Here is a 115,343-nt window from a genome sequence, read left to right on the forward strand (position 1 = left end):
GTCCGGGGGGAAACTTTTTTTCAAAAAAGTTTCCCCCCGGCATCATTTGTATCCCCGCCCTATGGCAGGACTTCGATCAGCACGTAGCGGGCGGCGAAGCCCAGGGCGTAGACGCAGACAAGGACAAGAAAACAGGCCGTAAAAAGGCCGCGTCCGCCCCTTCCCTCGGCCAGCTTGGCCAGGACAAAGCCCGCGACCATGGCCAGCAGGATACCGAAGCCCAGGGCCAGGGCCACCTTTTCGAGCGATACGTCGACCATCTCTTTTCCCTCTTACGATCACACAGCCCGCCCCAGGCCCTGGTTCCTCTCCCCCCATCAAAGGGGGGCCGGGGGGAATTCCCCCCGACGGGGTCCAGGGCAGCGCCCCTGGTGGGGAAGTCCGGAAGGGGCAACGCCCTTTCCGGCTACCGCTGATCAAGCGGCACGTAGGGCCGGGGCGGTGGGCCGATGTAGATCTGGCGCGGCCGATGGATGCGGGTGGTGGGGTCGCGGTTTTCCTCGCGCCAGTGGGCGATCCAGCCGGGCATACGGCCGATGGCGAACATGACCGGGAACATGTTGACCGGAATGCCGAGCTCCCGCAGGATGATGCCGGAATAAAAGTCCACATTGGGATAGAGCTTGCGGCTCTTGAAGTAGTCGTCGGAGAGCGCCGCCTCCTCCAGCTCCCGGGCGATGTCCATGAGCGGGTCGTTGCCGCCGCCCTGCATGACCAGCTCGTGGGCGGCTTTTTTGAGCACCTGGGCCCGGGGGTCGAAGTTCTTGTAGACCCGGTGGCCGAAGCCCATGAGCCGGCGTTCCTTGCGCTTGACCATCTCCAGATACGACTTGACCTTGTGGCGGCCGGACAGGATCTGTTCGAGCATCTCGATGACCGCGGCGTTGGCTCCGCCGTGGAGCCTCCCCCACAGGGCGCAGATGCCCGAGGACACGCTGGCGAAAAGGTTGGCCTGGGTGGAGCCGACCATGCGCACGGTGGAGCAGGAGCAGTTCTGCTCGTGGTCGGCGTGGACCACCAGGAACAGCGACAAGGCCGACACGGCCTGGGGCGTGGGCTCGAAGTCGCGGTTGGGCATGGAAAACATCATGTGCAGGAAGTTGCGGCAATAGCTGAGGTTCGGGTCCGGATACATGAAGGGCAGGCCCAGGGATTTGCGGTAGCTGAAGGCCGCGATGGTGCGCACCTTGCTGACGAGCTTGGCCACGGCCTTGGTGAAGGTGTCCATGTTCTGGATCTCGAGCAGCTCCGGATGGTAGTTGCCGAGGGAATTGATCACGGCGGACAGAATGGCCATGGGCTGGCCGCCCGGCGGGAAACCGTCGAAATGGTGGAGCAGCCCCTCGTGGAGCAGCTCGTGTTCGGACAGCAGGGTGCGAAAGGCCGTTCGTTCTTCCGCGGTCGGGAGTTTGCCGAAGATCAGCAGCATGGCCGTTTCGATGAACGAACTTTTTTCGGCCAGCTGCTCGATGGGAATGCCGCGGTAGCGCAGAATGCCCTTTTCGCCGTCGACGAAGGTGATGGCCGACTGGCAGGAGCCGGTGTTGGCGTAGCCGGGATCGAAGGTCAAAAGGCTCGCGTCTTTTTCCAGGGAAGTGACGTCGATGCCCACCTCGCCTTCGCTGCCGACGACCACGGGCAGTTCCAGGGTCGTATCGCCGTATGTAAGGGTGGCGGTTTTGCGTTCGCGCATGGGACTCCTCGTTTCCGCGTGAAGGGGAGAATGGCCGCAAGCGGCCTGGCGTCTGGGTTGCAAGATCGCTTAAGGAAAAGTATACAAAAATAATTCGGCTTTGTCTCGCGGCCCAAGCGCCCCTCCGCATGCGGCAATCCCCCATGCCCGCCGCTGCCGGCGCGCCACAGCCCGCCGCCGCCGACAGCACGGCGCCGCATCGCATCCCCCCAACCGCCGCCCCTGCCCTTGGCCTGAACAATCACGCTTCCGGCCGGCCTCTGACAGTTTGGGAAAATATTTTTTTCCTGTATTTAAAATAGCCTAAATGCATTCTCCGTAAAATTACCGCCCTATCTCCGCATTTTTCCAGATAAAAGCGTGACTGTTTGTGCCAACCGTTGCGCAATCCGTTTTTTTTTGCCCGCATCCATCCTTTTTCCTAGAAAAGTAGTGTGCCTGATCAAAGATAGCGGTCTGCTGCCCGGCAACCGGCCGGGGCATGCGCAACTGGAAAAAGGAGGCGGTATGGGCATTTCGCGTCGTGGGTTCATGAAACTGACTGGGGCCGGCTTGGTCTGCCTGGGAATAAAGGACCTGGGCTTTGGCGTCCGGTCGGCGGCGGCCTACGCAGCCCCCCTCAAGATCGAGGGATGTAAGGAGATTTTGACCATTTGCGGGTTTTGCTCCTGCGGCTGCAACATCATCATGTCCGTCAAGGACGGCCAACTGATCAGCTCCGAAGGCGACCCGGACTATCCGGTGAGCGAGGGGGCGCTTTGCGCCAAGGGCGCGGCCTTCCTGTCCATGCACAAAAACCCCCACCGGCTGCAAAAGCCCCAGTACCGGGCGCCCGGCAGCGACAAGTGGGAGGAGAAGGACTGGGACTTCGTGCTTGGCCGCATCGCCCAGCGGGTCAAGGACACCCGGGACAAGGACTTCATCCTCAAAAACGACAAGGGGCAGACTGTCAACCGGGTGGAGACGCTGTTCCAGCTCGGCACCTCGCAGATGGACAACGAGGAATGCGCCGTTTCGCACCAAATGCTTCGCAGCCTGGGGGTCGTGTACATGGACCACCAGGCACGCGTCTGACACAGCGCCACTGTAGCGGCTCTGGCAGAGTCGTTCGGACGCGGCGCGATGACGAATCACTGGATTGACATCAAGAATGCCAACGCTGTCCTCATCATGGGCAGCAACGCAGCCGAGCACCATCCCATCTCTTTCAAATGGGTGCTTGCGGCCAAGGACGCCGGGGCGACGGTCATGCACATCGACCCCAAGTTCTCGCGGACCTCGGCCAGATCCGATTTTCACGTGCCGCTTCGCTCGGGCACCGACATCGCCTTCATGGGCGGCATGGTCAAATACATCCTGGACAAGGACCTGATCCACAAGGATTACGTGGTCCAGTACACCAACGCGGCCTTTGTTGTTGGCGACGGCTATTCCTTCAAGGACGGCCTGTTCGCCGGCTACGACGCGGCCACGCGCAAGTACGACCGCAAGAAATGGGGCTTCGCGCTGGACAAGGAAGGCGTGCCCGTACGGGACATGACGCTTAAAAATCCCCGTTGCGTCTACCAGCTCATGAAGAAGCACTACAGCCGCTACAACCTGGACAAGGTTTCGGCGGTCACCGGCGTGCCCAAGGACAAGCTGCTCAAGGTGTACGACATCTACGCCGCCACCCATGCCCCGGACAAGGCCGGCACGGTCATGTACGCCCTGGGCTGGACCCAGCATTCGGTGGGCGTGCAGAACATCCGGCTGGCCGCCATCATCCAGCTGCTACTCGGCAACATCGGCGTGGCCGGCGGCGGCATCAACGCCCTGCGCGGCGAGCCCAACGTCCAGGGCTCCACCGACCACTGCATCCTGTGGCACATCCTGCCCGGCTACCTGCCCGTGCCCCGGGCCGACTGGCCGACGCTGGCCGATTACCAGAAGGCCAACACACCGGTCACCCACGATCCCAAAAGCGCCAACTGGTGGGGCAACCGGCCCAAGTACATGGTGAGCCTGCTCAAGGGCTGGATGGGCGAGGCCGGCACGCCGGAGAACGGCTTCGGCTACGACTGGATGCCCAAGGTCGAACCGGGCAAGGACTATTCCACGCTGTTCCTGTTCGACAACATGTACAAAGGCAAGGTGCGCGGCGGCTTCATCTACGGCCACAACCCCTGCCAGAGCATGCCCAACTCCAGCAAGATCCGAAAGGCCATGGACAATCTGGACTGGCTGGTCGTTGGCGAAATCCACAACACCGAGACCAGCGACTTCTGGCATCGTCCCGGGGTCGATCCCAAGGACGTCAAGACCGAGGTCTTCCTGCTGCCCTCCTGCCAGCGCGGCGAAAAGGACGGCACCATCTCCAACTCCGGCCGCTGGCACATGTGGCACTTCAAGGGCATCGAACCCATGGGCGAAAGCAAGTCCATGGGCTGGATGGTCGTGGAGATCATGAACCGCGTGCGCGATCTCTACAAGAAGGAGAAAGGCGCCTTCCCGGAACCGGTCGTCAACCTGGATTGGCCGGAGCACTACGACGCCGATTACATGGCCAGGAAGATCAACGGCTGGTACACCCGCGACGTCACCGTGGGCGACAAGACGCATAAAAAGGGCGAACAGGTGGCAAGCTTCGTCGCCCTGGCCGACGACGGCTCGACCATCAGCCTCAACTGGCTCTACAGCGGCTGCTACGGCCCCTCGGGCAACCTGTCCAAGCGCCGCGACCCGGCCCAGACGCCCATGCAGGCCAAAATCGGCCTTTACCCGGGCTTTTCTTGGGCCTGGCCGGTCAACCGCCGCATCCTCTACAACCGTGCTTCCGTGGACCTCAACGGCAAACCGTTCAGCGCGGACAAGCCGGTCATCGAGTGGAAGGACGGCAAATGGGTGGGCGATGTGCCGGACGGCGGCTGGCCGCCCATGGCCGACCCCAAGGGCAAGTACCCGTTTATCATGCAGACCGAGGGCCACGGTCAGGCCTACGGCCCCGGCCGGGTGGACGGCCCCCTGCCGGAACACTACGAGCCGGCCGAGACGCCCCTTGTCGCCAACCCCTTCTCCAAGCAGCTGAGCAACCCCTGCATGCTGCTGGCGGAAAGCGACATGGACATCCTGGCCAAGCCCGGTGATCCAAAATACCCCGTGGTGCTGACCACCTACGGCGTGACCGAGCACTGGTGCGGCGGCGGCGACACGAGAAACACCCCGGTGCTGCTCGAAGCCGAGCCCCAGCTCTACGTGGAGATGGACCCCGAGCTGGCCAAGAAACAGGGAATCAAAAACGGCGATCCCGTGGTCATCGAAAGCATCCGGGGCAAGGTCGAGGCCATCGCCATGGTCACCGTGCGCATGACGCCGCTTACGGTGCAGGGCAAGACCGTGCACCTGGTCGGCATGCCGTTTTGCTTCGGCTGGACCACGCCTGGCGTCGGCGACGCCACCAACCGGCTGACCCCGTCCGTGGCCGACCCCAATACCGCCATTCCCGAGTACAAGGCCTGCATGGTCAATGTGCGCAAGGCGGACAAGGTCACGGAACTCTTCGTCTAAACCCGCTGCCGGCCGGGAGCGGAAACGCTCCCGGCCGGTCACGATAAAGGAGCGTGGTCATGCCCAAGGCGTTTTTCATCAACACCTCGCGCTGCACCGCCTGTCGCGGCTGCCAGATCGCCTGCAAGGAATGGCACGGCAACAAGGCCGTGCCCACCCGCCAGCGGGGAACCCATCAAAACCCGCCGGACCTCACCCCCTTCAACTATAAACTGGTGCGCTTCGCCGAACACTTAATCGACGGCCGGGTGCAATGGCTCTTCTTCCCGGACCAGTGCCGGCACTGCATCAACCCGCCCTGCAAGGACGTGGCGGACTCCTTCATGCCCGGGGCCATCGTCCAGGACGAGGCCACCGGCGCGGTCCTCTACACCGACAAGACCAAGGAACTCACCATCGACCAGGCCCAGGAAGTGCGCGACGCCTGCCCCTACAACATCCCCCGCCGCGACGAGGACACGGGACTCGTGCGCAAGTGCGACATGTGCATCGACCGGGTCCAGGCCGGCATGAAGCCCGCCTGCGTCCATACCTGCTGCACCGGCACCATGAACTTCGGCGAGCGCGACGCCATGCTGGACCTGGCCCACAAGACCCTGGCCAAGGTCAAGGAAAAAAGCCCCAAGGCGCAGCTTCTCGACGAGGACGACATCAACGTCATCTTCCTCGTCACCGAGCCGCGCAAACTCTACCACGAATACGCCGAACGCCGGGAGCCCAAGGGCGGTCCCATGACCCGGCAGGCGTTCCTGGCCATGCTGGCCCGGCCCATGAACCGCATGCGCGGTTAGGAGAGGAGATGGGGAGAAGCTGGGGGGAAACCTTTCTTGCAGAAAGGTTCTCCCCCCAGACCCCCTTTCCAAAGACTTTTAATAGAATGAAGTTGTTACGGTGAGAATCGTAGCCATTGAAAACTTTAGGAAGGGGAGAGCGCGAGAGGGGACAACCCTTTTTAAAGGGTTTCCCCTCTCGCACCCTCTTGCCCCTCTTCCCTCCGCAAAGGAGCCCTAGCCATGAGCGCTTGCACACCGGCCGAAGTGACGGGCCTTGACGCGATCCTGCCGGCTTTTTCCGCCCTGGCCGCCCTGCGCCGGGAGGCAGCCGCCGCGTTGCCCGACTGGCCCTTGGAAATCCCCCACGATCCCGACGCGTTCGCGGCGGGCGAACCGCTGCTTGCCTTGCTGCCCGCTCACCGGCTGGCCCCGGGCTTTCTGGCTGCCGCCGAGTTGATGTTGCCGCGGCTCGGAGAAATTTTTCCGCCCCTGGCCCGGGAGACGACGGTGCTCGGCCAGGCGCTGGCCATGGGACCCCGCGCGGCCGAACCGCTGCTTGCCGCCTATACCGACGCCCGCCTGGAGGACATCGCCCTGCTGGCCGGCGAGATGGGCCTGGACCCGCACGCCCTGCCCTTCCTGACCCACGAAATTCTCTCGGCCGTGTTGCGTCGGTCGGCGGCCACCCTGTCCCCCCTGGCCGACGACGCCTTGTGGCAACGCGCCTCCTGCCCGGTGTGCGGCTCCCCGCCGGCCATGGGCATGCTCAAGGACAAGCCGGACCCGTCGGAATTTCTCATCTCCAAGGCGGGCCGGCTCATGCTTTCCTGCTCGCTGTGCGGCCATCTCTGGCGCTTCCCCAGGCTCAAATGCCCGACGTGCGGCGAACTTTCCCACGAAAAGCTCGACGTGCTGACCGTGGCCGAGCATCCCCGGGAACGCATCCACACCTGCTCGACCTGCAAGCATTACCTGATCGTGGTGGACCGGGTGGACCAGGACGAGCCGCTGGATATGGACGTCGCCCCGGCCGGGCTGGCCCACCTCGACGCCGTGGCCCAGGCGCGAGGGTTCACGCCCATCTGCCCCGCGCCCTGGAACCAGTTTCCTGAAGAGTAGTTTGAGAAAGGCGCCGGGGGGAAACTTTTTTGAAAAAAAGTTTCCCCCCGGCGCCCCTTTCAAAAAACTTTAACGGTTACAATATGATACCGTCTCTGCACCACTCACCGTTGAAAGTTTTGGGGAGGAGAGAGCGCGAGAGGGGAACCCTTTTTTCCAAAAAGGGTTCCCCTCTCGCATCCTCTTTCCCCTCTCACCGCCTTTTACTGCCCCCTGCCGTAAATATATATACCATCCGGGCCGATAGGAAAGGCAATAGGTTGCCGCAATCCGGCGCGCCAAAAGCTCGGGGGCACTCGAATGGCCGGTCTCGCCTTTCCTTTCGTCAATAACCGGGGAACCGCATCGGGTTCACCCCATTTCGTCTTCGGCCACGGGCAAACGGCCACGAAGGCCACCACCGGAACGCGCGGGGATTCCGTCACCATTTCCCCGGAAGCCCGGGAAGCGTTGCGGGAGGTCGCCGGAAACACTGCCGCCAACGCGTCGTCCGGTCTCATCGGCTCCGGCGCGCTGGCGCTTAACGCCATGGAGCACGCCGACGATTCCACCCTGGTAGCCAAGGCCGTGACCTCTTCCGGCCGCCAGATCATCATCAACCGCGCCACGCCAAGGGCCGATGCGGGTAGCCAGAACACGGAAGCGGCAGGCGACGACGCTGCCGCCGCCTATACCCTGACCGTGCTGGACAACAGCGGCCAGGAGGAACGCGTTCTCGACCTCACCGGGGACGTCATCCTCGGCGAGAACGCCGACGGAAGCCTTTCGGTCGACGCCTACGCCCCCGGCAAGGAAACCTCCGGCGACGACATCATCATCGCGGCAAGCGGCGGCGTCATGCACGGCGGCGACGGCAACGACACGCTCATTGCCTTAAATTCCACGCGGAAGATGGAAATCGACGGCGGCGACGGCAACGACACGGTCTATGTGGAGGCCGGCGACGCCTGGACCGGGCACATCGACACCGGCGCGGGCAACGACCAGGTGGTCGCCAAGGGACTGTTGCTCAATTCCGTGATCAACACCGGGGACGGGGACGACTCCGTGGACGCCGGCGACCTGTCCGCCGTCGGGACCATGGCCATGGACGCGGCCACGGGCGAACTCGTTTTCGTCGAGGAGAGCAATTCCCTGTCGGTCGATACCGGCGAGGGCAACGACACCGTGTCCACCGGCACGGCCGATGCCACGCGCGAAGGCATCATCCGCCTCGACATCACGACCGGGGGCGGCAACGACGCCATCGCCTCGGACAATGCCTCCATCGATCGCGGCGGCTACATCGCAACCACCATCGACGCCGGCGACGGCGACGACACGATCAGCACCGGCGATGCGGGCGTCTCCTGGAAGGGGGTCATCAAAACGACCGTCGACGCCGGCAGCGGCAACGACGCCATCGACATCGGCGACGCCGCGACGGGTTGGGACGGGTCCATAGAGATGGATATCGACGCCGGGGACGGCGACGACACCGTGCGCACGGGGAGCCTGACCACCGGCTGGGGCGGGGCCATCGACTTGCGCATCCGGACCGGCAAGGGCAATGACGCCGTCTCCACCGGTCCCATGACGACCGGACAAGGCGGGTCCATCAGCGCCGCCATCGACACCGGCGATGGCGACGACAGCGTCAGTACGGCCGACATGGCGGCCGGATTGAAGGGGAACATTCGCAGCCGGATCGAAACCGGGAAGGGCGACGACAGCGTCGACCTTGGGGCGATGACGGCCTTCGACGGAAGCGTCCAAAGCACCGTCAGCACCGGCCGTGGCGACGATATCGTGACCGCCGAAGCCTCGGAGGCGACCGGCGCAGGCTTCGTCCAAAGCGCCATCCGCACCGATGCCGGCGACGACACCCTCATCCTGGACGTGCTGGCGGATCAGCAGGCCTCCGGCCGCGCCATCATGCCCGAGGCGGACACGGGCGACGGCAAGGACAGGCTCGTCTGGCGGTATCTTAGCGCGATGCGTCGCGGCGACGCAGCATGAACATGCCGTAGGTGGCGAGCAGGTTGGGCAGGAATTTCACCACCCAGCCCTTCTCGTGATGGTGCGGGGTGCTGACGGCCGTCTCCCTGGCGATGGCGAAGCCTTCCTTGCGGCAAAAGCGGCGGAAGTCGCGGATGGTGATGACGCGGATGTTGGGCGTGTCGTACCACTCGTAAGGGAGTTCCCGCGACACAGGCGCACGCCCCCGGAAAAGCAGTTGGCCCCGGATGCGGTAATAGGCGAAATTGGGAAAGCTCACGATGCCGCGCCTGCCCACCCGCAGCATCTCCCGGATGAGGCCCGCCGGGTGGAAGACCTGCTGCAACGTCTGGGACAGAATCACGTAGTCGAAACTTCCGTCCGGATAATCCCGCACTTCCTCGTTGATGTCGCCATGGACGATGGAAAGCCCCTTCTCGATGCCCCGGGTGACCTTGCCCTCCTCGGCCTCGATGCCGGTGCCGCGCACGTCCTTGTCCACGGACAGGATGTGGAGCAGGTCGCCCGAACCGCAGCCGAGGTCCAGCACCTTCGATCCCGGCTCGATCCAGGAGGCGACGACGGATAAATCATAACGCATGGCCGGCCTCCTTTGCTTCCTTGGCCGCGTCCACGGCGGCCCGGTCGAGAAAGCGGTCGATCATGCCGGACAGGCGGGCGTTGGGCAAAAGGAAGGCGTCGTGGCCCCACTTGGCCTCGATCTCCACGAAACTGACGTCCAGGCCGTTTTTCTTCATGGCCTGGACCATGGCCCGGGACTGGTAGGTGGGGTAGAGCCAGTCCGAGGAGAAGGAGGCGACCAGGAACCGGCAGCGGGCCTTGGCGAAGGCCGCCACGGCCGAGCCCTCGCCATGGGCGGCCTCCAGGTTGAAGTAGTCCGCCGCCTTGGTCACGTAGAGAAAGGAATTGGCGTCGAAGCGGTCCACGAACTTCTGGCCCTGGTAGCGCAGGTAGGACTCCACCTGGAAATCGGCCACGTCGAAGGCGAACGAGATCTCGCAGCGGTCCTGGAGCCGACGGTCGAACTTCTGGCGCATGGCCTCGTCGGAAAGATAGGTGATGTGCCCGATCATGCGGGCCACGGCCAGGCCGTGCCCGGGCTTGCCCCCCTCGTAGTAGTCGCCGCAGTTCCACTTGGGGTCGGCCATGATGGCCTGCCTGGCCACTTCGTTGAAGGCGATGGCCAGGGCCGAATGCTTGGTGGTGGTGGCCAGCGGCACGGCGGCGCGCACCATGTCCGGGTAGCGCACGGCCCACTCGAGGACCTGCATGCCGCCCATGGAGCCGCCGATGGCGCACAGGAGCTTTTTGATGCCCAGGTGCTCGACCAGTTCTTTCTGGGCCCGGACCATGTCGGCGATGGTGATGACCGGAAAGGTGAGGCCGTAGGGCTTGCCCGTTTCCGGATCGATGGAGGACGGACCGGTCGAGCCCATGCAGCCGCCGATGACGTTGGAGCAGATGACGAAATAGCGGTCGGTGTCGATGGGCTTGCCCGGACCGATCATGATATCCCACCAGCCGGGCTTGGCGTCGGTGGCGTCGTAATGGCCGGCGGCGTGGGAATCGCCGGTCAGGGCGTGGAGCACCAGCACGGCGTTTGTGGCCTGTTCGTCGAGTTTCCCGTACGTTTCGTAGGCAAGCGTGACCGGCCCCAGGCTGCGTCCCGAGTCCACGTCCAGAGGATGGGGCGGGACGGCGAAGGTGAAAAACCGCTTCTCCACCCGGCCGACGCTGGCCCCGCTCGGGGTATGCTCCGTGTATTCGCTCATGGTCGCCTCGTTTTTTGTCCTACCAGGAAGGTGGACAAAGCGCCAGCGCGCCCCTTTGACAATCCCGCCGAGGCCGGGCAGGATGCCTATCGTTGCGTCCGCAACAACACGTTCGGCGACCTGACGCAACATCGCCGTAACCTCTACGTATTTTAAAAGAATATCGACGTACGTTTCAAGGGTCGCAAGACGAGCGGAGGTCCCTATGTGTATTATGGAACGCCGCGCCGAAAAACGGGTGCACCCGCCGGTCGATGTCGTCCTGGATTTCGCCCTGTGGCCGGCCGACACCGTCGTACCGGCAAGGTTGCCGCTGGCCGCCCTGCGCGCTCCCACCGCCTGTCGCGACAGGGGGCAGCAATTCACGTTGGCCGACGTTGCCTCCATCGGCCTGGGGGTACGGCTCAAAGGCCAGCCCGACCTCCTGGAGAGGTTGCACGGCCTGGACGCCCTCTACGTCTATATCAAACTGCACGAATATCGCCCAGAGGCCGCAAGCGCGGCCTTGTCCCTTTTCTTCCACGCCGACATCGCCTGGGCCGAGTGCGTTCAGGAGTGCCTGACCATGGGTCTGCGGGTCCGGCATCTGGGCCGGGGGGCGATGCATGAAAAGGCCCTGGAATTTCTCGACGTCAGCGCCTTTGGCGTCAAGGAGCTGGCCGGCTGGATCGACGCCCTGTGCCGTGGCGGCTTGAGCCCGGATGCCGCCAGACCCGTATCGGGACTGCATCTGGACACCCTGCTGGCCGAACCCGAGTTGACGCTGCCAACCCGGTAATGTTTGGGGAAAGCGCCGGCGAGAGGGGAAACCCTTTCAAAAGAGCAATCGTCCTTCCCGCGTTTTTCCCTTCCTAACGTTTTATCTTTCAGAGAGTTACATCAATTTCTTCCTCCTCCCCCAAAGCCCCGGACCTGTACGGACAGGCCCAGGCGGGGTATGAGGACGCATCCCGAAACGGAGGCACGCTTTTTATGTCCATGCGTTTTCTGGTCCGCACCCTGGTCTGCCTGCTTGTCGGCATCACCACCGCATGGCCCGCCCTGGCCGCGGACCCGGCGAAAAAACCCACCGATTTTCGCGGCATCGCCTGGGGCAGCGCCCCCTCGGCCCTGCCCGGGCTCAAGTCCGTCGAACGCGACGGGGACATCGTCCACTACGAACTCCCCAGCGAGAAAAAGAACCTCGGCGGCGTCACCCTGCGCCGGCTCACCTATTCGTTTTACAAGGATCGCTTCTACCACGCCGAGCTCGACTACGAAGGCAAGGACGCGGCCAAGGTCATGGAGCAAAGCCTGGAAGCCAAGTACGGACTGCCCGACGCGGTGCGCGAAAAAAAGGACGCCGACGGCCGGCCCTATAGCGTGGCCGTGTGGAACTGGCCGGGCTATGCCTTCATCGGCAACCGCTACGACAAGGACGGCGGTCACGGCCGGGTGTTCTACTTCTACGCCCCCCTGACCGATGCCTCGGCCAAGGCCCAGGGGCTCGCCCCGGCCAAGGAGCCGGCCGCTGCCACGTCGGCCAAGGCGGCCAAGACTGCCAAGACGACGCCCAGGTCCGGTGCCGCCACGGGCGAGACCGAGACGTACACGATCAAGGACGGCGACATCATTTCCAAGGTGGCCAACGCCCGGGGGCTGACCACGCATCAGGTCATGGAGGCCAACCCCGGCCTCGACCCCAAAAAGCTGCGCCCCGGCATGACCATCCGGCTTCCGGCCAAAAAGTAGGTCCGCAAGCCGCCGCGCCGGCACCTGATCGGAAGTGCTGATACGCGTGATTGCAACTTATTTACTTTCCTGATTTGTCAAGACATTTCCTCCATGCTAAGGCTGTAGGGTCGCCATTTTCAAAGCGCGACCCTACGCCATGGGTAAGCATTATAACCATCTTCTCACCGCGGTCTGGACCTACCGGGTCATCCGCCTCGCCCTGGCCGTTTCCTTCATCGTGGCCGGAACGCTCAAACTGGCCGACGTCCACGCCTTTGTCCTGACCATCAAGGCCTTTTCCATCCTCCCTTCCGAGGTGGTCATGCCGTTTGCCGTGGCGCTGCCGGTGCTGGAGATCGTCGGCGGGCTGCTGCTCGCCTTTGACGCGCCGGGCGGACTGGCCATCATCGGCGGGCTGCTGCTGCTTTTTATCGGCGTGGTCGCCAACGCCATCCGCCAGGGCCTGGACATCGACTGCGGTTGCTACGGCCCGGGCGATCCGGAAGGCGAGGTCTACCACGGCCTGCACACGACCTTGTGGCGTGATCTGGCCATGCTGGCCGGTGTTCTCTATTGTCTGCTGTGGCGTCGCGTTCGCGGCAGACAGCGCTTTACTCCCGCAACCCAAACCTCGTAAGGAGAGTGCATGCGCGCAGTCAAACTCACCCTGACCCTGGCCCTGCTTTCGGTTTTCTGCTTGGCGCAAACCGCCCTGGCCAACAAGTTCGAAGACGAGACCGCCAAGGAAAAAGAGGCGGTCAAGCTGGTGCGGGACACCCAGAAAGGCGGCTACGGCCTGGTTTCGACGGCGGAGCTCAAACAGTGGATCGACGAAGGCAAGAAGATGGTCATCGTCGACACCATGCCCTTCGAGGACAGCTACAAAAAAGAGCACATCCCCGGCGCCGTCAATTTCGTCTTCCCCATCCCGGACATGGAGAAGTGGGACGCCAAGGAGACCGGCGGCAAGACCGAGGCCGACTTCGCCAAGCTGCTCGGCCCGGACAAGAACAAGACCATCGTGATCTACTGCGGCTTCGTCAAATGCACCCGCAGCCACAACGGCGCGATCTGGGCCAAAAAGCTCGGCTATAAAAACGTCTACCGCTTCCCCGGCGGCATCTTCGCCTGGAAGGGCGCGGGTTACCCCGTCGACGCGGTGAAGTAAGCACGGGGGAACACCTCCCCGGCGTCCGGGAGGAGGAACGGCTTCCTCCCGGACCGTCCATAGGGGGAATCCCCCGCCCCCCTTGGCGGTGAAAAAGCAATGCTGCTGTTCGAGTTCTTCCGACGCAACCCCCTGCCCCCAAAGCCACCCCGCAAAAGGCAACCGACCATGAACGCCCCTTCGCCGCGCTTGGAGGCGGCGGACAGCCTGACCACGGCCGTGGGCAAGCGTGCCGCCAGCCTTTTTTCCAACCGCAAGCTCCTTTGCGCCGAGGCCATCATGGTCGCGGTCAACGATGCCTTCGGCCAGCCCCTGCCCGACGAACAGGCGGTCGGCATCGCCGCTGGCCTTACGGCCGGCATCGGCGACCGGGGCTGCCTGTGCGGGGCCATAGCCGGAGCCTGCGCCGCCGTGGGCATGGTCTGCGCCCGGGGCGGACACGGCCCGACCCGCCAAGCCATCCGCCAACAATCCGCCGCCATCCACGAAGCCTTCGTCAATCGCCACAAATCCGCCTGCTGCCGGGTGCTGTCCAAAAAGGTCAAGGACGACGCCAAGGCCCATGCCGCCCAGTGCGCCGCCCTGACCGGCTACGGCGCCGAACTGGCCGTGCGGTCCATCCTCGCCCTGCGCCCGGAACTGGCCGACTGCCCCGACGCCCCCACCAAGGGCGAACCACGCCTGTGCGGCCGGGTCAAATGGCTGCTGTCGCTTTTTTGCCGTTAAAGGGGGAGAAGAGCCTGGGGGGAAACTTTTCTGAAGAAAAGTTTCCCCCCAGACCCCCCTTCCAAAGACTTTAATAGAATGCAGTAGTTGCGGTGAAAAACAACCCCGTTGAAAACTTTAGGAAGGGGAGAGCGCGAGAGGGGAGAACCCTTTTTAAAGGGTTTCCCCTCTCGCACTTTCTTCTCTGCTCTTCCCCAAGGAGTATCGCCATCATGCGTCGCGTAGCGTCGGTTGCCGTTTTGCTGTGTTGCCTGGCTGTGGCCGTTTCCGCCATGGGCCAGACCATTTCTCCCCAGGCCCGGCGCGACCTGTCCGTTCTCGAGACGGCCTATCCGGGCGTCATGACCGCCATCGAGGTTTCACCTAGCGGCCGCATCACGGTTATTTTGCGCGACGGCGCGCGCGTTGCCTACGACGACGGCCGCGTCCGCACGCCCGAACAGGCGGTTTGCGATCCGGACCTCAAGACCATGCTGGCCCAGCCCTATCCCCTCGGTCCGGTGACGGCCGAGCCGCCGCTGTGGTTTTCGCCGGGCCGCAGCCGGGTCCAGGCGTTTTTTCTGGCCCTATACGGCCACGACCGGGCCGAGGTCCGGGCCAACTGCCGCCCGGTGGCCTTTTTCAACCAGCGCCTGGAGTTCAATACCCGCTTCGGCGCGGCCGATGCCTTCGCGCGCGTCGCCCGCCGTCTGGAAACGCTTGCCGCCGCCGATCCCGGCATCAAGCGCTTTTTGCTGCCGGCCTCGGGCGGCATGGTCTGGCGGATGATCGCCGGCACGGACCGGCTCTCGGTCCACTCCTTCGCCGCGGCCGTGGACGTCAGCCCGCGCGGCAATCCGTACTGGCGCAATCTGCCGCGCGGCAAAAACATGCTGGCCGTGCGCCAGCGGTTTCCCGAGCAGGCGGTTGCGGCCTTCGAGGCCGAGGGATTTGTCTGGGGCGGCAAATGGGCGGAGTTCGACCTCATGCATTTCGAATACCGGCCGGAGCTGATTCTCCTGGCCCGACTGGCGCGTGGCGAATCGTTGCCGCTTCGCCCCATTGACGCCTTGCTGCGCCCTTCCCGCTAGCCGTTTCCAGCACGCCCTGTCGCAGCTTCGTAAGACATACTGCATACGATTTTTTTATTCATATCCTTTACTTCCCCGGCCTCCTGCACACGGTAACACCCTTGAATCACGTGAAAAATTTGCCAAACCCCATTGACGTTCAAAAGAACTCGTGATTAACTGCAAAAGGGAAATCGAACTCGGCGACGCAGGAACGCGACGCGTCCGTCATAGAGAGGCGGCAGCGGCCGGTCCGCCTGCGACGGCCGCGTGCAGAACGGGTCATTGGATGCAAACATGGCTGGGGGATCATGGGACGCCCCGGCCATGCCTCTCGTAAAACAAAGGAGGACGTTTATGAACTTTTCCGTGGGTCTTGGCAGGGATGATGCGGAAAAACGGCTTGTGCAGAACGGCGTCTCCCGCCGCGACTTCATGAAATTTTGCGCCACCGTCGCAGCGGCCATGGGCATGGGCCCCGCCTTTGCGCCCAAGGTCGCCCAGGCGCTGACGGCCAAACACCGTCCGTCGGTGATCTGGCTGCACAACGCCGAATGCACCGGCTGCACCGAAGCGGCCATCCGGACCATCAAACCGTATATCGACGCGCTGATCCTCGACACCATCTCCCTGGATTACCAGGAGACCATCATGGCCGCAGCCGGCGAAGCCGCCGAGGCGGCCCTGCACCAGGCCCTCGAAGGCAAGGACGGCTACTACCTGGTCGTGGAAGGCGGCCTGCCGACCATCGACGGCGGCAAGTGGGGCATGGTTTCCGGGCATCCCATGCTCGAGACCACCAAGAAAGCCGCGGCCAAGGCCAAGGGCATCATCTGCATCGGCACCTGCTCGGCCTACGGCGGCGTCCAGAAGGCCAAGCCCAATCCCAGCCAGGCCAAGGGCGTGTCCGAAGCGCTCGGCGTCAAGACCATCAACATCCCCGGCTGCCCGCCCAACCCCATCAACTTCGTGGGCGCCGTGGTCCATGTCCTGACCAAGGGCATCCCGGATCTCGACGAGAACGGCCGGCCGAAGCTCTTCTACGGCGAGTTGGTCCACGACAACTGTCCGCGCCTGCCCCACTTCGAGGCCTCCGAATTCGCGCCCTCCTTCGAGTCCGAAGAGGCCAAGAAAGGCTTCTGCCTCTACGAACTCGGCTGCAAGGGCCCCGTTACCTACAACAACTGCCCCAAGGTGCTGTTCAACCAGGTCAACTGGCCCGTCCAGGCCGGCCATCCCTGCATCGGCTGCAGCGAGCCGGACTTCTGGGACACCATGACTCCCTTCTACGAGCAGGGCTAGCCCTTCCTTCGCAGACGGCCAGTACAGTACCCGGACACCTTCAACAGCACCGAACGTCTTGTGACGGAGGAAGCATATGGCTGAGAGCAAACCCACGCCGCAATCCACCTTCACCGGCCCCATCGTGGTCGACCCCATTACCCGGATCGAAGGACATTTGCGGATCATGGTCGAGGTGGAAAACGGCAAGGTCAAGGACGCCTGGAGCTCCTCGCAGCTCTTCCGCGGCCTGGAAATCATCCTCAAGGGCCGCGATCCCCGCGACGCCCAGCACTTCACCCAGCGCGCCTGCGGCGTGTGCACGTACGTCCACGCCCTGGCCTCCACCCGTTGCGTCGACGACGCCGTCAAGGTCAGCATCCCGGCCAACGCCCGCATGATGCGAAACCTCGTCATGGCCTCCCAGTATCTCCATGACCACCTCGTCCACTTCTACCAGCTGCACGCCCTGGACTGGGTCGACGTGACCGCGGCGCTCAAGGCCGACCCCAACAAGGCCGCCAAACTGGCCGCCTCCATCGCCCCGGCCCGCCCCGGCAACTCGGCCAAGGCCCTCAAAGCCGTCCAGGACAAGCTGAAAGCCTTCGTCGAGTCCGGACAGCTCGGCATCTTCACCAACGCCTACTTCCTCGGCGGCCACAAGGCCTACTATCTGCCGCCCGAAGTCGACCTCATCGCCACCGCCCACTACCTGGAAGCCCTGCACATGCAGGTCAAGGCGGCCAGCGCCATGGCCATCCTCGGCGGCAAGAACCCCCACACCCAGTTCACCGTCGTGGGCGGCTGCTCCAACTACCAGGCCCTGACCAAGGACCCGCTGGCCAACTACATGGCCCTCACCAAGGAAGTCTGCCAGTTCATCAACGAATGCTACATCCCGGACCTGCTGGCCGTGGCCGGCTTCTACAAGGACTGGGGCGGCATCGGCGGCACCAGCAACTACCTGGGCTTCGGCGAGTTCGCCACCGACGACAGCTCCCCCGAAAAACACCTTGAAACCTCCTACTTCCCGTCCGGCGTCATCATGGGCCGCGACCTCGGCAAGGTGGACAAGGTGGACCTCGGCGCCATCTACGAGGACGTCAAGTACTCCTGGTACGCCCCCGGCGGCGACGGCAAGCATCCCTACGACGGCGTCACCGATCCCAAGTACACCAAGCTCGACGACAAGGATCACTACTCCTGGATGAAGGCCCCCCGCTACAAGGGCAAGGCCATGGAAGTCGGTCCCCTGGCCCGTACCTTCATCGCCTACGCCAAGGGACAGCCCGACTTCAAAAAGGTCGTGGACATGGTCCTCGGCAAACTGTCCGTCCCGGCCACGGCCCTGCACTCGACTCTCGGACGCACCGCCGCCCGCGGCATCGAGACCGCCATCGTCTGCGCCAACATGGACAAGTGGATCAAGGAAATGGCCGACAGCGGCGCCAAGGACAACACCCTGTGCGCCAAGTGGGAGATGCCCGAGGAGTCCAAGGGCGTCGGCCTGGCCGATGCGCCCCGCGGTGCCCTGTCCCACTGGATCCGCATCAAGGGCAAGAAGATCGACAACTTCCAGCTGGTCGTCCCCTCGACCTGGAACCTCGGTCCCCGGGGCGCCCAGGGCGACAAGAGCCCGGTGGAAGAAGCCCTCATCGGCACGCCCATCGCCGATCCCAAGCGCCCGGTCGAGATCCTGCGCACGGTCCACGCCTTCGATCCCTGCATCGCCTGCGGCGTGCACGTCATCGAGCCCGAGACCAACGAAATCCTCAAGTTCAAGGTTTGCTAAGGACGGCAACGCCGTTTATACGAAGAACCCGGCTTCGGCCGGGTTCTTCGTTTCTCAAGGAGGTCGCATGTCCGATACCCCGCGCAAAATCCTCATCCTTGGCGTCGGCAACATCCTCTACACCGACGAAGGCGTCGGCGTGCGGGCCGTGGAGCGCCTTCTCGAAACCTACGATTTTTCCGACAACGTCACCCTCATGGACGGCGGCAACCTGGGCATGAAGCTCATGCAGCCCCTTATGGACTGCGACTATTGCATCGTGCTCGACGCCGTGCTCGGCGGCGACGCCCCCGGCACCGTCTACCGCCTCACCGGCGAGGACCTGCGCAAGTCCCTGGCCTTCAAGGACTCCATGCACCAGTCCGACCTCGTGGACACGCTGATCTACTGCGAACTGATCGGCAAGCGGCCGGAAGCCGTGGTCATCGGCATGGAACCCGTCGATTTTCAAAACATGAGCGTCGAACTTACCCCCACCATCGCCGACCGCATCCCGGCCATGATCGACATCGCCCTGGCCGAACTCGCCGACGTCGGCGGCGTCGCCACGCCCAAGAAGGGCGCGGGAGGAGATGCGAGAGGGGAAACCCTTTAAAAAGGGTTCTCCCCTCTCGCGCTCTCCCCTTCCTAAAGTTTATAAAGGGGTGAAAGTTGTTCCTGCCAACTAAGGAGGAACCCTGACCTTTATTGAAAGTTTTTGAGGGTGGGGGTCCGGGGGAGGGAACTTTTTTCAAAAAGTTCCCTCCCCCGGCTTCTTCCTCCCCCGTCCCTTCACCTCCCCATGCCCGGGGCGTACTTGCCGAGCGGCAAAAAACATTCTAGGAAATGGCGGGGTTTATTCATCCAAGGAGGTCCCTATGGAGTTTCGAGGCGCAATCACGGCATTGGTGACGCCATTTCGAAACGGCGAGGTTGATGAAGAGGCCTTCCGCGCCTTTATCGAATGGCAAATCGAACAGGGCATTCATGGCGTCGTACCCTGCGGCACCACGGGCGAATCCGCCACGTTGTCCCACGAGGAACATAAACGGGTGGTCCGCATCTGCGTGGACCAGGTCAAAGGCCGCGTGCCCGTTCTGGCCGGGGCCGGGTCCAACAACACCCGCGAAGCCATCGAGATCACCAAGGACGCCAAAGACGCCAAAGCCGACGGGGCCCTGCTGATCACCCCCTATTACAACAAACCCACCCAGGCCGGACTCATTGCCCACTTCAAGGCCATCGGCGAACAGGTGGACATTCCGTTTATCGTCTACAACGTGCCGAGCCGCACGTCCGTCAACCTGCTGCCCGAGACCCTGGCCGTCATGAAGAAGGAAATTCCCCAGGTGGTGGGGATCAAAGAGGCCACGGGCGACCTCAGTCAGGTTTCCCGGGTGATCGAATTCTGCGGCGAGGACTTCATGGTCCTTTCCGGGGACGATCCCACCGGCCTGCCCACCATGACCATCGGCGGACGCGGCATCATTTCCGTGGTGTCCAACTTCGCGCCGGCCAAGATGGCCGCCATGTGCGACGCGGCCCTGGCCGGCGACCTGACCAAGGCCAAGGCGCTCCATTACGAACTGAGCCCGCTTTACCGGGCGGCCTTTGTCGAAACCAACCCGGTGCCGGCCAAGACCGCCCTGGAGATGATGGGCCGGTTCCCGGCCGAGGTGCGCCTGCCCATGGTGCCCCTGCAACCCCAGAACCGCGAAAAGCTCAAAACAGCCCTGGCCTCGGCCGGACTGCTGTAGCCATCCGCAAGCTTGCTGCCGTGCGACGGGCCTTCCGGGCGGAGGGCCCGTCGCGCGTTTTATACACCATGAACGATTCTTCCCTGCGTATCATCCTGGATAACGCCGACGTGACCTTCAGCGGCCGACCGGCGCTTCGCGGCGTCTCCCTCACCGTCGCCGCCGGCGAACGCTGGCTGGTCCTCGGCGGCAACGGGTCGGGCAAATCGACCATGCTGCGGCTGCTGCGCGGCGACATATGGCCCGACGACGACGGCCGGGAACATCGGATTTACCGGATGGCGGGCAGCCCCGACCGGGCCTCGCCCATCGGCCTGCGCCCGCGCTTCGGCATCGTGTCCCCGGAAATCCAGCGCGCCGCCAAGCGCTTGTGCGCGCACCAGCCGGCAAGCGCCGTGATCCTGGCCGGCCCGCGCGACGCGGTCTACGTCCAGGGCCGGCCCTCGGCAGCGGAACTGGACACCCTGGAGGCCGTCCTGGACCGGCTTTGCATCAGCCATCTGGCGGACACCCCCGTGGAAGCACTCTCCAACGGCCAGTTGCGGGCGGTGCTTCTGGCCCGGGCGCTGGCCAGCCGGCCGCTGGTTCTTTTTCTGGACGAATTTCTGGACAGCCTGGACGATGCGGCCCGGGACACGGCCCAACAGGCCGTGGAGCAGGCGGCGGCCGACGGCGCGGCGGTCGTGCTGACCAGCCATCAGGGCGCGGCCTTGCCGCCGGGAGAGGCCAGGGGGATCACCCTGGCCGGCGGGCGCATCATCGACGCCGGCGACGCGAAGACCGTACTCGAGCGCTATCGCAAGAGCATGGCCACAAGCGGGTCCGAGGCGGCAGCCCCCGCCCTGCCCGTCTCCGAAGCCGTCCCGTCCCCGGACGGCCCGCCGCTGGTCGTCCTGGAAAACGCCTCGGTATTTTTAAACCGCCGGGAAGTGCTCCACGCCATCACCCTGACCGTGCGCCAGGGCGGGCACATGGGCCTCGTCGGGGCCAACGGCGCGGGCAAGTCCACACTGCTCAAACTCATTGCCGGCGAATACCATCCGGCCCTCGGCGGCCGGGCGATGCGCCCCGGGCTGGCCGCGCCGGAGGGATTTACCGATCTGCGCGATATCCGCAAGCGCATCGGCATGGTGTCCTTCGAGTTGGAGGCGGATTACGACAAGGAACTGCCGGCCCTGGAGCTGGTCGTTTCCGGCATCTCGGCGACCATCGGCCTTTTCGCCGCGCCCACGGACAAGGACCTGGCGGCGGCCAGGCGGTGGATGGAATTTTTCGGCGTGGCCGAGCTGGCCGAGCGCCGGCTGGGACAGCTTTCCGCCGGCCAGACGCGCCGGCTGTTTCTGGCCCGGGCCATGGTCGGCGAACCCAGGCTGCTGCTTCTGGACGAACCTTTTTCCGGCCTCGACGCCCCGTCGCGGCGCGTGGCCATGCAGGCCGTGTCCGCGGCGGCGCGCGCCGGAGTCACGGTGCTTGCCGCCGTGCACCAACGCGGCGACATCATCCCGGAAATCGAAACCGTGCTGCGCCTCACGGCCGGCCACCTCGCGCCGCTGTAGCGGCGAAGTGGCGGAGCGGCGGAGGCGTAAAATGCGACCGGGGGGAAACCTTTCTTGCAGAAAGGTTCTCCCCCCGGACCCCCTTTCCAAAGATCTTTAACGGGTATGGAGCGTGAGCGTTACAGCGCCCGTAACCGTTAGAAGTTTTTGGGAAGGGAGAGCGCGAGAGGGGAACCCTTTTTTCAAAAAAGGGTTCCCCTCTCGCACTGCTTCACTCTAATCTTCCTTCTCTTTCACGCCCGACGGGTTCACCACGATGACGTTGCCCGCGATTTTGGAGTTGGGCACGATGATGGTTTCGCCCGTATCCGAACGGATGACGGTATTGAACACGTCGATATCCGTGACGATGCCGGCCGCGCCCGAAGCTCCGGGCACGCTCACCCGGTCGCCCACCCGGAAGAACCGGAACAGCAGCAGCATCACCCCCGAGGCGAAGTTGGACAGCGTATCCTTGAGCGCCAGGGAAACGGCCAAACCGGCCGCGCCGAAAAGGGCCAGCAGCGAGCTGACGTTGAACCCAAGCTGTCCGAGCGTGGCGATGACGACCACGAGATACAGGCCGTAGCGGGTGAGGCTGCCGGCAAAGGAAAGCACTTCCTGGGGCACGTTTCGCGCCCGCAGCACCCGCACCAGCAAGGCGGCCAGGCGCCCGGACACCCAGACGCCGGCCGCGAAAAGCAGCAGCGCCGACACAATCTTGCTGCCGAGCGACAGGGCCAGGGGCACGATCTGGTCGGCGAAAAACGCCTTGCCGCCCACGGAAAGCCGGGTGCGTCCCCCCACCTTGTCCACGGCCACGGGCACGGTGGCGGCGGCGTTTTCCTTTATGGCGGCCACGGTCTGGTCCACGGTCCCCTTGGCCGCGCCGGCCGCGGAGGCGGCGGCCTCGGGTGCGGCGGCGGACGCTGCCGGGCCGGCGGCTTCGGCGGGTTGGGGCGCGGGAGCGGAGGACTTCTTGCCCTCCGTGAGGGCATGTTCCTGAAGCGGCTGCGTGGCCTGGGGAGCCTTTTCCGGCCGCAGTTCGACGCTTTCCGGCGGTCCGTCCGGCAAGGTCGGGATGCCGGGGAGTCTGTTGGGCTGGACGGCAGGCTGCGCCGGTTGTCCGCCGGCCGGGATGAGGATGGCCCGGCCGAGCTGGAGGCGGGACGGCTCGAGGCCGGGATTGGCTTTGAGGATCGCGGCGGCGCTCACGCCGTAGCGCTGGGCCAGCAGGCTTATGGTGTCGCCGGATTTGATGACGTGCTTGACCGGCGCGGCGGCCAGTACCAGGACCTGGGCCGGCGACTCGGTCCGGGAAAAGCAGGGGCCGGCGTCCGTGACCAGCACGCAGAACGCCAAAATCGCCGTCAGCGCGAAAAATTTCGCCGCATCGCCAACCATCGCCACCTCCTTGGGCCCGCATGCTGTCGGAACGAAAGCGCCCCGTCCCCACGGGCCATGGCCGGAAGCTAGCACAGGCAGCGCGGTTTTGCCAAACACGACCGCATGTTACGAATTATCGTCAACACGGCCGCCGGCATCCTCCCGCCCCGCTCCTGTCATTGGAAAACCAGTTCGGTAAAATAGACGTTTTTCACCTTGCCCGGGCCGGTGAATTTGCTGAAAAGCTCGATCAATTCCTTGCGCAAGGCCATCTTGCCGGCGCTGGTGAGCAGGTCCTCGGCCAGTTTGGACGAAAGGTAGAAAATCAGGTCTTGTTTGCAGTCGGCGTCGGTCAGGCGCTCGGCCGAGGCGTTGTCCTCGCACTGCACATCGAGCGTCAGGTGCAGGAAACGGTAGCCCGTGTTGCTGAGCACATTGACGGTCATCGGGCCGAGCACGATGGCGCCGTTTTCGGCCTTGCCGGCCTCCTTTTTCTCGCCGCCCTTGGCCTCACCGCCCTTCTTGGCCTCGCCTCCGTGCCCGCCTTCCGAGGAAGCCATGAGCAGGGATGGCGACGGGAGCACCAGCAAAAAAGCCAGCACGAGCAGGCCGATCTTCCTAAGGTTGTGCATGCCGCAAGCGCCTCCTTCGTCCGGCCGCAAACGGCCTGTGCCGCCCGGACCGATCCTGCGCCGCTTGATGACGCATGGAGCATGTTAGGCCGGCCCACGGCTTCTGTCCACGGCCGGAGCTACAACCGGGACAAAAGCCGCAGGCCGGCCAGCTCGCCGTCGGGATTATGCCCCGTGTTTCCTGCCGGTTTCCCTGCCGGAATCTTACAATCCGTTTAGACGAATCGGGATCAGCCCCGCGCCTTGGCCTGCCGCCGGCGGGCGTGCAGGATGGGCTCGGTGTAGCCGTTGGGCTGCTCGCGCCCCTTGAAAATAAGGTCGCGCGCGGCAAGGAAGGCCAGGCTTGCCTCGAAATCCGGGGCCATGGGCCGATAGGCCGGGTCGCCAGCGTTTTGCCGGTCCACCACCGCCGCCATGCGCTTGAGTACGTCCAGCACTTGTTCTTCGTCGCAGATGCCGTGGCGCAGCCAGTTGGCGATGTGCTGGCTGGAAATGCGCAGCGTCGCCCGATCCTCCATGAGCCCGACATCGCTTAAGTCCGGCACCTTGGAACAGCCTATGCCCTGGTCCACCCAGCGCGAGACGTAGCCGAGAATGCTTTGGGCGTTGGTCTCGAGTTCCCGGGTCACCTCGGCCGGCGCCTGCCGCGCCGCGCCCAAAAGCGGCAGGACGAGCAGATCCTCGCGCCCGGCCCGGGGACGGCCGGCCAGTTCGCTCTGGCGGTCGAAGACGTCCGTTGCGTGGTAGTGCATGGCATGGAGCGTCGCGGCCGTGGGCGACGGCACCCAGGCGCAGTTGGCCCCGGCGCGGGGATGCTCGATCTTGGCCGTGACCATCTCCGCCATCTTGTCCGGCTTGGCCCACATGCCCTTGCCGATCTGCGCCCGGCCGGAAAAACCGCAGCCAAGCCCCACGTCCACGTTGCCGTCCTCGTAGGCCGCCATCCAGGGCGTTTCGCGCATGGCCGCCTTGGCCACCACCGGCCCGGCCTCCATGACAGTGTGGATCTCGTCGCCGGTGCGGTCGAGAAAGCCGGTGTTGATGAAGATGATGCGGGCCTTGGCCGCGCGCACGCATTCCTTGAGGTTGAGCGACGTGCGCCGCTCCTCGTCCATGACCCCGATCTTGAGCGTGTTGCGGGCCATGCCCAGCGCGTCCTCCACCCGGTCGAAGAGTTCGCAGGCGAAGGCGACCTCGTGCGGGCCGTGCATCTTGGGCTTGACGATGTACACGCTGCCGGCGCGGCTGTTGTGCAGTGCTCCTGTCCCGCGCAGGTCGTGGAGCCCGACAAGCCCCGTGACCATGGCGTCGAGGATGCCCTCGGGTATCTCGTGCCCGGTCGCGTCCAGGACCGCGTCCGTGGTCATGAGGTGGCCGACGTTGCGCACGAGCAGCAGGCTTCGCCCCGGGATGGCAAGCTCCGATCCGTCCGGCGCGGTGTAGGTCCGGTCGGGACTCAGTCCCCGTTCCACCACCTTGCCGCCCTTTTTAAACCGGGCGGTCAGGTCGCCCCGGAAAAGGCCGAGCATGTTGCGGTAGGCCAGGGCCTTGTCGGCCCCGTCCACCACGGCCACGGAGTCCTCGCAGTCGAGGATGGTGGTCACGGCGGCTTCGAGGACGACGTCGCGAAGGCCCGAGGGGCTGGCCGCGCCGACCGGATGGCTGCGGTCGAAGACAAGTTCGATGTGCAGGCCGTGATTGCGCAGCAAAATCTTTGTCGGCGCGTCGGGACCGCCCACATGCCCCACGAACCGCTCCGGCCGGGCGAGCCCGGTGGTCTGGCCGTTTTCAAGGGTCACGACCAGGGCGCCGTCCTTTACGGCGTAGGCGGTCACACCGGCATGCTGGCCGTAGGCAAGCGGCACGGCCATATCGAGAAAGGCGGCGGCATAGGCGACCACGGCCGCGCCGCGCCCGGGATTGTAGCCCGGCCCCTTGGCCGCGCCGCCGGTTTCGGGAATGACGTCCGTGCCGTAGAGCGCGTCGTAGAGGCTGCCGAAGCGGGCGTTGGCCGCGTTTATGGCATAGCGGGCGTTGGTTATGGGCACCACGAGCTGGGGACCGGGCACCACGGCGATTTCCGCGTCCACGCCGGTTGTCTCGATGGCGAAATCCGGGCCTTCGGGCAACAGGTAGCCGATGCCGACCAGAAAACACTTGTAGGCTTCCGGGTCATGGGGCTGGCCGGCGCGCTGCCGGTGCCAGATGTCGATGGCGGCCTGCATGGCGTCGCGGCGGGCCAGCAGTGCGCGATTTTCGGGGCCGAGCGTGGCCACGATGCCGGCCAGGGCGGCGAAAAAGGCTTCCTTGTCGATGCCGGTTCCGGGCAGGATTTCGGTCACGAGGACATCGTGCAGGGTCTTTTCCACGGACAGGCCGGCTATGGCGATACGGTCGTCTGGCATGGCGGTGCTCCTTGGGTGGGCGAAGCAGACAATCGTCCTTGGCGGACGGATGAGGTTCGAAAACTTGTACGGGATTTGGAGCGGCGCGCCTAGGGGGAAAGGGCCGGCCGGCGGGAGGCGTGCGGTCGACAGCGCCGGCGGACGTGCATCGGACGTCCGCCGACGGTGCGAAGTGCGTCAGGAAATGACGATCTCTTCCAGGCTCTTGCGCTTGCGCGGATACACTTGTGCCTCGTCCGGCCAGCCCACGGCCATGATGTTGACCACCCGGTAGCCCTCGGGAAGGTGAAAGCGCGCCTTGATGTTGGCCTCGTCGAACATCCCCACCCAGCAGGTGCCAAGGCCCATTTCCGTGGCCCGCAACATCAAAAACGCCTCGGCGATGGCCGTGTTCATGGCGCAGGCGCCGAACCTGGCCTGCTCGGCCGCCGCCGCCTCCCGGGCCACATAGGCGTCGATGCCGTCCATGGGCTCGCCCTCGATCAACTTGTTGTCGCGAAAGAAAAACGCCGCCGCCTGGGAATCCTTGACGTAATGGGCAAGGTCCACGCAGCTGATGATGATGGCCGGCGCGGCGGCAAGCCAGCCCTGCTTGCGCGTGGCCTCGCTGGTGCCGAACCAGGCCAGGTCCGCCGGGTCGGTGACGACCTTGAAGCGCCAGGGCTGGGAATTGAGGCTCGAGGGCGCGTTTCCGGCCGCTTCGAGCAGTTCGGTAATCTCGCCTTCGGTCAAGGCTTTCCTGGCAAAGGCGCGCACGCTGTGGCGCGCGGCAATGGCATCCTTCACGCTCATGGACATGACGCATGTCTCCTTTGTTTTTCGTCGTGGCAGACGGCCGCCCAAAATGACGGCCGCAGGTTTGTCCTAGCGCCCCGCCGGGCCCACGGGAAGCCCCGTTTCTGTCGGGGGCTTGCCTGATCCTGCGAAATCGCGCATTTTTCAGGGCGCGACAAGCAACTCCCCCCTGCCAAGGACACTTCCGTGACGCCGCCCGCCTCTCTTCTCCGCGATCGCCTGGCCGCCCTGCTCGCCGCCCAGGCAACGAACGACGGATTTTCCCCGTCGCCGCTTCCCGGCGTGCGCTACGCCCGGGCCATGCGCCATTTTCCCCTGGCCCCGGTGCTCTACGAGCCGTGCATCGTGCTTTTGGCCACGGGCAGGAAGCGGGCCGTGTGCGGCGAAACGGTCCACGAACTCGATCCCGGGCATTATTGGGTGGTGGCCGCCCCGCTGGCCTTTGCCTGCGAAAGCCTGGGCTCGCCCGAAGCGCCGCTTTACGGGCTGTCGGTGCGGGTGGAGCCGGCGGTGCTCGGCGAATTGCTGTTGGAGATGGACGAGGATACGCCCGCTTCGGTCGATGTGGCCGGCATGTGCGCCTCGCCCATGACCGAGGAGATCGCCGACGCGGCGGTGCGGCTGGCCGCCTGTCTCGTCTCGCCGCTCGACGCGCGCCTGCTCGGGCCCGGCATCGTGCGGGAAATCGTCTACCGGGCCCTTCGCGGCGACCAGGGCATGGCCCTACGGGGACTGGCCGCGCAAAACGGCCGCCTGCGGCCCATTGCCCGGGTGTTGCGGCGCATCCACGCGGAATACGCCAGCCCCCTCGACGTGGAGGAATTGGCCCGCGAGGCGCACATGGGCCTTTCGACGTTTCACCATGCCTTTCGGGCGGTCACGGCCAGCACGCCGCTCAAGTATTTGAAGACCGTGCGGCTGCACAAAGCTCGGGCGTTTCTGGCCGAGCCCGGGAGAACGGCCGGCGACGCGGCAAGGCTCGCGGGCTATGCCAGCGCTTCGCAGTTCTCGCGCGAGTACAAACGGCTTTTCGGGGCGAGCCCGTCGGAAGAGGCGGCCCGGCTCAAAGGCGGCGAGGGCTGACGGACCGGATCAGCCTATCCGGCTGGCGTCCCCGCCTGACGCGGCGGCGCCGAGGGGGCGGACTTCGGCGGCGATACGGTCGGGAAGCAGATCGTCCTCGGCTTTCTCGATTTCATAGTCCCGCTGCAGATTGAGCCAGAACCCGGGCGTATTACCGAAAAAACGCGCCAGTCGGAACGCGGTTTCCGTGGTGATGGACCGTTTGCCGTGGATGATCTTGTGCACCGTCACGGGCGGCACGCCAAGACGTCTGGACAGCGCGTTTTGCGAAAGCCCGAGCGGCTTCATGAAATCCTCGTACAGGATTTCGCCGGGATGGATGGGGGGAAGTTTTTCCACGATGTCCATAGCCTGTCCGTTCTCTGTTGCTAATGGTAATCGACGATTTCAACCTGATGGGCATTGCCGTTTTCCCAGACGAAACAAATCCGGTATCGGTCGTTGATCCGAACCGAAAATTGCCCTTTTCTGTCCCCACTCAGCTTCTCCAGCCTGTTTCCCGGCGGAATCGCCATGTCCTGCAAGCGTTCCACGGCATGGAGCTGCCGCAATTTGCGCCGGGCCGCCTGTTGCAGCGCCGCAGGCAATCGCGGCATGGGCACCCGCCGCAAGAACAACGCTTCGGTATGGGGGCAGGCGAAATCAAGGATCATTATCTTTCAGATAATACTAAGCAGGTTCCAGGTCAAACTCAGCGGAGCTGTCCGGACAATTCTCGCCCAGCGAAAACACCACCATATATTCCTGATTGCCCTTGGGCCCCTTGACCTTGGACGGCACCACGCCGGTGAGCGTCAGCCCCAGTTCGTCGCGGGCGAAATCCGTGACCCGGGCGATCGCCTCCTGGCGATGGGCCTCCTCGCGCACCACCCCACCCTTGCCCACCTTGTCCGGCGTCAGCTCGAACTGGGGTTTGACCAATACCGCCACCAGCCCGCCGGGCAAAAGAAACCGCACGCAGGCCGGCAACACCCTGGTCAGCGAGATGAAGGACACGTCGGCCACCACGGCGTGCACCGGCTCGGGCAGCAAATCGTCCGGCGCATGGCGCAAATTGACCTGCTCCATGGACACCACGCGCGCATCGGCCCGTAATTTTTCATGCAGCTGGGCCGTGCCCACGTCCACGGCATAGACCCTGACCGCGCCATGCTGGAGCAGACAATCCGTGAAACCGCCGGTGGACGCGCCGGCATCGAGAGCCACCATGCCCGAGAAATCGAGCCCGAAAGCCTCGATGGCCGTCTCGAGCTTGCCCCCGCCCCGGCTGACGTAGCGCTCGCCCGGCTCAAGGCGAAAGACCGTGTCCGCCGGAAACATCCGCCCCGGCTTGTCCACGAGCATCTCCCGGCCGTCGGCCACGAACCGCACCAGCCCGGCCATGACCAGCCGCATGGCCCGCTCCCGCGTTTCGGCCAGCCCCTGCTCGCACACGAGCTGGTCCGCCCGGTATTTTTCCTTGGCCATGGATCCCCCTGCAAAAGCGCGATTGGACGTGGCCCAAGCCCGCGGCCGCAAAAAGGCCGCCTGCTCCAAACCGTTTTGCCGAAGAGCACGGTGCTCCCCAGCCTCCCCAAACAAGGGGAGGACGCATTTTACGTCCGCTATTTTTTAGAAAGACGCGCTACGCGTCCGTCTCGCGGCGACCGAGAATGCGCCGCAACGTATCCTTGGAAATTTCCAGCTCCCGGCAGGCGGCATTGCGATTGCCGCCATGCCGCTCCACCGCCTCGCGCGCCGCCAGGAAACGGACCTCGGCCATGGTCCGGCCGGTGCGCACCCCACATCCCCCCGACGCGCCACGCAAATGCTCGGGCAGATGGCAGGGCTCGATAACCTGCTCCTGGCACAGGATGGCCGCGTACTCGATGATGTTTTCCAGCTCCCGGATATTGCCCGGATAGTTGTGGGCCATGAGCTTTTCCATGGCTTCGGGACTGACCGACGAGATGTTTTTGGCCACGGCCATGCGGCAGCGCCCAAGCACCCGCTCGACGAGCAGCGGCACGTCGCCCGGCCGCTCGCGCAGGGGCGGGATGCGGATCACCACCACATTTAAACGATAATACAGGTCCTGGCGAAACGATCCCTCGGCCACCATGCGGCCCAGGTCACGATTGGTGGCGGCAATGACCCGCACGTCCGCCGGCAACGTCTCCACGCCCCCCAGCGGCTCGTAGGAACGTTCCTGGAGCGCGCGCAGGATCTTGGCCTGCATGGCATAGGGCAGGTCGCCGATTTCGTCGAGCAAAAGCGTGCCGGAATCGGCCAGGGCGAACCGGCCCGGCTTGTCCCGGCGGGCGTCGGTAAAGGCCCCGGACTTGTAGCCGAAAAGCTCCGACTCCATGAGCTGCTCGGGCAGCGCGCCGCAGTTGACGGCCACGAACGGGCCGGTGCTTCTCTGGGAAAGCTTGTGGATGGCCCGGGCGAAAACCTCCTTGCCCGTGCCGGATTCGCCAAGCAGCAATACCGTGGAGTCGCTCTGGGCGATCTGGGGCAACATCCGCACGATTTCGGACAGATGCGGGTCGCAGGTCCCGAAATCGTCCAGTGGCTGCAACCCGGCCAGGCGGCTGACGAAGCCGCCGCCGGACAGGTCGCGGAAAACCTGCACCCCGCCGATGACCATGCCGCCCGTGGCCCAGATCGGGGCCACGCTCACGCATACGGGCACATTGGGACAGCCCGTCCGCTTGAGCGTGACGATGCGGTTGGCGATGGGCCGCGCCTCTTCCATGCACTGGCGCAACACGCACACCGACCGGCAGTTGCTGACGCCCAAGACCTCACGACAGGTGCGGCCCACGGCATCGGCGGGCTCGACACGGGCGATTTCCCCGGCGGCGAGGTTGAAATAGCGAATGATGAAATCGCGGTCCACGGCGAACACGCCGTCGGCCACGTTCTCCAAGGCGAATGCGCTGGCATCATCGCCGGGAAAGGGGTCAAGGGGTCGCTTCATGCAGGCTCCGGCAAGTGTCTCGGCGTGATTGCAGTGTGCGCCCGAAGCCAGACGGGGTCAATGGTAACGGAAGCAAAAATCGTCCACACCGAAGGTCCGCCAGCAGCATCAACTAGCAACATACTGAAAACAAATAAAAATTCTATCGGCACGAAAAGTGCTTTTTTTCCCAATAACGCAGAAGCTGCAATGTAATTTTACTCGAAGGAGACGTCATATGAACCTGAGCCTGACCATCACCGGCATGTGCTGCGATCTGGCGCTGCATCCCGTCGACGACGCGACCGCCGCCCAGGTCTGCCTGCTTGGCGAAAACCTATACAAGACCAATTCCCTCGAATGGTGGCGCGCCAACGGCAACAACACCTGCGGCATGCGCCTGACCGCCGACTCCCGGCTGGAGGCCAGTCTCGACGACATGCTCCTGGATATCGAGCCGTCCCAGGTCGCCACCGACGCCGTGACGCTCACCCAGCGCGATTGCATCGACAGCAGCGAAAACAAGGTCTGCCTGCTCGGCTACGACGACGAGTCCTGCTCCCGCACCTGGACCTGGAGCGGCGTCGAATCTTTCGACCCGGCCAAGTTCCACTTCATCGTCCAGCGTTGGGACCACATCCTGGGCATGGCCGACTATCTGGTGCTTGAGGACGTCCTGTACGACGGCCGCCCGGCCGACGGTGCAAGCTGGGGCCAGAGCGAAGGCTTCACCTTCCGCGAGCCCGTGGTCGTGGACATGGACGTGGTGCGAGCCGCCTGCGGCGTCCCCTCCGAGAAGGCTGCCTAGGCGAGGAGAAGAGGCTGGGGGGAAACTTTGTCTTACGAAAGGTTTCCCCCCAGCCCCCCTTCCCAAGACTTTTAGCGAGGAATGAGCCGTACGCTATGTTCGCCAAAAAAAGTAAAAAATTGAGGAAAGGGAGAGCGCGAGAGGGGAGAACCCTTTTTTAAAGGGTTTCCCCTCTCGCTCCCCCCTCCTTGAAAAATCAACCAGGGATGCGGAGCCGACCCCTCCCGAATCCCGACCGCGGCGACCGTGTCCGGGTTTGCCAACCTCCTTCGCCGGGACGCGTTCGCCGATTTTTCCCAGGCGCAGCCTTGGTCACCTGTAGGGAACCGGCACCCGAAGGGCCCCCAAGGCCGCGCTTTTTTATACCGACCGCTCGCCAACAACGCGAAACGTCGGCCGGGACGACTGCCCGGCCGACGTTTGTTGGCTATGGCGAAGAGCCCGAAGCTTACTTGTGGGCGAGCCCCAGCTCGGCAACAATGGCCTCGGCGGCCTTGGCCGTGTAGTCCTCGGGCGAAAGCGCCGCCTTGTCCGCGTCGGTCATGACGCCCCGGGGCCGGTTGACGAACTTGGGATCGGGCGTGATGCCGTAGGCTTCGGGGAAGGTATTCTCGTAATACATCTCCTGGAAGCCGATGAATTTGAGATGATGGGCCGTGGCGTCGAGCACCGAGATTTCCGAGGGCTCGACCAGCCCCAGCTCCCGGGCCTTCATGAGTCCGGCCAGGCATTCGCCGCCCTGGGTGCAGCTGATGTGCCCGTGGCGGTTGGCGGTAAGCATGCCTTCGATGATGGCCTGCTCGGTCACCTGCAACACCTGGAAACTGCCCGGGCCGCCGATCTTCTCGTACTCGGCCGCGAAATGGGCCACGCGCGGGAACGACACCGGGTTGCCGATCATGGCCGCCTGGGCCACCGACGGCGTCACGGACACGGGCTCGAAATGGCGCTTGTCGGCCTCGGTCTCGTCGTAATAGCGCCAGACCGGGTCGGCGTGGTGGGACTGGACGCCGAAGATGCGCGGCAGGGAGCGGATGATGCCGAGCTTCTTGAGCTTTAAAAACCCGCCCATGATGGCCGTGATGTTGCCGGCGTTGCCGATGGGCACGAACACGCACTTGCGGTAGGTGTCCCAGCCAAACCACTGGGCCACCTCGAAGGCGTAGGACTCCTGGCCCAGGATGCGCCAGGCGTTCTTGGAATTTAAAAGCGCCACGCGGTAGTTGTCGGCCAGATGCTCGACCACCTTCATGCAGTCGTCGAACACGCCCGGCACCTCGATGACCGTGGCCCCGCTGCCGAGGGGCTGGGCCAGCTGCTGCGGCGTGACCTTGCCCTTGGGCAGGATGACCACGGACTTGATCGGCCCGCCCACATAGGCGGCGTAAAGCGCGGCCGAGGCCGAGGTGTCGCCGGTGGAGGCGCACACGGTCAGGACCGAATCCCAGCCGTTGACCCGCACCAGGTGCTTCAAATAGCTGAACGCGCAGGCCATGCCCCGGTCCTTGAAGGAGGCGCTGGGGTTCTGGCCATCGTTTTTGTAGTAAAAGGGTGCGCCGACAAGCTCGGTCAGCGCCGCGTTGGCCGCCACGAGCGGGGTATGCCCCTCGCCCAGGTAGACGATGTCCTCCTCGTCCATGACCGGGGCCATCAGCTCGTAAAAGCGCAGCACGCCGCGAAGCGCCGTGGTGCGGGTGGCGGCGCGCTTGTCGAAAAGCGCCTGCCAATAGCTGGCCGGGTATTCCAGCAGGCTGTCGAAGGTCGTGTCCTCAAGCAGGAACACGCCGCCGCAATGCGGACAGGTGTAGTACAGCTCCCGGATGTCGAACCGCGCCTGGCAACCCAGGCAGACATATTCCATCTTACCCCGGTATTTGGGGAAATCGCTGACCGTTATCATGCCGTTTCCTTCTTTAGACCGGCCATACCTGGCGGGCGGCGGCCACCCACATGACCACGCCGCAGGCCACCTTGGCCGTCATCCCGAACACCTTGCCGTACATGGCCCCCATGGCCGCGCGCCGGGATTCGGAATCCGTGCGCCCGTGGGCGCGCTCGAACACATAGCAGCCCAGGAAAGCCCCGGCAACGGCCCCGAACAGGGCCCCGATGCCGAGAAAAAACGGCGCGCCCAAAAGCGCCCCGGCCAAGGCGCCGAGAAATCCGCCCAGATTGCCCTTGCCCGTGGCGCCGAAGCGCTTGGCCCCGAACAGCTGGGCGAAAAGCTCCACCGCCTCGCCGGCCAGGGCCACGCACACGAGCAGCGCGTAAAACCCGAAGCCGAAATGCGGCGCGGGATGCAGATAATCCCACAAGGCGACAAGCCCGAGCATGGCCCAGTTGCCCGGCAGGCCGAACACGTGCAGGCCCAGGCAGGCCAAGAGCACGAGCAGGAAAAGCCCCGCCCACACGATCGTCATGCGCCCTGCTCCCGGTTATCCACCACGCGCTTGGCCTTGCCCTCGGACTTGGGCAGGGAATTGCGCTCCACCAGCTCCACCCGGGGCGTGACCAGGATCTCGTCGCGAAGCCGCGCGGCGATGCGCTTTTGCAGGGAACCGAGTTGGCGCATGTCCTCGACGAAAAACTCGTCGCGGATCTCCACCTTGACCCGGAGGTTGTCGATGAAGCCCTCGCGCTCGAGAATGATGAGATAGTTCTCCCCCACCTCGGGCATGGACATGAGGATGCGCTCGATCTGCATGGGAAAGATGTTGCAGCCCTTGACGATCATCATGTCGTCGCAGCGCCCCTGCAGGCGGTCGATGCGGCGATGCTCACGGCCGCAGGCGCAGGGTTCGGTCAGAAAACGCGTGATGTCGCGGGTGCGGTAGCGGATGATCGGCATGCCCTCGCGGCCGAGGCTGGTCATGACCAGCTCGCCGTACTCGCCGTCGGGCACGGGCTCGCCCGTGGCCGGGTCCACGATCTCGGGCAGATAGGCGTCTTCCCAGACGTGCATGCCGTGCTGCTCGGTGCACTCGAAGGCCACGCCCGGGCCGTTCATTTCGGACAGGCCGTAGGAGTTGTAGCACTTCATGTCGTAGAGCGCTTCGAGCCTCCGACGCGATTCCTCGGTGTAGGGCTCGGCCCCGACCAGGGCGATACGCAGCGGCAGCGTGCGCGGATCAATGCCCAGTTCGGCGAAAATGGTGGTCAGGTACAGCGCATAGGACGGGATGATGTGGATGCCCGTGACCTTGAAATCCATAAGGAGCTTGATCTGGCGATGGCTGTTGCCGGCACCGGCCGGAATGGTCAGACAGCCGAGCTTCTCCGCGCCGCAGTGGATGCCGAGCCCGCCGGTAAACAGGCCGTAGCCGGACATGTTCTGGAAGACGTCGGTCTTGCGCAGCCCCACCATGTGCATGCACCGGGCCATGAGCGACGCCCACCAGTCCAGGTCCTTTTGCGTATGGTAGATGACCGTCGGCGTGCCGGTGGTGCCGGAGGAGACGTGCATGCGCACCATCTCGCTTTGCGGCATGGCCAAAAGCTTGTCCGGATAGCTGTCGCGCAGATCCTGCTTGGTGGTAAAAGGCAGCCGTTTCACGTCGTCCAGGCTCTTCACACCCGCGATATCCACGCCGCATTCCTTGAACCGCTCCGTATAAAAAGGCGACTTGGCCGCCTGGGCAAGCGTCCGCTGTAAACGCATCAGCTGCAAACGCTCGATCTCCAGCCTCGAAAGATTTTCCGCTTCGTCGTAATACACGCTGCTTCCTTTTTGAGGAAAAGGTGGAACCACCCAGGGTTAACGCATCGCCGTGGCCACATGGCTTTCCATGGGCATCACCAGGCCGTCATCGTCGGAGAAATCGCCCAGGCGCTCGTGGATGCGCCGAAACATCGCCGTCCTGTCCTTCTCCGGCATGGCGGCGAGGTCCGTGGCAATCGAAAAAGATGCAGCGTCCGTACGCTTCCGGACCACTACAGGGCACGAGCCATGTAACTTGGGCGTGTTGGGCAATCATGGTCTGTTTCTTCCGCGAAAGGGCGACGGAATGTCACCGGTTTGCTGCGCAGGCTATACGCCCGGCCGAAACCTCGATCAAGCCGCGCGGACTGCCGAAAAAAGATCACATGCCCATTTCGGACGGGGGCGGGATATCGGAAAGGTTCTCGAACGCCGTGGATTCCTTGAGAAAGGTCAGACGAACCATGCCTGTGGGGCCGTTTCGCTGCTTGCCGATGATGACCTCGGCCACGTTGTCCTCGGGCGTGAGTTCCTCTTTTTTCTTATAGGCGGCGGCGCGGTAGAGAAAGATGATGACGTCGGCATCCTGTTCGATGGCCCCTGATTCGCGCAGGTCGGACATCATGGGCCGCTTGTCGGCGCGTTCCTCGACCTTGCGGTTGAGCTGCGACAGGGCAATCACCGGCACATGCAGCTCCTTGGCCAGGGCTTTCAAGTTCCGGGAGATGTCGGAGATTTCCTGTTCGCGCGAATCGATGTGGCGCGCGGACCGCATGAGCTGCAAGTAGTCCACGACCACGAGCCCCAGGCCGTGTTCGGCCTTCAGCCTCCGGCAGCGGGCGCGCAGATCCATGGTGGTGATGGCGGCGGTATCGTCGATGAAGATGGGCGACGGAGACAGATTGTTGGCGGCGTCATAGAGCCGCGACCAGTCCTCGTCGTCGAGGCGTCCGCGCCGCAGCTTGGCCAGGTCCACCTTGCCCCAGCAGCACAGCATACGCTGCATGATCTGCTCCATGGACATCTCCAGGGAGAAGATAGCCGTGGGCACGTTGTGCATGACGGCGGCGCGCATGGCCATGTTCATGGCGAAGGCTGTCTTGCCCATGGAGGGCCGGCCGGCGACGATGATGAGGTCCGAGGGCTGGAGTCCGGCGGTGTACTCATCGAACTGGTAGTAGCCGGTGGGCACGCCGGTGACCAGCTCCTTGTTTTCCATGCGTTTTTCGATCAGTTCGAAAACGCGGGTCACAAGGTCCTTGGAGCTGTGCAGGCCCCGGGTGGAGCGGGCGTCGGCGATGGAAAAGATGGCCTGCTCGGACTCGTCGAGCAGCGTTTCGGTTTCCTGGCCGCCTTCGTAGCAGCGGGTGATGATGTCGAGGGCCGTGGTGATGAGCTTCCGCTGGACGGCCTTTTCCCGCACGATGCCGGCGTGGTGCAGGGCGTTGGCGGCCGAAACCGTGGAAGCGGTCAGGTCGGCCAGATAGGTCGGGCCGCCGACCTCGTCCAGCTTGCCGGCCCCGCGCAGGGACTCGGCCAGGGACACCAAGTCGATGGGCGCGTTTTTGGCGGAGAGCCCCAGGATGGCCTGGAAAATGATGCGATGGGCCGGGGAATAGAAATCGTCCTCGCCGACGAGGTCGACGAGGTTATAGAGGACAGAGTTTTTGAGTAAAATCCCCCCCAAAACGGCCTGTTCGGCCTCGAGGTTCTGGGGGGGAATCTTTTTTAGGACGTCGGCGGAGACCCGCTCCAGGGCCTGCCCGGTCAGCGGCTCGCCGCTTCCGGCCAGTCCGGAAGACTTCTGGCTACGCGGTTTCTTCCTCGGACTGTCCACTGGCTTCTTCGGCCTGCGGCGCGACTTCGGCCGCTTCGGCGGTTTCACCTTCGGCAGCGGCCGGGGCGACCGACTCTTCTTCCTCGTAGCCGCCCTGGCGCTTGACGGTCACGTTGACCATGCCGCGCAACTCGGGCAGGAGCTTCACCGCCACTTCGTACTGGCCCAGGGCGCGAATGGGCTCGTCGAGAACGATCTTCTTGCGGTCGATCTCGACGCCCTGCTCGGCCAGCTTGTCGGCGATGATGGCGGAGGTGACGGAGCCGTAAAGCTTGTCGCCCTCGCCCACGCGCACCTCAATGATGATCTCGGCGGCGGCAAGCTTTTCAGCCAGCGTCTGGGCGGCGGAGGCCAGAGCGTCGCGCTTGGCCTGCAATTTTTTACGCTCGTTTTCGAAACGGCGCATATTGGCATCGGAGGCCAGCATGGCCAGGCCCTGGGGGATCAGGTAATTGCGGCCGTAGCCGGGCTTGACGGCGACCTTGTCGCCGAGGCGGCCCAGGTTTTCCACGTCCGCGCGCAAAATGAGTTCCATGGGTCTCTCCCTTACATTTTCTTGAGGAGCTCGGCGCTGTGGGTGGCCGTATAGTACAGAAGGGCCATCTGCCGGGCGCGCTTGATTTCAACGGTCAGGCGGCGCTGACATTTGGCGCAGGTGCCAGTGATGCGCCGGGCGATGATCTTGCCGCGATCCGTGACGAAATCCTTCAGGATGTCCGGACGCTTGTAATCCACAGGCAGGTTCTTGTTGGCGCAGAAACGGCAGAACTTCTTCTTCGGGGTGAATTTCTTCTTATAGGCCATGAGTTACGCTCCCTCGGGCACGAACTTGTCGGCGAGCTTGACGGTAATGAACTTCATGATGCCGTCGGTGATGCGCACGATCCGCTCGAACTCGGCGATGGCCGGAGCCGGGGCGGCAAATTCGAGGCGGGTGTAATGGCCGCGCGTCTTTTTCTCGACGGGATAGGCCAGATCGCGCATACCCCATTCGTCCACGGTCAGCATGGTGGCCTGCTGACGCTCGAGAACCCCCTGGAGGTTCTCGATGATCTCCTGCCGGTTTTCGGCCGCCAGCTCCGGAGAGAGCAACAGCAGCGCTTCATATTTCCGCATGGTTCCTCCTTATGGTCCATGGCCCTTTCTCGGGGTGAGCCCCCATTGGAAAGAGCAAGGCGAAGGGGAGTCGTTACCCGCAACCATGCCACCTGTCAAGGTCCTGGGCCGCGACTTGCCAAGCGGACGCGGACAGGGGTAAAAGCTGTCGCATCATGAGCCGCCAGGCGGCCCGAAGCCTGCCGAGGAGCCCATGCGCATCCGCACCAAACTGCTTTGCATCCTGCTTGTCCTGACCCTGCCGCCGCTTGTCGTCGTCAGCTATTACGCCCTGCGCGAGGGCAGGCTGCTCGGCAAGGAATTGGCCGACCACACCTCGCTTTCCTTTCGGCATTCCTCGGAACAGGAACTGGCCCTGATGGTCGACCTCATCGGCGAGGACCTCAACGACAACCGGCAAAAGCTGGAACTGGCCCTGACCCTGCTGTCCCGGGAGGCCGCCCAGTCCCTGCGGGAAACACCTCCGCCCAAGGCCCAGGTCTTCTACGACCGGGATTTCAGCGCCGCCGGCGGGTTGCCGGCCGGAACCACCCCCCTGGCGGCCGTCGTTAACCGGGGCATCCCGGCAACCGGCGACGCCATTTCCTTCAGCGTGCCGCCCAATACCCCCGCAAAGGCCCATGCCGAGGACGCGGCCAGGCTGTCGCGGCTTTTGCCCATCTTCCAGTCCCTGAATCGCACCCTTGGCGACAATATGCTGTGGGCCTACGTGGCCCTGCCAAACGGGCTCATGTGTTCCTATCCCGGCCACGGCCAGCTTCCCGAGGGCTACGATCCGCGCGACCGCCCCTGGTACAAGACGGCCATGGCCCGCCAGGGGGAAGCCTGGAGCATCCTGGTCGACGCCTCGAGCGGCCGCCTCGTGGCCACGGTCTCCAGGCCCATCCGGGATGCCGCCGGCGAACTTCTGGGCGTGGCCGCCCTCGACGCGCCGCTCGAGACCATGCTGCCGGAAAGCGACCTGTCGCGCCGCTGGGGCAAGGGCGTGCGGGCGCTCATCGTCCACGCCCCGGACGGCAAGCACCTCGTCGTGCTGGCCAGCCGGGATTTCATGCCCGCCTCCCACGGCTGGGACACCCCGCTGACCCCGGTGCCCCTGGCTTCGGCGGACACGGCGGCCCAGGCCAAGCTGGCCCGGGACATCGATGCCCACACGTCGGCCCTGGTCCCGCTCCATGTGGGCGATGCGGACTATTTCGCGGTGCTCAAACCCTTTCCGGACGCCCCGGCCGGGTTGCTCGTGCTGGTGCCCAAGGCCGCCGTGCTGCACCAGGCGGATTCGGCCGAATCGGCCATCCTGGCCCGCACCAAGCGGATGCTGGCCGTGGTCGTGGTCGTGGCCGTGGTGGCCCTGCTCGCGGCAGCGCTTCTGGCCTATTTCGGCGCGAAGGCGGTGACCAAGCCGGTGACAGCCCTTTGCCGGGCCACCAGCCGGCTGGCCCAGGGCGACTTGCAGGCCAGGGCCCCGGTTTCGGGCCGGGACGAGCTGGCCGAGCTGGCCGCCTCCTTCAACAACATGGCCCCGAAGCTGGCCGAACGGCTGCGGCTCAAGCAGGACATGCTTCTCGCCATGGAGGTGCAGCAAAACCTCCTGCCCGCCTCCCCGCCGGCCGTGCCCGGCCTCGACATCGCCGGGGGCACGATCTTTTGCGACGAGACCGGCGGCGACTATTTCGACTATCTCCAGTTCAACCGCTCCGGCGCGTCCGGCATCGATCTGGCCGTCGGCGACGCCACCGGACACGGCATCGCGGCGGCGCTTTTCATGGCCACCGGCCGGGCGCTTTTGCGCGGCGGCCAGGGCAACGACCCGTCGCCTTCCGCCCTGCTCAGCCTGGTCAACAGCCTGCTGTGCCGCGACACGGCCGATTCCGGCCGCTTCATCACGCTTTTTTTCCTGCGCCTGGAAAACGGCGGCATCGGCCCCGAGGGACGGCTGCGCTGGTCGCGAGCCGGACACGATCCGGCCCTGGTCTACGATCCGCGAAACGACGCCTTCGAGGAACTCATGGGGCCGGGACTGCCGCTGGGGATTCTCCCCGAGTACGCCTACGAGGAACAAAGCCGCCCGGGACTGGCCCCGGGAGAGATGCTGGCTCTCGGCACCGACGGCATCTGGGAGGCCCGCAACCCGGCCGGCGAAATGTACGGCAAGGACCGGTTCCGGGAGATGCTGCGCTCCCACGCCGCCGCCACGGCCGCGGAAATCCTGGCTGCCGTCCACAAGGACGTGGCCGACTTCCAGGCCGGCGCCCCCCGCGACGACGACATCACCTTAGTGGTTATAAAAGCTATCTAAGGGAGGAACCGGGGGGAAACTTTTCTGAAGAAAAGTTTCCCCCCGAGCCCCCCTTCCAAAGACTTTAAATAGTAACGGTTGATCCCCCCCATTTATAAAATTTAGGAAGGGGAGAGCGCGAGAGGGGAGAACCCTTTTTAAAGGGTTTCCCCTCTCGCACTTTCTTCCCCTCCTTAAATTCTTACAACCAACGCACTGACACGGGATTGCGCGGGGGGACGGCGGCGTAGCGGAACTTCGGGTAGCCGAGCATGAGTCCGCCGTGGACGGTATGGCCTTCGGGGATGCCCAGGGCCTGGCGCACGGCGGGATCGCCCTTGGCGGCGTAGGTTAAAAGCCCGGCCCAGCAGGTGCCAAGGCCCCTGGCGACGGCGGCCAGCTCGAAAAACGTCAAGGCGATGCCGCAGTCGGCCGGTCCGAAGGCTATCGAGGCGTCGGTATGGACCACGACCAGGGCCGGCGCGCCGCGCAGGAAATAATCGCGGCCCCGCTCCCACATGGCCGAATATTTGGCCCGTTGGCCGCCCGTAGCGAAAAAGGCGGAAGTCAGGCCGGCCAGTGCATGCACCTTGGCCGGATCGGCAACGGCAATCCAGCGGATTTCCTGGACGTTGCTGGCTGTCGGGGCGTAGCGGGCCACGTCGAGCAACTCTTCGATCACGCTCCGGGGCACGGGCTTGTCGGCGTAGGCCCGGATGGAGCGCCGCCCCAACAACAGGCCGTCCACGACCTCCGGGGCGGGAAAGCGAACGTTTTGCCGCAGGCCCGAGGCCGGATTGACGGCGTCCACACGGGAATTGGCCAGCGCGCCGTGGGGGCACACCGCCACGCAATGGCCGCAGGCGTTGCACACGACCGGATCGGCGGCCACCGGCCCGCCGTCTTCCCCAAGCTCCAGGGCGCCGCTCGGGCAGGCCAGGGCGCACATGCCGTCCTTCTTGCACTTGTCCGCATCCACCGTGATCAGATCCATGAGCATTCCTCCTTAATGGCGCGACTTGGCCGCGTCCGCGCGGACGCGAAACCAGACACGGCCCAAACCTACTCGGCTTGCCGGCTTTGACAAGAAGGCACATCGGCGTGGCGTGATACCCTGGAGGGTACCGTGGGCAGGAGGAAAGCGGCTTTGGGAGGGGCGGCCGGACCCGGGCAGGGAGACGGGGCCGGCCGACGGTCCCTGTGGAATGTGGCGATCCGCGTTTGCGCGTGCGGATCGTTAGAAAACCAGGGCGTCTTGGCCTAGGGGCGGGACACTACAGCCAGATGATCCGCACGCCGGGCGTTGTTTCCGGCTGCTGCGGGGCAAAGCCGGGATAGCCGAGGAAAAGCGCCGCATGCACGGTATGTCCGCTCGGGACGGACAAGGCGGCGGCCAGTTCGGACGAACCGGCGGCGGCCCGGACGATCTCGCCGGCAAAGCAGCTGCCAAGCCCCATGGCGGCTCCGGCCCATTCCAGACGGGCCATGGCCAGAGCGCAATCCTCGGCCGCCTTGGTCGAGCCGCTTTTCCCGTAGGCCACGGCCAGATGGGGCGCACCGCCAAAGACGATCCGGCCGGCATCCGCATCCGGGGCCACGCCGTCGGCCAGGAGGCCTTCCCGGCACAGCCAGCGCGCGGCAAGCCCGGTCACGCGGGCCATGGTCCGGGGCGCTTCCACTACGATAAACCGGGCGGGGTCCGTACGGCCGTCGGTCAGGCCATTGGCCACCGAGTCGATGAGGTTCCGAAGCTCACGCATGGTCAGCCGCCGGTCGGCGAAGACCCGCACCGAACGCCGGCTCCTCACGATCTTGGCCTGGGATTCGCTCTCGGCCCGGGAAATGCCGGCCCGGCAACCGCAGGCCGTGCCGAACCGCGCCAGCACGTTGGACGGCGTAAAAAGGGGCGCGGCCGACACCGCAGCGTTCGCCTTGGCGGTCGTTGTCCCGACCGGGGCGGACGCAACAGACGCCGGGGCGCTCTCCTTGACGGCGACCGGAGTGGCCGTTGTCTGTTTGGCTTTCGCCGTTTCCGGGCACCGGAAAGGGATACCCCGAATGTACATGATGTTCGATGCCGTTGCCTTTGCCTCATGCTGCATTGTCGTCATACCGCGCTCCTTGGGTTTATGGTCATGACACCCGGCCTACGCGGAAAATCACACCCGCACAACGTGACGCTTTCCTTTAAAAGCGTGACCCGATACAGCATGAGTCGCTTTCACAACAGGTTTTTCTTGATGTGTCACGCCAGCTGGCGTAATAGATATTTAATTTTCGAGGAGGTCTTATGCGGGCACTTGTCGTGGACGACGACCTGGCCAGCCGCCATGTTCTGGCGTCCCATCTCGCCGGGGTGGCCGAGTGCGTCATGTGCGCCTCGGGCCCCGAGGCCGTGACGGCCGTGGGCAACGCCACCGTTGCCGGCACGCCCTTCGACGTGGTCTTCCTCGACATCATCATGCCCCATATGGACGGGCACGAGACGCTCTCCCGCATCCGGCAGGCCGAGGAAGCCGGCGGCGTGCCCCCGGAAAAACGGGTCAAGGCCGTCATGGTCACCTCCATGGACGACGAGACCAACACCATGACCGCGCTTTTCGACGGCCAGGTGGCGGCCTACCTGGTCAAGCCGCCCAATCGGGCCGAACTGCTGGACAAGCTGGCCACCCTGGGCCTGCTCGGCTGAGGGGGAGAGCGGGACACTGAGACGCGCCGGGGGAGGGGGCTTTTTGAAAAAAGCCCCCTCCCCCGGACCCCCTCCCGCAAAAACTTTTCTCCAGGGTTGGGTTGCCTGCCCTCTTCGACTCCACCCCCTTGTGAAAGTTTTTGAAGGGAGTCCAGGGGGAAACTTTTTTCAAAAAGTTTCCCCCTGGCCGCCGGAGGCATCCCCCCCTCTTCCCTTCACTACTTCACTTCTTTGGATTTTCGATCGCCCCGCCGGGCGCGCCGGCCTGGGAGTCGAGCAGACGGCAGACGTTTTGAAACTTCGCGACCAGGAGCTTGTGCCGGGCGAGGCGGGCAGCGAACGCCTTGCCGCCGGCGGCGACGCGCTCGGCGAAAAGGTCCGTGGCGAATCGGTACAGCGCGGCGTCGAGGACGTTTCGCGAGGCGACAAGCGCGCGCTCCTCGTCCGTGGCCCGGGCGGCTTCGGGTCGGCGCAGGCTGTTCTGGCGTTCGTAGAGCAGGTCGGAAAGGCCCATGACGTCGGCGAGAAGCAGCAGGCTGGCGTCGAAATCCCCGGTCAGGCCGAAGGCGACAAACCGGTCGCGCAGGTTGGCCTGGGCGCGGGAAAGCGCATCTTCTGGCCGGCTGTCCGGGTCCAGGCCGGAAAGCACCCGGGTCATGAAGTTGCCGCCCTTGTAGCGAAGGAGCTTGTGGCTGCTGGTGACGTATTCGGCCAGGGACATGTTTTCCCGGTTGAGCAGATCATAGAGATGCTGTCCGGGCCAGGTCCGCAGGAAATGGTACTCCGAGATCACCCGCGAGACGGGCTCGCGCAGAAAGGTCACGGCCCGAACCGGCGCGTCGTAGAAAGTGAAGGCGTCGTAGTCGGTCAAAAGCACATGGCCCTGGATCAGCCGGATGCCGTCCAGGCGGGATTGGTCGATGACCGCGTTTTGGGCGAAATCGTCCCGCGTGTAGAGCGACAGCACGGAGCCGGGCGGAAAATTGCGCTCCAGCAGGCGGTTGAGCGTGGTCCCGGCGGTGCGGGGGATGTGTAGGAAAAGAAACGGCGGTTGGCCGGCCATGATGCCCGCGCCTCGAGGCGGTCAGGAAGGATCGAAGGCCGCCAGGGCCTCCCGTAGCGCGGCCAGTTGCCCGGAAAGGTCGGCCAGCCGATCGCGTCGGTCGTCGATGTCCGCGAAAAAGGGCGCGAACCGTTCGTCCAACTCCCGAAAGATCCGATCAACCCGGGCGGCCAGACGCTCGTCGAGTTCCAGGCGCAGCTTCTCGCCTCCCGCGGCCAGACGGCGTCGCATTTCCCGCAACACCCGGGGGCGTTGCCAGAACAGCGCGCTGCCGGCCAAAAGCGCGCCACCGGCCGCGATCACCCCACCGGTCACGTCCACCACAGCGCTTTTGACGGCCACGGCGAAAATCGTTCCCAAAACCACCAAGGTTCCGCCGAGCGCCGCCTTGGGGTCCATGCCGGTCACGCTTTTGGGGTCCAGGCCGGCCATAGGGCCGCCGTCGGCCAAAAGCGCCTCCACCCGTTCGGCCACTTCGGCCAACACCCGGTCGCGCTGGGCGGTCAGGGCATCGGCCGGCTGGCCTTCGCCGGCGGCGCGCCGCCGGGCCAGCTCGTCGAGCAGGCCGCGGGCCGTATTGCTCACGCTTTCGAAAATGTGCTGCGCCCCCTGCCGGGCGATGGCGTCCACCTCGTGTTCCAGGTCCTTGGCAAAGGCCTCGCCGAGTTCGGCCAGGCGCGCCGCCGGGGAGGCGGCCTTGGCGCCGCGCCGCCACAGGCTGGTCACGGCCCGGCCGATCATGCCGCCAAAGGTCAGCTCCTCGGCAAAAGCCGTCTCGAACCGGGCGGCAAGGCGCGTGTAGGCGCCCTCCACCCGCACCCGCAGCACCTCGGCCTCGCGGTCGGCGGCCTGCCTTGCGGTTTGCAGGCGCTTGCGCATGCGGTCGGCCTCGGCCGCGTCGGCAGCAAGCTCCGCCCCGACGCCTTCCAGGGACCGGCCAAGCTGGGCGGTCAGGCGTTCGGCCGAACGCCGCGTGGCCTCGAGTTTGGCCGCAAAGTGCCCGCCCGAGGCCGTCAGATCCCGGACCAGCTCCCGCAGGGCCGCGATGCCCCCGGCCTCGGGATCAGTCCCGCTCGTGACGGCCGAAACCAGAAAAACGGTCGGATCGCTCATGCCCCTGTCCCGAGCCAGATCGCGCAGCCGGGCCGTGTTGACCTTGATCTGCTCCGGGCTGGCCAAGTCGGCCTGGGTCAGGGCGAAAGCCACGTTGCGCCGCCAGGTATCGGCGGCCAAGTCGTAAAATTCCCAGGCCGAGCGGGAATAGGGGTTGAGCGCCGAAAAGACGAACAGGACCAGATCGGCCCGGGGAATGAACTGCTCGGTGATTTCCTGGTGGCGGTCGATGATGCTGTCCACCCCGGGCGTGTCCACGATGGCCAAGCCGTCGAGGATGGGGTTGTCCAGGGTGACGTGGGTGACAAGGGGCCCGTCGGCGGTTTCGGAGGGATGCTCGCCCCGGGTGATGATGCGGATACGGTCCGTGCAGGGGTCGGGGGCCACTTCCGTAACCGTGGCGCCGAGCAGGGCGTTGATGAGGCTGCTCTTGCCGGTCTTGACCTCCCCCACCACCACGAACAGGAACGGCTCGGTCACATGGGCGGCCAGTTCCCGGGCCGTTTCGGCCAGGTCGTCCCGGCCGCACCGGGCCACGAGCGCGACCAGACGTCCGAGCAGGCCGGCCAGTTCGGTCCGGCGGGCCAGAAACCGCGATTCGAGAAGCGATGCGCGCAACGGTCGATCCTTCAAGTTGTCCGGCTCAGCGGGGCAAAAACCAGTCGAGGCCAAGCTTTTCGTTTTTGGCCGCCTCGGCCCTGGCCGCCTCGAACGCGCCGGATTTCTTGTTCTTCGCGTTATAGCAGACTTCCTCGTCGTGCACCAAGCCGGTAGCGGCGAGTCGGATGGAATTGCCCTCGGTAAACGCCCCGTCCTCCCCCTCGTAATGCATGAGGATGAGGCTTACCGGCTGGCCATCGGCTGCCCGCAGGCTCCATTTCCAGGTCCGCAGGGTGCCGAAGGCGTTGCCGCGCCATTCCCGGGGTTCGCCATAGCGCACCTGAAGCGCCTCCATGAGGCGCTGGAAAAACGCCAGCGAATCGTCGGCGTAGTTCATCTTGATGCGCACGATGCGTTCCGGCTTGGCGCAAAGCCCGTAATCCACGTAGCCGCTGCGAAACCCCGCCACCGGGGCCACCGCCGCAAGTCCGAGGTAGGGTTTGTGGAAGGACCTTTCGATCTCCGGGCGCACGACGGCCTTGCCCGCCTCGGCCAGGGTTTCGCCCAGCCGCAGGCCGACCAGTTCCAGGGGCGCATCCGCGCCATAGCCCGACCGGGCCGGAACGCAGGCCGCGACCATCAGGCCGACGGCCAAAAACAGATGGCGCAAACGCCACGATCTCACGTGCATGACGACTCCTCTCCTGGGCCCCGCGCGCCGCCTTTACGCGAAATGGGCCAGGGCCTCCTCCTGGGTGGGATAAATCGGAAAGATCTCGGTGTAGCCGGAAATTTCGAAGACTTCCTTCATATAATCCTTGATGGTGGCCAACACCAGCTGTCCCTGGATCTTCTTGAGCTGCTGCAAGGCCAGCAGCAGAACGCGCAGGCCGGTGGAATTGATGTAATCCACGCCCTTGAAGTCCATGAGCACCTTGGTCTTGCCCTGGCCGAGAATCTCCATGATCTTGTCCTCGAGCACCTTGGACGTGTTGCTGTCGAGCCGGCCGCCGAGCTCGAGCACCGTCACCCCTCCGTTCTCCCGTTCCACAAGCTGCATAGCGCCCCCCTTTTCCGTCAATTGACGTCTTTTTCGAGAATCAACCGGTTTTTGCCGCCCACCCGCTCATAGGCGACCCTGTCCATGATCGTACGCACCAAATGAATGCCGAGCCCCCCGATGGGTCGCCGATCCGCCTCGGCGGTGGTGTCCGGGGTGCCGGCCGTCAAGGGATCGAAGGGGCGGGCGTCGTCTTCCAGGATAAACCGCAGACGCGAGCCATCAAGGCCCATGCCGACGGTTATGACGTGTTCCGTATCGTCGGCGTATCCGTAACTGATGATGTTGGTGAGAAGTTCGTCGAGGACCAGCCGGATCTGGTAGCGCAGCTTGGCAGACAGGGCATGGGCCTCGCCAAAGGCCTCGACCGCATCCCCGATACGGTCAAGTTCCAACAGGCGGTTGTGGAGTCGCAAGGAAAAGCCCGACTGCATCCTGTCCCCGCACGTCGATTGCCGCGCCGCCGGGCGGATCTCCGGGACGCAACCGGCCCCGCCGCGGGTATGCCAGGCCGTCAAGAACGACGGCTGATTGGCGGCGCATGACCGATTGCCGCAAACTTCCTGTTTTTTCATGGCCTGTCAAGGCGAAGCCCCGGCCGCTCCTGGTCGGCGCGGCGGTTGCAAACAGGCTTTGGTGGACGTAGAAAGCCCGTCCAACAAGGAGGCTCCCCCATGAAAGATTTAAACGACGCCCTGGCCGAAAACGAGGCCGACGCCACCGAAGCGTTCCTCAAATCCTTGCCCGAACTCGCGCCCGGGGAGTCTTTCCGGTTCGCCTGCCATCCGAACGTGCCCTGCTTCAACGCCTGCTGTTCGGACCTGCGGCTGATGCTCACGCCCTACGACGCCCTGCGCCTGCGCCGGGCGCTCGGGATTTCGGCCGCGGACTTCATCAACCACTTCGCCACGCGTTTCACCGCGCCGGACACCGGCTTTCCCATGCTCCAGCTCAAGATGCGCGACGAGCCCCGGAAACGCTGCCCCTTCGTCACGCCGGAGGGCTGCAAGGTCTATCCCGACCGCCCCGGGGCCTGCCGCACCTATCCCCTGGGCCGGGCGACCAAGCTCGACGAACAGGGGCATGTGGTGGAGCAGTTTTTCGTGGTGCGCGAGCCGCACTGCCGGGGCTTCGAAGAGGCCTCCACCTGGGACGCGCCGGCCTGGCTGGCCGACCAGGACCTTGCCCGCTACAACGATTTCAACGACCGCTACATGCGGCTTATGGCCCTGGCCCGGGGCAAGGGCGCGGCCCTGACCGACAAGCAGGGGCAGATGGTCTGGCTGGCCCAGTACGAGCCCGACGCCTTCCAGGCCTTCATCACCCGGCTGGACCTCTTCCGGCTGGTGGAGATCGACGAGGAACGCAAGGCGCGGGTCCTGGCCGACGAGGAGGCCTCGCTGATTTTCGGCCTGGACTGGCTGGAACTGGCCTTTTTCGGCCTGGAGACGGGGCTGCGCCGCAAACGCCAGCCCATGCCGTAACGAGCCGACGGGCCGGCGCGGCGCGGCCGGACAGGATTATTTTTTGCACGCCGCGGGCACTGGGTATTTTTTTCCGTAACCCGAGCCCCGGAGTCACGTCATGAGCATGAATTCTTCTGACATCTTGAGCTATTTCAATACAGTACTTCAGAAAAAAGGCTACGACACCATCCGCCCCGCGGCGCAAGCGCCAACGACCGATTTCGACGCCCTGCTCGACGACGCCAGCGCAAGCGCCGCCAAGCGGGAATTCTACAGCCATCCCCGGCTCGGCACGGAGGCCGACGGCAAGCCCGTGATGGGCCAGACCGAAGAGGAAATGACCGACGCCATCAAGGAATTGACCGAGTGGGCCGTGGCCCGGGGCCAGGACGCCGACAACCTGCATTTCATCCTGGGCAACACGCCCGTCTTCGACGGACCGACCGGCCCCATGCTCGGCTACGCCATGCGCGCCGCCGTGGAGCTGCCCATGCCGCCCAAGGCCCAGATGGAAAAGACCACCCTGGCCAAGCTGCTGTCATCCTGAACGAAGCGCGACCTCAGGGCAGTCCCCAGGCGGCGCGGCGCTCCTGGTAAAGCTTTTGCGGCAAAACGGCCAGGACCGGCCTGGCGGCCGGGTCGAGCCAGGCGGCAAGCGTCGCGGCGTCGGCCTCGGGACAGCCGATGCTGCCGCCGGTCGGCGCACCGCCGGCCGGGCGCACGTTGACGAAGACGCAACTGCCGGCCCCGGCCACAGGAGCATCCCGGTTGTGGCCGATGACCACCCCCCAGATGTTGGCCTTGTCGGCGCGCACCATGCGTTCCTGCCGGGCAAAGCCGCCCTCCGGGCGCTCCTCGGGCCCGACCACGCGCCCGAACTGGGGCACGGCGGGATCGGCCACGCAGGCCACCCGGTCGGTCACCATGGTGTAAGGCAACCGCACCCCGGCCGCCCGGGCCGTCTGGGCGTCGGCATAGCCGAAGGCCTCGGGCAGGGAAAAGAATCCGGCCGGCGTCCTGCCGTCCCCCTGTTTCTTCTCCGGCCCGGCCGGCATGGGCACCAATCCCCGACCATAGCCCAGTCCGCCGCGCCCCAGCAGGCAGGAAACGCCCTGCCCCGCCTCGCGCCACGGCGCATCCGGCCCTTGCCGGGCAAAGCGGCGCAACGTGCCTGTTGTCGCACCCATGCGTGGCGCGACGACCAGCACGAGTTGCCGACAGCCCGGAAGCGGAAATTCCTTGGAAACCACCCCCGGCCCCGTGGCGACCGCGTTCCCGGCGGGTTTGACGGCCGGACCGGCGGGAGGAGCGGCAGTCGGACTGCTGCGGGGACTGGCGGGAGGATTGGCGGGCGCGCCTTGGCGAGGGGGCGCCACGGCCGGCACGGTTCCCGCGCGAAGGGGCTGTCTCCGGGCGGCGGCGTCCATGTCGGCGGTCATTTCCTGGCGATAGTCCGGGGCCAGGACGGAGGCGCCGCCGCCGCGCGTGTGCACGTCCTCGGGGCGCACCACCGGGGTCTTGCCCTGGACGGAATGCGCGTCCTCGGACGGCGCGTCGTCGGAACAGCCGGCAACGAAGACGGCCACAAGCAGCAGGACCAGCAGGCACGCCGCCGCGCGGCAAGCGCCCGGCCGGCCGGCCGGGCGCATTGGGTCGACGAACATCATGCCTCGTCCGGCGTGCCGGATGACGGGGTCGCGGCATCGGCGGGCACGGCGTCTTCCTCCGCCTTGGTCGCGCGCTTGCCCCGTTTCCCCCCGCGCGCCAAGGCGGCCAGCTTCTCGGCGGCCTTGACGGACTCGCCGGACTTGCCAAGGAAATGCATCTCCCCGCGCGGGGAAATCCAATGCCAGCCGGCCGGTTTAACGAGTTCGGTCGCGCCATGTTTATCAAGAAATTCCAAAGCCTTCACACTATCGAGCTCTTCGGCCAGCGATTCCAGCAGGTCCTCGGCGTCGAAGGCGGCGGCGGCGCTGCGAAAAATCTCGAACGCGCCGTGGGCCACGTCGAACAGCGAAAAATCCCCCCGCTTGCGACGCCCGGCCAAAATGGCCTCCAATGTCGCCATATCGTTGCGCAGGGCCCGCAGTTCCTTGATCGCCGCATCACGGGCAACATCGCGCCGCGCTTCCAGACTTTTCCCGACAGCCGCCGTGGCCGTGCGTTTTGGTGGCATGGTATCCTCACTTATTCGCTTTATTTTAGACAATAATCCGTAAAATGTGGAGCCTAAAGTTCCCCCGAAACACGATCGCCATAGACGACGCCGCAGACCGGCAGTTCCCGGAAGTGCCCGCCGCGCCTTCTGTTGCAAACCCTCCGCGCCGTGCAGCGCGTCCGGGCGATTCGACTGGCTCCTCCCCCCGCCGCGACGGCATGACGGCGCCAGCGCCTCGTGGCGGGGCGCAAACGACCATTTTTGAAATAGGTATTGTCTTTACTGAAAATTATTCATAGGATCCATAACATATTGTGTTCTATAAATGAGAAAGCATACTGTTGGCGACCATGAAAGCCCGAACGGGCAGGAAGGAGAAACACTATGGCAACTGACGCCCAGTCCGGCAGCCAGCGCTTTCTTACCATGACGCTTGGGAATGAAATTTTCGCCATCGATATTTTTTCCGTCCGTGAAATCCTCGATTACACGGACATCACCCGCATTCCCCAGACACCGGAGTTCATGCGCGGGGTGGTCAACGTACGGGGCAACGCCGTGCCCGTGGTCGACCTCAAGATGAAATTCGGCCTCGGTCAGGTGGAACAGACGCTCAATACCCGCATCGTGATCGTGGAAATCCGGCGCGAGGACACGGTTTCGGTCATGGGAGCCCTGGCCGATTCGGTCAAGGAAGTCCTGGAGCTCGAGACGGACCGCATCGACCCGCCGCCGCGCATGGGCGCCGCCGTGCGGGCCGATTTCATCCGGGGCATCGGCAGGCACGGGGACCGCTTCATCCTGATCCTCGACGTGGACAAGGTTTTCTCCACCGAGGAAATCCTCGATTTGTCCCATATGCTTGGCGAGACGGCCCCGCCTGCGGGAGAAAACGACGAAATCACCTCCAATCCCTAATTAAGATTGCCCAATTGGCCGAAGAAACAAGAGAGAAGTGCTTCCAGGCGGATCATGGCGTTGCCCTGCGGCGAAACGATTCAACCTCGTAAATCCGGAGTCCACCATGTTCAAGAATCGTAGTCTCGCCTTCAAGCTGGGGCTCGGCTTCGGCCTGCTTATTGTATTTACCATCCTCATCGCCGGGGTGGGCTATGTAAGCCTCGATATGTTATTGTCGCGCTCCGCCAAGATGGAGGCCGTCAACATCATCAGCGACGCCATCACCAGCGCCCGCATGGACATGCTGTACTTCATGAACAGCAAGGATCAGGGCCGTCTGGAATCCTTTCGCAAAAATCTCGCCAAAGCCAGGGAAAAGGCCCAAGCCCTCAAGCATACGTTAAGCGATCCCCGCAACCGGGAACGCATGGACGCGATCATCAAGGACGTCGCCGCCTATGAGGCCGGACTCGGCCGTTATCTGGAAAGCGAAAAGACCAATGCGGAAACGCTCAAGACCCTGGTCGACGCGGCCGGCGCCCTGCAAAAAGCCGGGGAAACCCTGGACCAGCATCTGGCCGAGGCCGTGACCAAGTCCTCCGCCACCGGGGGCGAGGCCGTGGCCAAGGCGGCCATGGTGCAGCACCGCGTAAGCAGTCTCATCCAGCAGTTCCTGCGTTCGCGCATCGAGGTCCTGTATTACCTGTGGAAGGGCGACACGTCGCGCATGGACAACGCCCGGAGTTTTCTGGAAAAGCTCATCGCGTCGGGCAAGGACGCCGAAAAACTTCTGGCCACGCCGGAAGAACGCGCCATGATGCTGGACATCGTCACCCGCGCCGAAACCTACAAATCCCGTATGGAAGGCTTCCTGGCCGCCGCCGAGACCCGGGTCGTGGTGATCAAGGACATGGCCGCCGCCGCCGATCAGGCCGCCAAGGTCGCCCTGGAAGCCGTCAACGTCCAGCAGGAAAGCATGAACGCCGAATCGCGCACGGCCAACAGCGTCAATATCGCCGCCGCGGTCACGGCCATCATCCTCGGCCTCCTGTTTGCCGTGCTCATCACCAAGGGCATCCTGCGCGGCGTCAAAAAGGCCATCACCGCCGCCGAATCCGTCTCCCACGGCGACCTGGACGTGGACGTGAGCATCGAGGGGCGCGACGAGATCGGCACCCTGCTTATGGCCATGGAGCGCATGATCGAGGCCGAGCGGACCACGGCCGACGTGGCCAGCCGGCTGGCCCAGGGCGACCTGACCGTTTCCGTCACGGCCCGGTCGGACAAGGACGTGATGCTGATAAGCATGTCCGAGATGATCGACCGGCTGCGCGACGTGGTGGGCGAGGTCCAGTCCGGAGCGGAAAACGTGGCCTCGGGCAGCGAGGAGATGAGCGCTTCGGCCGAATCCCTGTCCCAGGGCGCCACCGAGCAGGCTTCGGCCGTCGAGGAATCGTCCTCGGCCATGGAGCAAATGGCCTCGAGCATCAGCCAGAACGCCGACAACGCCAGCCAGACCGAGGCCATCGCCGTCAAGGCGGCGAACGACGCCCGCGAATCCGGACAGGCCGTGACCCAGGCCGTGGCCGCCATGAAGGAAATCGCCGGCAAGATCTCCATCATCGAGGAAATCGCCCGTCAGACCGACCTGCTTGCCCTAAACGCCGCCGTGGAAGCGGCCCGGGCCGGCGAACACGGCCGGGGTTTCGCCGTGGTGGCGTCCGAAGTCAGAAAGCTGGCCGAACGCAGCCAGTCGGCGGCCTCGGAGATCACCAAGCTCTCCAGCTCCACCACCAGCGTGGCCGAACGGGCCGGAGACCTGCTCGCCAAGCTCGTGCCGGACATCCAGCGCACGGCCGATCTGGTCCAGGAGATCAACGCCGCCAGCCAGGAACAGTCCACCGGATCGGGGCAGGTCAACAAGGCGCTCCAACAGCTCGACCAGGTCATCCAGCAAAACGCCTCCGCTTCCGAAGAGCTGGCCTCCACCTCCGAGGAACTCTCGGCCCAGGCCGAACAGCTGCAGGCGAGCGTCGCCTTCTTCCAGCTCGAGGCCGGCGCCCGCGTGGCCAGGCCCGCCGCCAAGCCCCGGGCCAACAAGGGCAAGCCCGCCGCCCGCCCGGCCCTGGCCAAGGGGCCGTCCGCCAAGCCCCGGGCCGAGTCGGCCGCACCGGCCATTTCCCTGGACATGGACAGCGACGATGACCAGTTCGAACGTTTCTAACACCGGCCCGGGCGCGATTGCCGCCCGCCGACGGGAAGACGGGGTGGGCAACGATGAGCGAGATTGATCCGTCCATCGGTATTTATGTGGAGGAGACCCGGGAACTGCTCGGCGAACTGGAACGCGGGCTGCTCGATCTGGAAAAAAACCCGGGCGACATGGAACGCGTGGACGCCTGTTTCCGCGCCATGCACACCATCAAGGGCGGCGGGGCCATGTTCGGCTTCGAGGAGATCTCCCGCTTCACCCACGACGTGGAGACGGTGCTCGACCGGGTGCGCGCGGGGGATCTGCCGGTCACCAGCGAACTGCTGACGCTCACGCTTGCGGCCAGGGATCACATTCTGGCACTGCTGGAAGCCCCGGTCCCGCCGGGACCGGAACTGCTCGCCGCCTCGGATGCACTGCTCGCGTCCTTTGCCGCCTTCCTGCCCGGCAAGGACACGCATGCGGCGCATCCGCCGGCAGGCGTCACGGCTGCGTCGCCCCCGTCGGGCCTCACCTGCGATACCGAGGAAAACGCCTGCTATGCCTGCGAGCCCCAGGCGGGACCACCCGGCATCTACTGGGTGCGCTTTTGCCCGAGCCCGCGCATCCTGCATTCCGGCAACGATCCGGCCCGGCTGCTGGCCGACCTCGACGCAGTGGGCCTCGTGCGCTCCCTGCGCCACGGCCCCATGCCGGAGCTGGACGCCCCGGACTTCGACCCGGAAGAAGTCTACGGCGTGTTCGACATGCTCGTACGTACGCCCTGCACCGAGAACAGCCTGCGCGACGTGTTCATCTTCGTCGAGGACGACTCCGACATCACCATCGAGCGCATCCATCAGGGCAATCTGCGCGGCGATGACCTTGGCGAGCTGCTCCACGCCCTCACCGGCCTCGACGCCGCCCCGACCGACGCGGTGCTCGACGCTCTGGGCCGGGCCCTGGCCGACAAGCTGGCAACCATCAGCGAGGCCAAGGCCAAAGCCAAAAGAACCCAACTCAGCGCCGCGGAAGGCGGCAGCAAGCGCCAGGCCGCCGCGACGGGAAGCACCACGTTGCGTGTGGACGCGGCCCGGCTGGACAGCGTGGTCAGCATGGCCGGCGAGCTGGTCATCCTCCAGTCCCGCCTGCGCCAGGCCGTCCAGGCCCGGGACCTCGACGCCGCCGCCGCCGTGGACGAGGACCTCGAACGCCTGACCGACGCCATGCGCGACGTGGCGCTCGGGCTCCGCATGCTGCCCATCGGCACGGTGTTCAGCCAGTTCACCCGGCTTTTGCGCGACCTTTCGGCTTCCCTCGGCAAGGTCGTGGAATTCGAAGCCCTGGGCGGCGACACCGAGCTCGACAAGACCGTCATCGACCGCATCAAGGATCCGCTGGTGCACTTGCTACGCAACAGCCTGGACCACGGCGTGGAAACGCCGGCCGAAAGGCAGGCCGCCGGCAAGCCGGAGAAAGGCCACATCACCCTGTCGGCCAGCCATTCCGGCGGCAACGTGGTCATCGCCATAAGCGACGACGGCAAGGGCATCGACCCCGTGGTGATCCGCAACAAGGCCGTGGAAAAGGGACTCATCGCCCCGGACATGGACCTGCCCGAAAAGGCCATCTTCGAACTCATCTTCGCCCCGGGTTTTTCCACCGCCGCGACGGTGTCGGACATCTCGGGACGCGGCGTGGGCATGGACGTGGTCAAGCGCAACATCGAGGCCCTGCGCGGCTCGGTGGAGGTGGACAGCGTCCTTGGCCAGGGCACCACGGTGACCATCAAGCTGCCGCTGACGCTGGCCATCATCGACGGCTTCTCCGTGGTGGTGGGCAAGGATTCCTTCATCGTGCCGCTGGTCACCCTGCGCGGCTTCCAGGAGCGCTTTCCCGCAAGCGAGGTGCGCACCGTGGAAAACATGGACCGGATGGGCGAACTGATACCGGTGGTGAGCCTGCGCAAGCTTTTCGCCGTGCCCGGAACCCAGCCCGGCTATGAGCGCGTGGTCATCACCGAAGTGGAAGGGGATATGGTCGGTTTTTGCGTGGACAAGGTGGTGGGCCGGCAGCAGGCCGTCATCAAGAGCCTCGACGACTGTTACCGTCATCTCAAATGGATTTCAGGCACGACCATAAACGGCGACGGCAGCATTTCGCTGATCCTCGACGTGCCCCAGCTCGTCCGTTTCGTGCGCGAACAGGAAGACTCCCGCTTGCACGCGGTCAAAGCCTCCCGTACACTGGCCCAGTAGAAAGGGCCAGGCAAGGAGCGGTAGTTATGGAACTGACCCGTACCGAAGACGGCAACAGCCTCGTGCTCGGCATTGCCGGCAAATGCACAGTGGAACACGCCGCCGCCCTGCATAAGGCCCTGCTACAGGCCGTTGGCGAAGGACGGCCGCTGGCCCTGGACATATCGGGCGTCGAGGATGCCGACATAAGCTTTCTGCAGTTGCTGCTGGCGACAGCCCTGACCCTCGACCGCGACGGCCGCACGTTCGCCCGACGTGGCCCGGTGGCCGAGGCAGCCAGGCTGGCGGCCAGGGTTTCCGGCTTCGACAACACGCCCCTGCTCCAACCCTTTTTCGCCGATGGGGAACATGATGGCTAAACGGATCATGACCGTGGACGATTCAGCGAGCGTGCGTCAGATGGTGGCTTTCACGCTCAAGAAGGAAGGATACGACGTCATCGAGGCCTGCGACGGCAAGGATGGCCTGGCCAAACTTTCCGGGACCGTGGACATGGTCATCACCGACCTCAATATGCCAAACCTCGACGGCATCGGCCTGATCAAGGGCATTCGCGCCCAGGCCGCCTACAAGTTCATTCCCATCGTCATGCTGACCACCGAATCCCAGGCCGGCAAGAAAGCCGAGGGCAAGTCGGCCGGGGCCACGGGCTGGATCGTCAAGCCCTTCACCCCGGACCAGCTCCTGGCCGTCGTCAAGAAAGTCCTGCGATAACAAGCGAAGAGAGAAGAAGAAGATGCGAGAGGGGAAACCCTTTAAAAAGGGTTCTCCCCTCTCGCGCTCTCCCCTTCCTAAAGTTTTTAAAGGCGTTGCGCTGATACTGCCGAAACAGCCGCACCGTTGAAGATCCTTGAAAAGGGTCTGGGAATCGTTGCATTCGTCAGCGGTTTCCGGCAGGCCCTTGCCGACCGGCTTCGCGCCGGTTTCCCCCCTTTCCCCCCGCCTTTCCGCCGTCTATGCACCTCGCCGGCGCCGCTTCCGATCATAGCGGCGCGAGTCCTCGCCGTCCGCCCCTCCGGCCGAAGCGGCCGGTCCACCCGAAAAAACGTTGCGACGCACTCGCTCGACTAAAGTTTCACATCGGCCAGCCGATCTTTATAATAAATTATCATGATAAATATATTCGCAGTGCCGAGGCATGAATATGAACAGCCTAAGCATAGGAAGCCCATCAAAAGACACGACGAGCGAAAGCCTCTCGACAATGCTCGCCAGCGCGCGTCCAAGCCTCACGGACGCACTGGAAAACCAGAGCAGCAAGGCCGTAACCGACACCTATTCCATCAATGAATCCCTTTATGCCGCACTGAGCAACGCAACCTATACCAATCTCGGCCTCTTAAACAACATAGCCTCATCCAGCGCCACGACCGGCCCATCCCGATACGTCTTCGCGACATTGCAGTCCTTCGACATCGCGCAGCAATTACAGGCGTCTCAAAGCAACAACATCATGAGCCTCCTCGACCAATTCGGCGGCATCAGCGTGAGCGGCACCTATTATCCCAACCCAGAAGCCCAGTCCGAATCCTACATCAAGGCAGTGCTCAAGCGAAAAGGGAACAAGCAGATCAGAGAGGATCAGGCCGAGCAGGCGCAAAAGGAAAAGGAAGACGCCGAAGAAAAGGCGCGACAAGCGGAGACCGACGGCACGTCCGGCAGCGAGACCGCTTCGGACGCCGCCGGCAGCGACGAGACGACACAAGACGCCGCCGCCTCGAAGACGGAAGCCGCGTCGCCGGACGCTTCCCCGGCAAACGCAGCTCCACCCGAAACCTCCGGGCCGACGCCGACAACGGGACAGCCGGCCGGGACGGAAAACCCGCCGGAACAGACCGTGCCGGCAAGCACGGCCGATGCCGCAGACCCGCCGATCCAACCCTTGTCCGAAACCACGGCCGCCGGGATGCGGGCCGCGTCCCTCCCCGGCTACGCACCGGTCGATAGGCTCGTTTGACCGAAAGACCTCCCAGCCCAGACCACAAAAGCCCCCAGTGCCGCGTTGCGGCCAGCCTTGTGCGGGGGGACGCACGCTATGGCGAAAGCAGCACCTTGATGTCGCAGACGTTGGTGTTGGTGGGGCCGGTGACGAGCAGCGCGCCTACGGCCTCGAAATAGTGATAGGCGTCGTTTTCAGCCAGATACCGGGCCGCGTCCAGCCCGAGCCGCTGGCCCTCGCGCAGGATATCGAGCGAAGCGAACGCCCCGGTGGCGTCGGTCGGGCCGTCGGAACCGTCCGTGGAAGCGGCCAGGAACACGGCCTCCTCGGCGTTTTTGGCGTCCCGGGCCAGCCCCGCCAGAAAAGCCAGGGCCATTTCCTGGTTGCGCCCGCCCTTGCCGCTCCCGCGAAGCGTCACGGTGGTCTCGCCCCCGGCGATGACGCAGGCCGGGCGCGCAAGCGGCACGCCGTACTCGGCGATGTCCTTGGCCATGCCCAAAAACAGATGGGCCATCTCCCGGGCCTCGCCGGTCAGGTGCGAGGTCAGCACCACCGTGTCGTAGCCAAGCTCTTTGGCCTTGTCCCGGGAGGCGAGCAGCGCCTGGAAATTGGTGCCCACCAGCACGGTGCGGGTATGGGCGAAGGCCGGGTCGCCGGGCTTGGGCGTTTCCGGGGCGCGCCCGGCGGCGACGTCGAGCAACACGGCCAGGGCCTCGGGCGCGATCTTGCCGGCCACGTCGTAGCGGTCGAGCACGGCCAGGGCGTCGGCCGCGGTGGTGGGATCGGGCACGGTGGGACCGCTGGCGATGACATCCAGGTCGTCGCCCACCACGTCGGAAAGCAGCAGCCCCAGGCAGGCCGCCGGGGCGATGGCCGCCGCCAGCCGTCCGCCCTTGACCGCCGACAGCTTCTTGCGCACGCAGTTGATCTCCTGGATGGTCGCGCCGCAGGAGAGAAGCACCCTGGTGGTCTCCTGCTTGTCGGCGAGCGTCAGACGCCGGGCGGGCAGGGACAACGGCGCGGCCAGGATGGCCGACCCGCCCCCAGACACCGGCACGATGACCAAATCCTCCGGACCGGCCGCCTGGGCCATGGCCAAGATCTCGGCGGCCGCGGCCACGCCCCTTGCGTCCGGCACCGGATGGGCCGCCTCCATGAGATGGATGCGGGAAAGCTTCTCCAGATAGCCTTCCTTGACCGCCACCACCCCGCCGGCGATGCGCTCCCCGAGCAGCTTTTCGAGCCCCAGCGCCATGCGGGCCGAGGCCTTGCCCGCGCCCAGGACATAGATGTTCCTGAAGCGGGAAAGGTCGTATTCGTGGCACTCGGTTTCGGTGTGCACGCGCAGGATATCGCCAGTAAGCGACAGCACGCGCTCCATCATGGCCAGCGGGTCCACCCGGGCGAGTCCGGCCCGGAAAATGGCTTCGGCGTCGGCACGGCAATCACGCATCGCATCCCCTCCCCGCGTTTGCGTCGTCGAATCCACCCTGTCCTCTCTTCAAAAGACGTCCGCCCTCTTTCCGCCCTCACCGCAACAGAGCAATCGGCAACTCCCCAATACCCCATAAAAAGTTTTTGCGGGAGGGGGTCCGGGGGAGGGGGCTTTTTTCAAAAAGCCCCCTCCCCCGGGTATCCCCGTCCACCCCTTCCTGGCCAAAAGGCTTTTCTCGGCGTATCATTTCCGGACGGGCGTAAGCCCGCCGCACTCCAACCCGCCGAGGCCACCATGCCCTATCCGGAAATGACCCATCTCGCCTATAATCGCGACGTCATCGAAAACGACTTCATCTTCGGCACCCCGGACCGCGACGTCCCGGGAACCCCCGGCTATTGGCTGGCGCTTCGGGGCAACGAGATGGTCATGCGGCCGGCTTCCGGCGCGCTGGAACTCCCCTTCGGCCTGGAGCCGCTGCCCGGTCCCCACGCCGTCTCCCCGGTCTATGTCGGCACCTGGCAGGGGAGGCCCCTGCGCGCGGTCCGGCTCGAGCCCGAGGCCGCCATTCCCGAGCCTTTCGTGCCGGTTGCGGCCGGCTATCGCGGGGAGGCCCTCACCGAAGCCCAGATCACCCTATCCGGCCTGGCCCGGCAGGTGCTCCACTGGCGCGACCGCAGCCGCATCTGTCCGGCCTGCGGCGGCGCGCCCACGGAGATCACTGGCAGTTTCGGCGCGCGCTGCACGGTCTGCGCCCGGGAATATTATCCGCGCATCCACCCGGCCGTGATCGTGCTCATCCGGCGCGGCGACGAGGTGCTGCTCGTGCGCAAGCCCGACTGGCCGGCCGACCAGTACGGCATGGTGGCCGGGTTCGTGGAATTCGCCGAATCCCTCGAGGAATGCGTCGTGCGCGAAGTCCTGGAGGAAACGGGGCTGACCATCCGCGACCTGCGCTACGTGGGCAGCCAGAACTGGCCCTTCCCCAGCCAGATCATGGCCGGGTTCGTGGCCGAGTACGCCGGCGGCGAACTCGTGGTGGACAAAACGGAGCTGGAGACCGCGCAGTGGTTTTCGCCCGCCTCCCCGCCGCCAGGCCTGGCCCCGCGCACAAGCATCGCCCGGCGTCTCCTCGACCGCCACGCCCCGGAGCTGGTCGCCGCCGCCTCAAGACCTTAAAAACCCGCACCTTGCGACGGAAAATGCGTTGACAGTCCCGGTCGGCCCATATATAGGATCAATCAAGTCCTATTAATCCATATTGAGGTCGTCCATGCGCCTGACCCGAGCCGGCGAATATGCCATCCGATGCGTCCTGTACCTGGCCATGCACCAGGACCGGGCAATCATATCCCGCAAGGAAATCGCCGAAGCCATGGACATTCCGGCCCAGTTCCTGGGCAAGGTCGCCCAAAACCTGGCCCGGGCCGGCATCATCGCCATCCGCCAAGGCGCCCAGGGCGGCTACGAGATGGTCAAGGCCCCGGAAGCGGTGTCGCTGCTGTCCGTGGTCGAAGCCATCGACGGGGAAATCTTTTTAAACGACTGCATCCACCGTCCCGACACCTGCACCCGGCAGACCATCTGCTCGGTGCACCGGGTATGGGAAACGGCGCGCCGGCAACTGCGCGAAACGCTGGCCGACACGACCCTGGCCGCGCTGGCCCGGGAGGAGGAGCAGGCATGCGCCAAACGGCCTATGCGGCCGTCGCAAATAGACGGAGGCGGGTAAAAAATCGTCGTGAGGCTGGTGCATTTTCCCTGACGGGGTGTTAGGTACGGGCCAGGGTTTTTGAGGGCTCGCAATAAGGCCCGGGACAACCTGGCGCGGCCGCCGGGGAGGATGCAACAAGGGATTTTTCGATCAGACGGAGGAAAAGGAGACCGATCATGGACGTGTTATTGCTTTCCCGGTTGCAGTTCGCCTTTGCCACATTCATTCACTTTATCTTCGTGCCGCTCACGCTCGGACTCTCGTTCATCGTGGCGGTCATGGAAACGAAGTACGTGCGCACCGGCGACGAGACGTACAAAAAGATGGCCAAGTTCTGGGGCAAACTCTTTTTGATCAACTTCGCCCTAGGCGTGGTCACGGGCCTCACCCTGGAATTCCAGTTCGGCACCAACTGGTCGCGCTACTCGACATTCGTCGGCGATATCTTCGGTTCGCTCCTGGCCATCGAGGCCACGGCCGCCTTCTTTCTGGAATCGACCTTCGTCGCGGTCTGGGTCTTCGGCTGGAAGAAGCTTTCGCCCAAATTTCACGCCACCTGCATCTGGCTCGTGGCCTTCGCCGCCAACCTGTCGGCCCTGTGGATCATCCTGGCCAACGGCTTCATGCAGCACCCGGTTGGCTACGTGATCCAAAACGGCCGGGCCGAACTGGCGAGCTTCACCGACGTCATCACCAACGGTTACGCCTGGAACGAATTTTTCCACACCGTCACCGGCGCCTGGGCCCTGGGCGGCTTCTTCGTGGTGGGCGTGTCGGCCTGGCACCTGCTGCGCAAGCAGAACGTCGATTTCTTCACCAAGTCCTTCCGCATCGGCGCGGCCTTCGCCCTGATCTTCGCCCTGGTCGTGGCCCTGGTCGGCCACCGGCAGGGCAACATCGTGGCCGAGGTCCAGCCGGCCAAGCTCGCGGCCATGGAATCCCACTGGGAAACCCAACCCAACGCCCCCATGTACCTCGTCCAGGTTCCCGATCCCGAAAACGAGGGCAACAGCATCCAGTTCGGCAAGATCCCGAGCATCTTAAGCATCATGGCCTTCAACAACCCCTCGGCCGTGGTCAAGGGCCTCAAGGACTTTCCCAAGCAGGACCGCCCTCCCGTCACCCTGACCTTCTCTGCCTTCCGCCTCATGGTGGGGCTCGGCACGCTGATGATCATCGTGGCTATCCTGGCCTTTATCGCCCGCCATCAGCCGGTTGAATGCTCGCCCAAGCTGCTCAAGCTTTTCGTCTGGTGCATCCCCGTTCCCTACCTCGCCCTGCAGGCCGGTTGGGCCGTGGCCGAGGTCGGACGCCAGCCCTGGATCGTCTACGGCCTCATGCGCACCAAGGACGCCGTGTCTCCCCTGGCCACCTCCCAGGTCGCCATCAGCCTGGTGGCCTTCTTCGTGGTCTATATCCTGCTTGCGGCCATCGACATCTTCCTTCTGACCAAATACGCCCGCAAGCAACCGGCCTAAGGCCCCGACACGGGAACCGTAAGACGCAAGAAAGCCCGAACCCGGCCCGGCCGGTTTGACAGCAAGGAGAATGGCCATGGATCTCGGAACAATCTGGTTCATCCTTTGGGGAGTGCTCTGGGCGGTCTATTTCGTCCTGGACGGCTATGATTTCGGCATCGGCATCATCCGCCCCTTCTTCTCCAAAAACGATACGGAAACCCGTATCATGTACAACGCCATGGGTCCCTTCTGGGACGGCAACGAAGTCTGGCTCATCACGGCCGGCGGCGTGACCTTCGCCGCCTTCCCGAAAACCTACGCCATCATGTTTTCCAGCCTCTATACGCCGCTGATGCTGCTTTTATTCTCGCTGATCCTGCGCGGCGTCACCCTGGAATTTCGCTCCAAGGTCGACAGCGCCGGCTGGCGTAAGCTCTGGGACGCCTGCAACTTCCTGGGCAGCTTCCTGCCGGCCCTGCTCCTCGGCGTGGCCTTCGCCAACATCTTCATGGGCATTCCTCTCGACAAGGACGGCATCCTGCAGGGCAACCTCTTCACCCTGCTCAACCCCTACGGCCTGGCCGGCGGGCTGCTGTTCGTGTTCCTGTTCGCCCACCACGGCGCGCTGTGGCTGGCCCAGAAGTCCGAGGGCGAAATCCGCGAACGCGCGCTTCGTACCGCCGGCAAGCTCTGGCCGGTGGTGGCCGCGCTGGTGGTGCTGTTCCTCGTCATGTCCTGGTTCATGACGCCGCTTTTCACCAACTACCTCGTCCATCCGGCGCTTTTCATCGTGCTGCTCGTGCCGGTGGCCGGGCTGCTCTTGACCTGCAAGTACCGCCGCGAGGGACGTCCGCTGGCCTCCTGGGTCGGCTCGGCGCTTTTGATTGGCGGCGCGGCGCTCTTCGGCGTGTTCGGCATCTTCCCGGCCCTGCTGCCCTCGAGCCTCAACCCGGCCTGGTCGCTGACCATCGAGAACTCCTCGTCCACGCCGCTGACGCTTTCCATCATGCTCGGCGTGGCCCTGGTCTTCGTGCCCATCGTCATCATCTACCAGGTCTGGGCCATGCACCTGTTCCGTCATCCCGTGACCCAGGAAGACCTGGATTACGACGAAGCCTACTAGTCGATCGTTGCCTGCCCCCCTCCCTGCCGCCGTCGGGTTCGCCCGGCGGCGGTTTTTTGTTGGGGAAGAAGGGAGAGAGAAGAGAGATGATGCGAGAGGGGAAACCCTTTGAAAAGGGCAGTAGCCCCTCTCGCGCTCTCCCCTTTCTAAAGTTTTTTTCTTATTTTGATATTGACAATCATTATCATAAATAATAGGACAAATCCCAGCCCATCCGGGACATTATGCAACCACAACAAAGACGTACCGCGCAACACCCGATGCTCAAACCGCCCTATTTCGACGATCCCACCCAGTCCGACCGCAAGTCGCCGGAATCCGCAACCGGACGGGACACGGTCATGGCCGCCGTCCACGAACTGGCCGCCTCCCTTGGCCGGGCCATCGACGCCAAGGACCCGCACACCCTGGCCCACTCCGAAGAAGTGGCCGAAGTGGCCAGGGTCCTGGCCCGAAGCCTGGGCCTGTCCTCGCCCGAGGCCGACATCGTCCACGTGGCCGGCCATCTGCACGACATCGGCAAGATCGGCGTGCCGGACGCGGTGCTGTGCAAGCCCGGCCGCCTGACCGGGGCCGAGTGGGACCGCATGCGCGCCCATCCGGCCATAGGGGCCGAGATTCTAGCCCCCCTGTCCTGCCTGTCCGGACTCGGCGTGGTGGAGATGGTGGCCGCCCACCATGAACGTTTCGACGGCGGCGGCTATCCGCTGGGCCTTGCCGGCCGGGACATCCCCCTCGGCGCGCGCATCATCACCGTGGCCGACAGCCTGTCGGCCATGCTGCAAAGCCGGCCTTACCGCCCGGCCATGACGTTTGAGGCGGCCCGGGCGGAACTCCTGCGCTGCCGGGGCAGCCAATTCGATCCCGACGTGGTGGCGGCCTTCATGGCCGACCAGGCTGCCGTGCACCGGCTGTGCCAGCGGTTCCGCACCCAGGACGAGAACGGGGCGCTCGTGTAATGAAAACAAAAATCACAACCAAAATCGATAAAGCCCCGCGCCATCGCCCTGACCGGCCTGCGTCGGCTGATGGGCAATTCCCCATCAGCTCGCCCGCACCTTGTAACCGAAGGAAGGAGAGACTAGAACGCATAAAAAATAATAATTCATATTACTATTTATTTCCTCAACGTACCATGCTTATGGAGTAGACAGCATGCGACCCAAACATCTCCTTCTCGCCCTGGCGCTTTTTAGCGCCACCGCCCAGGCGGCCCTTGCCGCGACCGATGTCCGCATGGCCGGCGACGCCCGCGTCTACGGCGTCTTCTTCGCCAATCGCAACTTCACCGGCTGGGACGAAACCGGCACCCGGACCGAGGACCGCGCCACCTTCTGGCAGCGGTTGCGGCTGCGCAGCGATTTCATGGCCAACGAAAACCTCAAATTCCGCTTCGGCATGCGCATCGACGACGAGGCCTGGGGCCATGGCTACCTGACCGCCGCCAATCCCGAGGCCGCCATCGAGCCGTATCTGGCCTACCTCCAGTTCAAATGGCCCGGCACCGACATCGAGGTCACGGCCGGCTACCAGCCCCTGTCCATGCCCCATACCGAGGTCTTCTACGACAGCATCGTGCTGGCCGCCGACGACGGCGACCAGGCCAGCGCCGCCCTTTACGTGAACATCCCCGTCAACGAGCACTTCTCGGTCCAGGCCGCCTATGGCCAGCTGCTGGCCGCGGGCCGGACCTATCAGGAGACCACCACCCAGATCGGCGACGCCTTCGACATCTACCACCTCGCCCTGCCCGTGACCCTGGACGGTTTCTCGGCCACGCCCTGGGGCCTCGTCGGCGTGTACGGCAAGGGCTCCGACCCCGACGACCTCTTCGCCACGGGCCTGCGCTCGGCCGCAAGCTATCTGTCCACCACCGGCTATCCCTACAAGGACAACCAGAACGCCATGTGGTGGGCCGGTCTGGCCCTGACCGTGGACGCCGCCGATCCCGTCAAATTCTATTGCGACGGCATCTACGGCGACGCCGCCCCGGCCGACCGCGAACGCAACCGCCGTCGCGGCTGGTTCTTCGACGCCGGGGTCACCTATTCGGGCTTCGACTGGATGGTGCCCGGAGTCTTCGGCTGGGTAGCCAGCGGCGAGGATTCGAGCCTTGGCAACGGCAGCGAACGCCTGCCCGTCATCACGCCCAAATGGGGCCCCGGCACCTCGTTTCTTTTCGATAACGACCAGGAATTCAGCAACAATTCCATCGGCGTGGACCCGACCGGCACCTGGGGGCTGGCCGCGTCCCTGCGCGACATACGCTTCCTCGAGAAACTCGCCAGCCGGCTGACCGTGGCCGCCGTCGCCGGCACGAACAGCCCGGCCGGCCTGCGCAAGGCGGTTACTGCCAGCGGCGGCGTGGGCCAGTACGTCACCATGGGCCGCAATCTGGCCCAGGGCGAATGGCTCATCGGCGTCAACTGCGACAGCAGTTACGCCATCACCGAGCAGTTGAGCCTGACAGTGCAGACCGGTTTCGCCTCGCCACAAGGGCTCAAGACCAGCATCTGGGGGCACCGCTTCACCAATCAGGCCCAGGACGCCTGGATGGGCTCCCTGGGTTTCCTCTACACCTTCTAGCGATCTCGCGCCGGACCAGGAAGAATAATCCCACTTGACAAGACGTAAACAGGTGTTAACCATTACCCCATGGCTGAACGTATGGAATCCCCTCTGCGGCGGGAACAGATCGCCGAGGCCGCGCTGACGATCGTGGTCGAGCAAGGGCTCGGCGCGGTGACCGTCCGCCGGGTGGCCGAGGCGGTGGGCATCTCCGCCGCCGCCCTGTACCGCCACTACAAGAACAAGGGGGACATCCTCGCCGCCGTGCTCGAAGAGCACCACGAAATGGCCCTCGCCAACCTGCGCCAGGCCAAGGCCCAGGGGGAAACCCCCATGGATGCCCTGAAGCTGATCTATCTGGGCATCATGAAACTCGTGGTCAAGTACCGCGCCCTGCCGGTGATATTTCTTTCGGATGTCCTGTGGTTCGAGGAACCGCGCCTGCGTGAACTCAAGCTCAAACACCACAATACAGTGCGCGAAAGCCTTCTCGAAATCTTCAAACAAGGGCAGGCGCAAAAGCAGATTCGCAGCGACATCCGTCCGGAAGAACTCTTCGTGCATTTTCTCGGATTGATCGCCATGCCCGCCCTTATTTGTGTGCGTGATGTCCAGGACGTGGACATGCCGCGCCAGATCACCGCCAATTGGGAGCTTTTCATCCATGCCGTTCGGGTTTGATTTTTTTTCCCCGTCAGGTGAACATCCGTTTACTCGCAAGTCTGATCGCCGGGGCACCTGCATCGCCGGTCTGGCCGTGGTGCTGCTCGTCGCCGGCCTGGCCCCGGCCTTTGGCGATCAGGCGACCGTGGAGACGGTCTACGCCAAGTACGGCGACCGCATGCCCGTCACCAACGCCCAGGGCGACGCCCGGGGCGAGCTGGCCGTGTACAAGGCGCCGGCCGACGCGCCCCGCGTCGACTGCCGGAAATTGACCGGGCCGCGCGGCATGGTCGCCCTGGTCTTCGGCCAGTCCAACGCCTCCAACACCGTGGACCCCGGCTACGGCGCGACCCAGGCGGTCTACGCCTACCAGGGCGGGGAATGCCTCAAGGTCCGCGATGCCATCCCCGGGGCCTCGGGTTCCAAGGGAAGCGCCTGGGGCAGGCTGGGCGACCTGCTCGTGACCAGCGGCCTCTACGACACGGTGCTTTTCGTGGACATCGCCCGGGGCGGTTCCTCCATCCTCAACTGGGGCTCCAAAGGCAGTCTGCATGCCCTGCTCGACGGAACCATCGAGGACATGCGCGCCCACGGCCTTGTGCCGACCCATGTCTTTTTCCACCAGGGCGAGGCCGACTGCGCCCTGGGCCTGACGCGGTCGGAATACCAGGTCGTCCTCGAATCGGTCCTCGACGAGGTGCGCCGGCTGGCTGGTCCCAAGCCCGATATTTTCGTTTCGCGGGCCTCGCTTTTCCTGGACCCGACCGCTTGTCGCGACACGCGCAATCCCGTCTGCTACAAGTCCTGCCCGGCCATCACCGCCGCCCAGACCGCCGTGGTCAATCCGGCGCGCGGGATTTACGCGGGCCCCAATACCGACCTTATCGTCCCCTGGTTCGACCGCAACGATGGATACCATTTCACCGCCCAGGCCGCCGACCGATTCGCCGCCGCCTGGATGCCGCTTCTGGCGGGTGGTGAAGCGGCCAACCAGCCCCTGCAATAACCATTCGTCGAACAACCAAAGCGCCCTGCCCAGGAGGACTGTGCCCGGCGCTTTTCCCGGAGGACTCCATGACCGCGTTTACGCTCCCGCAAACCGCCCTTCGCGGGCTCATCCTTGGCGTGTTGTGCGCCCTTTGCGCCGGCCTCTCCGGTTGCGCCACGGACAGTTCCGGACAGGAGACGTCCGCCAAGGCCCCGCCGCCCCCGGAAATCGTGGCCTATACCGTCAAGCGCGCCGATATTCCCCTGCACATGGCCTACATGGGCCAGACCGCGGGTTCGCGCGAGGTCCAGGTGCGGGCCCGGGTGGGCGGCATCCTGTTGCGCCGCAACTATGAGGAAGGCCAGCCCGTGCGCCAGGGCGACCTGATGTTCGAGATCGACCCCGCCCCCTACCAGGCCGCCCTGGAACAGGCCAAGGGTGCGCTCGGCCAGACCGAGGCCACCCTGACCCAGGCCGAACGCGACGCCAAGCGCATGGAAACGCTCTACAAGGGCGATGTCGTGGCCAAAAAGGACTTTGACGACGCGAGGACCACCCTGGATTCGGCCAAGGCCGCCGTGGAATCTGCCCGGGGCAAGGTGCGCGAAGCGTCGCTGAACCTCCAATGGACCAAGGTCACGGCCCCTATCTCCGGTCTCACCAGCAAGGAGACCAAGTCTGAAGGCAGCCTCATCAGCACCACCAGCGACAGCAGCCTTTTGACCACCATCAACCGGGTCGATCCGCTCTACGTCAACTTCTCCATGTCCGGGCCCGAGATGCTGCGCCTGCGCAAGGATCTGGCCGCGGGCAAGGTGGTCATCGGCGCGGGCGGCGATTACGTCGTGCGCCTGGTCCTGCCCGACGGCAGCGTCTACAAGGAGCCCGGCCGCATCAACTTCACCGACACCCAGGTCGACTCCACCACCGGCGTGGTCAAGGTCCGGGCCGAGTTCAAGAATCCCGACGGCGCGGTGCTGCCGGGCCAGTTCGTGCGGGTGCGCCTGGAAGGCGCCCACTACAAGGACGCCCTGGCCGTGCCCCAGGGCGCGGTGCTCAACACCCAGCAGGGCGCCATGGTCTGGGTCCTGGACGCCTCCAACAAGGTCTCGCCCCGGCCCATCGTGCTCGGCCAGTCCGTCGGCAACGACTACCTGGTGGATAAGGGCCTGATAAACGGTGACCGCATCGTGGCCGAGGGCATCATCAAGGTGCGCCCCGGCATGGTCGTGCGCGTGCGCCAGGAGAATGCGCCCGCCCAGGCCGAGGGATCGGGCAAGCCCACCGCCCAGGCGTCCGCCGACAAGGCCGAAGCCTCCCAGGCGACCAAGGAGCCCCGTTCATGATCTCACGGTTTTTCCTGGGGCGTCCGGTTTTTTCCATCGTCATCTCGCTGGTCATCGTGCTGGCGGGTCTGGCGGCCATTAAAAACCTGCCCATCGCCCAATATCCGGACATCATTCCGCCGGAAGTCAACGTCTCGACCTCCTACCCCGGGGCCAGCCCCGAGGTCATCGCCGCGACAGTCGCCGCGCCGCTCGAACAGCAGATCAACGGCGTGGACAACATGCTCTACATGCGCTCGACCAGCTCCGGCGACGGCTCGCTGTCCATGGCCGTCACCTTTGCCGTCGGCACCGATCCCGACCAGAACACCATCAACGTGAATAACCGCGTCCAGGCCGCCCTGACCACCTTGCCCGCCGAAGTGCAACGCCAGGGCGTGACCGTGCGCAAACGATCGTCCAACATCCTCCAGGTCATTGCCTTCGAATCCCCGACCAAGCGCTACGACGCCGTCTACCTCAGCAACTACGTGCTGGTGAACGTCCTCGACGAGCTCAAGCGCCTGCCGGGCGTGGGTGACGCCTCCATCTTCGGGGCCAAGGACTATTCCATGCGGGTCTGGCTGCAGCCGGACAAGCTGGCCCAGCTGGGGCTCACGCCGGCCGACGTGGCCGCCGCCATCCAGGAACAAAACGCCCAGTTCGCCGCCGGCCGCATCGGCGCGGAACCGACAGAGTCCGAAAAACCGGTGGCCATCAACTACATGGTCACCACCAAGGGCCGGCTGCTCACCCCGGAAGAATTCGGCAACATCATCCTCAAGGCCCAGCCCGACGGCTCGGTGCTGCGCTTAAAGGACGTGGCCCGGGTGGAACTGGGGGCCAAGGATTACTCGTCCATTTCCAAGATCTCCGGCAATCCGGCGGTCAACATTGGCATCTACCTGTCCCCGGGCGCAAACGCCCTCAATACGGCCGACCTGGTCACGGCCAAGCTGGCCGAACTGTCCAAGCGCTTCCCGGACGGCATCAGCTACAAGGTGCCGCTCGACACCACCACCTTCGTGCGCGTGTCCATCGAGGAGGTCATCCACACCCTGGTCGAGGCCATGATCCTGGTCTTTTTCGTGGTGTTCATCTTCCTGCAGAACTTTCGGGCCACGCTCATTCCCTGCCTGGCCGTGCCGGTCTCCATCATCGGCACCTTCGCCGGCATGTACGCCCTCGGATTCACCATCAACACGCTGACGCTGTTCGGCATGGTGCTGGCCATCGGCATCGTGGTCGACGACGCCATCGTGGTGCTCGAAAACGTCGAGCGCATCATGAGCACGGAAAAGCTCCCGCCGAGGCAAGCCACGGCCAAGGCCATGGAGGAGGTGACTGGGCCGGTCGTCGCCATCGTGCTGGTCCTTTGCGCCGTGTTCGTGCCGGTCGCCTTCCTCGGAGGGCTTACCGGCCAAATGTACAAGCAGTTCGCCATCACCATCGCCGTGTCGGTGGTCATCTCGGGTCTCGTGGCCCTGACGCTCACCCCGGCCCTTTGCGCCTCGCTTTTAAAAGCCGGGCATCAGGAACCCAACCGGGTCTTCCGGTCCTTCAACCGCCTCTTCGACAAGGTGACAAACGGCTATGCCGCCGGCGTGTCCTTTCTGCTGCACCATGTGGTCATGGCCCTGGTGCTCTTCGCGGTCCTGTGCGTCGGGGCCTTGTCGCTTTTCCGCATCGTTCCCGGCGGTCTGGTCCCGGACGAGGACCAGGGCTACGTCATCGGGCTCAACATCCTGCCGGACGGCACGTCGCTTCGGGCCACCGAGAAGATCGACGACGCCATGGACGCCATGAACGCCAAGGACCCCGTGGTGGAGCATCAGATCACCATCACCGGCCTCGATCTCCTGAGCTCCACCTACCGCTCCAACTACGGCACCCTGTTCATTCCGCTCAAGCCCTGGGACGAGCGCAAGAAAGCGGACGAAAGCTCGTTCGCCTTCGTCAAGCGCATCTTCGGGCGCGGCATGGCCCTGCCCAAAAGCATGACCCTGGCCTTCAACCCGCCGGCGATCACCGGCATGTCCAATACCGGCGGCTTCGAGGGCTACCTGCAAAATCGCGGCGAGGGCAACGCCCAGGATCTGGCCGTGATGACCGACAAGCTCGTGGCCGAGGCCAAAAAGGACCCGGCGCTCGGGCGCGTGGCCACCACCTTCGGGGCCAACGTGCCCCAGTTGCGCGTGGATCTCGACCGCCAGAAGGCCAAGGCGCTCGGCGTGGCCATAAGCGACGTCTACGACGCCATGCAGGCCACCTTCGGTGCCTACTACGTCAACGACTTCAACAAGTTCGGCCGCACCTTCCGGGTCCAGCTCCAGTCCGAGGCGAAATACCGCGACCGGCCGGAAGACCTGCGCGAGGTCTACGTGCGCTCAAAATCGGGCGAGATGATTCCGCTGACCGCGCTGGCCACCATCGAGAAATCCACCGGCCCCGAGGTCATGGAACGCTTCAACGTCTTCCCGGCGGCCAAGATCATGGGCCAGCCGGCCGACGGCCACACCTCGAGCGAGGCCCTGGCCGCCATGGAAAAAGCGGCGGCCAAGGTGCTGCCGGCGGACTACACCCTGGCCTGGACCGGTTCGGCCTATCAGGAAAAGGCGGCCGCCGGCTCCTCCATGCTCGTTTTCGGCATGGGCATCGTCATGGTCATCCTGATCCTGGCTGCCCAGTACGAACGCTGGACGCTGCCGTTCGCCGTCATCATGGCCGTGCCGTTCGCGCTGTTCGGCGCCATCGCGGCCGTGTTCGGACGGGGGCTTTCCAACGACATCTACTTCCAGATCGCGTTGGTCACGCTGATCGGCCTGGCGGCCAAAAACGCCATCCTGATCGTGGAATTCGCCGTGCTCGAGGTCAAAGCCGGCAAGGACCTGACCGAAGCGGCCCTGAGCGCGGCCAAGCTGCGTTTCCGGCCCATCATCATGACCTCTTTGGCCTTCATCCTCGGCTGTCTGCCCCTGGCCATCTCCACCGGGGCCGGGGCCAACAGCCGGCATGCCATCGGCACGGGCGTCATCGGCGGCATGCTCGGGGCAACCATATTGGCGCCCTTTTTCATCCCGGTCTTTTTCAAGCTCATCATGGGGCTTGGCGCGGCGGCGCGCCGGGCCTTCGGCGGACACGCCGACTCGGACGGACAGACCGGATAACTTCGCGATTCCCTCCTTGCCCCTTCGTGCGCCGGGCCACCTCCCCCCATAACGGCCCGGCGCACGATGTGGGCATTATCCCTTCATCCCGCCCGACCGGGCCGCTTCCACCCAATCGATCTCCCGACAGATGGAGTCGACCACATCCGGCATCTTGAGTTCCCCGGGCAGCACGCTCCAGGTGTAGGTCTCCACCTCCATGGACGCATCCGGGGCAAAACGCGGCAGGATGCGGGCCAGAAAATCCTGGGTGGTGGCGCACTCCGGCAGCTCGGCCACGAAGACCGGCAAATGGAAATGCACCCGCCAGGAGGCCACACCGCCCAACCGGGCGGCCAGGGCTTCGGGCAGGTCGTCAAAACGGCGAAGGCTCCCGTCGCCAAGCCGGGCCACGGCCTGATGCAGATAGACCGGCTCCACGAAGCGGGAAAGCCTTGAGAGCGCGCCGCCGTTAAGATGCAGCGCCGAGGACACCTGCACGTGCCCCACGGCAATGCCCGCCGTTGCGTAGGCCGCCAGCGACGCCTCCGGATCTTCGTACTGGAGCGCCTGATGGCAGCAGTCGTAGCAGACGGTGAGAAAGTCCCGAAACGCCCCGTCCGGGTCGAGGCGCTCAAAAAGCGCCACCATCTCCGGCGTGGTTTCGACCAGACAACCCGGTTCGGCCTCGACCGCCAACCGGATGGTCTTTCCAGTCTCCTGGCGCAGCCCGGCCAAGGCCTGCAAGGTGCGGCGCAGGACGGCCAGCGCCGTCGGCATGTCGCTTTCGGAAAATCCCCGCCGGAATCCCACCGGCACGGTGGAGATGGAGCCCCGGCCGCCCTCGGGCAGCCAGCCGGCCAACGTGCGGGCCAGACGCAGGGTGTAGGCGGCGCGCTCGGGATCGCGCCAGTCGGGCAGATAGACCGCTTCCTTGACCGGCGTATGGTGGAAGCGGCCGTAGGGAAAGCCGTTTATGGTGGTGACGCAAAGCCCCGCCCCGGTCAGGAATTCCCCAAAGCGCCGGGCGACGTCGGCTTCTTCCAGTTCACGGCTGGCCAGACCGGACAGGCGCAGCCCCACCGGAAACGGCGCGTCCGGCGAGAGCCGGGCCTTGACCCGGACAGCGTACCGCTCAAGCCCCTGTCGAACTTCCTCAAGCGTTTCACCAGGATGGATATTGGTGCAATAGGTCACCGGCGGCATATTCCCTCTCTTCCCCCAAAAGGGGTCCGGGGGAATCATTCCCCCCGGCAAGATGGTCCGGGAGGGGCTCCCCTCCTGGAAAGCATCTCCCGCGCGGCGGCGAGGGAAGCGGCATCGACTTCGTGGACCTCGACGCGGCGGCCTATGGCCGTGGGCAGGGTCAGGTGCAGCCGGCCGCCGAGGTGTTCGCGGAAGGCCTCGATGGCGGCGGCCATGTCGAGGTCGGCCAGGGCCGGATGCCAGACGGCAAGACCCAGTTTTTCCAAAAGATCGAGCACGGCGTCGGCATCGCCCCGGGGCAGCAGGCCGACACGCGCGGCGTAGAGCGTATCGAGGGCCATGCCCACGGCCACGGCCTCGCCGTGGCGCAGTGCGCCCCCGGTCGCTTCCTCCAGGGCATGGGCCGCCCAGTGGCCGAAATCGAGGGGCCGGGCCGAGCCCATCTCGAAGGGGTCGCCACCGGAAGCGATATGCTCCAGGTGGGCCACGGCGCAACGCCTGTCGGCCTCCTCCAGGGCATCGGAATCCAGGGCGGCCAGGCGTTGGGACAGTTCGCAAAGCCGGGCGAAAAAGGCCGCGTCGCGCACCACCGCCACCTTGACCGCCTCGGCCAGGCCGGAGCGGATCTCGCGGGCGGGCAACGTGGCGAGGAGGCCGTGGTCGTTTATAACGGCATACGGCGGAGCGAACGCGCCGATGTAGTTCTTGCGGCCAAAGGCGTTGACCCCGTTTTTGACCCCCACGCCGGCGTCGTTTTGGGACAGGGCCGTACTCGGCATGCGAATAAGCCGCACGCCGCGATGGGCCGTGGCCGCGGCGAATCCGGCCGCGTCCAGCACCGCCCCGCCGCCGATGACTACCAGGAAGGATTGCCGGCACAACTTCGCCTCGTAGGTGAGTTTCCAGACCGCTTCGACCACGCTGAAATCGGCCTTGGCCCGCTCGCCGCCGGCAACGACCAGGGGCGGCGCGACAAGGCGGATCACGGCGGCATGGGCGGCGCAGTAGGCCCGCGCCCGGTCGGCCAGGCCGGGCATGGCGGCGGCAAGGCCGGCGTCGATGACCAGCCCCACCCGATGGGGACCCTTGCCCGATCGGCCAAGGACCTCGGCCAGGGCGGCGTTTTCGGGATCAAAGGCGTCCCGGGTGAAAACGACGGGAAAATCGAACGCCAGGGCGATATGTTGTACGGTGGTCAGGGTCATGGGGAGAGGGATGGTTTGGGGGCGGCGGCCGGGAGCGTCAGGCCGCCTCGACCCGGTTGCGGCCGAGTTCCTTGGCCGCGTACATGGCCTGATCGACCCGGCCCATGAGTCGGTCCACGGTTTCTTCCGGAGCGGCCTCGACCACGCCGAAGCTGCACGAGAACCGGCCGACATCCGGCAGATCGAGCCCCAGCACCCGCTCTCGCAGGGTTTCGGCCAGAAGGTAGGCGTCGGCCAGGATGGTCCTGCGGCACAGAATCAGAAATTCCTCGCCCCCCCAGCGGCCGACCGTGCAGCCTTCCGGCATCGCCCCGCGCAGGGCGCCGGCCAACGCGGACAGCGTCCTGTCGCCGGCCAGATGGCCGAAGCGGTCGTTGATGCGCTTGAAATGGTCGATGTCGAGCATGATGAGGCTTACGGGCTCGCTGCGATCGTTAAGGGCCTGGCCGAGCAGCGCGTCGATGCGTTGCCGGTTGGCCAGCCCGGTCAGCATGTCCGTGGTCGACAGCCGCATCAGCTCCAGATTCTTGAGCGCCAGTTCGGCATGGGCCTCGGCCAGACGGTTCTGGGTGTCCTTGAGGTCGGAAATGTCCACGGCGATGGAATATTTGACCACCCGGCCATCGGGCCAGGTCATGGCGCGCACCTGCATCTGGTACCAGCGGTCGTCGACTTCGTTGAAATGCTCGAACACCAGGGTATTGCCGTTCGGCAGGCCGGCCGGCGTCAGCAATTCGGCCAAGCGGCAGTTGGTGCAGGGTTCGTCGCGCTCGTACAGGATCTTGTGGCAGGTTGCCCCGAGGTGCTTGCCGAACCGCTCGATATAGACCCGGTTACTGTAGACGATGGAATAGGTCGCGGCATCGACGACATAGATGCCAAAGGGAATGAGGTCGAAATGGCTTTCGAAAAGGGCGTTCTCCCTCATGCCCCCGCCTCCTCCCCGGCCAGACGCGGCAGGGTGACGACAATGGCGGTGTGTCCGGGGACGGACGCATCCAGGGTGATGTTGCCGCCGTGGGCCCGGGCGGCCAAGGCGGCGGAATAAGCGCCAAGGCCGGTGCCGCCCCGTTTGCCCATGGTGACGTATTTCTCGAACATCCGGCCGCGAATAGACTCGGGCACCTCGCCGGGATTGGCCACGACGATGCTGAGGCTGTCGGGCCGGGACAGGAGGTCCACGGCGATATCCTGGCGGGGAGGAGCGGCCTCCAGGGCGTTGATCAGGAGATTTTGCAGCATGGGGCCAAGGAGCAGCGCGTCGCCTTGATAGTCCAGGCTGTCCTGCGGGGTCAGGGGACGCCCGTCGAGGGACATGCGGACGACGCGTCCCCGCGCCACGGGCATGCTGGCGAGCCTGGCCACGGTGCGCCGGGTCAGGTCGGCCAAGTCCACCGGCTTGGGGACAAGGACGTAGGAACCGGTTTCCAGGCGAAAGAGCACCAGGGACTGGTTGAGCATCTCGAGCATGCTATGCCCGGCCTGCTCGATCAAGCGGACAACGTCGGCCGCCGGCTCGGGCAGGTCGTAGTTGTCGAGAAGCACCTGGGGCAGGCCGATCAGGGCCGAGAGCGGGGCCTTGAGGTCGTGGCGGGCGATGCGCTCCACGTGTTCGCGCAGCTCGATGTTTTCCTGGAGGATCTTGTTTCGGGCCGCCAGTTCCTTGTTGTTGATGGCCAGCTGGGCATGGGCCTCGGCCAGACTGTTCTGGGTCTCCTTGAGTTCGGAGATGTCCACGGCAATGGAGTATTTGACCACCCGGCCGTCGGGCCAGCCCATGGTCTTCTCCTGCATCTGGAACCAGTGCTCGTCGCGCTCGTTATAGTGGTCGTAGACCACGGTCACGCCGTTGGGCTTGCCCTCCGGGGTCAGCAGTTCGGGGATGCGGCAATGCAGGCAGGGCATGGCCTGGCCGTAGAGGACCTCATGGCAGCTGCGGCCTTCCACCACGCCCAAGGCGTCTCGAAAATGCTTGTTGACGAAGACGATCTCATGGGTCGCCACATCCACGACATAAATGCCGAAGGGAATGACGTCGAAATGCGTCTGCAACAGCGTGCTTTCGAGCATGGAGGCACTCATGGCAGGTATTTTTCCGCCACGGTTTCCAGGGTTTCGCGCAATTTCTCCAGCTTGACCGGCTTTAAGATGTATCCCTTGGCCCCGGCCTCGATGGCGTCCATGACCATCTGTTCCTGGCCGTGCGAGGTGACGATGATGATCCGCGCATCGGGGTCGGCGGCCATGATCAGGCGCGTGGCCTCGATGCCGTTTAATTCCGGCATGGTGATGTCCATGGCCACCATATCCGGCGCGACCGTGGGATAATCGGTAACGGCCTGACGCCCCGTGGTGGCCACCGCGGCCACCTCGTGTCCAAGCTCCCCCAGGAGCTTGACCATTTTTTTCACGGTAAGGCCGGAGTCGTCCACTACCATGACGCGAAGCCGTCTCATGGTTACTCCTTCACGTACTCTAACACATCATTGAAAAGTTCGCCCGGTCCGATCAGGTGGATGCTCATCTGGCCCGCGTCGGCGTGCAGTTCCGCCGAGGCGAATTTGGCCCCCCGGTGGCGCATGACGGACTTGGCCTCGGTGAGGACGATGGGCGGGGACAGGGCGATGGTCGGTCCGGTTGCGGCAAGGTCGGCCAGGGCGTTGCCGACGATGATATTGATGATGTCGCCGGCGGTTTCCTGGACGGCATCCTCGCGTTCGTCCTCGGCGATGTCGAGGTCGGCCGTGTAAGCGGCGAAGGCCGCGTCGATCAGCGGCGCGTCGAAGCTGTAGGCCAGGTAGAGCTTGAGCGCGCCGGTGGCGCTCATGATGGCCGTTATGGACTTGAGGTCGAGCTTTTGCACGTCGTCGATCTGGAATCCCCGTCCGGTGAAGGCGATACCGAGCTCATCGTTAAAAAACGCTTCGGTGCGCCGGGTCAGGGCGTCGAGGAATTCCTGGATGTTGAGTTGATCGGTCATACGGACTCCTCGCGCGAGGTTCGGCTTTCCCGGGGCAGGGTCGCGACAAGGCGTGTCCCATGCCCCGGATGGTTGAGAAGCGCAACCGTCCCGCCCAGGCGCTCGACCTCGGCCCGCACGGCGGCAAGTCCCACGCCGCGACCGGACAGGTCCCCGGGCACCCGGCGCGAGGTGAACCCGTCCCGAAAAAGCAGGGTCAGGATGGCGTCGTCGTCCATGCCCGCCAGTTCCTCGGCCCCGACAAGGCCGAGTTCGTAGGCCCTGGCCCGCACGGCCGCGATGTCCACGCCGCAGCCGTCGTCCTCGAAGACAATGCGAATGGCCGCGTCGTCGGCCGTGACCCGGCAGGCCAGGTGGCCGGCCGGAGCCTTGCCCGTGGCCTCGCGCACGTCCGGGGACTCGATGCCGTGGTCCACGGCATTGCGGATGACGTGTATCAGACTTTTGGCCACGGGAGCAAAGCGTTTGGGGTCGACCAGAACAGCGTCCCCCGTGACGGCGAAGGGCTCGATGGCCTTGCCCCGGGCCTCGGCCAGCCGGGTGGCCGTGCGGGGGTAGGCGGACAAAAGTTGCTTGAGATCGACGTGGCGCAAGGTCCGGGCGGCGCGCAGGACCTCCGCGGCCTCGGAATCGAGCCCCAGATCGTCCAGGCGGTCCAGCAGGCGCGCGGCGAGGTCCGCCAGGGCATCGGCCAGCTCGCTGCCGAGGCGAACCTCGCCGCGCCGCTTGAAAAACTCCGTGCCGAGGGTCTCGCGCACCACGTCCACGTCCCGGGCCAGGGCCGCATCAACGGCATCGTCCGCAAGCAGGGATAGCATGTCGGCGCGGTCAAAGGACGTGGCGCGGCGCAGATCGGACAGGCGTTCCTCCAGGGCGTCGAGGGCCTTGGCCACATGGGCGCATTCCAGCTGGAGAAACAATCCCTTGAAGGTGTGGACCTTGCGGTACAGGGCGTCCAGGGCGTCGCGGTCGGACAGGCCCGCGCCCGAAAAGCCGTCGCGGCGGAAGGCGGCGAAATCGTCGAGCACGGCGAAAAAATCGCGCTGTTCGCGCACGGCGGCCACCACGCAGGCCAGCCTGTTGCGTTCCCTGGCCACGGCGTCCTTGAGCCGCACCTCGCCCGTGACGTCGGTGATCACGAACATGAGCCGTCCGTCGACCATGGGACGGTAGGCCAGGCGCAGGGTCGCGCCGTGCCGCTCGATACGCCCCGGCATGAGCGAGACATAGAGGTCGCGCTTGTAGGCGTCGGGCTCGGCCACGATCCGGCGCACGTTGACGGCCATGTCGACGCTCCCGGCCGGATCGTCCGGAAAAAAGAGCTCGCCAACCGCCTTTCCCTCGATGTCGCCGCCGAAAATATTGCGGCACTCGGCGCTGTATTGCGGCTCGACCAGCCCGTCCGCCGCCACGGACAAAAAGCCCTGCTTCGCGTTGTCGAGCAGGGCCGCAACGCGCCGGCCGGCCGCGTCGCGGGCCTCGTTGGCCTGGCGCAGGGCGCGGTTTAAGCGGGAGAGCTTGCGGTTCCACCAAACCACCACGACCACGATGAAGGCTGCCCCGGCCGACACCTTCCAGACCAGGGAATAGTCGAAGCCCTGCTCGAAGGTGACGGCCAGCCACTTCTTCATGATGGCGTCGGATTCTTCCTTGGTCAGGGTATTGACCGCTTTTTGGAAAAGCGAGGCCAGTTCGGGCTCATCGTCGCGGCTGGCCATGGCCAGATCGAGGTGGGCGTCGAGGCGTCCGGCGATTTTCAGGTCGGTGAAATGGCCCTTGGCCAGGGCCTGGCTTATGGCCGGCACCGTGTCGATGCAGCCGTAGAGCTTGCCGGCGGCCACCAGCCGCAGCCCCTCGGTGAGGCTTTGCACCTCCATCAGGCGCATGCCGGGATACTTGGCCCGCAGAATGTCGAGGCTGGCGTAGCCGTTGACCACGCCGAGGGTCTTGCCGGTCAGGCTCGCCGGGTCCTCGATGAAGGGCGCCTTGGCCTGGGTGACCACCACCATGGGGAAACGCAGGTAGGGCGAGGTGAAGCGCAAAAAGCGGCGGCGGTCGTTGGTATCCCCGGCGGCGGGCAGAAAGTCGCAACGCCGCTGCTTGACCGCGGCCAGGGACTGGCTCCAGGAGGCCGTGGGCACGAGCACCATGGGCACGCCCAGGCGCTTTTCCATGAGATGCAGGAAATCGGCCCCGATGCCGACATAGCGGCCGTTCTCGTCGATGCGCTCGACCGGGGGCCAGTCTGGGTCCACGCAAAAGCTGAGCGCCTTCTTGCCGGCCAGATAGGCGCGCTCCTGGTCGGTCATGGCCACGGTGGCCGTGGCTCCGGGCCGCGCCTCGGATGCGTCCCCCGCTTCCGAAGCAGCCGCGCCGGATTTGTACACGGGCAGCCATTTGGCAATCAGCGCCGTCTTTTCCTTTTCGGTAACGAGCCGCTGGGCCTTTTCCAGGATGGAGGCCAGAAGCGGCCAGTCCTTGCGCACCAGGGTGTAGATCTCGAAGTCGTAATCGAGCTTGCCCGATATCTTGACGTTGGACAGGCCCGAGGCGCGGATGGAGTAGGCGGCCACGGCCAGATTCTCCACGGCCGCGTCGGCCTTGCCGAGGGCGACCATGGTGAGGGCCTCGGACTGGTCGTGGGCCGGGATGAGCTCGAGGTTCTTGCCGTGGGCCCGCAGGTACTCGTCGGCCGTGCCGCCCCGGCCGACGGCCACTTTCTTGCCGGCCAGAGTCTCCAGCGAATAGGCGGTGGCGTCGTCGCGCGACAGCACGGCCAGGGGGAAGCGCAAAAAAGGCCCCACGAACAGGGCGTAGGCGGCACGATCCGGCGTCTTGCCCGTGCCGTCGATCATGTCGATGCGTTTTTCGCGCAACGCATCGAGAACCTGCTGGAAATCACGGCCGTCGCCGATGGTCTCGAACTGAAAGGCCAGGCCGGTCTTCTGGGATATCAGGCGGTAATAGTCGTGGAAAAGGCCCTCCTGGCGCCCGTCCTCGAGCACGGAAAGCGGCCGCCAGTCGGTGTCGCTACAGCGGATGACGGGATGGGCCTCGATAAAGGCCTTTTCCGCGTCGGTCAGTTCCAGGGCGGCGGCGCCGGCCCGGGCGGCGGGCAGTCCCGCAAAAAGGACAAGCGCCCAGACCATCAGCCATACGCCCGACCACCGGGCCCGGAGCCCTTTTTTTACCACGTCCATGCACATGTCGTCCGCCGTCATGGGGCACAATAGCCCAACCGGTTCCGATTCCCAACAAAAAACACGCATCCGGAGCTGCTCAGAACATTTCCAAACGGATGGCATGGCGCAGCCGGGACAGGCCGGGGTCCCCGCGATATGTCCCGAAAACCGGAGCCGTCTCTTCGGGATCCGGCGCGGCGGCCACGACCACGTGCCGGTCGGCCACGGCCAGGCCGAGGGAGGGATCGAAGCCGCGCCAGCCGCCGCCCGGCATCCACAGCTCGGCCCAGGCGTGCAGCTCGCAGTCCTCCCGCTCGGGATCGCCCTCGTGGTAGCCGCTGACGAACCGGGCCGGGATGCCGACATGGCGGCAGGCGGCCATGAAACACACCGTCAGATCGCGACAGGCCCCCTCCCCGCGCGCCAAAAGCGCGTCCGGGGACAGGATGCCCGGCTCTTCCCGGGTGACGACGGCAAGCCGCTCGGTCATCTCCCCAAGCAGCGCCAGGGCGAAGGCCTGGGGGGTGTCGGCGCCGTCCCGGCGCAACCGCTCGGCCAGCCCCTCCGCCGTCGCCCGGGGCATGGGCACGGGAACCAGGGAGGACGCCGCCTCCCGGGCCTCGGCCGGGGCCAGCGGCACGGGCAGGACGCCGCTTCGGGCGTCGATGAGGTAATCGAAGGGGTTTTCCCGGAAAAGCTCCACGCCGGCCGCGACCGTCACGTCCAGGTGGCGCGTCTGGCCGGAAAACCAGGTCGAAAGCACGGTGTTGCCGGAAAGATCGGTCAGCAGGGTCTTTCCGTCCGGAACGGGGTCGACGTCGATGCGCAGGGCTCCCAGCCGCTGACCGGCGTCGCCGCGCGGCACGAGCCGTATCAAATGGGGCTCAAGGAAGACGGGACGGTCGAAGTCGTATCGGGTATGGTGTGTATAGCGGCAATGCACGGGCTATTTCGCGTCGGGGGGACGGCACTGGGGATTGTGGCCGACCTTGGTCAGCTTGGAGGCCACGTTGTCTATCCATTCCGAGGGCAGTTCGTAGACCAGGCCACGCAGATGCTCCTGCCACCAGGCCGATATCTCGGCCAGATCGTCCTTCTCGTAACGGTGCTGGGCCATTTCCAGCCCATCCTTGCGGTAGAGGACCACGTCGATGGGAAAATCCACGTCCGAGGCGCTGATGCGGGTGGAATCAAAGGCCAGGCAGCCGACCTTGAGGGCCATGCGCAAGGAATCGGAATACTTGAGCGTGCGGTCGAGCACGGGCTTGCCGTAGCCGCCCTCGCCGATGATGTGATACGGCGTGCCGTGGCTGATCTCCACCCAGTTGCCTTCGGGATAGATCAGGTAGAGCTTGTGCACGCTGTCGGCCGTCAACTGGCCGCCGATGAGCGCATGCAGGTTGAAGTGCAGCCCGGAGGCGGTCAGGTAGGACTTGTCCTCCTCGGCCACCCGGCGCAGGGCCGCGGCAAAGGCGTTGACGGATTTGTACAGCTTGTCGAAAGGATTGGGGCAGGCTTCGAGGGCCTCTTCGAAATAGGTCAGGGCCTTGTCGCGCACCGAGCGCAGGCCCGAGGTCATGAGAAAGAAGGCCCCGTTGCCGTTTTGGTAGGTGGTGACCTTCTGGGCGCTCGTCAGCTCGTTGCCCGAGGTGATGCGCGTGTCGGCAATGCCGACCAGGCCCTCCTCGACGGCTATCCCCAGGCAAAACGTCATGGGGTTCCCTACTCACTGTTGGCAAGGCACGTCAATAGCCGGAAATGCGGAGAAAAAGGTGGCGAACACGGCCTCGTCCACGCGGTTCATCTCGCTTTGCAGGCTGTCCGTGAATTCGTGCAACCCCTTGGCGAAGATTTCATCCACGCCGCTGTAGGCCAGATCACCGCACAGATGGCCCAGGCGCTTCTCCGCCGGGTTGCAGAAATAGCCCATGGGCGTGCCGGTGATGGCGTGCAGGCATTCCTGGGCCGCGACCAGACAGCACAGCACCGAGCGGGGGAAATGGTGGTCGAGGAGCAGGAACTCCACGATGCGGTCGGGCTGGATGCGGCCGTGGCGGCGGCGATAGGCCTCCAGGGCGCTTATGGCCTTTAAAAGCGCCGCCCACTGGACGTAGTCGAGGTTGCTGCCGATATCGGCCAGTTCCGGCAGCAGGATGAAGTACTTGACGTCGAGCATGCGCGAGGTCTTGTCGGCCCGCTCCAGAAGCCGCCCCAGCCGGTAGAAGTCCCAGGCGTCGTCGTGGGACATGGCGTCGCCGGCGATGCCGCTTATGGTCAGCTCGCGCAGCTTGACCGCGTCGCAGAAACGGTAGGGGTTGTGCAGGATGGTCTCGCCGTTTTTCGCCGCCTCGCGCACCATGTGGTAGAAGGTGTTGGTCTGCTCCCACATTTCGGTGGGAATGATCTCGCGGATGGTGCGGGCATTGTCCCGGGCCCGGGACAGGCAGGCCACGATGGAATTGGGATAGTCCGCGTCAAAGGCCAGGAAGCGGATGACGTCGCTGCGGCGCGGCGAAAACCCCCGCGCCGAAAACAGGTCCCAGTCGCCCATGGCCCGCACCAGCGGCGTCCACTGTTCGGCCCGCACCCCCGGGGTGTCCAGGGTGAGGTGCCAGTTGACGTCCAGGAAGCGGGCGGTGTTGGCGGCCCGCTCCAGATAGCGGCTCATCCAGTAGATGGCTTCGGCCACGCGGCTGAGCATGGGGCTTCTCCCTTGTATCGCGTCCTCGAAAAACGGTCCGGTCGCGGCGTTAGGCCCGACCGAGAACCCAGGTGTCCTTGCTGCCGCCGCCCTGGGAGGAATTGACCACGAGGGAGCCTTTTTTGAGCGCCACCCGGGTAAGCCCTCCGGGAATGACCCGGATATCCTCGCCGTAAAGGACGTAGGGGCGCAGGTCCACGTGGCGGCCCTCGAAATGGTCGCCCACGATGACCGGCGTGCGGGAGAGCCCCACCGTCGGCTGGGCGATGTAGTTGCGGGGATTGGCTTCGATCTTGGCGGCGAAGGCCTCCCGCTCCCCGGGCGTTGCCGCCGGGCCGACCAGCATGCCGTAGCCGCCGGATTCGGCCGCCGCCTTGACCACCATGGTGTCGAGGTTGGCGAGCACGTGGCGGCGCTGCTTCTCCTCCCAGCACAGAAACGTCTCCACATTGGGGAGGATCGGCTCCTCGCCGAGATAGTAGCGGATCATCTCCGGCACGCAGGCGTAGACGACCTTGTCGTCGGCCACGCCCGTGCCCGGGGCGTTGGCCATGGCCACGCGCCCGGCCTTGTAGACCTCCATGATGCCCGGCACGCCCAAAAGCGAATCCGGCCGGAAGACCGTGGGGTCGAGGAAGTCCTCCCCCACCCGCCGGTACAGCACGTCCACGCGCTTTAAGCCCTTGGTGGTGCGCATGTGCACGTAGCCGTCGGCCACGACCAGATCGCGCCCCTCCACCAGTTCGATGCCGGCCTGCTGGGCCAGGAAGGTGTGTTCGAAGTAGGCGGAATTAAACACCCCGGGGGTCAAAAGCGCGGCCGTCGGGCGCGCGGCGCCAGGCGGGGCGATGGAATGGAGCATATCGAGCAAAAGCGGCGGGTAATCGTCCACGGAGCGGATGTCGATGGTCTCGAAGAGTTGGGGAAAGGCGCGTTTGAGAATGCGCCGATTGGCCAGGACGTAAGAGACGCCCGAGGGGCAGCGCAGGTTGTCCTCGAGGACCAGAAACTGGCCCGAGGTGTCGCGCACGAGGTCGGTGCCGGTGACGTGGCACCACACGCCGCGCGGCGGGGCGAGCCCCTGGCATTCCTTGAAATATCCGGACGAGGATTCGACCACGGACCGGGGCACGACGCCGTCGGCCATGATCCGGCCCTTGCCGTAGACGTCGCCGATAAAGAGGTTGAGCGCCCGGATGCGCTGGGCCAGCCCGCGTTCCAGGGACTCCCATTCCCCGGCCTCGATGATGCGCGGCACGATGTCGAAGGGAAAGATCTTCTCCGTGCCGTCCTCATGGCCGTAGACGGTGAAGGTGATGCCCATGTCGTAAAGGGCTTGCTCGGCCGCCGCCTGCCGGGCCAGTATCTCCTGGGGCGGCAAGGAGATGATTTTTTCGTACAGCATGCGGCAACCGGGCCTCGGCGCGCCCGAGGCCTCGAACATCTCGTCGTAAAACGGCCCGGGATCGTAGTCGGAAAAGTCCATGGTATGCGGCATGACGCCCCCCAAGCTACCCGCCCGGAAACGGCTTCCGGGTGGTTGTCTCACGCGCCGGAAAGGTTTTCGCGAACCGAAGCCTCCCGACCTGATTGACTTTTTTGTTAATCCAGGCCGCCGAAAACTGTCAATCGGAATAAGCCGCGGCAGGGGGATCGGTGGACACGCGGACGGCCCCGGCATACCAGGGAGGCATGGACGCCTCCCCCGAAAAGGCCCTGGCCGGGGCCATAGCCGGCCAGCTCGCCGCCGGCCTGCCCCAGGACGAGGCCGTGGCGCATTTCATCCGCTCCACCTACGGCGCGCTGGACGCGGACGAACTGTCCGCCCTGGTCGCCGACCGGGACGATCCGCAAGCCGCAAGCCTTGTGGAGCTGCTGCTTTTTCCGGGCGAAACCGTGGCCCGGGCCCTGGAACCGGCCCTCGCCGCCGCCGGACTCGACGCGGCCGGACAGGAGCGCCTGATCGCGGCGCTTGGCGCGTCCGTCGACCGGGCCGTGGCCGTGCTGCCGGACGGAACGCGGCTGGCCCTGCCGCTCGAGGCCGACGACGTGTCCCGCTTCGTGGCCCGGCTGGGCCCGACCCGCAGCCTGCCCCGCGAGGCGGCGGCCATCATCGACGAACGTTTCGGCGCGGCGGCGGCCCTCGACCTGGCCGTGGCCGCCCGCCAGACCGGCCCGGACTGGACGCCCGGGAAAACCTCCTTTCTGACGACCCTGGCCAACCGGCTGCCGGCGGAGACGCCGCAAAGCGTCTCGGCCCTGGCCTATGCCCTGCGCTTTCTGGCCGGGCTCGCCCCGCGCGCCCTGCCCGTGCCGGCGCTGATCGCCCGCCACGGCCGGCTCGTCGCCCAGCTGCGCCGGGCCCGCCAGCAGGAGCAGGCGCTTGCCGAGAGCAACTTCGAGACCCTGGTCATGACCGGTAACCGCCTGCCCTATCTGCACGCCCCGGACATCGCTCGGGAAATGGCCCTGGCCGAGGCCGCTATCGTGGCCGCCACGGGCCGGCCGGCCCCGGATACGACCGCCAGTTGCCTGGACATGGGTTCGGTGGAGGATGCGGACGGACTCTTCGCCGCCCTGGACGATCAGCCGGGCTGAGCCGCGCAGGCGCAGGCCGCCAGAGGCAGGCGCACGGTGAGGCTGGTGCCGGTCGCCGCCTCGGATTCCCAATCGATGGTCCCGCCATGGAGCCGGGCCACGGCCAGGGCGTTATAAGCGCCAAGGCCGGTGCCGTCCTTCTTGCCGCTTGTCGCGTACTTGGTGAAAAAACGCGGTCGGATTTCCGCGGGTATCACGCCGTGGTTGTGGATCACGATCTCGGCCCATGTCGGCGTGGTCGCAAGCGTCAGCCGCACCACGGTCCCGGCCGGAGCCGCTTCCAGGGCGTTGGTGAGAAGATTGGAGAAAAGCAGGGCCAGCAAGTCCCGCTCCCCCGCGACCAACGGTCCATCCCCACCGTCGTCGAAACCCTCTCCGGTGAGCGTCAGGCGCACCTGGCGGGCATGGGCCAGGCTGGCCGCCTCCCGGGCCATGCCCGTCAGCGCCGGGGCCATCGCCACCAGCTCCGGCCGCAGTTCGTAGCGCCCCTGCTCGATTTTTTGCAGGTCGAGGTTGCGCCCGACCAGCGTGTAAAGGCGCTCGGCCGTCTCGCGGATCACCTCGGCCATCTCCCGGTATTCGTCGCCGAGCCCGGCTCCGACCAGATGGTTGGCCAGACCGGTAATGCCGGCCAATGGCGAACGCAGGTCGTGGCGCAGCACCTGCTCGGCCCGTTCCCTGGCCTGCTCGGCCCGCACCCGGTCCGTGACGTCGTGGATGATGGAGAAAAGGAGCGTGCGGCCGGCGTAGGCAACCGGCCCCGAATACACCTCCACCTCCCGCAACTCGCCCCCGGCCAGCCGGTGGGTGAAATGGAAAACGCCCTGTCGCCCGTCCCTCGCCGCCCGCATGTGCGCAAGCGCCTCCTCGGGCCGGCACGTGTTGATATCCCAGATGGCCAGCCGGCGCAGGGATTCAAGGGGATAGCCGTAAAAGGCGCAGGCCGCGGGATTGGCGTCCACGATGCGGCCCGTGACCGGATCGATCAGCAGCTTGACGGCGATGTTGGTGAAAAAGACGGCCTGGTAGAGCGCCTGGGCTTCGGCCAGGGCCTGCTGCGTCTCCTGTCGGGCCAGCAGCACGGCCACGCCCTCGGCCAGCCGCTCCAGGCCGGCCACGGCGGCCGCGTCCAGCTGATCGGGCCGCCGGTCGTTGATCTGGAGCAGCCCGAGGATGCGGCCGCCGGCGCGAAGCGGAATCAGGGCGACGGTTTCATAGCCGGCCGCGTTGCAGCGGTTGCGTATGGCCGGCGGCAGGTCCGCAGCCTCGGCCTCGGCCAGAAGACGGCTGGTCGAACCAACGAAAAAGGAGCCCTGGGACGTGAAAAAAGGCAGGGAGGGATCGACGCGACCTTCGATGACCGCGCCGCACATGCACTCCAGCACGGCTCGGCCGGCCGGGGTGCGCGCCACACGGCCGTCGACGTTCCTGGCGCACAGTTTCGACTCGGCCAGCACGAAGGCCTCGGGAAAACCCGAGGTGGTGTAATAGGGAAAATCCTCGCCCCGGGCCAGACGTACGCCCACGGCCTCGCAGCCCGTCCAGCGGCGCAGCAGGCCGAGCAGCACCCGCAGCAACGCCTCCCGGTCGGCCATGGCCCCAAGCAGGGCCACGGCTTCGTCCAGCCCCGTCATAAGCGAGCGGTGCGACTCCGGTTCGGCGGTCATGCTTTTCTGTTAGCACCATCCGCCGGCCGCGCACAAGCCGTTCCCCGGCGGCCGCCCTCTTTTCCAGGGGGAAAACGCTCAGCCCTGCTCCACCGCCACTTCCGGAGCGGTTCCTTCCAGGGGGATCGGGTGATCGGGAATGCGCACGCAAAAGCGCGTGCCGACGCCTGGTTCGGAGGTCAGGTCGATGACGCCGCCGTGCTTGGCTACCATGTCGTGGGCGATAAAAAGCCCCAGTCCCGTGCCCTTGAGCCCCTTGGAGGAGAAAAAGAGCGTGAAGGCCTTTTCCCGGGTCTCCTGGTCCATGCCCATGCCGTTGTCCTCGATGTCGAAAACCAGCGTGGTCCCTTCGCGGCCCACCCGGTAGCGGATATGGTGTTCGGGCTTGTCCGTGTCGGCCAGACAGGCGTCCACGGCGTTTTCCAGGATGTTGACCAGGGCGGCCTGCAAATTGGCGGCGTCCACGGCCATCACGCCGAGGTCTTCGCCGATCTCGGAGGTGAGCGTCACGCCCTCGCGGGCGGCCTTGGGCGCCACGGTCTGGGCGACGCCGGCCGCGAAGGCGGCCACGTCCACGGTTTCCGGGGCCAGTTCCCGGGACTTGGCGTAGTAAAGGACGTTGAGCACCAGGTTGCGTACCCGGCCGACGAGGGTCTTGACCGCCTCGGCCGCGGCCTGGGTCTTGTCCGCGTCCCCGCGCCGCAGACCCGATTCCACCCGGTAGACCGCGCCCTCCAGCGCCGTGAGCATGCCCTTGACCCCGTGCGAGATGGACCCGAGCATGAGCCCGAGCGAGGTGAGATGGCTTTGCAGCTGGCGGATGCTCGTGATGTCGGCCGACATCTCCATGACTTCGACCACGTTTCCGGCGGCGTTGCGGATGGCGGCCGTGGAAATGAGCACATTGCGCTGGCGGCCGTCGCGGGTGGTGACGACCGATTCCTGGTAATGGGGCTCGCCGTCCTCGAAGGTGCCCATGGCCGGGCAGTCCGGGCAGGGTTCGCTGCGGTGCTTGAAGACGTCGTAGCAGGCCCGGCCCACGCCCTCGCCGAAGTCCTCCACCAGGCGGCGGTTGTTGGCCACCACCTTGCCCGTGGCGTCGCGCACCGCGATATAGCAGGGCGTGGCGTCGAAAAGGTCCATGTACTTCTGCTGGGTGACGCGCAACTCTTCCTGGAGCCGCTTGATTTCGCTGACGTCCACGGCCATTTCCAGGACCAGCTCCACCTTGCCGTTGGTCGCGGCGATGGGCGAGGTGTGGACCATGACCGGCAGCTCGTTGCCGTTTTTGCACAGCAGGGTCTCGCGCGAACGCTGGCCCTTGCCTGTCTGGACGGTCTTCCAGATGGGCCCGTCGAAGCCCTTGAGCGCCTGTCCGACGTAGACCTCCCAGCTGTGGTGGCCGACCATGTCGCCGAGGCGTTCCTTGTAGAGCTGGTTGGTGGCCACGACCTCGAGGGAGGCGTTGTGCACGGCCACGAAGCACGGCATCTCGTTGAAATAGCCCGCGCCCTCGCCGAGATCGGCCGAGAGCCCGGAGATGGCCTGGCACATGGTCTCGGCCATCTGGCCGGCGGCCAGTTGCCGCTCCAGCTCGACCACCCGGGACGACTTCTCGCGCACAAGCTTTTCGAGATTCTGGGTGTACTGGCGCAGTTCGCGCCGCAACGCCAGCTTCTCGTCGATGCGCTTTAAGGCCGCGTCGAGGATGTCGTGGTTGATGGGCTTGGTGACGAAATCGGCGGCCTCGTACTGCAGGCAGCTTATGGCCAGGTCCATGTCGCCGTGCCCGGAGATCATGACGACCTCGGTGTCCGGGCTTCTGGCCTTGATGCGCTTTAAAAGCTCAAGGCCGTCCATGACCGGCATCTTGATGTCGGTCAGGACGATGGAGGGGGCCACCTCGTCGAACATGGCCAGCGCCTCTTCGCCGTTGGCGGCGGCGTGCACGGCGTATCCCAGATCCGACAGGAACAGGCCTAAAAACCTTCGGATGTCTTCCTCGTCGTCGACAAGGAGCAGGGTTTCGCTCATGAGGCTTCTCCGTCGCGCGGTCCAGACGTCCGGCCCGGCAGTGGGCGGGGCCGCCGGATGACGGCCCCGCGCCCATGGTTATTCGCCTATGGCTTGCGCAACCACCCGCAGCACCTCGTCGGCGTCAAAGGGCTTGCCGATGAAGGCCGCGGCCTTGGGGATGATGTAGGTCAGTTCCGTGTGGCCGGTGATGACGACAATGGGGATGGCGGCCAGGGACGGGTCCTTGCCGATGGCCCGGCTGACCCAGGGGCCGGTCTTGTCGGGCATCTCCACGTCCAGGGTGATGCAGTCCGGCCGGAGATCCTTTAAGAGCTCCATGGCCCGCTCCCCGCTTTCGGCGGTGACGACCTCGTAGCCGTTGTCGGTAAAAAGCGCGTCCAGGTAGTCGCGGATATTGGGATCGTCGTCGACCGTCAGTATGGTTTTCTTGCTCATGGCTCCACTTCTCCTTGTGCTTGCAAGGTCGGGTCCCGTCACGCCTCGGACGCTTCCGGCAGCTTGTCCGGGCGGTTGACGCTCACAACGGGACAGGTGGCGCGCACCAGGACCTGCTCCAAAGTGCTGCCGAAGGGACGCTCGTCGGGCCCCTCGTCGGGATCGACGTTCCGGGTGTGGTGGGCCATGACGATGAGGTCGGCCTGCCGTTCCCGGGCGAACTTGACGATCTCCACATAGGGCGATCCTTCCCAGACCTCAATACTGGCGCGCTTGGCCAGGTCGCCGAGTTTCGCGGCGTATTCGACCTGGATCTTGCGCCGGGCTTCGGCCAGCCGGCCCTCGATGCCCTCCTGGGTCAGCGCGATGGGCGACTGGAGCCGGTCGAGGTCCAGGCAGTGAAACAGATGCAGTTCGCCGTCGACATCGCGGGTGATGCTCTGGGCGAGCTTGAAAGCCGACTGCGACGCCTTGGAGAAGTCGGTGGCGAACACGATGTTGGAAAACCCGCCCCAAAACGAGGCGGCCGGACGCGAGACGGTCAGGACCGGACAGCGGGCGGCCTTGGCCACCTTGCGGTGGGTGCCGCCGATGACGCCCCGGCGGTAGAAGCCGCCGACCTCGACGCCGGCGCGCCGGGCGCCCATGACGATGAGGTCCGCGTCCTCCTTGCGGGCGGCGCGCAGCACCTCGCGCGAGGGATTGCCCACGGCGATCTCGATGCGGGCGTTCTTGCAGGCCGAGAGCTGGATGGCATAGGTGGTGCGCAGTTCCTCGCGCACGCCCTCCAGGTACTCCTCGTCGGGGTCCACTTCCTCGCCGGTGCGCACGTCGAGCACCAGGTTGCTGTCGCCCTTGCCCGGAATGCCCAGGCAATGGAACACCACGATCTCCGAACCGTAGCGGCCCGCCATATCGAAGGCCACGCGGGCGGCGCTGTCGCAATCCGGCGCGCCCGAAGTCGCAAACACTATCTTGCCAAACATACCCGACCCCCATTACGCGTGAGAGGTGCGTTGTTCATTGCCGCGCCATCGTCGGTGCTATGCATCGCCATCGTCGTCCTTGGGTTTCAAGTGTTCCGGCACGACGACCATTTTAATGAGCAACGGCTTGAGGAACGACCAGTCGATGCCGATGCGGTACTCTTCCTCCAGGTCCCGGATGGCGTCCCAGCAGTTGTGGCAGGGCGAGATGACGAGCTTGGCCCCGGTGGCGAGGATCTGGTCGCGCTTGGTCAAAAGCGCCTTGTTGCGCTGGGGACGGAACTTGCCGATGCCGTTGAACCCGCCGCCGCCGCCGCAACAGTAGTTGTGCTCCTTGTTGGGCGTCATCTCGCGCAGATAGCCGGGCTCGACGATGTAGGAGAGAATCTCGCGAGCGGTCTCGGCCAGGCCCCAGTTGCGCACGTAGTTGCAGGAGTCCTGGTAGGTGACCGGGACCTTGATGCGCTTGGTGGGGTCGATTTTCAGCTTGCCGGTGCGCAGCGCCTCGGCCACCCACTGCACGTAGTGGATGTAGGGACGCGGCGGCTGGCCGTCGGGACGACCGGCCCAGTACGGGCCCTCGACGACGGTTGCCCGGTGGGCGTGGCCGCATTCCGTGCCGATGACCCGCTTGGGGCGCAGGCGCTCGATGGCGGCGTAGACGTTTTGGACCTGCAGCTTGCAGGCTTCCCAGTCGCCAGCGAACATGGCCAGGCTCGTTTGTTCCCAGCCTTCCGAAGGCACTGTCCAGTTCTCCCCGGCGATATGGAAGAGGATGGCCGCCTCGGCCAGATCCTCGGGATAGTGCTTGGGCTCGCGGGCATTGCACGTGTACATGATGTCCGCGTCTTCCTTGTCGATGGGAATCTCGAGACCGGGCCAGTCGTCCTGCTGCTCCTCGGCCATCCAGTCGCAGGTCTCGGTCCAGTCCTCGGTGGTGACGTCCATCTGGGCCCGGTAGACACGGTGCATGCCGGCCCCGATCTTGAGCTCCCAGGGCACGAATCCCTGGGAATAGAGCAGACCGCGCAAATACCCCATCATGATGCCGATGTCGATGCCGTGGGGGCAGTACATGGCGCAGCGGTTGCAGCAGGTGCACTGCGACCAGGCCACTTCCATGGCGTGGCGCATGAAGGCGTTGTCCACGTCGCCCTTGCGCTTGATTATCTCGCCGAGCGTCGAATGGATCTTGTAGGACGGCACCTGCTCGGGGTTGCGGTCGTTGACGAGGTACAGGAAGCAGGAATCGGCGCACAGCCCGCAGCGGGCACAGACCGAAAGCCAAGTCTTCATGCGCGACTTCATGGTCTTCTGGATGGAGGACCACAGCTTTTCGCGGTCCACTTCCAGGGATTCCATCTCTTCGTAGTATTTCTTGCCGCGGGTGTCCGAAAGAAGCGCTTTTAAGGCCTCATCGGTCGTGATCGGCTGCTTGTTGCAATAAATACCTTCAGGCATGGCTATTCTCTCCTTGGCGACGTGGCGTCGGCCTTTTTACCAGACGATGCCGCGGCCGCGCTGGCCGCCGCGCTTGACGCCGAAGTCCACCCCGATCTGGGCCCGGGAACAGAAGAACAACACCACATGGGAGAGCTTGGTGAACGGGATGGCGATAAGCCAGATCTCGCCCGTGACGATGTGGGCGAGCAGCCAGCCGGAATGGTCCCCGGACTGGTGGGCGGCGACGAACCCGGTCAGAAGCGGCGCGAGGCTGATGGCCATGACCCACAGATCATGGGCGGTGGTGATGATGCGCACCTCGGGCAGGGCGAAGCGGCGCAGCAGGATGAAGACGCCGGCCGCCATGGCGAGGACGGTCAGGGCATCGGCCAGCCCCGCCGGCAGCGTGGGCCAGGAGAGGCCGAAGCGCTCGGACACCAGCATCACGTGGGCGAAGAGAAAAAGCGGCACAATGACCAGTCCCACATGCAGCAGGAAGAAGGCGGCCGTGTAGAGCGGCTTGAGCCGCCAGCTGCGCGAGCCATACGGGGTCAGCCAGTGGAAGATGGATTTGAGCGCGCCCTTGACGGCCAGCTCGCGGTAGTAGCCGTAGGGCACGCGGTCGAGCTGCCAGTCGAGGCCCCTCACGTATTTGACGACGCGCCAGGCGCAGCCGATGACGAAGATGGCGAACGACAGCCACAGCATCGGACCCGTCAGGAATGCAAACATGGTGATCTCCTTACCGTAAAGGTCCAGGCGGCCTAGTAGCGCCGATTGCGTTCCTCGCGGCCCGTCAGGAAGTGCCAGAAGCCGACGAAACAGATCAATAAGACGCCCATGAGCACATACGTAATGGTCTTGTTGTGCAGCATCAGGTCTTGCAAGGTGTTAAACATCGTATGGTTCTCCTCTCACCCTAGTGGGACGAGTCTTTGTAGGCCGGGTGGGCGTAGAAAATCGGCATGCGCGTGACGATGAAGCGGAAGGCCAGCACGCCGACGGTGACCACGAACAGCGAGATGATGATTTCGCTCACGCTCGGAAAGTAGCGCAGCGCGCTCGGCAGCTTCCAGTTGAAGGCGACCAGGCTCACGTCGAAGCGGTTCAGGATGATGCCGATGACGGTCCAGGGCGCGGCGATGCGCACCAGTCCGATGTTGCGGTCGCGGTAACCCACGGCGTAGCAGTAGCACGGCAGCACCACGAAGCCGACGACCTCGAACAGCCACCAGGCGCCGAAGCCGGTGAAGAGGTAGTGCCAGCGGTTGTCCATGGCCAGGCCGATGAGCTTCATGGCCAGGTAGCCGGACATGATCCAGGCCGCGCCCTTGGCGAAGGCGAATTGCAGGTCCATGTAGTTGGCGTTGTAGTCGTCGTCCATCTTGTCATGGAAGTACCTGTGGGACAGCGTCCCCTCGAAGACGACCATGGACAGGCCGGCGAACATGCTCGACATGAAAAACATCACCGGCAGATACGGCGTGTACCACAGGGGATGCAGCTTGGACGGGACGATCAGGTAGAGCGCGCCGAGCGAGCTCTGGTGCAGGGTCGAGAGGATGACGCCGAGGATGGTGAGCCCCATGGTCACCTTGATCAGCACCGTGCGGTACTTGTCGAACCCGCCCAGCCATTCCAGGGCGGCCGGCAGGTATTCGATAAAGAGCACCGTCAGGTAGATGAACACGCACAGGCCGACTTCGAACAGAACCGAGGTCGTGCCCTGGGAATAGAAGATGGGGTACGGCAGGCGCCAGGGACGGCCGACGTCGTAGCCAAGGGCGAAAACGACCAGGGCGTAGCCCAAAAAGGCCGTCAGGATGGCCGGACGCACGGCGGCGTGGAAGCGCTTGAACCCGAAGATGTAGCAGGCGGCCGAGGTGGTGTAGCCGCCGGCGGCCAGCGCCACGCCGCACAGCAGGTCGAAGCCGATCCACAGGCCCCAGGGGTTGTTGTCCGACAGGTTGGTGACCGCGCCAAGGCCCATGGTGAAGCGCATGATGGTCACCACGATGCCGGCGGCCAAAATCACGCCCGCGATGATGTTGAAGGGCGTGAAAAGCGAGTTTTTGGTGTTTTCCGTCGACATTACGCGTCCTCCCCGCCTTCGGATGTCTTGGCGGCCGCTTCCAGGGCCTTTTTGACCTCGACCTCGATGCGGCGCTTGCCGGCCACCTCGGCCTTGGTCAGCTCCTCGGCCAGCTTGGCCTCGGCTTCGGCGCTGGCCTTGGCGATAGCCGCCTCGACCGCCGCCTTCTTTTCTTCCTCGGCGATTCTGTCCTTGCGCTTGCTGACGGCGTAAAGCCCGGTCAGAAGCACCGGCCAGATGCCGACCACGGCCGGCACGGCGGTCAGGGCCCCGGCCGTCAGCTCCGGCGCGGGGGTCGTGCCCAGGTGCTCGTCCATGCCGAGGGCGGCGAAAGACGGCTTCGGCGCGATATACAGCCAGCTCGTGCCGCCCATCTCGTGCTCGCCGTAGACGTGGGACACGTATTTGTCGGTATTGGCCGTGATCCGGTCCCAGGCGATGTTGAGCAGGTCCCGACGACGGCCGAACTGCAAGGCCTCCTTGGGGCAGGCCTCAACGCAGCCGGGAAGCTTTCCTTCCTTGATGCGCGGGTAGCACATGGTGCACTTCATGACCCGCGGCGTCAGGGCCTTGTTGTATTCGTAGGCCGGGATGTTGAACGGACAGGCGACCATGCAGTAACGGCAGCCGACGCACAGCGAGGCGTCGTAGACCACCGCGCCGGTCTCGGTTTTCTTGAGCGCCTTGACAAAGCAGGCCGAGGCGCAGGCCGGCTCCATGCAGTGGTTGCACTGGATCTTGCGGAAGACCGGATTTTCGCCGGCCTTCGGCGTGTATTTGTCGACCACGGTGTAGGCCGTGGCGGTCGTGCGGCGCTCGGTGTCGAGCACTGTCAAGTCGTCGAACGGTTTGTCGGGTTTGGGCAGCTCGTTGACCGTGTTGCAGGCGGCCTCGCATTTGCGGCAGCCGATGCAGCGGGAGGCGTCGAAGAGAACCCCGAACGCATTGGGCAGGCCCGCCACATCCGCGGCGTCGGAAGCCTTGGCCTTGGTCCCTGTGGTCAGGGTCACCCCGGCCGCTCCCAAAAGGCCCAGAAAGTGTCTTCGTTTCATCGTATCGCGACCTCGTCTGTTTGGCGTGCTAGTTCTTCTTTGCCGCGTGACAGCCGGTGCAGTCCGTGGATTTGGGCACGGGCTTGGCCCCGGGGGCCTTGTCCGCAACCTTGCCGCTGATGCCCATGGCCGTGTGGCAGTTCATGCACTGGTTGTGGTAGGCGGCCTTGAGGGTCGGACGGGGCGTGGCGGCTGTTCCTTCCACGGCCGGGTGGCAGTTGCCGCAGCGCGGCGGCGTCTTGGAGGCGGGGCTCATGTGGTGGCAGCCCTGGCACACGGTGGTGTCCGTGGCGTGGAAAGCGCCGGCGAGCTTGTCGCCCTTCATGCCCGCGACCAGGGACAGCACGATCTTGCGGTGGGGCAGAACCGAAGGCTGGTAGTCCTTGGCCAGCGATCCGAGGGTCACGGTTTCGGGAATGTCCTCGACCGCGATGGTGGCCGTCTCGGAACGCTTGCCGGCCAGGAGCTTCTCGGCCAGGCCCGGGGCCATGGCGGCGGCGTCCTTGTCGCGGCGTTCCATGAACTCGGCCACGGACTGTTCCAACGCGCCCTGGGGGGGCACGTGGCAGGAGCCGCACTGCGAGACGTCGCCCACGCCCTTTTTCATGGACGCGTGGCAGCCGGCGCACTCGGGCTTTTTCTGCTGCGCGGCATGGCAGCCGGCGCAGCTTTGCAGGGCCTCGACCTTGTGCATGGCCGCTTCGAGGGGCACGTAGCCGCCCTTCTCGTCGCCGGCCGGGGTGTGGCAGGCGGCGCAGGAGGTCAGCGCGGCATGGTGGCAGGAGACGCAGGTCTCGTTCTTGGATTCGTGATATTTGTGGTCAAAGGGCACCGGCGGCATGCCGTAGTCCTTGATCGGCTTGCCGTCCGCGCCGACCAGCGGTTTTTCCGCCTTGACCGGGCGGACCAGGGCGAAATCGGGCTGGCCGCGCTTGATGCGCAGGTCGGCGTCGGCCGGGACCTTTTTGCGCGACGTCTCGGCAATGGCCTTCTGGTCCAGCGGACCGTGGCAGCCGGCGCAGGTGGTTGGTCCGGTCGCCACGTCCTTGCCGCCGGCAGCGGCGATGGAACGGTGGCAGGTCACGCATTCGCCGTGGGTGGCCAGGCGCAGGGACCGGATCTTCTCGGGCTTGCGGCCCTTGACGTCGGTGCCGGATTCGGTGTGGCAGTAGACGCAGGCTCCGGGCACCTTCTCGGGGGCCGGCGCGGCGATGGTCTTGCCGGCGGCCTCATCATAGATGTGGTGGCAGGCGCCGCACTTGTTCTCGGATTCGGCCTGGGTGGCGGCGTGGCGGTAATGGAGCTTCTTGTCGACGACAAGGGGCTGCCAGTTGGAAGCCACGTCCGGGTTGCCGTTGTGGCAGCCCTTGCACTGCACGTCCGTGGGACCGGCCTTCATGCCGTCCTCGGCCATCTTCTTGTGGCAGCCGATGCAGTTGGCGTGAAAGGTTTCCTTGATCCTGTCGGCGTCCATGGGCTTGTCATCGCGCTGATAGGCCAGGAACATGGTGCCGTCCTTGTCGGACAGGTGGCAGGTGCCGCATTCCTTCTTGTAGAACTGTTTCTGTTTGCCCAAGGCGGCCGTGTGCTTGTCGTGCAGGAAGACGACCGGGGGCTGGGTGAGTGGGCCGAACTTTTTCAGTTCGTCGATGGAGAGGATGTCGGCTCGCAGCTTGTCGTCGCCCTGGGCCCTGGCCGCGCCCCCTCCAGCCATGAGTGAAAGCAGGCCGCCGGCCCCGAGCAGGGCCAGTGCGACAAGCAGCGAACCCGTGCGCTGTTTTGCGTTTTTCATACCTTCTTCGACCTTCTGCTTGACTTGTTCACGTGTCCCGTCTCCCTTGGCCTCGATCCCTTGGCGCGTGTCCGGGGTCCGTTTTTCCGGTCCGGCTCGTCGGCGTGGTCCGGGCGGAAAAAAATTAGCCTTGACAGCACCGCAAAAAATTATCACGATTTGCATGCAATACGTGAGGTACGTCATTAGCGGCTTTCGTGAAATTTGTCACCTGCTTTTTTGATTCCTGATACGAAACGTCGGGATTTAGCCCCCCGACACAACGTCGGCCCCGGCCGCGGAGGCGCTCACAAGATGGGAATAGTCCCAAAAAACAAGATAGATAGGAAAGGATTCACTGCCAAGACCGCGGACGGCGCGGCGGCGACGGTCCGATTCCTGAGCACCGAACAGCTCATCCTGCTTGATCAGGCCTTTGCGGCCTGGGTGGCCAAGGCGCGGGGGAAGCGTTCGAGTTTATCACGAAACCGTTGCAGACTCGTGTTCTTGCTCCTGCGCCATACCGGCGCCAAGCTCGGCGAGGTCCTGGCCGTGGACGATACCCAGGATTTCGACCTCGTGGCCCGCAAGGTCACCCTCGGCGGACGCGGCGAGGAGGACAGGCCCGCCCGCGAGGTCTATCTGCCCCACGAACTCCACGCCGAACTGGCCGCCATCCTGCGCGACCCGGACTACGAGCCCTATCGCGGCACGCTGCTCGCCCTGGACCAGGGCTACGTGCGCCGCGTGCTCTACGAGCGGGCCGACGATTGCGGCCTGCCCAGGCAGCTGGCCAGCCCCAACACGCTGCGCCGCTCGCGCGGCATCGAACTCTTTCGCGGCGGCGTGCCGCTCGGGGCCATCCAGCGAAGCCTCGGGCACCTGACCGCCAACTCCACGGCCGCCTTTCTGGAAATTTCCGACGGGGACCCCGCCTCCCTCGACGTGGCCCTGCTCGACACGGAAAAGGCCGCCGCCGAGGACAACTGCAACACCTTTGCCGGACGGGTCACGGCCATCACCCCCGGCGACCTGCAATCCCTGCTCGAGGTGGAGACCCCCGGCGGGCACCGGCTGGTGTCCGTGCTCTCCAACGACCACGTGAAGGCCATGGAGCTGCACCGGGGAAGCCCGGTCACGGCCCGCATCCGCCCGCCCCGCCTGTCGCGCGACGCCGAAACGGCCGCGCCCGGGCCCAACCGCTTTCGCGGCGTGGTGGAACGCGTCATGACCGGCGCGGACACTGCCGAGGTGGTGGTGCTTCTGGAGGATGGGGCCCGGGTCAGCTCCGTGGTCACCCCGGAGACCCTGGCCAACCTGCGCCTGGAAGTGGGCGAAACGGTCTGGGCCATGACCGGGGCCTTTTCCATTACGGTCAGCGCGTCGTAAGGCGGCGAAGGACAGACATGGACAGGGAACACGAAACCGGCGACGCCGGACAGGCCCGAAAGCGACAGCCCGGCAAGGGCGTCGGCGCGACGCTTCGGCGTTTCGCGGGCAGCGCCGCCCGGGTCTTCCTGCAGATCCGCTGCTCGCTTATCACCAAGCTGGCCATCATCTCCGGCGTGGCCCTCATGTTCTTTTTCTTTCTGTGGTCCCACCTCAACATCGGGGCCATGGAAAGGCTGTCCATGGAAAATACCGTCTCGGACATCAACCGCCTGGGCACCACCATCATCCTGGGGCTGCACGACTCCATGCTGACCTACGCCCCGGACGCCACCCAGGAGATCGTGCGCAACATCGGCTCCCAGACGGCGATCAAATCCATCCGCATCTACAACAAGCGCGGGGAGATCAAGTATTCCAAGGACCCGGCGGAAATCGGCACCGACACCGACATCAAGCAGGAAGCCTGCTATGTCTGCCACCGCAAGGACCCGCCGCTTTTCGACGTCGGCATCAAGGCGCGCACCCGCTTTTTCACCGACGCCCAGGACCAGAAGTGCATCGGCATCATCTTTCCCATCGTCAACGACCCGTCCTGCTCGGGCGATCCCTGCCACGTCCATCCGCCGGGCAAAAAGATTCTCGGCCTGCTGGACATGGCGGTGTCGCTGGCCGGCTCGGAAATGACGCTTTCGCGCTTCACCCGCATCAACTTCCTCATGGCCCTGGCCATTGCGGCGGCGCTGTTCTTCATCCTCTTTTTGTGCATGCACCTGCTGGTCAACGCGCCGGTGCGCAAGATGATGCGGGCCACCCGGACCATTGCCGCGGGCGGCGATTTCACCGGCGTGGACCTGCGCCAGTGCGACGAGATGGGGGAACTCGGCCGGGCGATCACCACCATGGGCCGCGAGGTCCTGGCCAAGCAGGCCGAACTGGCCCGGCAGATGAAGCGCTACCAGGACCTTTTCGAGCACGTACCCTGCGTCATCACCGTCCAGGACAAGGACCTGCGGCTGGTCAGCTACAACCAGTTTTTCGCCGGCGAGTTCCACGCCAGCCCCGGCCAGTACTGCTACAAGGCCTACAAGGGCCTCGACGCGCCCTGCCCGGGCTGCCCGGTCATGCGCACCTTCGAGGATGGGCTGCCCCACGCCACCGAGGAGATCACCCTGGACAAGGACGGCAATCCCCGCTCCTTTTTCGTCAGCACCGCCCCCATGCCCGACGCCGCCGGCAACATCGACACGGTCATGGAAATGAGCCTCGACATCACGGCCAGCAAGTACCTGGAGGCCGAACTCGAACGCTCGCGCAAGAAGTACCTGGCGATTTTCAGCTGCATTCCCACCGCCCTTTTCGTGCTGGACCGCGAGGACCTCACCATCCTCGAATGCAACGCCACGGCCGAAGAGGTCTACGGCTACACCCAGGCGGAACTTATCGGCCAGAATTTCCTGGACCTCTTTTACAACCGCGACCGCCGCGACCACGAGCGCAGCATCCGGGAACGCCACGCCATCGACCGGGCCCGCCACTGCAAAAAATCCGGGGCGATCATGTACGTCTCCATCCGCGTCTCCACCACAACCTTCCCGGACAGCCAGGTCTATCTGGTCTCGGCCACGGACATTACCCGGCGCCTCGAAACCGAGCAGCAGCTCATCCAGGCGAGCAAGATGGCGACCCTCGGCGAAATGGCCACCAGCGTGGCCCACGAGCTGAACCAGCCCATGACCGTCATCCAGACCATCGCCGAGTATCTCATGCGCAAGACGCGACGCGGGGAAGCCGTTTCGCCAGAGCTTTTCCAGGAGATGGCCGAGGGCATCGGCAAGCACATCGCCCGGGCCACCCGGATCATCACCCACATGCGCGAGTTCGGCCGCAAATCCGACCTCACCGTCGGGCCGGTGGACCTCGGCGAGGTGCTCCTGCACACCATGGAGCTCTTCAACCAGCAGCTCAAGGTCCGCAACATCGAGGTGGCGACCGACGTCACCCCGGGCCTGCCCCCGGTCTCGGCCGATGCCGGCCGGCTGGAACAGGTGTTCATGAACCTGCTTTTAAATGCCCGCGACGCCATCGAGGAGCGGGGGCCGGCCGCTGGCGACAAGGCGGAAAAGCGCATCACCCTGCGCGTGTACCGGGACGGGGACCAGGTGGCCGCCGCCATCGCCGACACCGGCCCCGGCATTGCCCCGGACATCCAGGACAAGATCTTCGAGCCCTTTTTCACCACCAAGCCCGTGGGCAAGGGGACGGGGCTCGGCCTTTCCATCAGTTACGGCATCATCAAGGATTACGGGGGCACCATCGAAATGGCCTCGGAACCGGGTCAGGGAGCCCGGTGCATCGTCCGGCTGCCGATCCGCAAGCCGGATACGCGACAGACGGCGTAACCGGGCGCAATGCGCCCGTCAGCGCCCGCCGGCCCCCCGGGACCGGCGGACAGGAACAGGCATCAACCGGGATTTTCCGGACGGCTAAGGCGCGTACGGCAGAAAACCGCGATCGGGACCGGCTCCACAAGGACAGCCGCCCCAGTGAGGAGACGAAAATGGCCAAGAAAATCATGGTAGTGGATGACGATCCGCAGATCGTCTCCTATCTCGTCACGTTGCTTGGAGACAACGGCTATGAAACCTGCAGCGCTTCGGACGGCGACGCCGCCATGGACGTGCTGGAACGCGAGAAGCCCGACTGCCTCACCCTGGACCTGGAGATGCCCCACGAGTGGGGGCCCCGGTTCTACCGCAAGTTCTCCCAGAAAGAGGAATTCAAGAACCTGCCCGTGGTGGTGATAAGCGGGCTGACCGGCCATGACATGGCCATCCGCAAGGCCGTGGCCGCCATCCACAAGCCCTTCGAACCCGAAGCCGTGCTGACGGCCGTGAAAAAGGCCTGCGGCGACTGATTCCCCTGGGGCCGGCGCGAAGGCGTCGGCCCCTTTTCTCGTCGGCGGCCAGACCTCCCCTGCTGACCTTTCGCCCGCGATCCTCTATGCTCGCCCGAAACGCGGCGCTTTTGTCTTTCCCGCCTTTCGCGCCGCGCTGCCACGGAAGAAGGAGGCCCCATGCCGGCACGCGACATCGCCGGGCGCATTGCCGCCTGGATGGACGACCGCGCCCACAACGCCCTGTTTCCGGGCTCGGATATGCCCGCCTTCGACACCCCGCTGATCGGCTATGCCGACGGCGCGGATCCGCTTTTTACGCGCATCAAAGAGGACATCGGCCCGGGGTTCTACTGGACTCCCGGGCAGGCCTTCGCCCTGGCCTTTCCGGACGACGCCCCGCCCCCCGCTGACGCATTGACCGTCATCGCCTGGATACTCCCCCAGACCGCCGCCACCCGCGCCGCCCACCGGGCCTGCCGGGATCTGCCGGACATCGCCTGGAGCCGGGCCCGCCACTACGGCGAGATGGTCAACGAACGCCTGCGCGCCTTTGTGGTCGAGACCCTCTCCCGGGACGGCATCCCGGCCGTGGCCCCTACCCTGCTCCCGGCCTGGGGGCGGCAGCTGTCCCCGCGCTTCGGCTTCGCCTCCAACTGGTCGGAACGCCATGCGGCCCATGTCTGCGGCCTGGGCACCTTCGGCCTGTCCGACGGGCTCATCACGGCGCGCGGCAAGGCGGTGCGGGTGGGGTCGGTGGTGGCGCGCATGAAAATCCCACCCACGCCACGGCCCTACGCCACGCACAACGCATGGTGTCTGGCCGCCGCCGGACGCGTCTGCCGGGCCTGCGCCAAGCGCTGTCCGGCCGGGGCCATCAGTCCCGCCGGCCACGACAAGGCCAAATGCAAGGCCTACATCCGGGGCGTGACCGCGCCCTTTGTGGAGGAAAATCAGCTCGGCTTCCGGGTCAACAGCTGCGGCCTGTGCCAGGTCGGCGTGCCCTGCGAATCGCGGAATCCTACGGAAAGGAAGAAAAAAGAGGGTGCGAGAGGGGAAACCCTTTAAAAATGGTTCTCCCCTCTCGCGCTCTCCCCTTCCTAAATCTTTTATCTTTTAAATAGTTACACTATCTTTTTTTTGCGTAAGGAGGGGACGAGACGAGAAAAATGCGTACTCGAAACCTCCCTCCGAGATTCCCTACCGGCAGTACAGCTGCCGGTAATCACGCCCTTCCGTTGCCACCAAAAGAAACGGGCGGTCCGAAAGGACCGCCCGCCATGAATCGGAGAGAACCTCGCGCCTAGCCGTGCGCGCCGGGAAAAAACTCGGCGCTCACGAAGTACAGCACGAAGAGCAGGACCACGCCCAGACTGATGCTCCAGGCGATCAGCTTCTTTTCGATGGGCAGAAGCGGTTCCCATTCCATCTGGGAAAGCTCTTCGGAAAAGCTCGCGTCTTTGACTTCAGGCTCCATGCATGCCTCCTTGCTTGTGTCGGGTGTGGATCAGGACGCCAGAGGCGGCTTGACTCCGTGGAAGAAGAGCCACGAGATGAAAAGGCCGATCCAGATGATGAAGCCGAAAAGGCTCACAATGTAGACCAGCGCCAGCCTGCCGATACCCTCGTCCCACAGCTTCTTGAAGTTGGACACCACACCGATGGTGAAAAACGTCAGTACGAAGAAGATGGCCCGGAAAGGACCGGTGTCGCCGATGGCCGTCTTGCCCATCTTGAGCAGGTCGCCGCCCTTGGCGCACAAAAGCAACATGATGAGGAAGGTGATGACGTAACCGAGCACGAAGCGCGGGAAACGGTCGAGGATCGCGCCGAGCTTCATGCGCTCCCCGGGCTTGCATTCGATCATGGTGCACCAGATGGCGGCCAGGACGAAGGCCCACACGCCGATGAACACGTCGATGAAGATCTTGATGGTGGTGGCCGCCATGGTGATCCAGCCCGGCTGGTAGTTCACCCCGTTCACGGCCATGGCCTGGGCGCGAACGAGCGCGTCGGTGATGACGCCCGAGGCGATGGCGCCGCCGTCGGACTTGACGGCCAGGCCCATCCAGGCGCCGGCCACCATGGGCTCGTTGTACATCCAGTGCTGGGCCACGAAAGGCAGGATCAACATTTCCACGCAGGTGAATACCACGACCAGCGAGGAAACCATGATGGGGACGATGGGCCGGGCGCGGATGGCGCCGCCGGTGGCGATGGCGGCGGACACGCCGCAGATCGAGATGCCGGAGGCGAGCGGCGCGGCCCACTCACGGCTGAACTTGAAGTATTTCCGGGAGATGTAATAGACCAGGGCCCAGTAGATGAGGTAGGCCTCGACGATGGCGCAAAGGCCTCGGAAGATGACCGCCGAAGCCAGACCCAGGGCGTCGACCGACTTGACGCCGAGCTCCGCGCCCAGGATGACGATGGCGATCTTGACGAACATCTCGGGCTTGAGGGCAGGCTTCAGCTTCTCGGCCAGCCCCGGCATGAAGTTGCCGATGAAGATGCCGACCAGAAGCGCCACGATAAAGCCCGCCTCGCCGGTCAGCCCCATGGCCCATTTGAGGTTGTACTTCGCCAGCTGGTTGGGCGTGGCCGCGACGACGGCATAGTGCCCGATGGCGAAGCAGAAAAAGCCGATGAAAAAGACCAGCGTGAAGCTGACCATGAAGCGTTTGGCGTCACCGCCGAGCGCCCGGATGCCGAAAGCCAGCATCACCGTGACGAAAATCCAGGTCAAAATCAGCGACAGCACCCCGGACATGCCCTTGTAGGCGCCCGTGGCCGCCGAGAACATCTGGCCCGGCTCCATCCACACGTTGGACTTGACGGCCCAGCCCAGCGGATCGACGCCGCCGAAGTTGAAAAGCGACAAGCCAAATAGGACAAGCCCCAGGATCAGGGCCAGCTTGTCTTCCGTAAGCCATTTTTTTTCCGCCATAACTCCCTCCTCTTGCATTGACGATGACGCAACGCGACGCGCAACCGACCGCGATAAGGCCATCCCGTGGCATCCCTCCCGGATACCGTCCGGGTGGCCGACCTCGCCGCGCCGATCGCTCCCGCAAGCCGGCGGACATCCGGCGGCCCGCGATTGCTTCGTCCTCCCCTGCCGTCCCCGGGCGAATCCGCCGCCGAAAGCGTCTCCCAAACGCCCTGTGGCAAACATCACGCCGGACCGGGTCCGAGAGACCCGTCAGTCGCCTTAAGCAAGTCCGGGACCAATTCCTTTTCCATTGGCAACATTTTGTATTTACAAGATTTTTAAAACCTGCTCCAATCAAGGTGCCAACTCCGGTTAGCACCCCGTAGCCGGGCGGTTGCATTGCCTTTTTCCCCCAGCCGCCCCAAAAGAGGATCAAGGGGGATCTCATGGCCAAGCAGCACCCCAAAACCATTAAACATCGCTTCGTGGTCGGCCTTTCCGTCATCATGGCCGTGCTCGGCATGTTCTTTGCCGTGGTCATTTCCATGAACCTGCGCAACCAGCTCGTCACCGACACCGAGCACAAGGCCTCGCTGGTGCTCTCCCAGGCCGAGGCGGTCCAGACCTACATCCGCCACGTCCTGCGGCCGTCCATGTACGAGCTTTTGCCCCCGGACGGATTCCTGCTCGAGGCCATGTCCACCTCGTTCGTCACGCGCCGGGTGATGAGCGACCTAAACGCCCAGGGCGACCAGTTCCGCTACCGCCGGGTGGCGGTGCGGGCGCGAAACCCCGATTACGAGGCCGACGCCTTCGAGCGGGCGCTCATCGACCGGTTCGCCAAGGACCCGGAGCTGACACGGGTGGAGGAAATCACCGAACGCGACGGGGAAGAGGTGTTCGTGGCCGCCCGGCCGGTGCGCCTGGAGGCCTCGTGCCTGCACTGCCACGGCGACCCGGCCGTCGCGCCCAAGGCGCTCATCGACCGCTACGGGGACAAGCGGGGCTTCTGGCGACACGAGAACGAGCTTGTGGGTGTGGACGCCGTGACCATGCCCGTGGCCGGGGCGTTGGGGCAGATCAAGGGGGCGACCTTCAGCTTCGTGGCCCTTTTCGCCCTGGGGCTCGGCGTCTTTTACCTGACGGTGCAGCTTTTCTTCGACCGGCTGGTGGTGGTCAACCTGCGCCGGGTCACGGACGTGATGCGCCGCTATTTCCCCAAGGAAGTCGGCGAGGAGCCGAGCGAGCCTCCGGGCGAAGGCGAGATCGAGGAAATCTACGCCGGCATCGAGGCCTTTGCCTCGCGGCTCAAGGAGGCGCGCGGCAAGATCGAGGACCACGCCCAGGACCTGGAGCGCACGGTCACGGCCAGAACGAAGGAACTCGCCCACGAGGCCGACGAGCGCCGCTCCGACGTGGCGCTTTTCGTGGAGCTTTTAAGCATCCTCAACATGTCCCAGACCAGGGCCGAGCTTTTGACCGGCGCCCTGGCCCGCATCGCCGAACGCTTCGGCGCCCGGGCCGTGGCCTACGAGTGCGAATTTTCCGGCGGCGGGTCGGTTTCCTGGCCGCCCGGGGAGACCCCGCCGCCGCCCCCTGCCGCGTGGCGCAAGCTGGTGGCCGAGGACCGCCTGCATCTGGCCGGCGATGCGGCCTTTATCCCGGTGCGCACGACAGACGTCAGCCGGGGACTTTTGCGCCTCTACTTTCCGCCCGACGGTCCCGGCCCGGACAGCGAGGCCGCCGAACTCTACCGGGCCATCGGCCAGCAACTCGGCATCGCCCTGGAAAACCTCGACGCCATCAATTCGCTTTTGGGCCAAAACGCCCTGCTCGGCTCCATCTTCGACGGCATCTCCGATCCGCTGGCCCTGGTCGACAGTTCCTTCGGCATCATCCTGGCCAACGAACCGGCCCGGGAACTGGCCAGGGCGCTGCAACAGGAGCTTGCCGGCGCGGTCGCCCTGCCGCCCGTGGCCGTCCCCGGAGCCCCCCTGCGCCTGCCGCCGGAAGTCTTCGGCCCCACTCCGGGCGACGACGCGGTCGGCGCCGCCGCCATGGTGCGCATCGACCCGACCATTTCCACCATCGACCTGCCCGACGGCCGCTCGTTCGCCGTCACCCGCTATCCCCTGGCCTCCCCCAACGGCCAGGACGGGCGCATGGTGGTCTACGCCCGCGAAAACACGGCTGAACGGCGCATGCGCGAACAGATGCGCCAGACCGAAAAGCTCGTGGCCGTGGGCAAGCTGGCCGCCGGGCTGGCCCACGAGATCAACAACCCCCTTGGCGTCATCGCCTGCTATGCCGAGCTGTTGCGCCAAAACGAGACCGATCCCCAGGCCCTGGACGACCTGGCCGTCATCGAACGCCACGCCGTCATGGCCAAGAAAGTCCTGCGCGACCTGCTCGATTTCGCCCGGCCAAGACAGGCCTCCACCGGCCCCTGCGACATCGCCGCGCTCTTAAAAAGCCTCTCGCGCCTGTTCGAAGTCCAGGCCCAAGCCCGAAAAGTGCGCCTCGAAACCAGCATCGCCGCCAACCTGCCCGTGGCCAGGGCCGATGCCTCGGCCTTGGAACAGGTGCTGTCCAACCTGCTTTTAAACGCCCTGGACGCGGTCTCCCCGGAAACGGGCGAGGTCCGCATCGCCGCCCGTCCCGGCCCGGACGACGACAGCGTCAGCATCCTGGTCTCGGACAACGGCCCGGGCATCCCCCCGGAAGACCTGACGCGCATCTTCGACCCGTTTTTCACCACCAAGGAGGCCGGACGCGGCTCGGGCCTGGGATTGGCCGTGGTGTTCGGCCTGCTGCGCGACATGGGCGGCCGGGTGGAAGTGGAAAACGCCGACGGCGCGGTCTTCACCGTCATCCTGCCGGCCTGCGGGCCCGCCTGTCAGGAGGAAGCCTCATGAACGGCACACCCCGTGTGCTCATCGTCGACGACCAGCCGGATTTCGCCAAGGGGCTCGTGCGGCTTCTGGCCAAGAAACTGCCGGGCGCATCCCTTGGCTGCGTGCTCTCGGGCGAGGAAGCCCTGGCCGACCTCGCCCGCGCCCCCTGCGCCGTGCTGGTGACCGACCTGCGCATGCCCGGCATCTCAGGCCTGGACCTGCTGGGGGCCGCCCTTGAGCGCGACGCCAACCTGGGCGTGGTCCTTCTCACCGCCCACGGCGACATCGACACCGCCGTGGCCGCGCTCAAGGCTGGCGCCTACGATTTCCTGACCAAACCCGTGGACTCCGAACACCTGGCCCGGGTCATCGCCAAGGGCCTGGAACGGGCGGAACTGCTGGCCGAAAACATTCGGCTGCGGGCGGTGGTCGCGGCCTGTGGCGGCGAGACCGGCCTGCTCGGCCAGTCGCCAGCCATGGAGCAGGTCAAGGAAGCCATCGCCGCCGTGGCCGGCTCGGACTACACCGTGCTCATCCGGGGCGAATCCGGCACCGGCAAGGAACTGGCCGCCCGGGCCGTGCACAGCCTGTCGCGGCGCGCCTCGGGACCGTTTCTCTCGGTCAACTGCCCGGCCATCCCGGACCAACTCCTCGAAAGCGAACTCTTCGGTCACGTGCGCGGCGCGTTCACCGGCGCCGAACGCGACCGGCGCGGGCTTTTCACCTCCGCCAACGGCGGCGTCATCGTGCTCGACGAAATCGGCGACATCCCCATGAGCGTGCAGACCAAACTCCTGCGCGTGCTCCAGGAACGCGAGGTGCGCCCCGTCGGCTCCAACAAGTCCGTTCCCGTGGACGTGCGCATCCTGGCCTCCACCAACCAGGACCTGGAAAGCAAAATCGCCGACAAGACCTTCCGCGAAGACCTCTACTACCGCTTGAACGTTTTGACCGTGCGCCTGCCGCCCCTGCGCGAGCGCCGCGAGGACATCCCGCTTCTGGCCACCGCCTTTCTGGCCCGGGCCTGCCGTGAAACCGGCATAGGCGAAAAGGGATTCTCCGCCGAAGGCCTTGCCGCCCTGTCCGGCCGGGAATGGCCCGGCAACGTGCGCGAACTGCTCAACTTCGTGCGCCGGCTCACCGTCTTCTGCCGGGGCGACGTCATCGGTCCCGCCGCCATCGCCGCCGCCGACCCTGGCCAGGGCGACCCGGCCGATGCCGATAACGACGACGACACCCCCACGCCCTACCTCGAAGCCAAGGCCCGGGTCGTCGACGCCTTCACCCGGCGCTATGTCGAACGGCTGCTGGGCCAGACCCACGGCAACGTCTCCGAAGCGGCAAGGGTTTCGGGACTGGAACGCGTGTCATTGCAGAAGATATTGCGCCGGTTGGGCATCGCGGCCGACGGGTATCGGTAGGGGAGGAGAAGGAGGAGGCGAAGAACCGGGGCGCTGCCCCGGACCCCGCCGGGAGGCCACGGGCCCCCCGGTCCCCCCTTCCCGGCTCTGGTCGGGCGGGAGGTGGGTTGGCTGCCGGGAAGGCGGAGGTGGAGAAGATGGAGGCTGAATTTGTCGGGACGATGCCGCCGCTTACGCGGCAGGCTCGCCCCGAGCAAATTCAGCCTCCACCACGCCGGTCGCCCCTTTGGGGCGACATTCGGAGAACAGCTCTTCTTTCTTAAATGCGGCGCTTCGCCGCTGGCGTGGTTGTCGCCGCAATCGCGTCCGGCGTCGAGGCGCGACAGCGCCTCGTGCCGCCGGGCCGATTGCGGCGACAAGACCTACTGACCGAACTTCCGCCTACCATCCCGACCCGGTAAAAGGGGGTCCGGGGGACATCAAGTCCCCCGGCGGTGGGGTCCAGGGGAGGCAGCGCCTCCCTTGGCCGCCGGAGGCACCTCCCCCTGCCGCCTATCGCTTCACCGCCACGGCCGTCAGCACCCCCGCGCCGATGAGCGACCCACCGCCGACGCGGCGCAGCGTGCCGACGAAGCGGGGATCGCGGATGCGGCCGCCGATGGTGCCGGCGAGCAGCGCGTAGGCGGTGGTGTTGACCGCGCCAAGCAGGACGAAGGTCGTGCCGAGAAACGCCAGTTGCGGCAGGGCCGGGGCCTGCGGGCTCACGAACTGGGGCAGGAAGGCCACGAAGAAGAGGATGGTCTTGGGATTGAGCACGGTGACCGTGAAGGCATGGACGAATTTGCGCCCGGCCGGGCATGGAGCCGGGGACATGGCGGCATCGTTGCCCGAGCGCAGCATACCGATGCCGAGCCAGACGAGATAGACCGCGCCGACGACCTTGACCACGGTGAAGGCGGCGGCCGAGGCGGAGAGCAGCGCGCCGAGTCCGGCCAGGGAGCCGGCGCAGGCCACGGCGTCGCCAAGGCACACGCCGGTCACCAGGGACCAGACGGATTTGCGGCCCTCGGCCAGACCGTAGCCGATGACCATGAGCACGGTGGGACCGGGAAAAACGAGCAGAACGGAGGCCGCCACGATAAACGCCAGATACAATGGTAATGTCATACCCTCACCACAATGCCTTGCCTGAACATGTTGAGAAAACCAGCCGAAATGCGCCGGAAGAAATGGTTCTGCGGCGCGATCATTTCGAGTCCTTCCGGGAGTTCCGTAGCCGCGCCCGATCAAGCCTGTCCCGGAGAGTCGTCTCCGGGTGCTCCTTCCAGCTCCGATTCCACGAATGCGGCCGGATCCGCGCAAAAGTCGCGAAGCAATTTGAAATGTTCGGTCTGCTCCACGCGCACGGGTTCGAGGCCGGACTTGGAGAGGAGCAGGAGTCGGGCGGAGGGATAGGCCATAAGCAACGGAGAATGTGTCGCCATGATCACCTGACACCGCCCCATCCGCTCCATACGACGCAGCAACCTCAGAAACAGGACTTGCCGGGATGGAGAAAGCGCCGATTCCGGTTCGTCAAAAATGAAGATGCCTTGGCGGTCGCACCGTTCGTCAAAAAAACGGAGGAAACCTTCCCCATGCGAATGGGAGAGAAAATCCGGCGGCACCCCGAAGGCCTCGATCGCGGCCCGATCAAGATAGCGGGCGACCGTAAAGAAGCTCTCGGCCTTAAAAAACCAACCCGTGGTGATCTTCGGCAGCCAGCTCGCCCGAAGCGCGTCGGCAAGGCGTCCGCCGCTCACTTCGAGCGCCCCGGAATGGTCCACCGGCATGTAGCCCTTGCCGCCGCCGGCATCGTCGTACCCCGCCAGGGCCGCGATACCCTCGAGGAGCGTTGATTTACCGGTGCCGTTCTCTCCCACGACGATCGTGATCGCCTTGTCGAAGGACAACTCGAATCCGGGCACAAAAAGCGGCAGACAAAATGGATACGCTTTCGGGTCGGGGACCGAAGACGTGTCCAGCCAGATCCGCTTGAGGTAGGGCGCCGGCAGGTTGATGGGACGGTATCTCCGACTCATTTCACACTTTTCCCTATACTTGATGCCGGCGGCCATCCTGCGCCGGTGCGCCGGGTGGCGGTCTCCCCGCCGGATCTTCTTAAAACAGAAAATCCAATATACTCGCAACCCCAAAAAAACATGCGCCCATCCGTAATTGGCAGGTGCTTCGCAAGGCAACCAACTTTTCTGTAATTTCGATTGCATCGAATAGGAACTTATCTTATGCTTTACTCCCAAGCTTCATAAGATATCGAATACATGCCAATGTAACATATTACTTTTAAAAATAAAACATCACGCACAGTGGACAACTCCGATACGGCAGAAAGACGAGGCGCATACCGACATGTATTGACCTTTAAACTTTGAAGGAGGCCAATATGGAAGTGCCCAGCAAAAGCAACAAGACCTGGCATGACATTGTAACAGGCAAAAAAGTGTTTCAGTTGAAGTTTCTTGCCGCCAAAATCCTCCTCGGCAGGTTGACGCGATCAGCCAAGGATGACCCTTCACCAGGCAATATCGATACATGCATCGATCAACTCTACAATATTTTTGTCAACAATAAAAGCATGCCAAGCGTGCAGGATGATCTGAAAACAATTTTCGGCTAGGAGGGCAATATGAGACAGACTATTTCCACTGTAGCTGACGTCAAGGAAATGATCGAAAACAAACGCACGCTTCTCCTCGCCGGCGATGAAAATGCGTTACATCAACTCCCCAAGGGGAACTGGGTTGCGGGCACTATCCCCTATTTCATATCGAGCGACCAGGGCGGCATGGTCAGCCAGGAAATGATCAGCGTTACGGACATCACGGACATCGTCACTTCGTTCAAAATAACCGCCTATGATCAAAACAGCCTAGCCAGGGTCTACTCAGAAGGCCCCAAACACGGATTTAGCTTCATCGTCATTCCGGCCTCCAGCAAGACCCATCTGGCGTTTGCCTTAAACGCTCCGAACTACAAGGACTTCGGCGTACGGCCGCTCATCGGTTGGATCGCCGGCGTCCACCTCTCGGAGCTGGGCAAGAAAACGCCCAAGGTCGTCAACGGCATCACGGGAGAGGTGCTGGAAGAAGGGGCCTTGGTGCTGCAGGCGGAACTACCGCAAGGCAAGGTGGCGGAGATCGGCATCGTCAATCTTTTCGAGCAGGGAGGCGGCGACGTCCTCACCTTCACCTCCGACGACTTTGCCGCCAAGGACGTCATCGTCAACGGGGAAAAGCAGAATTTCGCCGAGTACATCGTCAAGAACAAACTCGACACCAAGCTGCCGCTTGTGGCCGACTACTACGGGGCCCTGGTCAACATCAGTTTCCAGGGCGTCGACGAAGCGGAAGGGCTGGTAAAATTCTATGCGCCGGTGTTTTCCGGAATCCGGTACAAGCACGCCAAGCCCGTGCTCGATTACGTCAAACAGTTCAACGAACGCCTGCGCAATGAAGGCTCCATCGAGTCCCACCGCATAGCCTTCTCGTGCAACTGCATTCTCAATTATCTTTATTCCGAATTGGAAGGAAAGAAGACGGAGCCCTTCACCGGCCCCGTCACCTTCGGCGAAATCGCCTACCAGTTGCTCAACCAGACTCTTGTCTACCTCGAGGTCCTGGACGTTTAAAGCAAAACGCCGGCAAGCGAGGGAGCGGTCTCCGATCGCTCTGGCCCCGCTTGCCGGCGCCATGTGATCCGGGACCAGTGGCCGTCCCCGCTATCCGCTGGTTGCCGACAGACCGTCAGACCGCCTTCCACAGCAACCCCCGTCCCCGATATGTCCGAAGTCGTCGCCTGGGGCAGCGGCTCGGAAAGTTACCGACAGCGCTTGCAGGCCGCGCAGCCGTCCGGCGGGCATTTGGCTGTGGGGATGCCTTGTTGGTAGCGTTCCCATTCACGCCAGAGAAAGTCGCGGGAAACGCCGATATCGACGATATCCCAGGGGAAGGCTTCATCCTTGTCGCGTTGGCGGTCCAAGTAGAAGGCCTCGTCCCCGTCCCAGGTCGCAAGCGCCCGGCGAAAGCTGCCGGAGACGGCCGCCGCCTCGATGAGCGGGAAAAGGCGTTCGTCGCCCCGGGCCAGCAGTCCCTGCATGCGGGCCATGGAAGCGTTCTCCACTTCCACGCGGAACCCGGGCAGCGGCTTGGCGGCTTCACGGACCCGGGCGTAGGCCGCCTCGATGGTGGCGACCGAGGCCATGGGGGCCCACTGCATGGGCGTTGCCGGTTTGGGCACCAGCGGATTGACGGACAGGGTGGCGTGGGCCACGCCGCGCTTGCCCTTGCCGATGGAGGCGGCCTCGGCCACGCGCGCCAAAAGCGGGGCCAGGTCGTCGAAGTCTTCGGGAAGCTCCCCGGGCCAGCCAACGATCAAGTAGAACTTCAAGTGGTTGATGCCGTATTTCCCGGCCAGGGCGACGGCATTTAACAGCGCGTCCAGGCTCAGGTGCTTGTTGGCGGCGCGGCGCAATCGCTCGCTCGGCGCTTCCAGAGCCAGCGTCAGGGTGCGAAGGCCAGCCTGGCGCAGGATGGTCAACAGCTCGGGGGTGATGCCGTCGGCGCGCACCGAGGAAAGCGAGAACTTAGTGCCCCGCTCCCGCAGCCAGGCGAGAAACGGCAGCAGGTCGGGCCAGTCGGTCAACGCCGTGCCGACAAGGCCGACCTTGCGCGGCGAAACGTCCTCGATAAGCGCCTGCATCCGGTCCATACGGGCCTGCCTGGGCGGCCTGTAGACGTAGCCGGCGGCGCAAAAGCGGCAGCCGTAGGGACAGCCGCGATTGACCTCGACCAGGAACATGTCGCGAAAGGCCGCGTGGCCCGAGACGAAGCAGGAATGGGCCGGATCGGCCAGCAGCGTGGCCGCGTCGGATTCCACGGCGCAGGCCCGCACGACCGGGGTGCGGCTGAGCCCCGGGACGAGCACGCCCGGCATATGGGCCACGGCGGCAAGGCAGGCGGCCTTGTCCGCGCCGGACAAAACGGCCCGGCGCAGCGCAGCCAGGACCTCGGCCAGTCCGGCCTCGGCCTCGCCCACGAAAAGCAGGTCCAGGGCCGGCAGGATGGGCGCGGGATTGAGAAAGGCAAGCGGCCCGCCTCCCATGACGATGGGAAAATCGGGCCGCTTGTCGCGTCGAAGGGGGATATCCGCGGCGGTCAGGGCAGCCGCCACGGGCAGGTAGTCTTCCTCGTAGCACAGCGAAAAGGCGATGACCGGAAAGTCGGTCAGGGGTCGACCGGAATCCTCGGCCACGGGGGCCTCGCCCGGGCGGCAGAAGACCCGTTCCACGGCCAGGGCCGGATCGTCCGTCAGCAGTCTCCAGACGGCCTGCCAGCCCAGGGCCGACAGGGCGAGGGCCTCCGCGCCGGGTACGGCCAGGGCCACGGGAAGTCGTCCGCCGAAATCCCGCACCTCGGGCCTGTCCAGGCCGAAATGGACCCTTGCCCGCCTCGTTTCGCTCAAACGTCACCTTTCCCCGTATCGGGGGCCGGGGTCAGTCCCCGGCAGGGAGGAAACCCGGGAGGGACGCTGTCCCTCCCGGCACCTAATCCGCCTGCATGCGGATGAAGGAAGGGATTTCGAATTCCTCCTCATCGAAGAGGAATTCTTCCTCGCCCACAGGCTGGGTCTTGATCGGGGCCTGGTTCAGGGCCGCCTCGGGGTTGCCCTTCTTGCCGCCTTTGCGCAGGTAGGCCGGGATATTGTAGTCGTTGGCCTGCT

At 65.0% G+C, this 115,343-nt stretch carries 101 protein-coding genes (1 of these 101 running past the window's edge); 46 read left to right on the plus strand and 55 right to left on the minus strand.

Going from position 1 to position 115,343, the window contains the following annotated elements; genetic code table 11:
* Positions 1-59: 59 nt before the first annotated feature.
* Together K9F62_20185 and K9F62_20190 are read right to left on the minus strand one after the other, a co-directional pair.
* Positions 60-260, minus strand: coding sequence for a hypothetical protein (locus tag K9F62_20185; protein ID UJX40971.1), 201 nt, complete (start codon positions 258-260; stop codon positions 60-62).
* 146 nt (positions 261-406) lie between these two features.
* Positions 407-1,693, minus strand: a complete 1,287-nt coding sequence (locus K9F62_20190; protein UJX40972.1) for a citrate synthase — start codon at positions 1,691-1,693, stop codon at positions 407-409.
* Positions 1,694-2,200: 507 nt separating this feature from the next.
* On the opposite strand from K9F62_20190, the gene fdnG reads away from it, so the two are divergent.
* The 4 genes from fdnG (at position 2,201) to K9F62_20210 (ending at position 9,129) form a co-directional block, all read left to right on the plus strand.
* Positions 2,201-5,239, plus strand: a complete 3,039-nt coding sequence (gene fdnG, locus K9F62_20195; GenBank protein ID UJX40973.1) for a formate dehydrogenase-N subunit alpha — start codon at positions 2,201-2,203, stop codon at positions 5,237-5,239.
* 59 nt (positions 5,240-5,298) lie between these two features.
* Entirely contained in the window at positions 5,299-6,030 is a 732-nt protein-coding gene (locus K9F62_20200) for a formate dehydrogenase (protein ID UJX40974.1), read from the plus strand.
* Between the two features lie 222 nt (positions 6,031-6,252).
* Positions 6,253-7,131, plus strand: coding sequence for a formate dehydrogenase accessory protein FdhE (locus K9F62_20205; GenBank protein UJX40975.1), 879 nt, complete (start codon positions 6,253-6,255; stop codon positions 7,129-7,131).
* A 300-nt stretch (positions 7,132-7,431) separates the two neighbouring features.
* A complete protein-coding gene (locus K9F62_20210; GenBank protein UJX40976.1) occupies positions 7,432-9,129 on the plus strand; it encodes a hypothetical protein in 1,698 nt (565 codons plus the stop codon).
* Here K9F62_20210 and metW read toward each other — a convergent pair.
* A complete protein-coding gene (gene metW / locus K9F62_20215) occupies positions 9,098-9,709 on the minus strand; it encodes a methionine biosynthesis protein MetW (protein UJX40977.1) in 612 nt (203 codons plus the stop codon). The genes K9F62_20210 and metW overlap by 32 nt on opposite strands.
* Positions 9,699-10,901 (minus strand): homoserine O-acetyltransferase, encoded by a 1,203-nt coding sequence (locus K9F62_20220; GenBank protein ID UJX40978.1) that lies wholly within the window; start codon positions 10,899-10,901, stop codon positions 9,699-9,701. The genes metW and K9F62_20220 overlap by 11 nt, the downstream gene beginning before the upstream one ends.
* Positions 10,902-11,106: 205 nt before the next feature.
* Here K9F62_20220 and K9F62_20225 point away from each other — a divergent pair, with 205 nt between their 5' ends.
* The 11 genes from K9F62_20225 to K9F62_20275 all read left to right on the plus strand — a co-directional run bounded on the left by K9F62_20225 (position 11,107) and on the right by K9F62_20275 (position 21,922).
* Positions 11,107-11,679, plus strand: coding sequence for a hypothetical protein (locus tag K9F62_20225; protein UJX40979.1), 573 nt, complete (start codon positions 11,107-11,109; stop codon positions 11,677-11,679).
* Between the two features lie 194 nt (positions 11,680-11,873).
* Positions 11,874-12,632: a LysM domain-containing protein gene (locus K9F62_20230; GenBank protein ID UJX40980.1), complete on the plus strand. Its 759-nt coding sequence runs from the start codon at positions 11,874-11,876 to the stop codon at positions 12,630-12,632.
* A gap of 139 nt (positions 12,633-12,771) precedes the next feature.
* Complete coding sequence (locus tag K9F62_20235) at positions 12,772-13,251, plus strand: DoxX family protein (GenBank protein ID UJX40981.1); 480 nt, start codon at positions 12,772-12,774, stop codon at positions 13,249-13,251.
* A gap of 9 nt (positions 13,252-13,260) precedes the next feature.
* Complete coding sequence (locus K9F62_20240) at positions 13,261-13,782, plus strand: rhodanese-like domain-containing protein (GenBank protein UJX40982.1); 522 nt, start codon at positions 13,261-13,263, stop codon at positions 13,780-13,782.
* A gap of 99 nt (positions 13,783-13,881) precedes the next feature.
* The gene (locus K9F62_20245; protein UJX40983.1) at positions 13,882-14,508 is read left to right on the plus strand and encodes a C-GCAxxG-C-C family protein; all 627 of its coding nucleotides are present in this window, start codon (positions 13,882-13,884) and stop codon (positions 14,506-14,508) included.
* Between the two features lie 212 nt (positions 14,509-14,720).
* On the plus strand, positions 14,721-15,578 hold the full coding sequence (locus tag K9F62_20250) for a M15 family metallopeptidase (protein ID UJX40984.1): 858 nt from the start codon (positions 14,721-14,723) through the stop codon (positions 15,576-15,578).
* 336 nt (positions 15,579-15,914) lie between these two features.
* The gene (locus tag K9F62_20255) at positions 15,915-16,859 is read left to right on the plus strand and encodes a hydrogenase small subunit (protein ID UJX40985.1); all 945 of its coding nucleotides are present in this window, start codon (positions 15,915-15,917) and stop codon (positions 16,857-16,859) included.
* 76 nt (positions 16,860-16,935) lie between these two features.
* Positions 16,936-18,630, plus strand: coding sequence for a nickel-dependent hydrogenase large subunit (locus K9F62_20260; protein ID UJX40986.1), 1,695 nt, complete (start codon positions 16,936-16,938; stop codon positions 18,628-18,630).
* Between the two features lie 67 nt (positions 18,631-18,697).
* On the plus strand, positions 18,698-19,225 hold the full coding sequence (locus K9F62_20265) for a HyaD/HybD family hydrogenase maturation endopeptidase (protein UJX40987.1): 528 nt from the start codon (positions 18,698-18,700) through the stop codon (positions 19,223-19,225).
* A 262-nt stretch (positions 19,226-19,487) separates the two neighbouring features.
* Positions 19,488-20,366 (plus strand): 4-hydroxy-tetrahydrodipicolinate synthase, encoded by an 879-nt coding sequence (gene dapA / locus K9F62_20270; GenBank protein ID UJX40988.1) that lies wholly within the window; start codon positions 19,488-19,490, stop codon positions 20,364-20,366.
* Between the two features lie 68 nt (positions 20,367-20,434).
* Positions 20,435-21,922, plus strand: coding sequence for an ATP-binding cassette domain-containing protein (locus tag K9F62_20275; protein UJX40989.1), 1,488 nt, complete (start codon positions 20,435-20,437; stop codon positions 21,920-21,922).
* 216 nt (positions 21,923-22,138) lie between these two features.
* Here the strand turns inward: K9F62_20275 and K9F62_20280 are convergent, their stop codons facing one another.
* From K9F62_20280 to K9F62_20295, 4 genes are all read right to left on the minus strand, one after another.
* A complete protein-coding gene (locus tag K9F62_20280; GenBank protein UJX40990.1) occupies positions 22,139-23,305 on the minus strand; it encodes a mechanosensitive ion channel in 1,167 nt (388 codons plus the stop codon).
* 158 nt (positions 23,306-23,463) lie between these two features.
* Positions 23,464-23,919, minus strand: a complete 456-nt coding sequence (locus tag K9F62_20285) for a flagellar basal body-associated FliL family protein (GenBank protein UJX40991.1) — start codon at positions 23,917-23,919, stop codon at positions 23,464-23,466.
* Positions 23,920-24,149: 230 nt separating this feature from the next.
* A complete protein-coding gene (locus K9F62_20290; GenBank protein UJX40992.1) occupies positions 24,150-26,324 on the minus strand; it encodes a malate synthase G in 2,175 nt (724 codons plus the stop codon).
* A gap of 177 nt (positions 26,325-26,501) precedes the next feature.
* Positions 26,502-27,122, minus strand: coding sequence for a nitroreductase family protein (locus K9F62_20295; protein UJX40993.1), 621 nt, complete (start codon positions 27,120-27,122; stop codon positions 26,502-26,504).
* Positions 27,123-27,305: 183 nt separating this feature from the next.
* Between K9F62_20295 and K9F62_20300 the strand changes: the two genes are divergently transcribed.
* Positions 27,306-28,202 carry an AraC family transcriptional regulator gene (locus K9F62_20300; protein UJX40994.1) on the plus strand — a complete coding sequence of 299 codons (897 nt, stop codon included), beginning with the start codon at positions 27,306-27,308 and terminating at the stop codon, positions 28,200-28,202.
* A 9-nt stretch (positions 28,203-28,211) separates the two neighbouring features.
* Here the strand turns inward: K9F62_20300 and K9F62_20305 are convergent, their stop codons facing one another.
* From K9F62_20305 to K9F62_20320, 4 genes are all read right to left on the minus strand, one after another.
* Positions 28,212-28,550: a HigA family addiction module antidote protein gene (locus tag K9F62_20305; GenBank protein ID UJX40995.1), complete on the minus strand. Its 339-nt coding sequence runs from the start codon at positions 28,548-28,550 to the stop codon at positions 28,212-28,214.
* A gap of 20 nt (positions 28,551-28,570) precedes the next feature.
* The gene (locus K9F62_20310; protein UJX40996.1) at positions 28,571-28,855 is read right to left on the minus strand and encodes a type II toxin-antitoxin system RelE/ParE family toxin; all 285 of its coding nucleotides are present in this window, start codon (positions 28,853-28,855) and stop codon (positions 28,571-28,573) included.
* A 16-nt stretch (positions 28,856-28,871) separates the two neighbouring features.
* Positions 28,872-29,669, minus strand: coding sequence for a TlyA family RNA methyltransferase (locus K9F62_20315; GenBank protein ID UJX40997.1), 798 nt, complete (start codon positions 29,667-29,669; stop codon positions 28,872-28,874).
* A 157-nt stretch (positions 29,670-29,826) separates the two neighbouring features.
* Positions 29,827-31,164, minus strand: coding sequence for a sigma 54-interacting transcriptional regulator (locus K9F62_20320; GenBank protein ID UJX40998.1), 1,338 nt, complete (start codon positions 31,162-31,164; stop codon positions 29,827-29,829).
* A gap of 217 nt (positions 31,165-31,381) precedes the next feature.
* Here K9F62_20320 and K9F62_20325 point away from each other — a divergent pair, with 217 nt between their 5' ends.
* Complete coding sequence (locus K9F62_20325) at positions 31,382-31,951, plus strand: hypothetical protein (protein UJX40999.1); 570 nt, start codon at positions 31,382-31,384, stop codon at positions 31,949-31,951.
* Between the two features lie 448 nt (positions 31,952-32,399).
* Here K9F62_20325 and thrC read toward each other — a convergent pair whose 3' ends face one another.
* The 7 genes from thrC to rpsF form a co-directional block, all read right to left on the minus strand.
* Positions 32,400-33,851 carry a threonine synthase gene (gene thrC, locus K9F62_20330; GenBank protein ID UJX41000.1) on the minus strand — a complete coding sequence of 484 codons (1,452 nt, stop codon included), beginning with the start codon at positions 33,849-33,851 and terminating at the stop codon, positions 32,400-32,402.
* A gap of 13 nt (positions 33,852-33,864) precedes the next feature.
* Positions 33,865-34,371: a DUF456 domain-containing protein gene (locus K9F62_20335; GenBank protein ID UJX41001.1), complete on the minus strand. Its 507-nt coding sequence runs from the start codon at positions 34,369-34,371 to the stop codon at positions 33,865-33,867.
* Complete coding sequence (locus K9F62_20340; GenBank protein UJX43265.1) at positions 34,368-35,609, minus strand: phenylacetate--CoA ligase; 1,242 nt, start codon at positions 35,607-35,609, stop codon at positions 34,368-34,370. The genes K9F62_20335 and K9F62_20340 overlap by 4 nt, the downstream gene beginning before the upstream one ends.
* A gap of 421 nt (positions 35,610-36,030) precedes the next feature.
* Complete coding sequence (gene dnaB, locus K9F62_20345) at positions 36,031-37,485, minus strand: replicative DNA helicase (GenBank protein UJX41002.1); 1,455 nt, start codon at positions 37,483-37,485, stop codon at positions 36,031-36,033.
* A complete protein-coding gene (rplI, locus tag K9F62_20350) occupies positions 37,457-38,020 on the minus strand; it encodes a 50S ribosomal protein L9 (GenBank protein ID UJX41003.1) in 564 nt (187 codons plus the stop codon). The genes dnaB and rplI overlap by 29 nt, the downstream gene beginning before the upstream one ends.
* Before the next feature lie 11 nt (positions 38,021-38,031).
* On the minus strand, positions 38,032-38,289 hold the full coding sequence (gene rpsR, locus K9F62_20355) for a 30S ribosomal protein S18 (protein UJX41004.1): 258 nt from the start codon (positions 38,287-38,289) through the stop codon (positions 38,032-38,034).
* Between the two features lie 3 nt (positions 38,290-38,292).
* Positions 38,293-38,601: a 30S ribosomal protein S6 gene (gene rpsF / locus K9F62_20360; GenBank protein ID UJX41005.1), complete on the minus strand. Its 309-nt coding sequence runs from the start codon at positions 38,599-38,601 to the stop codon at positions 38,293-38,295.
* A gap of 193 nt (positions 38,602-38,794) precedes the next feature.
* On the opposite strand from rpsF, the gene K9F62_20365 reads away from it, so the two are divergent.
* The gene (locus tag K9F62_20365) at positions 38,795-40,900 is read left to right on the plus strand and encodes a SpoIIE family protein phosphatase (GenBank protein ID UJX41006.1); all 2,106 of its coding nucleotides are present in this window, start codon (positions 38,795-38,797) and stop codon (positions 40,898-40,900) included.
* 181 nt (positions 40,901-41,081) lie between these two features.
* Here K9F62_20365 and K9F62_20370 read toward each other — a convergent pair whose 3' ends face one another.
* Entirely contained in the window at positions 41,082-41,873 is a 792-nt protein-coding gene (locus K9F62_20370) for a nitroreductase family protein (protein UJX41007.1), read from the minus strand.
* A gap of 280 nt (positions 41,874-42,153) precedes the next feature.
* Positions 42,154-42,798: a nitroreductase family protein gene (locus K9F62_20375; GenBank protein ID UJX41008.1), complete on the minus strand. Its 645-nt coding sequence runs from the start codon at positions 42,796-42,798 to the stop codon at positions 42,154-42,156.
* A 371-nt stretch (positions 42,799-43,169) separates the two neighbouring features.
* Here K9F62_20375 and K9F62_20380 point away from each other — a divergent pair, with 371 nt between their 5' ends.
* The gene (locus K9F62_20380) at positions 43,170-43,568 is read left to right on the plus strand and encodes a response regulator (GenBank protein UJX41009.1); all 399 of its coding nucleotides are present in this window, start codon (positions 43,170-43,172) and stop codon (positions 43,566-43,568) included.
* 223 nt (positions 43,569-43,791) lie between these two features.
* Here the strand turns inward: K9F62_20380 and K9F62_20385 are convergent, their stop codons facing one another.
* Genes K9F62_20385 through K9F62_20405 form a run of 5 tightly spaced genes read right to left on the minus strand, consistent with a single transcriptional unit; the run spans position 43,792 to position 47,838 of the window.
* Positions 43,792-44,631, minus strand: coding sequence for a sulfotransferase family 2 domain-containing protein (locus K9F62_20385; protein ID UJX41010.1), 840 nt, complete (start codon positions 44,629-44,631; stop codon positions 43,792-43,794).
* A 21-nt stretch (positions 44,632-44,652) separates the two neighbouring features.
* On the minus strand, positions 44,653-46,362 hold the full coding sequence (locus K9F62_20390; GenBank protein UJX41011.1) for a dynamin family protein: 1,710 nt from the start codon (positions 46,360-46,362) through the stop codon (positions 44,653-44,655).
* Between the two features lie 25 nt (positions 46,363-46,387).
* Positions 46,388-47,035 carry a hypothetical protein gene (locus tag K9F62_20395; GenBank protein ID UJX41012.1) on the minus strand — a complete coding sequence of 216 codons (648 nt, stop codon included), beginning with the start codon at positions 47,033-47,035 and terminating at the stop codon, positions 46,388-46,390.
* Positions 47,036-47,068: 33 nt separating this feature from the next.
* Positions 47,069-47,404: an STAS domain-containing protein gene (locus K9F62_20400; GenBank protein UJX41013.1), complete on the minus strand. Its 336-nt coding sequence runs from the start codon at positions 47,402-47,404 to the stop codon at positions 47,069-47,071.
* 17 nt (positions 47,405-47,421) lie between these two features.
* Positions 47,422-47,838, minus strand: coding sequence for an ATP-binding protein (locus K9F62_20405; GenBank protein UJX43266.1), 417 nt, complete (start codon positions 47,836-47,838; stop codon positions 47,422-47,424).
* Positions 47,839-48,078: 240 nt separating this feature from the next.
* On the opposite strand from K9F62_20405, the gene K9F62_20410 reads away from it, so the two are divergent.
* On the plus strand, positions 48,079-48,888 hold the full coding sequence (locus tag K9F62_20410) for a YkgJ family cysteine cluster protein (GenBank protein ID UJX41014.1): 810 nt from the start codon (positions 48,079-48,081) through the stop codon (positions 48,886-48,888).
* A 100-nt stretch (positions 48,889-48,988) separates the two neighbouring features.
* Positions 48,989-49,417: a hypothetical protein gene (locus K9F62_20415; GenBank protein ID UJX41015.1), complete on the plus strand. Its 429-nt coding sequence runs from the start codon at positions 48,989-48,991 to the stop codon at positions 49,415-49,417.
* A gap of 13 nt (positions 49,418-49,430) precedes the next feature.
* Here K9F62_20415 and K9F62_20420 read toward each other — a convergent pair whose 3' ends face one another.
* A complete protein-coding gene (locus K9F62_20420) occupies positions 49,431-50,537 on the minus strand; it encodes a hypothetical protein (GenBank protein ID UJX41016.1) in 1,107 nt (368 codons plus the stop codon).
* Positions 50,534-51,046: a hypothetical protein gene (locus K9F62_20425; protein ID UJX41017.1), complete on the minus strand. Its 513-nt coding sequence runs from the start codon at positions 51,044-51,046 to the stop codon at positions 50,534-50,536. Before K9F62_20425 ends, K9F62_20420 begins: the two co-directional genes overlap by 4 nt.
* Before the next feature lie 366 nt (positions 51,047-51,412).
* Between K9F62_20425 and K9F62_20430 the strand changes: the two genes are divergently transcribed.
* The 6 genes from K9F62_20430 (at position 51,413) to K9F62_20455 (ending at position 58,334) form a co-directional block, all read left to right on the plus strand.
* Positions 51,413-51,946 (plus strand): chemotaxis protein CheW, encoded by a 534-nt coding sequence (locus K9F62_20430; GenBank protein ID UJX41018.1) that lies wholly within the window; start codon positions 51,413-51,415, stop codon positions 51,944-51,946.
* A gap of 106 nt (positions 51,947-52,052) precedes the next feature.
* Positions 52,053-54,152, plus strand: coding sequence for a methyl-accepting chemotaxis protein (locus tag K9F62_20435; GenBank protein ID UJX41019.1), 2,100 nt, complete (start codon positions 52,053-52,055; stop codon positions 54,150-54,152).
* 53 nt (positions 54,153-54,205) lie between these two features.
* Complete coding sequence (locus K9F62_20440; protein ID UJX41020.1) at positions 54,206-56,377, plus strand: chemotaxis protein CheA; 2,172 nt, start codon at positions 54,206-54,208, stop codon at positions 56,375-56,377.
* 26 nt (positions 56,378-56,403) lie between these two features.
* Positions 56,404-56,736 (plus strand): STAS domain-containing protein, encoded by a 333-nt coding sequence (locus tag K9F62_20445; GenBank protein UJX41021.1) that lies wholly within the window; start codon positions 56,404-56,406, stop codon positions 56,734-56,736.
* Positions 56,729-57,091, plus strand: coding sequence for a response regulator (locus K9F62_20450; protein UJX43267.1), 363 nt, complete (start codon positions 56,729-56,731; stop codon positions 57,089-57,091). Before K9F62_20445 ends, K9F62_20450 begins: the two co-directional genes overlap by 8 nt.
* Positions 57,092-57,521: 430 nt before the next feature.
* Positions 57,522-58,334, plus strand: a complete 813-nt coding sequence (locus K9F62_20455) for a hypothetical protein (GenBank protein UJX41022.1) — start codon at positions 57,522-57,524, stop codon at positions 58,332-58,334.
* Between the two features lie 76 nt (positions 58,335-58,410).
* On the opposite strand, the gene K9F62_20460 is transcribed toward K9F62_20455, so the two are convergent.
* Entirely contained in the window at positions 58,411-59,769 is a 1,359-nt protein-coding gene (locus K9F62_20460) for a glycerate kinase (GenBank protein UJX41023.1), read from the minus strand.
* Positions 59,770-60,045: 276 nt separating this feature from the next.
* On the opposite strand from K9F62_20460, the gene nudC reads away from it, so the two are divergent.
* The 10 genes from nudC (at position 60,046) to K9F62_20510 (ending at position 72,759) form a co-directional block, all read left to right on the plus strand.
* Entirely contained in the window at positions 60,046-60,930 is an 885-nt protein-coding gene (gene nudC / locus K9F62_20465; protein UJX41024.1) for an NAD(+) diphosphatase, read from the plus strand.
* A 94-nt stretch (positions 60,931-61,024) separates the two neighbouring features.
* Positions 61,025-61,483 carry an Rrf2 family transcriptional regulator gene (locus K9F62_20470; protein UJX41025.1) on the plus strand — a complete coding sequence of 153 codons (459 nt, stop codon included), beginning with the start codon at positions 61,025-61,027 and terminating at the stop codon, positions 61,481-61,483.
* Positions 61,484-61,641: 158 nt separating this feature from the next.
* Complete coding sequence (locus K9F62_20475) at positions 61,642-62,943, plus strand: cytochrome ubiquinol oxidase subunit I (protein UJX41026.1); 1,302 nt, start codon at positions 61,642-61,644, stop codon at positions 62,941-62,943.
* A 76-nt stretch (positions 62,944-63,019) separates the two neighbouring features.
* Positions 63,020-64,048 carry a cytochrome d ubiquinol oxidase subunit II gene (gene cydB / locus K9F62_20480; protein ID UJX41027.1) on the plus strand — a complete coding sequence of 343 codons (1,029 nt, stop codon included), beginning with the start codon at positions 63,020-63,022 and terminating at the stop codon, positions 64,046-64,048.
* Positions 64,049-64,308: 260 nt separating this feature from the next.
* On the plus strand, positions 64,309-65,007 hold the full coding sequence (locus K9F62_20485; protein UJX43268.1) for an HD-GYP domain-containing protein: 699 nt from the start codon (positions 64,309-64,311) through the stop codon (positions 65,005-65,007).
* A 196-nt stretch (positions 65,008-65,203) separates the two neighbouring features.
* Positions 65,204-66,634, plus strand: a complete 1,431-nt coding sequence (locus K9F62_20490) for an outer membrane homotrimeric porin (GenBank protein UJX41028.1) — start codon at positions 65,204-65,206, stop codon at positions 66,632-66,634.
* Between the two features lie 69 nt (positions 66,635-66,703).
* A complete protein-coding gene (locus K9F62_20495) occupies positions 66,704-67,297 on the plus strand; it encodes a TetR/AcrR family transcriptional regulator (GenBank protein ID UJX41029.1) in 594 nt (197 codons plus the stop codon).
* Complete coding sequence (locus K9F62_20500) at positions 67,281-68,285, plus strand: hypothetical protein (protein UJX41030.1); 1,005 nt, start codon at positions 67,281-67,283, stop codon at positions 68,283-68,285. Before K9F62_20495 ends, K9F62_20500 begins: the two co-directional genes overlap by 17 nt.
* A gap of 68 nt (positions 68,286-68,353) precedes the next feature.
* Positions 68,354-69,613 carry an efflux RND transporter periplasmic adaptor subunit gene (locus K9F62_20505; GenBank protein UJX41031.1) on the plus strand — a complete coding sequence of 420 codons (1,260 nt, stop codon included), beginning with the start codon at positions 68,354-68,356 and terminating at the stop codon, positions 69,611-69,613.
* Complete coding sequence (locus tag K9F62_20510; protein UJX41032.1) at positions 69,610-72,759, plus strand: multidrug efflux RND transporter permease subunit; 3,150 nt, start codon at positions 69,610-69,612, stop codon at positions 72,757-72,759. Before K9F62_20505 ends, K9F62_20510 begins: the two co-directional genes overlap by 4 nt.
* Positions 72,760-72,834: 75 nt before the next feature.
* On the opposite strand, the gene eboE is transcribed toward K9F62_20510, so the two are convergent.
* From eboE to K9F62_20565, 11 genes are all read right to left on the minus strand, one after another.
* Positions 72,835-73,944, minus strand: coding sequence for a metabolite traffic protein EboE (gene eboE / locus K9F62_20515; GenBank protein ID UJX41033.1), 1,110 nt, complete (start codon positions 73,942-73,944; stop codon positions 72,835-72,837).
* Between the two features lie 35 nt (positions 73,945-73,979).
* Positions 73,980-75,149, minus strand: a complete 1,170-nt coding sequence (locus K9F62_20520) for a 3-dehydroquinate synthase (GenBank protein UJX41034.1) — start codon at positions 75,147-75,149, stop codon at positions 73,980-73,982.
* A gap of 37 nt (positions 75,150-75,186) precedes the next feature.
* Complete coding sequence (locus tag K9F62_20525; protein ID UJX41035.1) at positions 75,187-76,077, minus strand: GGDEF domain-containing protein; 891 nt, start codon at positions 76,075-76,077, stop codon at positions 75,187-75,189.
* Positions 76,074-77,231 carry a PAS domain-containing sensor histidine kinase gene (locus K9F62_20530; protein UJX41036.1) on the minus strand — a complete coding sequence of 386 codons (1,158 nt, stop codon included), beginning with the start codon at positions 77,229-77,231 and terminating at the stop codon, positions 76,074-76,076. Before K9F62_20530 ends, K9F62_20525 begins: the two co-directional genes overlap by 4 nt.
* Entirely contained in the window at positions 77,228-77,605 is a 378-nt protein-coding gene (locus tag K9F62_20535; GenBank protein UJX41037.1) for a response regulator, read from the minus strand. Before K9F62_20535 ends, K9F62_20530 begins: the two co-directional genes overlap by 4 nt.
* Before the next feature lie 2 nt (positions 77,606-77,607).
* Positions 77,608-78,129, minus strand: coding sequence for a chemotaxis protein CheX (locus K9F62_20540; protein UJX41038.1), 522 nt, complete (start codon positions 78,127-78,129; stop codon positions 77,608-77,610).
* On the minus strand, positions 78,126-81,329 hold the full coding sequence (locus tag K9F62_20545; GenBank protein ID UJX41039.1) for a transporter substrate-binding domain-containing protein: 3,204 nt from the start codon (positions 81,327-81,329) through the stop codon (positions 78,126-78,128). The genes K9F62_20540 and K9F62_20545 overlap by 4 nt, the downstream gene beginning before the upstream one ends.
* Before the next feature lie 79 nt (positions 81,330-81,408).
* Positions 81,409-82,254, minus strand: coding sequence for a transglutaminase family protein (locus K9F62_20550; GenBank protein ID UJX41040.1), 846 nt, complete (start codon positions 82,252-82,254; stop codon positions 81,409-81,411).
* A gap of 3 nt (positions 82,255-82,257) precedes the next feature.
* Positions 82,258-83,025: a peptidase gene (locus K9F62_20555; protein ID UJX41041.1), complete on the minus strand. Its 768-nt coding sequence runs from the start codon at positions 83,023-83,025 to the stop codon at positions 82,258-82,260.
* 12 nt (positions 83,026-83,037) lie between these two features.
* The gene (locus K9F62_20560; GenBank protein ID UJX41042.1) at positions 83,038-84,012 is read right to left on the minus strand and encodes an alpha-E domain-containing protein; all 975 of its coding nucleotides are present in this window, start codon (positions 84,010-84,012) and stop codon (positions 83,038-83,040) included.
* A 49-nt stretch (positions 84,013-84,061) separates the two neighbouring features.
* Complete coding sequence (locus K9F62_20565) at positions 84,062-85,510, minus strand: circularly permuted type 2 ATP-grasp protein (GenBank protein ID UJX41043.1); 1,449 nt, start codon at positions 85,508-85,510, stop codon at positions 84,062-84,064.
* Positions 85,511-85,704: 194 nt separating this feature from the next.
* Here K9F62_20565 and K9F62_20570 point away from each other — a divergent pair, with 194 nt between their 5' ends.
* Positions 85,705-86,610 (plus strand): hypothetical protein, encoded by a 906-nt coding sequence (locus K9F62_20570; protein ID UJX43269.1) that lies wholly within the window; start codon positions 85,705-85,707, stop codon positions 86,608-86,610.
* Here the strand turns inward: K9F62_20570 and K9F62_20575 are convergent.
* From K9F62_20575 to K9F62_20615, 9 genes are all read right to left on the minus strand, one after another.
* Entirely contained in the window at positions 86,598-88,244 is a 1,647-nt protein-coding gene (locus K9F62_20575; GenBank protein ID UJX43270.1) for a PAS domain S-box protein, read from the minus strand. The genes K9F62_20570 and K9F62_20575 overlap by 13 nt on opposite strands.
* Before the next feature lie 111 nt (positions 88,245-88,355).
* Positions 88,356-90,311 carry a response regulator gene (locus K9F62_20580; protein UJX41044.1) on the minus strand — a complete coding sequence of 652 codons (1,956 nt, stop codon included), beginning with the start codon at positions 90,309-90,311 and terminating at the stop codon, positions 88,356-88,358.
* Between the two features lie 78 nt (positions 90,312-90,389).
* Entirely contained in the window at positions 90,390-90,749 is a 360-nt protein-coding gene (locus K9F62_20585; GenBank protein ID UJX41045.1) for a response regulator, read from the minus strand.
* A gap of 38 nt (positions 90,750-90,787) precedes the next feature.
* Positions 90,788-91,735, minus strand: coding sequence for a universal stress protein (locus K9F62_20590; protein UJX41046.1), 948 nt, complete (start codon positions 91,733-91,735; stop codon positions 90,788-90,790).
* 57 nt (positions 91,736-91,792) lie between these two features.
* Positions 91,793-93,196 (minus strand): (Fe-S)-binding protein, encoded by a 1,404-nt coding sequence (locus tag K9F62_20595; GenBank protein UJX41047.1) that lies wholly within the window; start codon positions 93,194-93,196, stop codon positions 91,793-91,795.
* Between the two features lie 36 nt (positions 93,197-93,232).
* Entirely contained in the window at positions 93,233-93,910 is a 678-nt protein-coding gene (locus tag K9F62_20600) for a hypothetical protein (protein UJX41048.1), read from the minus strand.
* A 187-nt stretch (positions 93,911-94,097) separates the two neighbouring features.
* Positions 94,098-95,270 carry a Ni/Fe-hydrogenase cytochrome b subunit gene (gene hybB, locus K9F62_20605; GenBank protein UJX41049.1) on the minus strand — a complete coding sequence of 391 codons (1,173 nt, stop codon included), beginning with the start codon at positions 95,268-95,270 and terminating at the stop codon, positions 94,098-94,100.
* Complete coding sequence (locus tag K9F62_20610; protein ID UJX41050.1) at positions 95,270-96,322, minus strand: 4Fe-4S dicluster domain-containing protein; 1,053 nt, start codon at positions 96,320-96,322, stop codon at positions 95,270-95,272. The genes hybB and K9F62_20610 overlap by 1 nt, the downstream gene beginning before the upstream one ends.
* 28 nt (positions 96,323-96,350) lie before the next feature.
* Positions 96,351-98,114, minus strand: coding sequence for a cytochrome c family protein (locus K9F62_20615; GenBank protein ID UJX41051.1), 1,764 nt, complete (start codon positions 98,112-98,114; stop codon positions 96,351-96,353).
* A 294-nt stretch (positions 98,115-98,408) separates the two neighbouring features.
* Between K9F62_20615 and K9F62_20620 the strand changes: the two genes are divergently transcribed.
* From K9F62_20620 to K9F62_20635, 4 genes are all read left to right on the plus strand, one after another.
* Positions 98,409-99,482: a TOBE domain-containing protein gene (locus K9F62_20620; GenBank protein ID UJX41052.1), complete on the plus strand. Its 1,074-nt coding sequence runs from the start codon at positions 98,409-98,411 to the stop codon at positions 99,480-99,482.
* Positions 99,483-99,499: 17 nt separating this feature from the next.
* Positions 99,500-101,884, plus strand: a complete 2,385-nt coding sequence (locus K9F62_20625) for a PAS domain S-box protein (GenBank protein ID UJX41053.1) — start codon at positions 99,500-99,502, stop codon at positions 101,882-101,884.
* A 158-nt stretch (positions 101,885-102,042) separates the two neighbouring features.
* Positions 102,043-102,399, plus strand: coding sequence for a response regulator (locus K9F62_20630; protein UJX41054.1), 357 nt, complete (start codon positions 102,043-102,045; stop codon positions 102,397-102,399).
* 159 nt (positions 102,400-102,558) lie between these two features.
* A complete protein-coding gene (locus K9F62_20635) occupies positions 102,559-103,446 on the plus strand; it encodes a 4Fe-4S ferredoxin (GenBank protein ID UJX41055.1) in 888 nt (295 codons plus the stop codon).
* Between the two features lie 235 nt (positions 103,447-103,681).
* Here the strand turns inward: K9F62_20635 and K9F62_20640 are convergent, their stop codons facing one another.
* Together K9F62_20640 and K9F62_20645 are read right to left on the minus strand one after the other, a co-directional pair.
* Positions 103,682-103,855 carry a hypothetical protein gene (locus tag K9F62_20640; GenBank protein UJX41056.1) on the minus strand — a complete coding sequence of 58 codons (174 nt, stop codon included), beginning with the start codon at positions 103,853-103,855 and terminating at the stop codon, positions 103,682-103,684.
* Positions 103,856-103,885: 30 nt separating this feature from the next.
* Positions 103,886-105,325, minus strand: a complete 1,440-nt coding sequence (locus tag K9F62_20645) for a YeiH family protein (protein UJX41057.1) — start codon at positions 105,323-105,325, stop codon at positions 103,886-103,888.
* 431 nt (positions 105,326-105,756) lie between these two features.
* Between K9F62_20645 and K9F62_20650 the strand changes: the two genes are divergently transcribed.
* Positions 105,757-108,225, plus strand: a complete 2,469-nt coding sequence (locus tag K9F62_20650; protein UJX41058.1) for a DUF3365 domain-containing protein — start codon at positions 105,757-105,759, stop codon at positions 108,223-108,225.
* Positions 108,222-109,625 (plus strand): sigma-54 dependent transcriptional regulator, encoded by a 1,404-nt coding sequence (locus tag K9F62_20655; GenBank protein ID UJX41059.1) that lies wholly within the window; start codon positions 108,222-108,224, stop codon positions 109,623-109,625. Before K9F62_20650 ends, K9F62_20655 begins: the two co-directional genes overlap by 4 nt.
* Positions 109,626-110,117: 492 nt before the next feature.
* Here K9F62_20655 and K9F62_20660 read toward each other — a convergent pair whose 3' ends face one another.
* Positions 110,118-110,732 (minus strand): LysE family translocator, encoded by a 615-nt coding sequence (locus K9F62_20660; GenBank protein UJX41060.1) that lies wholly within the window; start codon positions 110,730-110,732, stop codon positions 110,118-110,120.
* A gap of 119 nt (positions 110,733-110,851) precedes the next feature.
* The gene (locus tag K9F62_20665) at positions 110,852-111,646 is read right to left on the minus strand and encodes an AAA family ATPase (GenBank protein UJX43271.1); all 795 of its coding nucleotides are present in this window, start codon (positions 111,644-111,646) and stop codon (positions 110,852-110,854) included.
* 362 nt (positions 111,647-112,008) lie between these two features.
* Between K9F62_20665 and K9F62_20670 the strand changes: the two genes are divergently transcribed.
* Entirely contained in the window at positions 112,009-112,242 is a 234-nt protein-coding gene (locus K9F62_20670; protein ID UJX41061.1) for a hypothetical protein, read from the plus strand.
* 9 nt (positions 112,243-112,251) lie between these two features.
* On the plus strand, positions 112,252-113,253 hold the full coding sequence (locus K9F62_20675; GenBank protein UJX41062.1) for a hypothetical protein: 1,002 nt from the start codon (positions 112,252-112,254) through the stop codon (positions 113,251-113,253).
* 188 nt (positions 113,254-113,441) lie between these two features.
* Here K9F62_20675 and K9F62_20680 read toward each other — a convergent pair whose 3' ends face one another.
* Complete coding sequence (locus K9F62_20680) at positions 113,442-115,085, minus strand: radical SAM protein (GenBank protein UJX41063.1); 1,644 nt, start codon at positions 115,083-115,085, stop codon at positions 113,442-113,444.
* Positions 115,086-115,167: 82 nt separating this feature from the next.
* Positions 115,168-115,343, minus strand: partial view of a cell division protein FtsZ gene (gene ftsZ, locus K9F62_20685; GenBank protein UJX41064.1) — the final stretch only. It continues 1,126 nt past the right edge of the window; only the last 176 of its 1,302 coding nucleotides appear in the window; its start codon lies beyond the right edge, outside the window; the stop codon is at positions 115,168-115,170.

Origin of the sequence: Desulfovibrio sp. JY (assembly GCA_021730285.1) — a bacterium.
GTDB lineage: Bacteria > Desulfobacterota > Desulfovibrionia > Desulfovibrionales > Desulfovibrionaceae > Solidesulfovibrio.

What these genes read in the sequence shown, in the direction of transcription:
- K9F62_20565 (UJX41043.1), bottom strand. Translation starts at nt 85,510, where the DNA reads ATGCCGCATACCATGGACTTTTCCGACTACGATCCCGGGCCGTTTTAC.
- K9F62_20640 (UJX41056.1), bottom strand. Translation starts at nt 103,855, where the DNA reads ATGGAGCCTGAAGTCAAAGACGCGAGCTTTTCCGAAGAGCTTTCCCAG.
- nudC (UJX41024.1), top strand. Translation starts at nt 60,046, where the DNA reads ATGCCCTATCCGGAAATGACCCATCTCGCCTATAATCGCGACGTCATC.
- K9F62_20585 (UJX41045.1), bottom strand. Translation starts at nt 90,749, where the DNA reads ATGAGCAAGAAAACCATACTGACGGTCGACGACGATCCCAATATCCGC.
- K9F62_20485 (UJX43268.1), top strand. Translation starts at nt 64,309, where the DNA reads ATGCTCAAACCGCCCTATTTCGACGATCCCACCCAGTCCGACCGCAAG.
- K9F62_20590 (UJX41046.1), bottom strand. Translation starts at nt 91,735, where the DNA reads ATGTTTGGCAAGATAGTGTTTGCGACTTCGGGCGCGCCGGATTGCGAC.
- K9F62_20620 (UJX41052.1), top strand. Translation starts at nt 98,409, where the DNA reads ATGGGAATAGTCCCAAAAAACAAGATAGATAGGAAAGGATTCACTGCC.
- K9F62_20520 (UJX41034.1), bottom strand. Translation starts at nt 75,149, where the DNA reads ATGACCCTGACCACCGTACAACATATCGCCCTGGCGTTCGATTTTCCC.
- K9F62_20285 (UJX40991.1), bottom strand. Translation starts at nt 23,919, where the DNA reads ATGCACAACCTTAGGAAGATCGGCCTGCTCGTGCTGGCTTTTTTGCTG.
- K9F62_20275 (UJX40989.1), top strand. Translation starts at nt 20,435, where the DNA reads ATGAACGATTCTTCCCTGCGTATCATCCTGGATAACGCCGACGTGACC.
- K9F62_20325 (UJX40999.1), top strand. Translation starts at nt 31,382, where the DNA reads ATGAACCTGAGCCTGACCATCACCGGCATGTGCTGCGATCTGGCGCTG.
- K9F62_20630 (UJX41054.1), top strand. Translation starts at nt 102,043, where the DNA reads ATGGCCAAGAAAATCATGGTAGTGGATGACGATCCGCAGATCGTCTCC.
- K9F62_20650 (UJX41058.1), top strand. Translation starts at nt 105,757, where the DNA reads ATGGCCAAGCAGCACCCCAAAACCATTAAACATCGCTTCGTGGTCGGC.
- K9F62_20280 (UJX40990.1), bottom strand. Translation starts at nt 23,305, where the DNA reads ATGGTTGGCGATGCGGCGAAATTTTTCGCGCTGACGGCGATTTTGGCG.
- K9F62_20190 (UJX40972.1), bottom strand. Translation starts at nt 1,693, where the DNA reads ATGCGCGAACGCAAAACCGCCACCCTTACATACGGCGATACGACCCTG.
- K9F62_20615 (UJX41051.1), bottom strand. Translation starts at nt 98,114, where the DNA reads ATGAAAAACGCAAAACAGCGCACGGGTTCGCTGCTTGTCGCACTGGCC.
- K9F62_20475 (UJX41026.1), top strand. Translation starts at nt 61,642, where the DNA reads ATGGACGTGTTATTGCTTTCCCGGTTGCAGTTCGCCTTTGCCACATTC.
- K9F62_20500 (UJX41030.1), top strand. Translation starts at nt 67,281, where the DNA reads ATGCCGTTCGGGTTTGATTTTTTTTCCCCGTCAGGTGAACATCCGTTT.
- K9F62_20290 (UJX40992.1), bottom strand. Translation starts at nt 26,324, where the DNA reads ATGCCAGACGACCGTATCGCCATAGCCGGCCTGTCCGTGGAAAAGACC.
- K9F62_20460 (UJX41023.1), bottom strand. Translation starts at nt 59,769, where the DNA reads ATGCGTGATTGCCGTGCCGACGCCGAAGCCATTTTCCGGGCCGGACTC.
- eboE (UJX41033.1), bottom strand. Translation starts at nt 73,944, where the DNA reads ATGCCGCCGGTGACCTATTGCACCAATATCCATCCTGGTGAAACGCTT.
- K9F62_20455 (UJX41022.1), top strand. Translation starts at nt 57,522, where the DNA reads ATGAACAGCCTAAGCATAGGAAGCCCATCAAAAGACACGACGAGCGAA.
- K9F62_20635 (UJX41055.1), top strand. Translation starts at nt 102,559, where the DNA reads ATGCCGGCACGCGACATCGCCGGGCGCATTGCCGCCTGGATGGACGAC.
- K9F62_20495 (UJX41029.1), top strand. Translation starts at nt 66,704, where the DNA reads ATGGCTGAACGTATGGAATCCCCTCTGCGGCGGGAACAGATCGCCGAG.
- K9F62_20265 (UJX40987.1), top strand. Translation starts at nt 18,698, where the DNA reads ATGTCCGATACCCCGCGCAAAATCCTCATCCTTGGCGTCGGCAACATC.
- K9F62_20600 (UJX41048.1), bottom strand. Translation starts at nt 93,910, where the DNA reads ATGTTTGCATTCCTGACGGGTCCGATGCTGTGGCTGTCGTTCGCCATC.
- K9F62_20185 (UJX40971.1), bottom strand. Translation starts at nt 260, where the DNA reads ATGGTCGACGTATCGCTCGAAAAGGTGGCCCTGGCCCTGGGCTTCGGT.
- K9F62_20295 (UJX40993.1), bottom strand. Translation starts at nt 27,122, where the DNA reads ATGTCCATGAGCGTGAAGGATGCCATTGCCGCGCGCCACAGCGTGCGC.
- K9F62_20305 (UJX40995.1), bottom strand. Translation starts at nt 28,550, where the DNA reads ATGGACATCGTGGAAAAACTTCCCCCCATCCATCCCGGCGAAATCCTG.
- K9F62_20400 (UJX41013.1), bottom strand. Translation starts at nt 47,404, where the DNA reads ATGCAGCTTGTGGAACGGGAGAACGGAGGGGTGACGGTGCTCGAGCTC.
- rplI (UJX41003.1), bottom strand. Translation starts at nt 38,020, where the DNA reads ATGGAACTCATTTTGCGCGCGGACGTGGAAAACCTGGGCCGCCTCGGC.
- hybB (UJX41049.1), bottom strand. Translation starts at nt 95,270, where the DNA reads ATGTCGACGGAAAACACCAAAAACTCGCTTTTCACGCCCTTCAACATC.
- K9F62_20675 (UJX41062.1), top strand. Translation starts at nt 112,252, where the DNA reads ATGAGACAGACTATTTCCACTGTAGCTGACGTCAAGGAAATGATCGAA.
- K9F62_20385 (UJX41010.1), bottom strand. Translation starts at nt 44,631, where the DNA reads ATGGCCGGCCAACCGCCGTTTCTTTTCCTACACATCCCCCGCACCGCC.
- K9F62_20655 (UJX41059.1), top strand. Translation starts at nt 108,222, where the DNA reads ATGAACGGCACACCCCGTGTGCTCATCGTCGACGACCAGCCGGATTTC.
- K9F62_20440 (UJX41020.1), top strand. Translation starts at nt 54,206, where the DNA reads ATGAGCGAGATTGATCCGTCCATCGGTATTTATGTGGAGGAGACCCGG.
- K9F62_20530 (UJX41036.1), bottom strand. Translation starts at nt 77,231, where the DNA reads ATGAGTGCCTCCATGCTCGAAAGCACGCTGTTGCAGACGCATTTCGAC.
- K9F62_20510 (UJX41032.1), top strand. Translation starts at nt 69,610, where the DNA reads ATGATCTCACGGTTTTTCCTGGGGCGTCCGGTTTTTTCCATCGTCATC.
- K9F62_20395 (UJX41012.1), bottom strand. Translation starts at nt 47,035, where the DNA reads ATGCACGTGAGATCGTGGCGTTTGCGCCATCTGTTTTTGGCCGTCGGC.
- K9F62_20645 (UJX41057.1), bottom strand. Translation starts at nt 105,325, where the DNA reads ATGGCGGAAAAAAAATGGCTTACGGAAGACAAGCTGGCCCTGATCCTG.
- K9F62_20250 (UJX40984.1), top strand. Translation starts at nt 14,721, where the DNA reads ATGCGTCGCGTAGCGTCGGTTGCCGTTTTGCTGTGTTGCCTGGCTGTG.
- K9F62_20420 (UJX41016.1), bottom strand. Translation starts at nt 50,537, where the DNA reads ATGATGTTCGTCGACCCAATGCGCCCGGCCGGCCGGCCGGGCGCTTGC.
- K9F62_20425 (UJX41017.1), bottom strand. Translation starts at nt 51,046, where the DNA reads ATGCCACCAAAACGCACGGCCACGGCGGCTGTCGGGAAAAGTCTGGAA.
- K9F62_20200 (UJX40974.1), top strand. Translation starts at nt 5,299, where the DNA reads ATGCCCAAGGCGTTTTTCATCAACACCTCGCGCTGCACCGCCTGTCGC.
- K9F62_20240 (UJX40982.1), top strand. Translation starts at nt 13,261, where the DNA reads ATGCGCGCAGTCAAACTCACCCTGACCCTGGCCCTGCTTTCGGTTTTC.
- K9F62_20490 (UJX41028.1), top strand. Translation starts at nt 65,204, where the DNA reads ATGCGACCCAAACATCTCCTTCTCGCCCTGGCGCTTTTTAGCGCCACC.
- K9F62_20555 (UJX41041.1), bottom strand. Translation starts at nt 83,025, where the DNA reads ATGACGTTTTGCCTGGGGATAGCCGTCGAGGAGGGCCTGGTCGGCATT.
- metW (UJX40977.1), bottom strand. Translation starts at nt 9,709, where the DNA reads ATGCGTTATGATTTATCCGTCGTCGCCTCCTGGATCGAGCCGGGATCG.
- K9F62_20535 (UJX41037.1), bottom strand. Translation starts at nt 77,605, where the DNA reads ATGAGACGGCTTCGCGTCATGGTAGTGGACGACTCCGGCCTTACCGTG.
- K9F62_20415 (UJX41015.1), top strand. Translation starts at nt 48,989, where the DNA reads ATGAGCATGAATTCTTCTGACATCTTGAGCTATTTCAATACAGTACTT.
- K9F62_20435 (UJX41019.1), top strand. Translation starts at nt 52,053, where the DNA reads ATGTTCAAGAATCGTAGTCTCGCCTTCAAGCTGGGGCTCGGCTTCGGC.
- K9F62_20320 (UJX40998.1), bottom strand. Translation starts at nt 31,164, where the DNA reads ATGAAGCGACCCCTTGACCCCTTTCCCGGCGATGATGCCAGCGCATTC.
- K9F62_20575 (UJX43270.1), bottom strand. Translation starts at nt 88,244, where the DNA reads ATGACGGGGCTGGACGAAGCCGTGGCCCTGCTTGGGGCCATGGCCGAC.
- K9F62_20540 (UJX41038.1), bottom strand. Translation starts at nt 78,129, where the DNA reads ATGACCGATCAACTCAACATCCAGGAATTCCTCGACGCCCTGACCCGG.
- K9F62_20255 (UJX40985.1), top strand. Translation starts at nt 15,915, where the DNA reads ATGAACTTTTCCGTGGGTCTTGGCAGGGATGATGCGGAAAAACGGCTT.
- K9F62_20505 (UJX41031.1), top strand. Translation starts at nt 68,354, where the DNA reads ATGACCGCGTTTACGCTCCCGCAAACCGCCCTTCGCGGGCTCATCCTT.
- K9F62_20225 (UJX40979.1), top strand. Translation starts at nt 11,107, where the DNA reads ATGTGTATTATGGAACGCCGCGCCGAAAAACGGGTGCACCCGCCGGTC.
- K9F62_20370 (UJX41007.1), bottom strand. Translation starts at nt 41,873, where the DNA reads ATGGATCTGATCACGGTGGATGCGGACAAGTGCAAGAAGGACGGCATG.
- K9F62_20340 (UJX43265.1), bottom strand. Translation starts at nt 35,609, where the DNA reads ATGCGTTTACAGCGGACGCTTGCCCAGGCGGCCAAGTCGCCTTTTTAT.
- K9F62_20580 (UJX41044.1), bottom strand. Translation starts at nt 90,311, where the DNA reads ATGAGCGAAACCCTGCTCCTTGTCGACGACGAGGAAGACATCCGAAGG.
- rpsF (UJX41005.1), bottom strand. Translation starts at nt 38,601, where the DNA reads ATGCGGAAATATGAAGCGCTGCTGTTGCTCTCTCCGGAGCTGGCGGCC.
- K9F62_20595 (UJX41047.1), bottom strand. Translation starts at nt 93,196, where the DNA reads ATGCCTGAAGGTATTTATTGCAACAAGCAGCCGATCACGACCGATGAG.
- K9F62_20545 (UJX41039.1), bottom strand. Translation starts at nt 81,329, where the DNA reads ATGGACGTGGTAAAAAAAGGGCTCCGGGCCCGGTGGTCGGGCGTATGG.
- K9F62_20235 (UJX40981.1), top strand. Translation starts at nt 12,772, where the DNA reads ATGGGTAAGCATTATAACCATCTTCTCACCGCGGTCTGGACCTACCGG.
- K9F62_20310 (UJX40996.1), bottom strand. Translation starts at nt 28,855, where the DNA reads ATGATCCTTGATTTCGCCTGCCCCCATACCGAAGCGTTGTTCTTGCGG.
- K9F62_20450 (UJX43267.1), top strand. Translation starts at nt 56,729, where the DNA reads ATGGCTAAACGGATCATGACCGTGGACGATTCAGCGAGCGTGCGTCAG.
- K9F62_20315 (UJX40997.1), bottom strand. Translation starts at nt 29,669, where the DNA reads ATGGCCAAGGAAAAATACCGGGCGGACCAGCTCGTGTGCGAGCAGGGG.
- K9F62_20405 (UJX43266.1), bottom strand. Translation starts at nt 47,838, where the DNA reads ATGCAGTCGGGCTTTTCCTTGCGACTCCACAACCGCCTGTTGGAACTT.
- K9F62_20445 (UJX41021.1), top strand. Translation starts at nt 56,404, where the DNA reads ATGGAACTGACCCGTACCGAAGACGGCAACAGCCTCGTGCTCGGCATT.
- K9F62_20560 (UJX41042.1), bottom strand. Translation starts at nt 84,012, where the DNA reads ATGCTCAGCCGCGTGGCCGAAGCCATCTACTGGATGAGCCGCTATCTG.
- K9F62_20410 (UJX41014.1), top strand. Translation starts at nt 48,079, where the DNA reads ATGAAAGATTTAAACGACGCCCTGGCCGAAAACGAGGCCGACGCCACC.
- dapA (UJX40988.1), top strand. Translation starts at nt 19,488, where the DNA reads ATGGAGTTTCGAGGCGCAATCACGGCATTGGTGACGCCATTTCGAAAC.
- K9F62_20230 (UJX40980.1), top strand. Translation starts at nt 11,874, where the DNA reads ATGTCCATGCGTTTTCTGGTCCGCACCCTGGTCTGCCTGCTTGTCGGC.
- K9F62_20570 (UJX43269.1), top strand. Translation starts at nt 85,705, where the DNA reads ATGGACGCCTCCCCCGAAAAGGCCCTGGCCGGGGCCATAGCCGGCCAG.
- K9F62_20210 (UJX40976.1), top strand. Translation starts at nt 7,432, where the DNA reads ATGGCCGGTCTCGCCTTTCCTTTCGTCAATAACCGGGGAACCGCATCG.
- K9F62_20335 (UJX41001.1), bottom strand. Translation starts at nt 34,371, where the DNA reads ATGACGATCGTGTGGGCGGGGCTTTTCCTGCTCGTGCTCTTGGCCTGC.
- thrC (UJX41000.1), bottom strand. Translation starts at nt 33,851, where the DNA reads ATGATAACGGTCAGCGATTTCCCCAAATACCGGGGTAAGATGGAATAT.
- K9F62_20380 (UJX41009.1), top strand. Translation starts at nt 43,170, where the DNA reads ATGCGGGCACTTGTCGTGGACGACGACCTGGCCAGCCGCCATGTTCTG.
- K9F62_20365 (UJX41006.1), top strand. Translation starts at nt 38,795, where the DNA reads ATGCGCATCCGCACCAAACTGCTTTGCATCCTGCTTGTCCTGACCCTG.
- K9F62_20470 (UJX41025.1), top strand. Translation starts at nt 61,025, where the DNA reads ATGCGCCTGACCCGAGCCGGCGAATATGCCATCCGATGCGTCCTGTAC.
- K9F62_20625 (UJX41053.1), top strand. Translation starts at nt 99,500, where the DNA reads ATGGACAGGGAACACGAAACCGGCGACGCCGGACAGGCCCGAAAGCGA.
- K9F62_20260 (UJX40986.1), top strand. Translation starts at nt 16,936, where the DNA reads ATGGCTGAGAGCAAACCCACGCCGCAATCCACCTTCACCGGCCCCATC.
- cydB (UJX41027.1), top strand. Translation starts at nt 63,020, where the DNA reads ATGGATCTCGGAACAATCTGGTTCATCCTTTGGGGAGTGCTCTGGGCG.
- K9F62_20205 (UJX40975.1), top strand. Translation starts at nt 6,253, where the DNA reads ATGAGCGCTTGCACACCGGCCGAAGTGACGGGCCTTGACGCGATCCTG.
- K9F62_20245 (UJX40983.1), top strand. Translation starts at nt 13,882, where the DNA reads ATGCTGCTGTTCGAGTTCTTCCGACGCAACCCCCTGCCCCCAAAGCCA.
- K9F62_20430 (UJX41018.1), top strand. Translation starts at nt 51,413, where the DNA reads ATGGCAACTGACGCCCAGTCCGGCAGCCAGCGCTTTCTTACCATGACG.
- K9F62_20660 (UJX41060.1), bottom strand. Translation starts at nt 110,732, where the DNA reads ATGACATTACCATTGTATCTGGCGTTTATCGTGGCGGCCTCCGTTCTG.
- K9F62_20525 (UJX41035.1), bottom strand. Translation starts at nt 76,077, where the DNA reads ATGAGGGAGAACGCCCTTTTCGAAAGCCATTTCGACCTCATTCCCTTT.
- K9F62_20670 (UJX41061.1), top strand. Translation starts at nt 112,009, where the DNA reads ATGGAAGTGCCCAGCAAAAGCAACAAGACCTGGCATGACATTGTAACA.
- K9F62_20610 (UJX41050.1), bottom strand. Translation starts at nt 96,322, where the DNA reads ATGAAACGAAGACACTTTCTGGGCCTTTTGGGAGCGGCCGGGGTGACC.
- K9F62_20665 (UJX43271.1), bottom strand. Translation starts at nt 111,646, where the DNA reads ATGAGTCGGAGATACCGTCCCATCAACCTGCCGGCGCCCTACCTCAAG.
- rpsR (UJX41004.1), bottom strand. Translation starts at nt 38,289, where the DNA reads ATGGCCTATAAGAAGAAATTCACCCCGAAGAAGAAGTTCTGCCGTTTC.
- K9F62_20220 (UJX40978.1), bottom strand. Translation starts at nt 10,901, where the DNA reads ATGAGCGAATACACGGAGCATACCCCGAGCGGGGCCAGCGTCGGCCGG.